Raw genomic sequence first — 115343 nt, 5'->3', positions numbered from 1 at the left:
TTCGCTATAATGAATATACTGTTCATGGAAAAGACTCGATAGTAGCAAATAAAACTGATGATGAAATTATTGAAATGTTGCAGAATCCAAACCAAGCAGTTTATTTTTGTGCAGTTCAACTAAGGGCAAGGGCTATAACACTAACTGGAAACAAGCAAATTGATCTACACAATTTAGATGTTGAGCAAATACATAAAGTATTAGAAGAGTACAATCAATCAAGAATTCCAAAAACAATAGGCCCAGTTAAAACAAAAGAAAGGTATGCACAGGAAACATATCAGTATTACAAAATCATATCTGAACTATATAAATGTGAAGCAAATAGATAGCGTTTATTCTAAAGCTTTTTGTCTATAGATGTAATTTTTATATTTATGTCAGAATAAAGTGTAATTTAAAAAATACACTTTATTTTTATATTAATTTGTATTAAAATAGTGACTGAAGTTCGTAAGCAAGCTATTTAGAAATTTAAGGCTAATTGTTTAAGACGTAAAATGGGTTGTAAAAAAATTTTTTGGAGGACGGTTAATATGGAAGGTCAGTTGTTATTGACGCTATTACCTATTGCGGTAATAGTATGTATGCTTGTAATTTTTAAGAAATCAGCAGATGTCAGCGGTATTGCTGGTTGGTTATGTGTATCTGCTGTGGCAATTCTATTTTTCAAGACTTCTTTGGAAGTAGTTCTTAAATCAACTGCATCAGGTATTCTCAGATCATTTCCTGTTTCATTAATTGTTTTAACTTCTTTATTTATGATGGCATATATGGAGAAGTCAGGGGCATTAAAGAGAATTATTATTTTTATTAAAACAATATCCAGTGATAACAAAGCAGTTCAAATTATGATGATAAACATAGGTTTTGGTACATTAATGGTATCGGTAGGAGCTACTCCTGTTTCATTATTACCGCCCATCCTTTTAGCTATGGGATATTCAACAAAGGTTGCAATAGGGTTACCTGCTATAGGATATGATTCACTTTGTACATACTCATTATTAGGTGCTCCATTAGTTGCCTTTTTGGATTTTGCAAATAGATATTTAGGTCCGGGTAACGAAATTACACCATCCCAGGCGGGAAGTGTTTTTTACTACTTCTTACCTTTAGTATCAACCTTGATTGGTTTTTGCATGTTATATATAGTTGGTAAATGGAAAGGTATTAAAGAAGGCTTTTTACCATGTATTGTAACTGGAGGTACTATTGCAGTTGTTGCATATTTTACAAATAAGGTTGACAATTTGGTAACATTAACAGGTGTACTTTGTGGTATAGCAGTAATACTTGTAATGGCATTGTACCTTAAAGTAACGGGTAAAAAACTATTTGACAGAAGCAAGCTGACAGAAGAAGAAATAGCTTATGAGAAGCAGTATCCACTTTGGAAGGCATTAAGTCCTTGGATTATATTAGTAGGCTTGATTTTAGCATTGAACCTACCTAAACCAATTTATGATTTCCTTTATAATCTTACGCTTCCTATTAGCGGCATTTCAGTAGATGGAAAACCAATTGCAACTAGAGCTTTGTGGAATGCATATACCTGGATAGCTGTAGCTGTATTTTTATCAATGTTTGTTATGAAACCAAAGCTAACAGAGGTTAAAGAATCTGTTAAGGTTTGGTGGAAGAGAGCTCCAAGACCTGTTTTCTCTGCTGCAATATTCTTTGCAATTGGAGAAATAATGAATTACTCTGGTTGGAGCATGGAAACTATGAAATTTGAAACAAACAGTATGATTAAGGTATTAGCAGAATCATCAGCTAGCGCATTTGATAACGCATATGGATTTATTACAGGATTTATTGGAATGTTTGGAGGATTTATTTCTGGCAGTGAAGCATCTACGATTGCTATGTTTGCCAACTATACAATGGAAACTGCAAGTAAGTTGAATTTAGGAACGAACGGATTAATTATTGTTACAGCGGCTTTGGCTTTCGGAGGTGGATTAGCAAGTGTTATATCTCCAGCGAAGTTACAGAATGCTGCTGCTTCAATTGATAAGTTAGGTGAAGAAAATAAAGTAATCAAGATGGCATTTATATTTGCACTTATTTTAATTACTATAACCTCAGTATTTGCATTGATGTTATTAAAGATTGGCGTAAGTGTTTAATTTACATATATAAATGACTCAAACTTCGTAATTTGAAATTCTATTGGTGCGGTAGAATTATCTTATAAAATAACTACAATATAATATATAAAAAATCTTCCGCACCTCCATTTTTTTAAAAAGTAAGCAACAAATTGTATTTTTGGTTATATATATTGACACTGGTTTTCAAGCTTGTGTCATTTATTATTTTTTTATAGATTTCATATAGTAAATTTTAAGGAAGACTGTACAGATGTATTTTTATGCAAGTGCTATAGCAATTGACCAATATTTAGTATTATAATAGTATTATTACAAAAGACATGTAAGGAGAAAATTTATGAATAAAATAGGTTTTATTGGAACTGGCGCTATGGGTTCGGCAATGATTAAAGGAATTATAAAGGCAAAGCTTCTTGAACCTTCAGATATTTATGTATTTGATACAGATAAAGAAAAGTTGCAGATTTTTTGTGAAGAAACAGGTGTAATAGCTGAGGCTGATTCATTGCAGCTGACCAAAAAAAGTGATTTTGTTATATTGGCAGTTAAGCCTAATGTGGTTAAGACTGTTTTATCTGAAATAGCTGGAGTATTTTCTGCGGATAAGGTTCTTATCAGCATTGCTGCAGGAATTCCACTAAAGACATATAAGGCAGCATTAGGTGATAATAAAAAAGTTATAAGGGCGTTGCCTAATACCCCTGCTATTATTGGTGAGGGAATGACACTTATAAGTTTTGATGAAGCTGTCAATAATGATAATATTAATGATGCTATTAGTATACTAAGCGCTCTTGGTAAAGTAGAATGTATGGAGGAGAGGCTTATGAGCGAAGTGGTTGCTCTTACTTCAAGCAGTCCTGCATATATTTTTATGTTGATTGAAGCAATGGCTGATGCAGCTGTACTTTCCGGTATTCCTAGACAAACAGCATATAGACTTGCATCACAAGCAGTTGCAGGCAGTGCAAAAATGGTAGCTGAAACTGGAAAACACCCTGGAGAACTGAAAGATCAAGTGTGTTCACCAGCAGGGACAACTATTGAAGCCGTTGCTGCACTAGAAAAGAATGGTTTTAGAAATTCTATAATACAAGCCATGAATGAGTGTACAAAGAAAGCTCAAGAACTTGGAAAGATATACGGTTAATGTGGTTGGCAGGTTCTATATGAACTATAAATATTGCTATAAAGTATGAACAATACTAAATTTTAAACCCAATTTTAATATAAAAGTATTATAACTCAGTTGATATACATAGTATGGAGGCGTATGAAACAGATAGAAATATATACGGATGGAGCTTGCTCTGGTAACCCTGGTCCTGGTGGATGGGGAGCTATACTAATGTATGGCAAACATAAAATTGAAATGTCTGGTTTTGAGAAAGAAACTACAAATAACAAAATGGAATTGACGGCTGCTCTTGAAGCCTTAAGAAAACTCAAGGAGCCTTGCAGTGTAAATTTATACAGTGATAGTGCCTATTTGATAAATGCTTTTCAACAAGGCTGGCTTGATAAATGGATTAAAAACGGATGGAAAAGAAATAAAAATGAAGAAGTAAAAAATGTAGAACTTTGGAAAGAGTTGGTTAGTCTTTCTAATTATCATAGAATTAATTGGATAAAAGTGAAAGGACATGCAGACAATGAATATAACAATCAATGTGACAAGCTTGCTACCACTGAGATTAAGTTAAATAGCAACCTTTAAACTTATTAACAGCTTTAGCACACAATGCTTTTTAATTATATTCATTAGCTTAAGAGAGTTGAATTTATTTGGCAGAGAGTTTTAAAGAGAGATTTAAAGAGAACTTTAAATGGATAAAATAAGCTTAACCGGACTGTTGCTGTAAGAGTAAAAACAGCAATTTTGAAGAACAGACAAACATACACATTCAAACATTCAACAAACATTCAATGGAGTAAAATTTAATGCAGAAAAATTTAATGCAAAAAATTTAATGGAGGAAAATTTAATGGAGTACACTGAAAAGACTTTAAAAACTGAAGATATATATAATGGTAACATAATTAAGGTACAAAAACAAACTGTTAGTCTTCCAAATGGAAAAGAAGCGACGAGAGACATTGTTTTACATCCGGGAGCTTCTGTTGTGATACCTATAAATGAAAAAGGCGAACTATACTTGGTAAAGCAGTTTAGAAAGCCCCTTGATATTACTACTTTAGAGTTACCTGCCGGAAAGTTGGATTCTGCAGAAGAAGACCCAAAGATTTGTGCAGAAAGAGAATTAATGGAAGAGACAGGACTAAGAGCAGGAAAAATTGAGCATTTAATTAGTATTCATACAACTCCTGGTTTTTGTAATGAAGTTATTCATATGTATACAGCAACAGAATTGACTCAAGGAGAAGCTTGTGCTGATGAAGATGAATTTTTAGATGTTGAAAAGATTCATGTAAGTGAGTTAGTTGATATGATATTAAGCCACAAAATAACAGATGCAAAAACAATAATAGGGATCCTAATGGCAGAGAAAATAATAAAGGGAAATAAATAATGATTATGAAGTTTATAGTTCATTAATGTACTATATTATGTAATATAGCTAATGTAATCAGCATATATTTTATTAGCATACTAATTATAATTTAATATTAAATGGCATAAAAATATTAGTTTATTTTTATTTTATAAAGTGTAATAGTAATAGTTTAGCGCATGATTTAGATATATATCAAATTTGCGTCATATAAACTGGTATTTAATATGCATATTAGTATGTAAAAAATGTTGGAGGATTACAGCGTGATACATAAGATTGGCAGGGTAATTCAAGTTAACATAAAAGAGAATAAGTATACATTTTTAGGCTTATTCTTATTTTACATACTAGGTATAATTTTGGGAGCCTTTGCTGTTAATGATTTGGATTTACAGCAGCAAGATGATATGACTAAATATTTGAATGGATTTTTAAAACTCCTAAATAACAATGAACTTAACAGAATGTCACTATTTAAAATGTCAATGATAGATAATTTTAAAACAATAGCAGTATTTTGGGCTCTAGGATTTACTGTTATTGGTATTCCTATATATTACATAATGATAGGTATGAAGGGATTTACAACTGGTTTTAGTTCAGGAGTTATTATGGGGGTATTAGGAGTAAAGGGAATTATGGTATCTGCTATTTGCTTTTTACCAAAAGAGATTATCATAATACCTTGCATAATTGCACTTGGTGTAAATGGAATAAGACTATCAAGAACTATTTTTAGAGCATGGATAAAAAAGGCCAACAAAGATGAAAATATAATTGCACAAAAGATAGGAACCTATAGCTTTTTAACGATATTTTTCTCAATATTTCTGTTTTTTGCAGCATTATTTGATGCTTATATTTCTTCTGGGACATTAAATATACTTAGTAGGATAGCAAGTTAATTATCTATTTGATGAAATTAGATATAAATACAAAATAATCCTTTAAAAATAGAAATATTTGTATTAGAATATTAAGTATAGAGCATAAATATATTATGAAAACTAATGTTAGGTTGAGATTTGTAGATTTGAATTAGGAGTTAATTTTAAATAGAAAATAAAGGAGTCGTTGTTTGATGGAAGTTCACATAGAACCATTTATTAATTTCCTTGAGAGAGATAAAAGATTGTCCCTCAATACTCTTCAATCATATAAAAGAGATATTGAACAATATATTCTATATCTAAATGATATTAATATTACAAATATTGCTATTACAAATAAGACTACTGTAATTGCATATCTTTTGCATTTACAAAAGAAAGGTAGGGCAACCTCCACTATTTCTAGAAACTTGGCTTCTATTCGATCTTTTTATCAATTTCTATATAAAAATAAAGCTATAGACAATGACCCTACTAATGATTTAGAATCTCCAAAAGTAGAGAAAAAGCTTCCTCAGATACTATCCACCCAAGAAGTTGAATTACTTCTTGAACAACCCAAGTGTCTTGATTTAAAGGGTATTAGGGATAAAGCAATGTTAGAATTGCTTTATGCAACAGGTATTAGAGTATCAGAGCTTATTTCTTTAAATATAGAAGATATAAATTTAGAAAATAGTTATATTAAATGTAACAAGGGCAACCGTGAGCGTACTATACCAATAGGAACTATTTCAATAGCAGCATTAAGAGAATATTTAACTAAGTCTAGAAGGTTGCTATTACAAGATGCCAATGATAATGCACTTTTTGTAAACATTAACGGTAAAAGGCTTACAAGACAAGGTTTTTGGAAGATAATAAAGCATTATAAGAATCAAGCAAATATTAATAAAGACATTACACCTCATACTTTGAGGCACTCATTTGCAGCACATTTGCTGGAAAACGGTGCAGATTTAAGATCAATTCAAGAGATGTTAGGTCATTCAGATATTTCCTCAACTCAAATATATGCTCAAATGGCAAAGAACAAGATTAAAGAGGTTTATAAAAAAACTCATCCAAGAGCTTAATTTTGTATTATATGGGGACACTCATTATGGGTAGTCCCTTTTTAATTATTTAATAATATATGAAAAAATATATAAAATATTGCATATATAATATTAAGCGTTTATGAATGGAGGAAGCAAAATGAGAATGTATGATATTATTGAAAAGAAGCGAGATGGATTTGAGTTAAGTATAGAAGAGATAGAATATTTTATAACTGAATACTGCAATGATAGAATTCCTGATTACCAAGCGTCTGCATTGCTTATGGCAATTTTTCTAAGGGGAATGAATGAAAGAGAAACAGCAGACTTGACTAATGTTATGGCTCATTCAGGGGATATGATAGATTTGTCTGATATACCTGGAATAAAGGTTGACAAGCATAGCACTGGTGGTGTTGGTGACAAAACAACCCTTGTTTTGGCGCCAATTGTTGCTGCTTGCGGTGTACCGGTAGCCAAAATGTCGGGCAGAGGCTTGGGGCATACTGGAGGAACTATTGATAAATTAGAAGCTATACCTGGATTTAATACTAGTATCTCTCGTGAAGATTTTATAAAAAATGTTAAAGAAATAGGTATATCAATTGCTGGACAAACAGGCAATTTGGCACCAGCAGATAAGAAGCTGTACGCTTTGAGAGATGTTACTGCCACTGTTAATAATATATCATTAATTGCAAGCAGTATTATGAGTAAAAAACTAGCATCAGGTGCTGACAGAATTATATTGGATGTAAAAACAGGCAGTGGTGCATTTATGAAAAACCTTGAGGACTCAGTTAAGCTAGCAAAAGAAATGGTTAAAATAGGAGAAAATACTGGCAGACGTACAGCTGCAATAGTAACTGATATGGACATTCCACTGGGCTTTGCAGTTGGAAATTCTTTAGAAATAATTGAGGCTATTGAAACATTACAAAACAGAGGCCCAAAGGATTTGATGGAGGTATCCTTTGAATTAGCTGCTAGAATGCTTGAACTCTGTGAACTGGGAACATTTGATAAATGTATGAATATGGTTCTGAAAGCTGTTGAGAGTGGAAAAGCTATTTCAAAGTTTGCAGAAATGGTAGAAAGGCAGGGAGGAAATACGGATATTATCAATGACTATAGTCTTTTCCCACAGGCTGAATATAAATATGATTATGTATCTCAAAAAGCTGGATATATTGAAGCAATGAAAACTGACACAATAGGTGTAGCTTCCTTAGAACTTGGTGCTGGCAGAGAGACAAAGGAAAGCAGTATAGATTATGCAGCAGGAATTTTGTTTAAAAAGAAAACTGGAGATAGAGTAGAAAAGGGAGAAGTAATTGCCACTCTTTACACAAACAAGGAGGAAAAGATACAGTCTGCCTGTTCATTGCTGGATAGGGCTATTTGCTTCAGCGAAGAAAAACCACAATTAAAACCATTGATTTTAGCGTATATTGATAATAAGTCTTCTACTTAGCTTAAATTAAAATAAACATAAAATAATTCAGCATAAACAGAATATACCACTATGGTTTTGCATAAAGATTAACTAGGACTAAATCATATATATACACTATATAGTTAATATTGGAGGGACCATAGTGAAAAGAAATATAATTATAGTATACATTTTAGTTATGGCAATAATTCTAAGCGTGATGCCTATTAATGTATTTGCTGACTTCAATGAAGCGGCCGTTGAGGCATCGGCTAAATATGATGAAGTAGCTGTTAATAAACTTGTAGCAAAAACAAATGTTCTGGATTTAAAAGCAAAATCAGCTGTACTTATGGATGCAGCTTCAGGAAAAATACTAACTGAAAAAAATAGTCACGAAAAATTAGCTATAGCCAGTGTTACAAAGGTTATGTCAATGCTTCTGATAATGGAAGCTATAGATTCAGGAAAGCTATCTTTTGATGATAAGGTTCCGGTATCAGAATATGCTGCTGGAATGGGAGGTTCACAAGCGTATTTAGAGCCAGGAGAGGAATTTACTGTTACTGAAATGCTGAAGGCTTTGGCAATTCATTCTTCTAACGATGTAACTGTAGCGCTTGCAGAAAAGGTAAGCGGAAGTGAAGAGGCTTTTGTGGCTGATATGAATAGAAAAGCCGAAGAACTTGGAATGAAGGATACTCATTTTTTAGACTGTACAGGTTTAGAAGATGAGGGATATAGCTCTGCACATGACGTTGCAATTATGTCAAGAGAATTGATTGTAAAGCATCCTAAGATTTTAGAATTTACAGGAATACGACATGATACCTTTAGAAATGGTACTTTTAGTCTGGATAATACTAATAAGCTGATTAGGTTTTATGCTAATACAGATGGACTTAAAACTGGTTTTACAAATAAAGCAGGCTTTAATTTAACAGCAACAACAAAACGAAACAATTTAAGATTAATATCAGTTGTTTTAGGAGAGCCTGATTCTAATACAAGATTTGCTGAAGCTAGAAAGCTTATGGACTATGGTTTCGCAAACTATGAGGTTGTTAGTTTAGATAAAAAGGGTGAACTGGTAGGGAATATATCTGTGAAGAAAGGCACAAAACTTATTGTTAGTGCTGCTTATGGAAGTGATACAAGTGTTTTGGTTGCAAAAGGTGAAAAGGGCAAAATAGAAAAGGAAGTAGTACTCACACCTGAATTGACAGCACCAGTTGAAATAAATCAAAAGGTTGGCGATATTATTTATAAAATAGATGGTAATGAAGTTGGAAGATTTGACTTAGTTGCAAATGAAAATGTGAGTAGAATATCTTTCGCAAAGTTGTTTACTAGATTAGTTTCTAGATGGTTTAATTTGGGGAGAGCGTAACATAGCTCTCCTTTTTAATTAACTAAAGCTTCAAAGCGGAATATACTGTTTAAAGCCTAATAATATCAAGTGTGGCAGCATTATCAAATGAAAAGAACATAATTTATTAGATAAGATTTCATTTGCTAAGTAAGTTTGTTACACAACAAGCTATTGATAATTCTACAACAAAAATAGATTATTATGTGCAAAATTAGAGTGCTTAATATTTTAACTTTAAAGTATTCTAAAGTCATAACTTTGAATAAGTTCAATTTGTACCTTAGTATCGTTTTCGTTTAAGATTAAAAGCCTTAGTATAGGCTGTTTTTTGTTTTCAATAACAAAATCCATAATTTGTATTGTAAAAGTTTTGGCAAATATGAGTGTCGTTCTATAAAAAAAGTCTTATTAAAATATTAAATACAAAACTAATTATAGGGTTAAGTATTTTGCCTAGAATACCAGTTATTGCTAAAAGTATAAATATAAACATTCCGTATTGTTCTAAAATATTGAAAATACGATATTTCCAAGTGTTAAAAAGGTTTGTAATCACATGGTATCCATCTAATGCAGGAAGTGGCAGTATGTTTAATGAAAATAGTACTACGTTAATATATGCTGAAAATAAAAGCATATTACCTATAATATCTTGTAACTGTTCGTTTGCTGAAAAAGCATTTGAATAATTAAATATTTTCATAAGAAATATAAACGCTGAAGCTAGCAACAAATTGGTCAATGGGCCTGCAATTGAAACTAGGATACTATCTCTTCTAAGATTCTTATAATTCCTTGGATTTGTCATTACGGGTTTAGCCCAACCAAAACCTGCTATAAGTATCAAAATAAATCCTACAATATCAATATGAACTCTTGGGTCTAGAGTGATTCTTCCTTGTGAACGAGGGGTAGGATCACCTAGTTTATCTGCCACTATAGCATGTGCAAATTCATGCAATACAAAGCCTAAAAGAATTCCCGGTAAGGTCATTAATATATTCATTAAGCCTTCGGGTGAAAAAATATCTCTACCAAACATGAAATTTCCTCCTACTATTGATAATTAATTGTACTTCAATATTTTATAAATGTCTACAATATGCATTTAATAATATTGACTATAATCATTTAAGGACCAAGCCTTCACGCTAAGATATTTATATCGTAGGTCTGTTGGAAAATAAGAAATCTTTTTGAGATAACTGAATAGAAATATTTCCAGTACGGTATATATGGCTAATACCAAAATTGATACCGAAATAATAACAGTATTAGGAAAATATTACACTGATTTTATAACGAAAAAATAAAAAAATATAATCTATTTATTGCCACAGATTATTGTAAACATTAATACTATTATGATAAACTAGAGTAGTTCGTTTTATTTAGGTTAATAAAAAAGGGGGACAGAGTCCATGTCAGCACATTAGTCTTAATAAGCAAATGTGGAGGCAAGGATAAAAGAATGGAAAGCTCTCTTACAAAAGCATGTACATTAAAGCTTGACAATTTTGAAGGTCCATTTGATTTATTATTTCATTTAATTGAAAAGAATCAAATGGATATTTATGATATTCCGATAAATGTAATTACCGACCAGTATTTGGACTATTTGTATGATTTGCAAAGCCCAGATTTAGAGGTAGCCAGTGAGTTTCTTGTTATGGCTTCAACACTTTTACATATAAAGTCAAAAATGCTGTTACCAGACAAAAAAGAAGAAAAGCAAGAGGAAGTAGACCCAAGAGAAGAACTTGTCAGGCGATTAGTTGAATATAAGCGTTACAAAGAATTTGCTACTGAGTTAAAGGAAATGGAAAAGATATGGGAAAAAACAGTTTATCGATTACCAGAGCCTTTAGACATACCAATAATTGAAGAAGTACTGGAAATAGACCCGCAAGTTCTTAGAAAACAATATATTGCAATACTTGAAAGAAATAAGAAAAAAATAAACGTTGGTGCAAAAAATATTACAAAGCTTATTGAACATGAAAAAGTTTCTCTTAGAAGTAAAATAAGAGAAGTGGTTAAGTACTTAATAAGTAAGACTTCATTTGTGTTTTCAGAACTTTTTTCATTGAAAAGCAGGTCAAAAACAGAGGTTGTTACAGGATTTATGGCAATTCTTGAACTTGCTAAAATGAAGAAGGTAAAAATAGTTCAGAACAAGCAATTTTCAGACATACATGTTATTAGTAATACAGCTGAAGAAAGAGATGAACATCACTTGTATAGTGAAATTGAAAACAATATTAAGGAGTTTTAATATTCATTATATAAACTGCGATGTTTTGAACATCTTCAAAATTTAACTAACAAATATGAAAGTATGTTTGTGAGAACAAGCGAAAGGAAGGAAGTTAGATGGACATTAGTACTATGGAAAGCATTATTGAGAGTCTTATTTTCTCATATGGTGATGCTTTACCATTAGACAAAATTTGTGAAATACTTGAATTAGATAGAAAAACAGCTCGAAACTTAATTAAAAATATGATGGACAATTATAATAATTCTAATAGAGGAATTATTATAAGAGAATTGAACGATAAATATCAAATGTGCTCTAAACCTGAATATTTTGAGTATGTATCTAAGCTTTATCAAATTAGACAAAAACAAGCTTTATCCCAAGCAGCTTATGAGGTGTTAGCAATAATTGCATATAATCAGCCTCTTACTAAAGCAAAAATTGAACAAATACGAGGAGTTAATTCTGATAGTGCTGTTACAAGACTTCTAGAAAGGAATCTTATAAGAGAAGCTGGAAAGCTAGATGCACCAGGAAGACCAAGACTTTATGAAACTACTGATGAATTTTTAAAGTGCTTTGGCTTTAAATCAATAAGAGATTTGCCAATGCTTGATATTGAAGATTTGAGCCAGTTAAATTTAGATGAACTTATTGATGTAGGTAATTCTAAATAGTGTAAACTATTGAATAGTATGTGATTTAAACGTAAATAAAGTGTCAAAAATAACCAAGAGGTGATTTCTCTTTTGGTTATTTTTTTTGTGTGTTTAACAATAATTTTAATGCTTATATTTATTTTCCAGTACAAGTTTAAAATAGGAGTGTCAATTTTTATGGAAAATTTAGCTTGTACTGTTTATATAACCATATACTTTTTTGGAGATAAGCTTAAAAAAAAGATAGCTGTTTATCCTAGGGATAAGAAGAAGACAAAAAAAGTAGATAAAAAGTCTCCGAAAAATGAAAAAGATATTAAAAAGCTTACAAAAAGTATTTTTAATATATTAGAGATTTTAGAGGATTTTAAAAAAAGAATTATATTAGAAGAACTAAGCTTTTATTTAAAAGAAGGCACAGGAAATGCCTTCAATACAGCAATATTATATGGTCTAATTTGGAATTTGTTTGGAATGTTTCAAGCAATTATTATGAATTCATTTACTGTACGAAATAAAGATATAAAAATAGAAACTGACTTCAAAGAAAAAGTTTGGAATTTAAACTTCAGTTGCATAATTAGCATAAAAATTGTAAACATTATACTTATGTGTAAACAACTATTAATAATTTATTTAAAAAATAGAAAAGGTGGTGAAGCTGATGTCAGACCATCCAATAGAAGGTCTAATGACTACAGCAATGCAAAGTATTAAAGAAATGGTGGATGTAAATACTATTGTTGGAGATGCTGTTCAGACACCTGACGGAACAGTAATAATTCCTATATCTAAAGTTTGCTTTGGATTTGCGGCTGGAGGTGGTGATTACGGACAGCAATCCAATGGAGCTAATTCAGATTCAGAAGGTGGAAGCAAATTGCCATTTGCAGGAGGAAGCGGAGCAGGTGTATCTATTAATCCTGTAGCATTTATGGTATGTGGTGAAAATCATGTTAAATTACTCCCTGTAGATATGAATACTTCATTAGACAAAGTACTAGATTTGATTCCAGGATTAATTGAAAAAATTAATGGAACAATAAATTCAAAGTTATCAAATAAGAAGGAGCACAGCAATAAAAAGAAAAATAAGGATGATGATAAGGATAAAGAAGATTATGAGGAATAATTTAAACTGATAGAGACTTGTTGTAAAACAAGATAAATATAATCTATCAGTAAATTGCTAAAATAGTGTCATGTACAGTGTATATCTATGGATTGCTTTGAAAACGATTCTAAATATTAGCCACATAAAACAACACTTATAAAATTAACAAGCGTACTGTCTTGGGTTATACTCACAGCTGATTACTTTTGCTGTGCTAAATACAATAATTTTTTGACTGCCATTTCTAGTAACTATTCCAACTGGCTACTCCATTGATATATACTGCTACTGCTTATTGTTTTTGGTAATAAAGATATATACAAAATTTTTCAGCAGCCCATCTATTTAAACTTTTTATTGACTCTAGTAATAATGAATAATAAAATACATGTGAGTATTTTAAAAAGGATGACATTACAATGGAAGAAATGAGATTGCAGAAGTTTTTAGCCCACGCTGGTGTAGCCTCAAGAAGAATGGCTGAAAATTATATAAAGCAGGGAAGAGTTGCAGTAAATAACAAGATAGTTACGGATATGGGCGTTGTTGTAAAAAATACAGACAAGATTACTGTGGACGGAAATCTAGTAGAGTGTAAAGAAGAAAAAATATATATAATGCTACATAAACCTACTGGATATGTTTCGACTGCAAGAGATCAATTTGGAAGGCAAACTGTTTTAGACCTTGTGACTGATATTAATTGTCGTTTATATCCTGTTGGCAGGCTTGATTACGATACATCAGGACTTATAATATTATCAAATGACGGGGATTTTACATATAGATTAACTCATCCGAAGCATGAGATAAAAAAGGTTTATGAAGCATTGATTTCAGGTGTTCCACAAAAAAATGAAATTAAAATGTTTGAAAAGGGACTTAAAATTGAGGACTATATAACTTCTCCTGCAAAAATACATATAAAGAATGTCATTGGAAATAATGCGTTGGTGCATATAACAATCCATGAAGGCAAAAACAGACAGGTTAGAAAGATGTGTGAAGCTATAGGCCATAATGTTCTTACCTTAAAAAGAATTTCGATAGGACCTATAGCTCTTGGTGATTTACCAGAAGGAAAATGGAGAAAGCTTACAGCTTCAGAGTTAAAAAGCTTATATTAGTAATTGTAATAATTCTGAATTGTATTAATGGTTAAGCCTGCTAAAATTACAGACAAAACAATACAGATAATTAAAAATACAATCCCAATGATAGCAAGAATTCCTTGTATTTTAAAGTACTTATTCAAGGATGTAAATAATTCATTTAGAACATGGGGATTGCTGTTTAGCTTGTAGTTTTTTAAGTAATCAGAACCCTTAATGAGAGCTATTCCAGCAAAAATCATAGGTACTCCAATCGCAGCAGATATAATACCTAAACAAGAAATTACGCCTGCAATAATAGTATATATACCCATAAATTTCATCCAACCTGATAAACTATCAATCATTGAATTTATATAAAAATTATTTTGAGGAATACCATTTGCACCATAATAATATTGCTGATTCATATTATTCTGTGGATTACTTGAATTATATAAACTCTGTTCATTTATATTTCCTTCATTAATATTGTCTTGCATATGATTATTAGAGTCAAATTGATTGTCCATTTTTACACCCCTTAAAATTTTATTTATAAATATTATAAGTAGATTATAGCATTAGTAATCCTGTAATAGAAGAAAAATTTATCATTAATTGACATTAATTGGATTTAACATTGCCCTCCTTTAATTAGAAAGTTTGCGTTTACTAAGACTGTAAAGATTACCATCTAACCACTAACTATACTCACTTGTGTTTATAAAAATTGTTAATCCTACCATGTAAAAAAGTGTTTACATGTAAATATTTGTCAATTTATTTAGGAGTTATTTGTCTAAAATACAGAATATATTTGTTTTAAAACAGCCTTGACACTGTGTTAGTACATAATATATAATAATTATCACTAGGTAATAATAACTAATACTAATAATGTTATAAAGAAAAATAATTTTCTTAAAGAGGTGATTTGCATATGTCACAGTTTGATAAAATCGAAAATTTAAAAAGTTTAAAGAACTCAATCTCATTAGGTGGTGGGCAGGACAAAATTGATAAAAGACATGCTGATGGGAAGCTTACTGCAAGAGAAAGAATAGATTTGTTATTTGATGAAAATAGTTTTGTAGAAATTGATGCTTTTATTGAGTCAAGATGCTTTGACTTTGGTATGCAAAAGAAAAAACTAGCGGGTGATGGTGTAGTTACTGGATATGGAACAGTAGACGGAAGAAAAGTATTTGTTGCATCTCAGGATTTTACAGTTATTGGTGGTTCACTTGGGGAAATGCATGCTAAAAAAATTACAAAGGTAATGGATATGGCACTAAAAATGGGAGCTCCATTTATTTCAATTAATGATTCGGGTGGAGCACGAATAGAAGAAGGTCTTGATGCACTTTCAGGATATGGTGATATATTCTATAGAAATACTCTGGCTTCTGGAGTTATTCCGCAAATATCAGTAATTATGGGGCCTTGTGCAGGTGGAGCGGTTTATTCTCCTGCAATTACAGACTTTATTTTCATGGTAGATAAGACCAGTCAAATGTTTATTACAGGACCTCAAGTAATTAAATCAGTTACAGGAGAGGATGTTACTGCTGAAACTCTTGGTGGTGCTGATGTACACACGGCTGTTAGCGGTGTTGCACATTTTAAATGTGCTAGTGAGCAGGAATGTATTGAGGACATTAAGATTTTGCTTAGCTTTATTCCTGACAATAATGTATCTGATACTATGTATTATGGTGTAACTGACGATGCTGACAGATTAGTTGAAAGCTTAAATGAAATAATTCCTGAAGAATCAAATAAAGCATATGATATGTATGAGGTTATTAGCCAGATTGTTGATGATGGCAATTTCTTTGAAATACAGAGTTATTTTGCTCAAAATATTATAATAGGTTTTGCTAGATTAAATGGTAAATCTATAGGTATTGTTGCTAATCAACCAAAAGTAATGGCTGGTTCATTAGATATGAATGCAGCAGATAAGGCTGCTCGTTTTGTTCGTTTCTGTGATGCCTTTAATATCCCATTAGTTTCATTGACTGACGTTCCAGCATTTTTGCCTGGTGTGGCACAAGAGCATAATGGAATAATCAGACATGGTGCTAAACTTCTATATGCTTTCTCAGAGGCTACTGTACCAAAGGTTAATGTAATTTTAAGAAAAGCATATGGTGGAGCATATATAGCAATGAACAGTAAAACTATAGGTGCTGATATGGTATTGGCATGGCCTTCTGCAGAAATTGCAGTTATGGGACCGGACGGTGCAGCAAACATTATATTTAAAAAGGATATCGCTGCTTCTGAAAATCCTGCGGAAACCAGAAAAGAAAAGATTTCTGAATACAGAGATAAGTTTTCAAATCCATATGTTGCTGCTGCAAGAGGATATGTTGATGATGTTATTGAGCCAGCAGAAACAAGAAAGAGGATAATTTTAGCTCTTGAAATGCTAAATACAAAGAGAGAAAACAGACCTGCTAAGAAGCATGGAAATATACCTCTTTAAAGAATAATAATATTTGTGTATGAGTTTAATACATACCGCAGAAATTTGGTGTTTTATGAATAGTAATTTAATAATTAAAAAGTTTTTTATGAAATTATTATTTTTCAAAAATTAAATAAAAATTTATGATGGTGTGAATTAAAATCTAATTTAGATAAATATAATTGTGATATATGTTTTCTTAAACAATTTATATCGAGATAAAGGCGTAAATGGGGTATCAGCTGAAAACTTATTTGTACTTGTATAGTATGTTTTTAAGATTTCTTAAATAGCAACTATATCAACTAATAATATAGTATTTAATACTAACATAGTATGTTTTTAATCCCCAAAACTGCAAGTGGTTTTTGCCAGCGTAGAAGTAAGCTAAGCGAAAATATGTGGTGAAACCACACAAAGATTAAAATTAATATTTATGCCGAAAGTAGGCGTAGGAGGTAAAGATGAGTAAATATATTATAAAAGTTAATGGAAATCCATATGAAGTTGAAGTTCAAGAAGTAGGAGGCACAGCTTCAAGGGCTTCTGCACCAGCTACAAAAATGCCAGCTAAGGCAGCTGCTCCTCGTACAGCAAAGGTAGCACAAACTGCTTCTGGTAATGCTGGAGAAGTAATTGCACCAATGCCTGGAACTGTTCTAAAGTTGAAGGTGGCTAATGGTGAAACAGTAAAAAAAGGTCAGGTTATTTTAATATTAGAAGCAATGAAAATGGAAAATGAGATAGTATCAACAGCAGATGGAAAAGTTACACTAAATGTTAGCGAGGGTCAGGCTGTTGTTGCTCATGAAGTAATGGCAACTGTTGAATAACAAGCAATGCTAAATAAGCAATTTATTAATTAATAAATCTTTTGAAAACCCTAAAACTATCTTAAATATTGAACTATTCAGAATTTAGTATGTTTTATTTGAATAAAAAGCAATAATAAGATAGAAGGTAAAAACTACTAAAATAATTAGTAAAGGGGGATTGAGTCCATTCCGGTAGTTTGCAGAATTATATGTAAATGCGGGGGAGATGGATATATTTATGGCAGGAGTAAGAATTACTGAAACAGTGCTTAGAGATGCTCATCAGTCACTTATTGCAACGAGGATGAGAACAGAAGAAATGCTTCCTATCGTTGAGAAGCTTGACAATATAGGTTATCACTCATTAGAAGCATGGGGCGGAGCTACATTTGATGCTTCAATGAGATTTTTAAATGAAGATCCTTGGGAAAGACTTAGAAAAATCAAGAAAGTTGCAAAAAAGACTAAACTTCAAATGTTGCTTAGGGGACAGAATCTTTTAGGCTACAAGCATTATGCAGATGATGTTGTAGAATATTTTGTACAAAAAGCTATTGCAAATGGTATGGATATTATGAGAATATTCGATGCCTTAAACGACCCTAGAAATATTGAAACTGCTATGAAGGCTTGTAAAAAGGAAGGCGGTCATGCTCAGGGTTGTATTTGCTATACAATTAGTCCAGTTCATAGCTTGGAACTTTTTGTTAAGGATGCAAAGAGACTTGAAAGCATGGGAGCAGATTCTATTTGCATTAAAGATATGGCAGGGTTATTGGTTCCTTATCAAGCATACGATTTAGTTAAAGCGCTAAAAGAAAATGTAAGTGTGCCAATTCAGTTGCATACACACTATACAAGTGGTGTGGCTTCGATGACATATTTAAAGGCTATAGAAGCTGGAGTTGATGTAGTTGATTGTGCTATTTCACCAATGGCACTTGGAACATCACAGCCTCCAACAGAACCTTTGGTAGCAACTCTTAAGGATACAGCGTATGACACAGGCTTGGACTTAGAAAAGCTAAGTGAAATTGCTGATTATTTCAGACCTTTAAAAGAAAAATACATTGAGAGCGGACTTCTAGATGTTAAGGTAATGGGTGTTGATGTAAATACACTTATTTATCAGGTTCCAGGTGGAATGTTATCAAACCTTGTTTCACAGCTAAAACAGTCAAATGCCTTAGATAAATATGAAGAGGTTTTAAAGGAAGTGCCTAGAGTTAGAGAAGATTTTGGATTCCCTCCATTGGTAACACCTTCAAGCCAGATAGTTGGAACACAAGCTGTTCTTAATGTTTTAACTGGTGAAAGATACAAGATGGTTCCTAAGGAGTCAAAGGGTGTTGTTAAGGGTGAATATGGTAAGACTCCAGCACCTATTAGCGAAGAAATAATGAAGAAGATATTAGGTGATGAGAAGCCTATAACTTGCAGACCAGCCGATTTAATTGAGCCTGAACTAGAGAAAATTAAAGAAGCAATAAAAGAATACATTGAACAAGATGAAGATGTGCTGTCTTATGCAATGCTTCCACAGGTTGCTGAAAAGTTCTTTAAGCAGAGAATAGAGGACAGAAAGAAAACGGAGAATAATGCTGATGGTGCACCAAAAGCAAATGGTGATATCAATCCAGAGGTAGTAGCTGCCATATCTGCTGCTGTTTATGAAATGGGCAAAAGAGACGGCAAGGATTATTATGTTGGAAGTATAAGACAGCTTAACAATCAAAACAGATGGAGCCTATACGGTATGCTTGAAAGATTTAGGACTAAGATATAACCTAGATTGTTTAAGACCCAAAATTTCATAATTAGATATCTTCACCAGAATGATAAAATGATGCTGAACATTTTATTGTTCTGGACACACATAATCCCTTAAAAGACCTTCATTCAATGACGACTGAAGGTCTTTTAATTTATCATTTACACCCCTTATGCAAGTAAACATAATTATGCTTATTACTGTAAAATTCCATAACAGCAACGTCAGAGCCAACCTTTATGTGTTTACCGCATTTTAAGCAGTAATAGTTGGCATGCTTCATTTTTTCGTAAGTAACGGTTGGGGTTATGTCTTTAAGCTTTTGCCAGCTTTTCCAGCCAACCTTGCATAAGCCTATTCTATTGTCGTAGTCAGAAAATACCCATCTTAAAAGCTTGTGAAAATGAAATGGGTATCTAGTATATTTTATATATTCAGCTGGAAGTCCTAAATTTATGGTGTATAGTTCAAAGTTTTTCTCAACTATATCCTGTATTTTGCCAGTAATTTGAGTTACATACCAAAAAAAGCCCTGTTGAGTGAGCCAACTCTTTAGTCTTTCGAACATATAACCTCTGCAAATTTCAATAGTCTCGTCCTGTCTAACTTGTAGGGCATCAAAGGCTTTGATTGCTATGTCTAAAACATCATCTAGATATAGCTTTTTTTTGAAATTTTCCATGTTATATAGTTCAACAGGAATAATGTCAAAATAATATTCATTTGTTTCTGGCCTATAGAAACCTATACAGGTTCCACCAACAAAACTGCCGCTTCCAGCATCATCTATTTGAATCATAAAAACCTCCATGCCTACTTTGGCATAAAGTATTGTAAAAAACAGTTGGGAAATATACATAATTCTATTATAAGTATATATTTAATTTATATGTAATGATGTATATATTAAAAATGTAAATGTTAGAAGTTCAATTGAAATCAATGTATAAATTTCATGGCAATTTTCAAAAACTCATAACCTGTTATTATAGGTATTCATACTTATGGAATGAAAGAACAGTGGGAAATAATTGTATTAATTTAGTTTGGAAGCCTATATTTGATAGCATTTGCAGTTGTCTCAAAAACATATTTGCAAGTGCTTGATTTTTATCTTGCAAAAAGGTAAAATGTATTTGATATGTTATATAGTTATTTCAGCTTTAAGATATGAGATTAATAGAGGGAGTTTTTACTCCCTCTAAATATTTATTTAAAGCAATCAGACATTAGGGATTACCCTTATGCTGATTGCAATAGACTTTAATTTATTTTACATTAAATTATTAGGCTGGTGAAGTTATGAATCAACAAAAGAATAATGATTTGTTATTAATGATACAACAGAGATATGATGACTTTAGCAAAGGGCAGAAATTGATTGCTAATTATATTGCTGACCATTACGATAAAGCAGCATATGTAACAGCTGCTAAACTGGGAGAAATAGTTGGCGTAAGTGAATCAACTGTTGTTAGGTTTGCAATTGAACTTGGATATGATGGGTATCCAAAGCTACAAAAAGCCTTACAGGAACTTATAAAGAGTAAATTAACTTCTGTTCAAAGAATAGAGGTTTCTTCCAATAGAATAAATGAAGATAACGTTTTAAAAAGTGTTCTTCAATCTGATATTGAAAAGATTAAGATTACACTTGAACAAATTGAACTAGATGATTTTAACAATGTAGTAGAAACTATTTTAAATGCAAATAGAATATTTATTCTAGGAGTTAGAAGTTCAGCTACTCTTGCAAGTTTTCTTGGCTTTTACTTCAATTTAATTTTTGATAATGTCAGACTTGTTCATACAACAAGTGTTAGTGAAATGTTTGAGCAAATAATGAGAGCCCAATCTGGTGATGTTGTTATTGGTATAAGCTATCCCAGATATTCAAAGAGAACAATCAAAGCAATGCAGTATGCAAAGTCGCAAGGCGCTATTACAATTGCTTTGACTGACAGCATTGAGTCCCCAGTTGCACAGTGTGCTGATTTGTCATTGCTTGCAAGAAGTGATATGGCGTCCTTTGTTGATTCTCTTGTTGCGCCTCTTAGTGTAATAAATGCACTTATTGCAGCAATAGGTATGAGACGTAAAAATGAGGTGTATAATACATTTGAACACCTTGAAAAGGTCTGGGATGAATACAATGTATATGATAAAGATGACAATCATGACGTTAAATTATAAGGAATTTTGAAAGGAAAAATAATGGCTCAGAAAAAAGTAATAGTTGTTGGCGGGGGACCAGCTGGTATTATGGCTGCTGGTATTGCTGCACAAAAAGGCAATGAAGTTATATTGATGGAAAAGAATAATAGACTTGGCAAGAAATTGCTTATATCTGGCAAGGGAAGATGCAATATAACTAATGCTACCGATATTGAAGGCTTAATAGAAAATACACCTGGTAATGGAAATTTTCTTTACTCAGCTTTTTATACCTTTTCAAATCAGGATTTGATAGATTTTATGAATGAACTGGGTGTTAGGACGAAAGTAGAACGTGGTGATAGGGTATTTCCTGAATCAGATTCTGCAAAGGATGTTCTGCATGCACTTCAAAACTTTTTAAATAAAAATAAAGTAAGAATTATGACAGAATGTGCTGTGAAAAGGATTCATGCTAAGGATGGAAGAGTTATTGGGGTAGAACTGTTAAACGGTAATATTATGGAGGCTAATTCAGTAATTCTAGCTGTTGGGGGCATGTCTTACCCTGGAACTGGTTCAACAGGTGATGGTTATGAGATTGCTAGAAAATTAGGACATACAATAACGGACTTGAAGCCTTCTTTGGTTCCCTTAATTACAAAGGAATCATGGGTAAGGGATTTACAAGGCTTATCTTTAAAAAATGTATCTGTGAAATTTAAGAATCCAAAAGGTAAAGAAATATATAATGATTTTGGAGAAATGTTATTTACTCATTTTGGTGTTTCAGGGCCTGTAATACTAAGTGCTAGCAGACATCTGCTTTCCTATGATTTCAAAGATATTATGCTGTCAATTGACTTAAAACCAGCACTTTCAGAAGAAAAATTAGATGAAAGAATTCAAAGGGACTTTGATAAATACAACAGAAAACAATTTAAGAATTCTTTGGACGATTTACTTCCCCAAAAGCTTATTCCTGTGATAGTATATTTGTCTCAAATTAATCCTGAAAAGCCAGTGCATCAGATTACAAAGGAAGAGAGAAAGCGGCTTGTAACTCTTCTTAAAGGACTAGAGTGTACAATTATTGCTGCAAGACCAATAAAAGAAGCCATAGTCACTGCTGGTGGAATTAAAACTAATGAAATTAATCCATCCACTATGGAATCAAAGAAAGTAAAGGGATTATATTTTGCTGGTGAAATAATTGATGTAGATGCTTATACTGGAGGGTTTAACCTAACAATTGCTTTTTCTACAGGTTATTTAGCTGGTATTAGCTGTAATTCAGAGGAATGATTATTCAATATTATTCAATATTATTTAGGAAATAATGTGTAATCTGCCCTAAATTAGTACATAATTATATAACAATAATATATTATAGTTTATTGTTTTATAAATATAAAAAATAGGGGCATACAAATGAGAAGTAATTTTTTTGGACTTTTAAAAAAAAATAAAAAAGATAAGGTTACTATTTTAGAGGATTTACTTTTTGGAACATGTATTGTAAGCTTTTTAATTCTTGTTTCAATTCAGGCAGCATTGTTGATACCATCTGTAAGAGATACTTTTAATCTAGGTGATAAAAGTATAGGGGAACCATTAAGTAAAGATAATTATCTATATAAGCAAGGACAAATAACACTCAAAATGATTGGTAATGAACCTGATCCAACTGTAAAGATATTAGTTAATGGAGAAACTGTAGCAATATTTGAAAATCTTATAATGAAGGTTAACGTTAATGATGGTGATGTTATTGAAATAGATGGCAGTCATAGTCTTATAGGGCATATTGTTATGGTTGATTCGGTGTCCGAAAATATAAGCAGTGAGTGCAGTACTGCTGCTGCAAAAGTTAATTCAAATATACAAAAACTTGTTAAGGTACAAATTTATTAATATACCGATTACAATATTGTTTTATGTAAAAAAAACCTATATAATAAGTTTTATAGGTTTTTTATTGTATATAGTATTACTCTTGGAGGATTAATTATGGGAATATCTGGAGAAGAAAATAATGTATTTGGAAGTAAAGATATTTCGGGTGCAGCTATAAGAATAGCATTAACAAGTGATAGAGCTTCCGAAAAAAAACTGCAGATGGAGTTTAGCCAAATAGGTATAAGTTCAGCGGCTGTTGATTATGGCGGTGAATTTATTTCTTCTGTTATGAAGATAGTTGAAAGAGCAGTTGTAGCATCTAAACGAGAAGGGGTTATAACTGAAAGTCATGCTGAACAGGGTGCAGTTGCAGGAGCTACTAGAGAAGCTATATCGCAAATTATGCCTAAAGCAATTGGACTTAATGTTGGTGGGAAAATAGGTATAGCTAGATATAAAGACCACATTAGTGTTGCTATATTTTTTGGAATAGGTTTGCTAAATTTAAATGAAGTAGCTATCGGACTTGGTCATAGAGTTGTATAATAAATAAATGCTTCAAAATAATATATTACAACAATTATATAACAAAACTCCCTTGAATTAATTAATCAGATACATCTTTTTATACTATTTCAAGAGTATTTTAGTATAACATATATTCTATTTGGAGGTAAAAATGTCTGTTAGAGCAGTAAGAGGAGCAATAACTGTTTTTGAAAATGCAAAGGAATCAATTTTAGAAGGAACCAAAGAACTTCTTGTCGAAATGATAAATAGAAATGAAATAGACAATGAGAGCATTATCAGTGTGATTTTTTCTGTTACAAATGACCTGAATGCTACATTTCCAGCTATTGCTGCAAGAGAACTTGGGTGGAATGATATTTCACTGATGTGTACAAATGAGATTAATGTGCCAAAAAGCTTAGAAAAATGTATAAGAGTACTAATTCATTTTAACACTGAAAAGAAAAATAATGAAATTAATCATGTTTATCTTAAGGGTGCAACAGTTTTAAGGCCTGATATATCAAATTAATAAACTTTATTAAATAGATTGCATTATTTGTATTATGAAGTGAATTTTTTAATTAGCGTGGAGAGTTATCAACTCGAAAACATAGTTAGTGCAAACATAGTGCATTTTCGAGTTATACGCACCTCCACGAAATTTAATTTATAAATATGCAAAAAGTCTAACGTGGAGGTTAGTATGAAGGAATTAGGATGGAAAAAAGAAAGATATTACGTACCTCCACAATGTATAAGGTTTTATATTATGCAAAAAATCTAACGTGGAGGTTAGTATGAAGGAATTAGGATGGAAAAAAGAAAGATATTACGTACCTCCACGATGTATAGGTTTTATATTATGCAAAAAATCTAACGTGGAGGTTAGTATGAAGGAATTAGGATGGAAAAAAGAAAGATATTACGTACCTCCACGATGTATAGGTTTTATATTATGCTAAAAATCTAACGTGGAGGTTAGTATGAAGGAATTAGGATGGAAAAAAGAAAGATATTACGTACCTCCACAATGTATAGGTTTTATATTATGCTAAAAATCTAACGTGGAGGTTAGTATGCCAAAGAGTATAGCAATTGACGGTCCTGCAGGAGCTGGTAAAAGTACTATTGCAAAAAAAGTTTCTGCAAATCTTGGGTTTATTTATTTAGATACAGGAGCTATGTATAGAACTGTAGCTTTAAAAGCAATAAATGAAGGTGTAGATACAAAATCACAAAATGATGTAGAAAAAATAGTTGAAAATATTGATATTACAATATCACATGAAAACAATACCCAAAAGATTTTCCTTGATGGTGTTGATGTTTCAGAGGCTATTAGAACTCCGGAAGTATCCGCAGGTGCATCTAATGTCGCTGTATTCAAGGAGGTACGGTTAAAGTTAGTTGATTTACAGCGTAAAATTGCTTCGGACAAAAATGTAGTAATGGATGGTAGAGATATTGGCTCATATGTATTACCAAATGCTGATTTAAAGATATTTTTGACGGCAACTGTGGATGAAAGAGCTAGAAGAAGATATGAGGAATTATTACAAAAAGGTCAAAAGGTTGATTTTGAGGAAGTAAAAGCTGATATGATTATAAGAGATAATAATGATAGTTCAAGAACTTTTGCTCCGCTTGTTAAAGCTGAAGATGCAATTGAGGTTGATTCTACTTCAATGACAATAGATGAAGTGGTTGAAAAGATTATGTATTATTATTTAGAGGCAGGAAAAACTTCTCCACTTCAATAAGTAGCGGATATTGATTTAGTATTTCTAGTGGCAGTGAAAAATCTTTTGCCTCAATTAAAGCCGCTAATGTAATGAAATTTTTCTTTGGTCGAAAAATTCCATTTTGAAACAAGATTTTTTACAAATTATTGCTAATCTAATTAATAAAAATGTGCGATTATATTAATAAAGGGAGGGCTGAGTTCATACTAGCGTATTAATGGAGTTAATATATCTAATAATAGTGGTATGTACTTAAATATCTATGCATATAGTCGTGGCAAGTACTGCTGGATTTTGTTTTGGTGTAAATAATGCTGTAAAAATTGTTTTTGATTTAGCAGAAAAATCTGAAGATAAAGTATACACTTTTGGTCCAATTATTCATAACGAGCAAGTGGTGAATAAATTGCAAGAGCATGGAATATTAGCTATTAATTCGCCTGAACAGGTATCTGCTCCTTCAAAGGTAGTTATCAGGGCTCATGGCGTTGGACCTAGTGTTATATCAGAATTTGAAGCTAAAGGTATTGAAGTTGTTAATGCTACATGTCCATATGTAGAAAAAATGCAACGCTTAGTTAATAAAAAGTATAATGAAGGCTATCAGATAATTATAATTGGAGATAAAGAACATCCTGAAATTATTGGAATAACTGGATGGTGTAACAATACTGCTTATATTATTGACAGTATTGAACAGGTTAAAACATTACCCAACATAGAAAAAAACATTTGTGTTGTTGCTCAAACTACATTTATTCGAGAAAAATGGGAAAAAATTATTGATAGTTTAAATAAAAGGTTTAAAAATGTTTTAAAATTTGATACAATATGTAATGCGACGGATAAAAGACAATCAGAAGCAGATAAAATTTCAAAAGAAGTAGATATGGTACTTGTTATTGGAGGAGAAAACAGTTCAAATACCAATAAACTATTTGAAATTTGCAGGGCTAACTGCCCAGAAACTTACAAAATACAAACAGCCAGTGATATTCCACCGGTTGATATAAAAAAAATTAAAAAAATTGGTATTACTGCGGGGGCGTCAACACCTGACTGGGTAATCAAGGAGGTTATTCATAACATGAGTGAATTAAATAAACAGGATTTAGAGATGAGCTTTGCTGATGCATTTGAAAGCTCACTGGTGACATTGACAACGGGTCAGATCACAAAAGGAAGGATTATTGGTTTTAATTTAAATGAAGTATATGTCGACTTGGGCTTCAAATCAGATGGCATTATTCCAATGGAGGAGTTTACTGATGATATAGACTTTGATCCTGAAAAATCACTTAAAGTTGGAGATGAAGTTGATGTTTTTGTAGTTAGAGTTAATGATGGTGAAGGAAATGTAATTTTAAGCAAAAAGAAAGTTGATGCTGTTAAAGGCTGGGAAGTTCTTGAAGATGCTTTTGAAAACAAGAGACCAATAGCTGTTAAAATAAGTGAACAGGTAAATGGTGGGGTAATTGGCTATTCACATGGCGTAAAAATATTTATTCCTGCTTCTCAAATAAGTGATAGATTTGTAAAAGATTTATCATCTTTTGTAAGACAAGTAGTGCAAGTTCAAATTATAGAAATAAACAAGCAGAAAAGAAAAGTAGTTGCTTCAGCAAGAATTATTATTGAGAGAAATAAAGAATTTGCGTCAAATGAAATATGGAATAATATTGAAATAGGAAAAGTATACAAAGGTCAAGTTAAGAGTCTTATGGACTTTGGCGCATTTGTAGATATAGGTGGAGTAGATGGTCTTGTTCATTTATCAGAATTATCTTGGAATAAGATTAAACATCCATCAGAAGTAGTTAAGGTTGGAGATGAAATAACTGTTTATGTTATTGATTTTGATAAAGAAAAGAAGCGTATTTCACTTGGATTCAAAAAGAAAGAGGATAATCCTTGGGTAAGCGCTATCAAAAAGTACGAAGTTGGAAATGTTATTACTGGTAAAGTTGTTCGTTTAGTGCCTTTTGGTGCTTTTGTAGAAATCGAACAGGGACTTGATGGACTTGTTCATATTTCACAAATATCATCAGTTAGATTAGGTAAACCAGGAGACGTTCTAAAAATAGGTCAAGAGGTTCAAGCTAAAATTACAGAACTTGATGCAGAGGCTAAGAAAATAAGCCTTAGTATTAAAGAGGTTAATCCAATTGATCCTAAAGGAGCAAAGAAGGACGCACCTGTTGCTGCTGATGAGGAATTGCCAACTGAGCATAAAGAAGATATGACAAATACTATAGCTGAAAATTTGAATAGTTTAAATGATTAATTGTTTTTTTGATTAAATGGTTGTTCTGACAACAGTTTGTACTCTAGACAACTACTATAACGACATTACTTTATAAAAATAACTATAGTATATTGGATTGTTTTAAATAATTCAATAAAGGCATAGACAACCTTAAATTATGTACTCTGTGTTTTTATATAAATAAGGATGTACCTTGGTACGTCCTTATTTAAGTATAAAAACAACTTTTCGAAATACATGAATTATAGGGTGCCCCTAATACTAATGGGAGATGAATTTAAGAGAAATCATATTTACTTTAAAGGAGGTGCCGATTCCAAGTTGTTTCTAAAGTTTAATGAAGAAGGAACATGGATATAATTATGGATTATGAATTATTTAAAGAAGAGATATTTAAGATTACCAAAATAAATCTTTCACTGTACAAAGAAAAACAGATGAAAAGAAGAATAGATGCTCTAATTAAAAAGAATAATTTTAATGATTATTCCAGTTATGTGCAAGCTTTAAAGTTGAACAAAGACTTATTGAAAGAATTTGTGACTTATCTTACTATAAATGTTTCAGAATTTTATAGAAATCCAGACCAATGGGAAGTTCTCGAAAAGGAAATTTTTCCTCTTTTATTAAGTAAAAAGAAAAAAATATCAATTTGGAGTTCTGCTTGCTCGACAGGTGATGAACCATATACTTTGGTAATGGTTTTAAACAAACTATTACCACTTAGTTCAATAAAAATACTTGCCACTGATATTGACCTAGAAGCATTAGAAAAAGCGAAAAACGGGGTATATTCTGCAAAAAGTTTGGAGAATTTGCCCAAAGACATGAAATCAAAATACTTTACTGTTATTGGCGATAGCTATAAGATAAATGACGAAGTAAAGAAATGTGTTGAATTTAAGCAATTTAATCTTTTAAGAGACCCATATCCTAAAGGCATTGACTTAATTGTATGTAGAAATGTACTTATATATTTTACAGATGAAGCAAAGAATGATATTTATAAGAAGTTTAATATGTCATTAAATCCACAAGGTATTTTATTTGTTGGAAGTACCGAGCAATTAATTATGGCAAACAAATATAATTTTAAATCAATAAAAACATTTTTCTATGAAAAAGATGAGGATAATTTTGTCTTTTAAGATTCTAAACTAAAAATTTATGAATAAAATTAAAAGAGTTTGAAAGTATTATTTTCAAACTCTTTTGGTGCGGATAACAGGACTTGAACCTGCATGAAATTGCTTTCACATGGACCTGAACCATGCGCGTCTGCCAATTCCGCCATATCCGCATAAATTGACTGCAATAAGTATTTTACTATAAATAAAAAAATAATGCAATAGAAGAGTTAACTAAAAAATTCAAAATGGAAGAATTGGGATATTAGATAATGCTGTTGCCAGTCAACTTTGCATATATGAATAATAAAGGGGGATAGAGTCCATGCAAATGTATTTGTTTTAATTATTTACATTACACATTGTATGGACATAATTATGAATAGTAAACTAGAACAGTTTAAAAAAAGCATTAAAGATAAAAAGGTAGCTGTATTAGGAATTGGTATCAGCAATATTCCTCTTATTAAATATCTGGTAAATTTAGGTGTTGATATCACTGCTTTTGATAAAAATACTCAAGAAAAACTTTCAGATGCATTATCAGAACTTAAGGGACTATCTGTTAAGTATATCTTAGGAGAAGACTATTTAGAATCACTTAATGGGTTTGATATTATTTTCCGTACTCCGGGAATGAGACCTGATTTACCACAGCTAGTAAATGCAGTAAATAACGGAGCAGAACTTACTTCTGAAATGGAAGTTTTTATCAGTCTTTGTCCTGCACAAATATTTGCAGTTACAGGAAGTGATGGTAAAACCACTACAACAACATTAATTTATAAGATACTTACAGAGGAAGGGTATAATTGCTGGCTAGGTGGTAATATTGGTACTCCTTTATTGAGCAAAATAGATGAAGTTAAAGAATCCGATAAAGTTGTTTTAGAATTAAGCAGTTTTCAACTTATGACAATAAAGAAGTGTCCATCTATTTCAGTAATTACAAATATTACACCTAATCATCTTGATGTTCATAAATCATTAAGCGAGTACATTGATGCAAAGAAGAATATTTTCTTAAACCAAACTGAAAATGATAAATTAGTTTTAAATTATGATAATGAAGTAACAAAGAGTTTTGCAAATGAAGCTAAAGGTCAATATGTTTATTTTTCAAGAGTGAATAATATTGATACTGGAGTTATTCTTAAAGATGGAAAAATTATTGTGAAAAATGAAAATGAAGAAATAGAGGTAGTAGATGCTGAAAGTATAAAGATACCAGGTGTTCATAATATAGAAAACTATATGGCTGCAACTGCTGCCACAATTGATTATGTTAAGCCTGAAACAATTCGAAAGATTGCAACTACCTTTAACGGTGTTGAACATAGAATAGAACTTGTAAGAGAGTTAAATGGCATTAAATTTTACAATAGTTCAATTGACAGCAGCCCTTCAAGAACAATTGCTGCTCTGAGTACTTTTAAAGACAAAGTAATTCTTATTTCAGGTGGTAAGGACAAGGGAATACCTTATGATTCAATTGGTCAGATAATTGCCGAAAAGGTAAAGTGCCTTTTGTTAATAGGTGCTACTGCTCCAAAGATTGAAGAAGCATTAAATAACTACATTAATCAGACAGATAATGAATGTGAGGTTAAAATAATCCATTGCAATACCTATGAGGAAGTTGTTAACCGCGCTTATGCAGAAGCTTCTCCGGGAGACTGTGTAATATTGTCGCCTGCAAGTACCAGCTTTGATATGTTCAAAAACTTTGAGCATCGTGGAAATACATTCAAGGAATTGGTTAATAGACTCAAGTAATTCAATCAATATATTGCTTATTGAGAAGAATTAGAGGCATTGACTAACTTAATTCTTCTCCGTAAGCTGCTTCCAATAGCGTTTTGGTATAAACTGCTTCTGTAGCTTTGGATTTATTCTGCTTTTGATTGCAATATGCTTAAAATAGTTTTTCCAAAGGGATTGAAATTTGAGTTCATCAGCATGTCGATCGGGAATATCAGCTAAATCCATATATGAGATAATCATATTTTTTTTGTTGTACAAGGCTGCAAGCTTTCTTTTAATGTCATGAATAACCCAGTTCTGATCAGCAAAACGCTCTTTAAAATGGGGAGCGATAAAAGTAATAATATTATGGTCTGGCTTTATTGGAGCATAGTATATATTATTTTCTAACAATTCGAAACGTAGAATACCCAACATAAGATGGGATTCTGATTTAACTTTTCGTGCAGGTATCAAAACATCTAAAACAGTTTGAGTTCCAAGCATACTATCTATTTTACTTCCAATTTTAAACCCTAGCTTTATATAGTTTAAAATCCACATTTCACGACCAGCTATTTCAGAAAAAAAACATCGCAAAATATTATCTAAGCTTTCATAGGATATCTTGACCCGTATAGCATTCTCTACGGCTTTTGCTTTATCGATATCGGCAGTAATCTCTCGGTATTCGTCAATCAAATTTGGAGAACAGGAGAGCGCAGATTCAATATTTGTTATATTTTCACGGTCGTAATAATAATGGTGTACGGCTGTTAAAAAGCCATTCCAGGTTCCATCATAAATGTATATCACTTATTAATAGCCTCCCATCCTGTGGCAGATTATAATAACTGAGCCATTGTTTTGTGTTTTGTGGTGAATCATATAGATATAAATCAGACATTCCTTCGCTTATGCCATTCTCATTAAGTTCTGATAATAAAGACATTTGTCCAGGTACAGATTTTTTGCTTTGAGGAAGCAGTTTTGCCGATATAAGGGATTCCTTAACTATATGCTCATTCTGACTATAAGTTTCGTATGTTTTACCTTGACAAGTAATAAAATGCCCAGCTCGCTTTAGTACAACACCAATTTTCTTTAGGTTATCGAAGTTTAATTTGCCAACCCTTCTTGCTTTTATTATTCTTTGAGCCGATTTAACGCCTATTCCAGGTACTCTTAATAACATTTCATAATCTACAGAATTAATTTCCACTGGGAATAGATGAAGATTTCTAAGTGCCCAGTCAGCCTTAGGATCTAATTCTGGATTAAAGTCTGGATTTGACTTGCTAAGTAATTCATCTGCGTAAAAGCCATAGAATCTAAGCAGCCAATCAGCTTGATACAACCTGTGTTCCCTGAGTAAGGGTGGTTTTATAATAGCAGGAAGTCTTGGGTCAGATAATGTAGGAACATAGGCAGAGTAATAAACTCTCTTTAAATTAAAATTGCTGTACAAGGCTTCTGAAAGCTTCAAAATGCTTAAATCTTTGTCAGGTGTAGCACCAACTATAAGCTGGGTACTTTGTCCAGCAGGTACAAATTGATCTCTCTTTGTCAAACTTGTATTAAAATTGGCTCTTTTATATATTTTTTGCTCGTCTTTATTTTGAATAATTTTTTGGCTTATCTGATGCATTGGTTTTAATAATGCCTTTTTGGGCTTATGAGGAGCTAGTACCTCTAGTCCTTTGTCAGAAGGAAGTTCAATATTGACACTCATTCTATCTACAAACATACCTGCTTCACTAATGAGTCTTTCATCAGCGCCAGGAATGGCTTTCAGGTGTATATACCCGTAAAATCTATGATCATTTCTGAGTCTTCTAACGATATTTAGCATTAATTCCATAGTATAGCTAGGGTTTTTAAGCACAGCTGAACTTAGGAAAAGTCCTTCGATATAGTTTCTTCTATAGAAATTCATGGTGAGGTCAATGACTTCATCGGCAGTAAAGCTTGCACGAGGGACATCATTTGAAGACCTGTTAACACAATATACACAATCATATATACATTCATTTGATAATAAAATTTTGAGCAATGAAACACATCTGCCATCATCAGACCAAGTATGGCATATACCAGCAGCATGGCTGTTTCCAACACCATTTTTATTATTTCTGCTTCCGCCGCTTGAAGAGCAGGAAACATCATATTTAGCAGCATCAGCTAATATACCAAGTTTATCAAATAAGTCCACAGTATCACTCTCATTTAACATTATTTAATGTGCGAAGCTTGAGTTATTTTTCTATAACTAGTTTAAAACGAGTCAAGAAATACATACACTGTTTGAAAACTAAAGTGTTTATTGCCTATAGAAAAGGCACTATTTTTTACTTTATATAATAAAATCTTAACACAACTAAAAGTAAAAATCAAACAAATGTTCGAGAAAAATAATATCTTTTTTAATTTTATTTGAAGCAAGAATGATGAATATAGGCGTAGATATAAATGTTCTAAACCAATAATTATTCAGCAAATATCTTGTGAGTAACCCTTTTAGATAAGATTCACGGAAGTAAGTAAATTATAAAATAATTTTATCTTATAAGGTTCAAGTAACAATTTTTACAAGGTAATGTTCCATAAAATAATTTGCACAATAGTTTGAATTAACTTCAATATAATTAATTATGATTGATATTTAAATAACAAAGTTATATAATATTAAACGACTCTAAAAGTATTTTAACAAATTATAACATTCATTTGAGAAGTACAAAATAAGTTTATCTATAAATGGAGGTATTTGACGTGAGAGCAGTCATTACAGTTTTAGGCAAGGATAGAGTAGGAATTATAGCTGGAGTTAGCAATATTCTAGCTGATAGTAATGTGAATATACTAGATATAACTCAAACTATAATGCAAGATGTATTTACAATGATTACACTTGTAGATATTTCTGGTTGTAATATTCCTTTTGATGTTCTTTCTGAAAGGCTTGATAAAAAGGGAGTAGAGTTGGGGTTAAAAATCCAGATTCAACATGAAGATATTTTTAATTCTATGCATAGGATATGAGGTGAGAGTTAATGCTAGGAACTTATGAAATACTTGAAACGCTGGAAATGATTCAAAAGGAAAATTTAGACATTAGAACAATTACTATGGGAATTTCATTACGAGATTGCTGTCATTCAGATATTGATATTTCCTGTAAAAAGATATACGACAAAATTGCAAAATATGCTGAGAATCTTGTTGTTACTGGACAAAATATTGAAAAGGAATATGGTATACCTATAATAAATAAAAGAATTTCAGTCACTCCTATAGCATTAATAGCTGAAAGCTGTGATAGTGAGGAGTATGTAAAATTTGCAAAGGCAATGGACAGAGCTGCTGAAACTGTTGGAGTAAATTTTATTGGCGGATATTCTGCATTAGTGCAAAAGGGCTATACAAAAGGCGATAAGAGGTTGATTGCATCAATTCCTGAGGCGCTAAGTACTACTAACAAGGTTTGCTCATCAGTAAATGTTGCTTCTACAAAAGCAGGTATTAACATGGATGCAGTTGCAGAAATGGGAATGGTAATTAAGAGATGTGCTGAGCTTACTGCTGATAGTGGAGCATTGGCTTGTGCTAAATTAGTTGTATTTGCAAATGCAGTAGAAGATAACCCATTCATGGCTGGAGCTTTCCACGGAGTAGGTGAGCCTGAATGTGTTATAAATGTCGGTGTTAGTGGACCCGGAGTAGTAAAGTGTGCTCTTGAAAAGGTAAAGGGTGCTGATTTTGGAACAGTTGCGGAGACAATTAAAAAGACTGCTTTCAAGATTACCAGAATGGGTGAATTAGTTGCTAGAGAGGCATCTCGCAGGCTTAATGTTCCATATGGAATTGTTGATTTATCACTTGCACCTACACCAGCAATTGGAGATAGTGTAGCCTATATTTTAGAGGAAATGGGATTGGAAAAGTGTGGAACTCATGGTACTACTGCTGCTCTTGCTCTTTTAAATGATGCAGTTAAAAAGGGTGGGGTAATGGCTTCTTCTTCCGTTGGAGGACTTAGTGGCGCATTTATTCCTGTTAGTGAAGATGCTGGTATGATAGCTGCTGTTAAGAGCGATGCTTTATCGCTAGAAAAGCTTGAAGCTATGACTTGTGTTTGTTCAGTCGGGTTAGATATGATTGTAGTTCCAGGTGATACATCAGCTGATACAATTTCTGCAATTATTGCTGATGAAGCTGCAATAGGTGTTGTTAATAACAAAACTACTGCTGTAAGAATAATACCAGCTCCAGGCAAAAAGGTTGGCGATATAGTTGAATTTGGTGGACTTTTAGGTTCAGGACCGGTAATGAAGGTAAATTCATATGGAAGTTCTGAGTTTATTAAACGAGGGGGAAGAATTCCTGCTCCTTTACACAGTTTGAGAAACTAAAATTACAGGTAATAATTTGAACAGCTGATAACTTGAGCGTTTTGTTATGTTATCAGCTGTTGTTGTTAACTCCAAAATAAAGTTTAACAGATATGGTGCATTTTCGAGTTTATGAGTAAATCAAGCAATAATTATACACTTATTAATTACTTATTATTGTTACTGGCGATTCAGGTGAAAAGGAGGTATAGCTTGATGAAATTAAGACTTGGTTTATGCCAAATGAAAGTTTCAGATTTTAAGGTAGACAATCTTAATAAAGCTGTTCAAATGATTGAAAGTTGTAAAAATGAAGGTGCTAATATTGCTGTGTTGCCTGAAATGTTTAACTGCCCTTATGATACTCAGAAGTTTCCTATATATGCTGAAGATTTAGATAAAAGTGAAACTGTTACAATCATTTCAGAAGCTGCAAAGCATAATGATATATATGTTATTGCTGGTTCCATTCCTGAAATATGTGAGGGAAAGTACTATAACACATGTCTTGTGTTTGATAGAACAGGCAAATTAATTGGTAAGCATAGGAAAGTACATCTCTTTGATGTGAACATTAAAAATGGTATATGTTTTAAAGAATCAGATATACTTTCTAGCGGTAACCAAGTTACTGTTATAGAAACAGAATATTGTAAAATAGGTATAGCAATTTGCTTTGATATACGCTTTAGCGACTTATATAGAGAGATGAGTAAAGCTGGTGCAAAGCTTATTTTTACACCTGGTGCATTTAATATGACTACAGGCCCCGCTCATTGGGAGTTGCTTGTTAGGACAAGAGCACTTGATAATCAATTATTTCATGCTGCTGTGTCTCCTGCGAGAAATATTGAGGCTAGTTATATTGCATATGGAAACTCAATGCTTTGTGATCCATGGGGAAATGTTTTGGCTAGAGCAGATGAAAAAGAACAAATAATTATTTCAGATATTGATTTAGACATGGTAGACAATATTCGAGAACAAATTCCTGTTGTAAATGAATACATAATTAAAATGCAATAGTTCATAAAGTTAATTAATATTAAATAAAGACTTCAAAGGCAGATAACAAAACTCATTCCAATACTACATTCATAATTGTTTAAACTTAAATAGTTTAATAAATTATAATATGGCTAAACATGTGTAAAATAAAACGATATAATTATTTTAGTTTATATGAGACGGAATTAATTTATAAGGCTCACCTTGGTTATTTATCGATAAATTATTTTAGATTTTATGAGACATGGATAAAATTATGAAAAAAAAGATTCCTTTGTTAAAAATATTAGTATGTATTTTTCCTTTGTTTACAATAGGAATGATTTTTGCTTTTAGAAATATATTATACAAATTGAGCACACATCTTCCAGCATGCCCAATTTACAAGTACTTTCATGTGTATTGTCCGGGGTGTGGAAATACCAGAAGTGTTCAGTATTTATTAAAAGGTGATGTGCTAAATTCTCTTAAATTTAATATTACACCTGTATTTATCTTGATTTTAGGAACTCTAGCGTATATAGAACTAGTTCTTTATATATTTGGGAAAAATATTAAAATAATACCTAGAAAAAAGATTTTTTGGGTATCAATAATTATTTTGTTTATTTTGTATTATATAGCTAGAAACGTGTGGAATATAGCTGCATTGTAAATTTGCAGCTTAGAAATGAGATTTGTATTATTAAGCAGTAGCTAGGTTTTTATATAGGTTGTGGTTTGAATTATTGCACAGTGGCTACCTGTTTTATAGTGGTTTTTATTTAACATTGTAGTTTGTACTATTACACAGCAGTTTTGGCCTTTAGTGATTGATATATTTATTTTGAGATTGATTCATTTTCTTTAATGCATTATAATTAATAAAGTAGTGTATTTTAATAATAAATATTGAAACTGAATTTTAAATTATAGTTTCAGTTATATATATTATTAATTCAACCTTCCTAATTGAAAAATCGTAGTTGTTAAACTTATCAATAGAAAGTTGAATTACTAAGTTATTGATTTTTATGAAAGGGTAAGGTAGCGAAGAATGAGAATTGACTAATTCAGTTTATAATCAAATAATATTTAAATGGGCGAAATATGCCCTTATTTGTGCTGGATTAGTCTAATTATAACGCATATCTTGAATTTTAAATAAGTATATTGTTGAATTGCTATCAAAATATATTTTAAAACTTTAGCTATTGTTCGTATTCATCAATATAAAAAGCCAATTATCAATTGTTTTTTGCTTTATTTAAAATATTCTGAGAAAATTAATTTTCAAATGTGTTTATTAGAATCTTTCCAGCAATAAAAAGGAGAGATTTTTTTATGCTTATTATTGACGCAATCAATGTTAAAAAGAACTTCTTAGATAGAGAAATTTTATCTTTTGATAAACTCCAAATTAGAAGCGGAGATAAGATAGGAGTAGTCGGGAATAATGGTGCAGGAAAAACCACACTATTAAATATTCTTGCAGGGGAACTAATTCCGGATGAAGGGATTATAAGAAGGTACTGTGATATAGCTTATATAAAACAAATATCAAATGAAATGATTGAAGCAGACTATGAGCTTTTGAGCCAATTTAATGTTAAGAATAAGCTGCATAAGCCAGTTGTTAGTGGTGGGGAAAAAACAAGGTTAAAAATTGCGGGAGCATTTAGTAAAAACAGTGTAGTTATTTTTGCAGATGAGCCAACAGCCAATCTTGATTATAAAGGTATTGAACTATTAAAGAAAAAGCTGTTAAAAACTGAGACATTATTATTAATAAGCCATGATAGAGAACTCCTAGATAGCTTATGTAATAAAATAATTGAAGTTGAAAATGGGAAATTATCATTCTTTGAAGGAAGCTATTCGGTTTATAAGCAGCAAAAGCAGAAGATTTTAGAACGAGAAAGGTTTGAATATGAAAACTATATTGCTGAAAAGAAACATCTTGAAGAAGCTATAATAAATCGCAAAGCACATGCTAGAACTATTAAAAAAACTCCTTCAAGAATGGGTAATTCTGAAGCGAGACTACACAAACGAAGTTCTAATGAAAAGCAGGAAAAGATACATGATGCAGCAAAAATTATGGAAAGTAGATTAAATAAGCTTGAGATTAAAGAAAAGCCAAAGGAACAGCCCAATATAAAACTTGACTTTTCATTGACAAATCCGCCTCAAAATAAACTAATAATTTCGGCAAATAACTTTAGTTTTAGTTATGGGCAAGTACGTATTTTTAATAACATAAAATTTGATGTTTATAATGGTAAAAAGCACGCTATTATTGGTGATAACGGCACTGGAAAGACTACCTTGTTAAATGAAATATATAAATTCTATCAGAAGGGAAATTTAAACGCTTCTGATAAAGATTTAAATTTAAAATCAATAAACATTGTTCCTAAGGCTAGGATTGCATACTTTTGTCAAGATTTGGACAACTTGAATTTGCAAAAGTCTATTCTTGATAATGTTATGAGTGAAAGTGTTCAAAATGAAACTACTGTAAGGACTATTTTAGCGAGACTATTATTCATTGGTGATAGTGTATATAAAAAGGTTGGGATTTTAAGCGGAGGAGAGAGAGTAAAAGTCAGTTTTGCAAAATTATTTGTTTCAAATTCCAATGTCTTGTTATTAGATGAACCAACAAACTATTTAGATATACCTTCAATAGAAGCATTACAGAGTATACTTTCTGAGTATGAAGGAACAGTTTTGTTTGTATCACATGATAGGACATTTGTTGACAGTATTGCAGAGAGGCTGCTGGTAATAAAAAATGGTCAAGTATTGGAACATGAAGGGAATTTAACTGATTATCAAAACAAAAATAAATCCCTAAAAGAAAATACTCAAACTCAAAAATTATTATTAGAGATGCGTATAACAGAACTGATATCAAAGTTAAAAGACTCAAATAATGATCAAAAGCTTGAGGCTGAGTATCAAGAACTAGTTTCTAAGCTTAAACAATTTTAGAATATATGAAAGTAATAGGGAAGACAAATAAATGGGGCTATTGCGAGAGATAAACATAAAAAAGCTATGTTTATTTTCACAACGGCCCTTAATAATTTTCTTTTGAGTTATGGCCTGTCTTGATTATTAGCTTCGAAATCAGTACCTGAATTTGATGGATTATTTCCTAAAATTGATTTATAATCATATTTCTTATTTTTATCGGGAATAATCAAATATGAGTTGGATTTAAATAGACTATCAATTATTTCTTGAGAATCAAATACTTCTCTTGTTTTTGTATCTTCTATTTTGTTTATATAAATAAAATAATCAGTATCACCAAACCTCTTATCTAAGCCATATAGCTTAAAAGTATTCATACTTGGCTTGGAAGATTCTGTAAATGCACTAACTAAAGATAATGTATCTGATAGTGATATATTAGTTATTACATTTTCAAATGCATAGTTAATGATAGGAATAAGCTTAGGCAGTTGAAGTAAATTAACCTTTTGTTGAATTAGTTCGTTCACAAATTTAATTTGCATTTCAGTTCTTTTTAAGTCAGAACCATCATAATATTTCTTCCATTCTGAGGAGGCACGGGAATTTGATTTTCTAAAACGTAAAAACTGTTCCGTTTTATCACCATCTAAGAGTTGGTAACCTTTTTTTAAATCAATATATAAATTTTGCGTTGGATCTGTATATTTTAAATCTGCTGGAATATCAAAATATACACCGCCTAATCTATCTACAATTTCTTTTATAACATCAATTTCTATATAAATATAATAATCTATTGGTATATTTGTTATACTACTAATTGCTTGAGCAGAATATTCTACTGCCTTGTGCTTTACATCTGTTGTTGAAAGTTCTTTTGATTTTTCATATTTGTTAAAACCAATTGAATAGTATGCATTTATTTTATACGAAGCTGAAGCGCTAGGTTTTGTATCTCTAGGAACTGTTAATAGACTAATTTTTTTTGAACTAGGATTATAGTTTGCAATAATAATGGTATCGGTATTTAATCCTGAAGCTTCTTTAATCAGTACTAAAAAATTTATTGGTTCATTAGATGTATAATTGTCTATCAGATTGCCTGTTGAATTACTAGAAGGAGTAGGAAGTTCAAGTGCATTTTCAGATGATGTAGTTTTAAAATCAACCAGCAAGAATATACCTAACGAGAATAAAATAATACCACTAACAAGACTACATAACAAAATTAATTTTGAAGACTTCATTAATTGATACTCCTTAATCCAATCTATATTAATCCAATTTATAAATGAACGAATTTTATTTTACCTTTATCTAATTATATTAAATCACAAGTTAAGCTATAATTAAACAGTAATTTAATATAAAATACTACTAAAAAACTATCACATATGACTATATATTGAAGTAATGAAATATTCTATACAATACTAATATTTCCATATATGTATATATTATTTATATGGTTTATTATTGATGTTTAAATGTACAAAACTGATTATTATCAACTAAAAAGCAATCTAGCTTCAATATTCTCGCATTGATGGCATATTAAAATTAGTATATAATGGTTTTGTATATTAATAATGTTATAATATGGTGTAAAAAATCTAATAAATCAAATCTCAATATTCAAAATACCAAATTAAGTTTATCTATGCCAATTTTAGTCGGAGGTTGTATGAAAAAGGAAATTAGTACAAAAATATTATGTAATGATAATGATGTAAAGCAAGCCATAATTTATATAATTAATCATGTAAAAAAGAGTTGGAAATTATTTTTAATTCCTTCTGTAGTCATTGTTGGAATATTGATATATGGAATAAAAAATGGATTTGAAAGTTATCTTTATTTTATATTATTACTTTGTATTGCCTTAGATATTATATTTTATATTATTTTTTATAAAATGCCTATCAGCAGTTATATTAATTTTTATAGGAAAAGACAAGAGGCAACTTATATCTTTTCTGAATTAGGTGTACAGCTTGCTGATAAAAGTGAGAAAAGTTATGATTGGGATTTATTTATAAATGCGTATGAAACACCAACTGCATTTATATTATCTGATGTGAAAATGAACTACTACATTTTTCCTCGAAGGTGTTTTGAAAATATATCGGATATAGAAATTTTAATAAATTTATTGTCAAAAAAAGTAGCGAATTTTAGGAAAATATAATAAATAATGGAGAATAATGTGTTGTGAGTTACATATGAATACTGTTTTTCAAAAAGACATGTAATATCAAGAAAATACATGAAAACTTAAGTAAAAGGGCAATAATCCAATATACTATTTTAAAAAAATGCATTACATAGCAAGAGAAAATTCGGTCAAAATGATAGAAAATTAGTAACTGATAGGGAAGTTTAATATATTTTGTAAAAAACTATTCCTTTTATTGACATACTATGGTAGAATAAAGGATAATTAGTACATCTATGGGGGATTATTATATGCCGAATAGAACAGAAGATAATTTTTTGAATAGATATTTTGAGAAAAAAGAACGATCATTAGAGAGCGGTAAATATATGTCTTTTTTTAAAATAGTAACATTTATTATTTGCTTGCTAATTTATATATCTATATTAGTAATAGAAACACGTGATATATCAGAAACTGTTACTGGTATTCTTGCGCAATTTCAAGTAATGATATCGGTTTATTTAGTTGTTAGTGCAGTAAAAAATGGATATATTATTGGTGTTTCTATTAATATTATTCAATTCCTTTTGGTTGCTATAAATGTATTTTCTAGGGGGAATGTAAGGTCAGCCCCTGGTATGATACTTCCTATTTGTACTATTATAACCATAACAATCATTTATGTTTTTAGTAAACGCCTTAATCAAAAGTATGAAGAGATAAAAGAACAAAAGGAAGAACTTGTTACTCTTTATGAAGAACTTGCAGTAACAGAGAGTGAATTATTTAATCAGAACAAACAGTTGCTTGAATACAATCAAGATATGAAGGAAAACGAGGAGAAACTTAATTATCTTGCTTTTTTTGATGTATTAACTGAACTTCCAAATCGTAAAATGATTATAAACCGATTAGATATATTAATTACTTTATCTATGGAAAAAATGATGAAATTCGCAATGATTTTTATTGATTTAGATAATTTTAAAAGAATTAATGATTCAATGGGTCATCATGCAGGGGATGTATTACTACAAGAAGTTGCATTAAGGCTAAAAGCTGCTATTCATCCAGACGATATGTTAGGTCGTTTAGGTGGAGATGAATTTGCATTAATAATTCAAAGACAATTAGAAGAAGATGAAATATTAGAATATCTTGAAAACCTGAGAAAAGAGATTTTAAAAAAGTTTTACATAGAAAATACTGAGATAACAATAAGTGCAAGTTTTGGTATATCTGTTTACCCCAGAGATGGTGATAATTCCACAGATCTTCTTAAATGCTCTGATACAGCAATGTATAAAGTTAAAGAGGATGGAAAAAATGGGGTTCAGTTCTTCAATAAAGAGATGAAGGACAGAATATTTATGAGGATGGAACTGGAAAAAAGATTGCATGCATCTATTGAAAACAATGAACTCTATCTTTTATATCAGCCTCAATACACATCTGATACAAAGAAGCTTAGGGGGTTTGAAACACTAGTAAGATGGAATTCACCAGAATTAGGGGCTGTCAGCCCAGTTACGTTTATACCTGTAGCAGAAGAAACGAAATTTATAAATACTATGGGAAGATGGATTCTTAAAACAGCATGTACTAAATTTAAGGAATTGCAAGATAAATATCATTTTAATGCGGTTTTATCTGTTAATATTTCAGCTGTACAAATAATGGAGCCTTCATTTGTTCAAATGATAAAAAGTGTACTTGAAGAGACAGGAGTCCGTCCATATAATCTTGAAATAGAAATTACTGAGTCAATTTTTATTTCATCTATGGATTATGTAATTGGTGTTCTAAATGAATTAAAAGAAATTGGAATTAATATAGCACTAGATGACTTTGGTACTGGATATTCATCATTAAGTTATCTTCAGTTGCTTCCAATAGATACTTTAAAAATTGACAAGGTATTTATTGACAGTATTGTAGGAAAGGGAATAGATAGACACATTGTAGGACCTATTATTTCATTGGTTCATCAAATGGATATTTCTGTTGTTGCCGAGGGTGTTGAGAATTCAATACAATTAGAATATTTAAAAGAGCACAACTGTGACTGTATTCAAGGTTATATATGGGGAAAGCCGCTTAATGAAGAAGACCTAAATAAGTTGCTATATCAATTAACTTTTGGAGAAGCAGAAGATAGCATCTTGAGAGAATCTATAAGCGAAGCAATTTAATTATAAAAGCAAGAATAAGGGAGTCTGTGAAATTTTTTCTGTAGATAGATTTCTATAATATTAAAATTAAAGGTATGAAGGCCGAAAGATTGGCTTTCATACCTTGTTTATAATATAACAAAATTTCGTTACTTTATGTCCATTAATTTATAAATAGAATAACATCTATGATAATGAAAATGCTAGTTTTTTGTTCTATGTCAATAGTTGGGGTAGAACTGTTAACCGAAATTTATTACAATTACTAATTTAACAACTAATTCTGCAGCTACCATGATTATTCACTAAAACTGATAGATTTTATGAGAAAAAGTTGATGATTTTGATGATTTAGTGATAACAATAAATTAAAAGATGTATCAAAATTCTTCTTATTAGCAGTACATTAAAAACGATTTACAATTCCAACTAAATACTCTTTTAATATGAGCTTTATAGCTTTCCTAAAACATATCTAGTAATTATATATTTTAGTTTACCCATTCTTTCATAAGTAATGCTTAATAAGGTGGATATAAATTCAAGCATTGCTTCTTGTTCATGTATTGTCAATAGGGTCTTGCTATATCTTGCAGCTACATAATGACTTGATATTTTTATGAAGTCTGTTTTATTATAAGAGTAGCCCTTAAAATCAAGCCTTTTTTCCACTCTTAAACCAAATTGATTGGGGGTTTCTCCTGGATAATAACTAATATTTTGAGTTTTCAAAATTTTTAATATATAGTTGTATGCCAAAAGAACAGCTGTGTTTGGTTCGGCTTTTTTAATTCTTCTTATTTTAAGATAAGACTTAATTGTATTTAATGAAACTAATGAAATAAAAGTAAGTAAAATTATACCAATAACTATAGCAATTATTATTAATACAAAAAGCACATTATTTGTAGTATTATCAACAACGGTATTTGATTCACTATTGTCATAGCTTATATTAGAATTGTTTTTGTTCCTCTCCATCATTTCTAAATATTCCAAATAGCTGCTGTATCCTGAGTTTCTCATAGTATCGTCATAAGATTGTGATGTGATTGTTGTATCATAATACATTCTTGAAACATAAGAAGCAGTAGGTTCAAATGGAATCCAACCAAATCCTTCAAAGTAAACTTCAACCCATGCATGAGCTTGCTCATTTGTAACCTTATAAACTCCATTTGTAGCTAAAGGAGGCATAACATATCCCTCGACATATCGAGCGGGAATGCCTATGCATCTAAGCATTATTGCCATAGCTGACGCATAATATGTACAATACCCTTTTTTTCCTTCAAATAGGAAATAGTCAACAAAATCTCTGTCTCTTGGAATATTACCAGGACTCAATGTGTATTTGTAGGTACTTGATAAATATGTTTCAATAGCTTTTGCCTTATCATAATTATTATCAAAATCTTTTGTAAGATCATGAGCCAACTGACTGACTCGTTGCGGTATAAAATAGGGTATTTGAGTATAGCGCTTGTATATTTCATCTGCCTTAATAATCAAATCGCTAAGTTCTTTTGTTTCTAAAATTCTTTTTTTACTAATATTAACTGGTTCCCAGTCTATTCTATTCGTAACAAGATTTGATTCTGAAACTATTTTATTATCAATAGGAAATGATTCCATATCTATATATAAAGGTTTATTTTGCTTTAAGATTTCAAGTGCTGAATTTGCTAAATCATCCTTTATGTAGCTATTTAAAAGCTTTCTATAATATCCTTTTTCACTTCTTCTTAAAATGTTTTTAAACTCATCGCTATTTAAAATTAAATTATTATACTCTAATGAATAGGAAAAACCCTTTTGCTGTTTTCCGCTTGAAGAAATAATTTGCTCATTATCTACAAAAAGTGTTTGAAAGTTTCTGAAATTAATATTATTTACTTTAAGAGGAGCGAAAATAGATTTTGTTTTTAGATTTACAAATTCAATTTCAGCTTTTGAAGGTTTAAATATTTTATCATTTTGATTCATACCCGTTTCGATATAAATTCCGTTGATAAATTCTTCAGCATCTTGATTAATTTGCATAGAGTAATTATTGTTTGATACTCCAAGCTGTGTTAACTGATTATCGTTATCATACCAGCTATACCCATTATAAAATGCTTTTGAGGATGCCTTAAGATATAATTTGGAGGACTCTGATTTAACATTCATTACATGAGTTTTACTTAACTTTATATTTCCTCCTAATCTGCCTTTTTTCCCAAATCCAGTTGCCTTAAATGAAAAATATTCAAAGTCTGATCTTTCATTATCAACAAAATAAGATATAGCAAAATCCAATTTAGAATCAAGCCATGGAAATTCAATTCTTTTGTCATTAATGGGTAGAGATAAACTAAAAGCTATTACAAATAGACAAATAGGCAAAATACAAATAAGGTACAATAGTTTATTACCTATATCATAAGAAGATTGTAGACTTCTTTTCATTAACACATTGAAGAAGTAATACAATAAAAAAGAAAATATAAATAGAATGAAAGAAATATTACTCACAAAAATATCAAGTTGTAATTGGAAATAAAACACACTAAAGAGCATGAGTGTGAGAAAATAAAAATTGTAAACCTTTAATGTAAAAATAAAAGTAAATAGTGTAATCAAAAATGAAAGAGAAATCAAAACTATATTAATATATAAAATCGAACTTCCATTAGTAAATCCATTAACAACATCAATAAACCAATTAGAATAGTTTTTTATCCAATTTGCTGCATTTGTAACACCAATACCGTAAATAATATAAAGTAATCCTATTATTGAGATAATGCAAAATACTATGCCGGATACTATTGTAGTTATTTTGTTTCTGAACATTACATAGAATAGCAAAGTAAACCCTACAACTAATAAGAATATTTTCACACTTAAATTAGTTGTCATAAATAACGAAGTATATAAAGTTTGACAAATACTTGAGGCCATGAGCATAACAAGGATTAAATTTGCTAAAAAGCTAAGTTTTTTTTCTCGCAACATAAGTTTCTAACCTCCAAGTATAGCATTTAAGTTATCATCTGGATTGATAGTATATGCTCGCACACCAATTTCAGGTAAATTGTCAAGAATTTCATCTATTATGTCATTTTTTTCGTTAACTAGCGTTCTTGGAGAAACATAAATAAGACATATAGAATGATTTGACATCTGTGCATTATAAATTTCATTATATAAATCAATATCTAGATTACTTGTAAAAATAATCATATCATTCAAGTTGTTTCGGCTTTCATAATGCAACTTTACAATATCAGCTAAAGAAACTTGCTGTTTGAATTCTACAGAAGATAATGTTTTGTAAATTAAATCAAACTCAGCTTGATTCGCAGCTTTTAAGACCTCAAGCTTTTGATCGAAATAGATATAATTTATAGCTACATTTTTGAATAAATAATAATGTACAACGGAAATAACAGCTTCTATTAATTTGTCTTCGATAATAATGTTTATATCTTCTGAGTACTTGCCATGCCTTAAGTCCAATAGTATGTTTAAATTTACGTCTGTTGTGCTTTGATAATTTTTAACCATTAGCTGGTTGTTTTTTGCAGTTTGTTTCCAGTGAATTCTTCTTAGGCTGTCACCGTACGTATAATTTCTTAAATCCTTTATATTATTTACATCCTCAACTATACCTAATGAAAAGTTTTGTGAGTCTGAACAACTATTCGAAAATATATCAAATTTACTTAGGTATACAATATTTGGATAGACTATAATCTTTTTTGTTTCAGGAATTTTATATTTTAATCTGATAAGTCCTAAAAAATCCTCTATGTATATATCACTTATACCTATTTCATATTGACCTCTATATTTGCATTCCATATCAAAGACAAACTCTTTCTTTGAGAATGGGGTAATAGCAAGGCTTTGAGAATAACTTTCAGCGTTAAAATGTGAATGTGAGCCAAAAAACGATACAAATACATAAGGAAATATTAAAAAGTCTTCGTTGTAAAGCTTTACAATTAATTTAAGACTTTCACCCTTTACAATTATTCGCTTTTCAATATCTTGAATAAATTTTATTCTTATATATACATAGATGGTATAGCCAATTGAAGCAAATAGCAGCGTTAAAAGAGTATTAAAAAAGAAGGAGGGAACAAAGCCGCCAAAGCTATATTTAAATATTATTGATAACAAAAACAAGAAAATAAATGTAATTCTATTTTTTTTCATAATTTTGCCCGTTTCCCATTCTTTTTAGTAATCTGTCCCATCAAACAATTCATATAATTATTTTTAATCCAACTTTTCAGATGAAAAGCAGAACTATCTCAATTTAAAAGTGATTTATCTAACATGATTTGCCTTTAAAATTAACAGATATTTTCGGTGACTATTTTCTTTAAACTTTTTCCACTAATGGTATATACACTTTTTCTATAATTGAAGTTAGTATATCTATAGCGGACATTTTCTTCAGCTTTGCTTCCTGTTTTAATAAAATTCGGTGGCAAAGTGTAGGCAAAAGCATTTTTTTAATATCTTCAGGTAGCACATGATCTCTACCATTGTAATATGCCCAAGCCTGTGCGGCACGACAAACAGCAAGTGAACCTCTTGGACTTGAACCAAGAGCAATAAAATCATTTCTCCTAGTTAAGTTTACTATTTCAACAACATAACTTTTGAGTGTATTATCAATATGTACTTGCTTAACTTCATTTTGCATATTTATAATATCAGAACTGTCAGCAACAGGTTTTAATGTCTCTAATGGATTGTCCTGTAAGAATCTAGTTAATATATATGCTTCTTCACCTGCTTCTGGATAGCCTAGTGATATTTTCAGAAAGAAACGATCCATTTGTGCTTCTGGAAGTGGATAAGTACCTATATAATCTATAGGATTTTGCGTTGCTAAAACCATAAAAGGTTTCGGAAGCTTGTATGTAGTGCCGTCAACAGTAACTTGCTTTTCTTCCATAATTTCTAACAAACTTGATTGGGTTTTTGGAGAGGTTCTGTTAATTTCATCAGCTAATAATATCTGACACATAGCACTACCGGGTCTGTATTCAAACTCACCTTTTTTCTGATTATAAATAGAAAATCCTGTTATGTCAGAAGGGAGAACGTCTGGAGTAAATTGTATTCTAGAGAATGAAGCAGAAATAGATTTAGCTAATGCCGATACAAGACTGGTTTTACCAACACCAGGAACATCCTCTAACAAAATATGACCATTGGAAATTAGAGCTATCAGGGTTAGTTCTATTGCATTTCTTTTTCCGACAATAACTTTTTCAACATTATCAGCAATTTTTCTTAAAAGAACAGAATTTTCATTCATAATAACCTCCACGCCGACTTACGGCAAAAAAATTTGATATAGCATCGTGGAGGTACGCAACTTTTTTAATACTATGGAATAGTATATTTAAGCTAACCTCCACGCCGACTTACGGCAAAAATATATGTTGAGTATTAATTTAAGTTATGAATACTAATTAACACATGCTAATTATAATAAACTATTGATATTTATACCATATAAAATATTCACTTTTACAAATATATTTACAAAAAGGCAATAATATACAAACAGGTATTTAATAACAATAATTTACAAACAATAATATACAAACAATAATATACAAACAATAATATAATTAGAAATAAAATGGTACTATATAATAACTTGAACTTAGCACATAAAAATCTTTTAGTGTGGTAGAATTAAAATTAGTTTTTTACTAAAATAACTGCAATATCAAGTGGTAATTATTGCGTTGCTTCTAAATTTTAATAAAACTATTTATTTACAATAATCAAAAAATGTGCTAAGATACTTGAGTACAAATTGCATTAGGAATATGTTAAATCCTTATACATTTAATATTATTTCTTAGTGCTTTAACCATAAACTACGTTTTTGGGTTCTCCGTCCAATTACCTGGTTTATGGCGATTAAAATATTATTATTTTGGAGGTAAAACATGGTTAAGGAAACAAAACAAGAAATTATTGCAAAGTATCAGTTGCACGAAGGTGATACTGGTTCACCAGAGGTTCAGATTGCTATTCTTACAGAAAGAATCAACCACCTCAATGAACACTTGAGAATTCACAAGAAGGATCACCATTCAAGAAGAGGTCTTCTTAAGATGGTTGGTGCTAGAAGAGGTTTACAGAACTATCTTATGAAAACTGATATTGAAAGATATCGTGCAATTAATGAAAAGCTAGGTCTAAGAAAATAATGATTTTGAAGTAGGCAGGCTTACAGCTTGCCTATTTTAATGCTCTATGTTATAATAAGGGTTTTGTGTATGTGGAAATATTTAATAAAATTCAAAATTATAAGATAAGCAGATTATTGAAATAATACTAACAAGACTAAAGTATAACAGCATATAACTATGGACGGTAGAAGGTAGATTGTACGCCAAATTTCGATTTGACGCAGAATCTACATGCTACATGTCTATAGTTTTTAAATAGCTTATAAGAACTATAAAACATAGGAGGAGTAACATGTTTAGAACATTTAGTATGGAACTAGCTGGAAGAACCCTTACTGTTGAAACAGGAAAGTTAGCTCAATTAGCAAATGGAGCGGCACTTGTAAAATATGGTGATACAGTAGTATTATGTACTGCTACAGCGTCACAGGCACCAAGAGAAGGTATTGATTTCTTTCCACTTAGTGTTGATTATGAAGAACGATTATATTCAGTAGGTAAGATTCCTGGTGGTTTCACAAAAAGAGAAGGAAAGCCTACAGATAAGGCTATTCTTACATCAAGAGTAATTGACCGACAAATCAGACCACTATTTCCAAAGGATTTAAGAAATGATGTAACTGTCATTAGTACTGTTATGTCAGTTGAACAGGACAATTCGCCTGAAGTAGCATCTATGATTGGTGCTTCAATAGCATTATGTATATCTGATATACCTTTTAATGGACCAACTGCTGGTATTGTTTTAGGATTAATAGACGGTGAAGTAATTATTAATCCAAATGAAGAACAGCGTGAAAAGAGCAAAATGTATGTTACACTTGCAGCCTCAAAGGAAAAAATTGTTATGATTGAAGCAGGAGCAGAAATGGTTCCTGATGATGTAATGCTTGATGCTTGCAAAAAAGGTCATGAAGTAATTAAGGAAATTTGTGAATTTATTGATAATATAGTAAAAGAAGTAGGTAAGCCAAAATTCCAATATGAGTCAGCAGCAGTACCTGAAGATTTATTTGCAGTTGTAATGGAATTGGGTTATGAAAAAATGCGTACAGCTGTGTTAGCAGTTGATAAGCAGGAAAGAGATTTAAAAGTAACAGCTTTAACAGAAGAAATTCAAGCTGCTCTTGCTGAACAATATCCTGATATGCAGGCTAAAATAAATGAATGTATGTACAAGCTTCAAAAGAAAGTAGTACGTGAATATATTTTAAAAGAAGGAAGACGTGTCGATGGAAGACGCCTTGATGAAATTAGACCACTAAGTGCTGAAGTAGGTATACTTCCAAGAACTCATGGTTCAGGTCTATTCCAAAGGGGTCAAACACAAGTATTAACTACTTGTACCCTTGGAGCAATGGGTGATGTTCAGAAGATGGATGGTATAGATACAGAAGAAACAAAGAGATACATGCATCATTATAATTTCCCAGGCTATAGTGTTGGAGAAGCAAAGACTTCAAGAGGACCTGGACGTAGAGAAATAGGGCATGGTGCATTAGCAGAAAGATCCTTGGTTCCAGTACTTCCATCTGAAAAAGAATTTCCTTATGCTTTCAGACTAGTTTCTGAGGTCTTAATGTCAAATGGATCTACTTCACAAGGAAGTGTTTGCGGAAGTACATTAGCGTTAATGGATGCAGGTGTTCCTATAAAAGCACCAGTTGCAGGTATTTCTGCTGGATTAGTTACTGATGAAGACAATCCAGATAATTTTGTTACATTTATGGATATCCAAGGTATAGAGGATTTCTTTGGAGATATGGATTTCAAGGTTGCAGGAACAACTGAAGGAATTACTTCAATACAAATGGATATAAAAGTTGACGGATTAAGCTACGAAATAATTCGCCAAGCTTTTGAACTTACTAGGAAAGGACGTCTGCAGATAATTAATGATGTTATTTTGAAGGCTATTCCTGCTCCTAAAAAAGAGTTATCTCAATATGCTCCAAAAATTATTACAACTTATATAAATCCTGAGAAAATTAGAGATGTTATTGGACCTAGTGGAAAAATGATTAACAAAATCATTGCAGAAACTGGTGTTAAAATTGATATTGAAGATGATGGCAGAGTATATATACTAACATCTGATGCTGATGCAGCACAAAAGGCATTGAGAATAATACAGGGTATTGCAAAGGATATTGAACCTGGTGAGATATACATGGGAAAAGTTGTAAGAATTACTACTTTTGGTGCCTTTGTTGAAATACTGCCGGGAAAAGATGGGCTTGTTCATATTTCAAAGCTTGATTCTAAGAGAGTTGATAAAGTTGAAGATGTTGTAAATATAGGTGATGAATTGCTTGTTAAGGTAATGGAAATAGATAAGCAGGGAAGAATCAATCTTTCTCACAAAGACGCTTTATCAGAAAACAACTAGATTTTAAGGTTATTTTTATACTATCTATTATTGGGCGTAGACTGTTGTTTACGCCCCAATTATTATTAAACACATCTCCTTTACAAGGACAGTGTTTATACATTGCTTGATTGAAAAGCTTGACAAATAGAAAGTGTAATAAAAAATAGAACTACGGAGGATTAAATGTTCAAAAAGAAAGTATTAGATAATGGAGTACGACTTGTATATGAAAACATTCCATATGTGAGATCTGTATCTGTTGGAATATGGGTTGGGACTGGTTCTAGAAGTGAAAATTTAAATAACAATGGAATTTCACATTTTATTGAACATATGCTTTTCAAAGGAACAATAAATCGTTCAGCACGAGAAATAGCAGCTACTATTGATGCTATAGGCGGACAAATAAATGCTTTTACTGGTAAGGAGTGTACTTGCTACTATACAAAGACACTTGACACTCATCTTAATATTGCTTTAGATGTATTGTCTGATATGTATTTTAATTCAAAATTTGATAATTCGGATATAAATACTGAGAAGAAAGTAGTAATTGAAGAAATTAGCATGTATGAGGATACTCCTGAGGAGTTAGTACATGATATATTTTCAGAAATGGTTTGGCGTGGAAATTCTTTAGGTTATCCTATACTTGGAACTCAAAACTGTATAAATAAATTTAATAAAAAAATGATTAAGCAGTATATGAATGATTATTACACCCCATATAACACTGTTATTTCTGTTGCTGGTAATTTTGATGAAGGCCAATTGGTAGATTATGTTACAAAATATTTTGGCGACTGGAAATATGATAAACAGTTTAATTTAAATTACTCTCCTGTAGATTATTTAGTAGATGTAGATATTCGTCGTAAAGAAACAGAACAGGTACACTTATGTATGGGATTAGATGGAGTGCAGCATGGAGATGACAGAATATATCCTTTGCTTGCTCTAAATAACATATTTGGTGGTGGTATGAGTTCTAGACTATTTCAAAATATTAGAGAAAAAAAAGGACTAGTTTACTCAATATATTCATATCCATCAACATATATGGGTGCAGGGCTATTTATGATTTATGCCGGTATGAATCCAGAATATTTACAAAAAGTTATTGACCTTACAAAAAAAGAAATTAAACTATTGATCAAAAATGGTATAACACAAGATGAACTAGATAAGTCAAAAGAGCAATTAAAGGGCAGTTATCTATTGGGACTAGAGAGTATTGGAAGCAGAATGAACAGTATAGGCAAGTCTGAATTAATGCTTAAAAAAATTGAAACTCCTGAGGAAGTAATTTCAAAGATGGATAACATTAAAATTGATGATGTATATGAAATTATTGAAAGCATATTTAAAAATGGAAGGATTAGCTTATCGGCAGTAGGCAATCTAAAAAATGAAATAGTTTTATAAAGTATAGACATTTAAGAGGTTGATTCAAAATAAGGAAAAATATAATCAACAGTAAACTGACAAATAGTACAGACGTAGCAATATATATTGCTTACTCACGAAATTGACACTGAAATAATAGCGGTGAAGAACAAGCAATTCCGCCGACCGTATTAACAAGGCACCCTGTCTCGAGTTAATACTCACAGCTACTGACTAATGCTGTGTCGGATACAATACTTGTTCTTCACCTACTTTTTTAGCATCAATTTCTAACCGAGCATCGCAATTATATATATATTGCACTCGCGTACTATTTTTTGCAACAAGACATAAGTATATAAAATGTTTTTTTAATAACCCCTTTTATATAAAAATACAATAAAACTTCCCGCATTTCTAAAAGTTTGGATATGACTTTTATATTAAAGCTATGAAATATCTCTCTTCTTAATTTACACTTCGTCGCCGACGTAATTAAATTATTCTATAAAAATTATTCTTTAAATCAAAAAATCTTATTTTAAATATAGGTGATATAAAACTTGTACAGGCACTTGGTATTTAATAAGTACATAAGATATATTAGTCGTCATAATTGGTATAAATTTAATTATATTGAGGCAAGAAAACGATTTCCACTACTATAAGTAGCTTTAGAAGCTACTTAGTTTTAATGTGGTGCAGAGATTTTAATGCCTCGATGAAATACCGTAAATGTAATGAAAGTTTTCTACAATCGAAAAAATACATACTGAATTTAGGTATTATAGCGAGGCCAGAAAATACTTTCCAACTTTATAAGTTGCTTTAGAAGTACTTTAGAAGCTACTTAGTTTTAATGTGGTGCAGAGATTTTAATGCCTCGATGAAATACCGTAAATGTAATGAAAGTTTTCTACAACCGAAAAAATACATACTGAATTTAGGTATTATAGCGAGGCCAGAAAATACTTTCCAACTTTATAAGTTGCTTTAGAAGTATTTTAGAAGCTACTTAGTTTTAATGTGGTGCAGAGATCTTAATGCCTCGATGAAATACCGTAAATGTAATGAAAGTTTTCTACAATCGAAAAAATACATACTGAATTTAGGTATTATAGCGAGGCAAGAAAACGCTTTTCACTATCATAAGTAGCTTTAAAACTATTTTTGAAGTCACTAGTTGTAATGTGATGCAAATATTTTAAGGCTTCAATAAAATACCACATATGTAATGAAATTTTTTTACTATTCGAAAAATTACTATTTTGCATTATTTACAAAGAGTGAATAGCATTAAGAATGGAGCAGGGCAAACACAAAACGTTTATACGAAAGGAAATTGGATTGGTTCCAAACCAACTAAGAAATTGAGGTTATACTAAAGCACTGAGCGAAGCAAATTTTCTAGAGCAAATTATAAGATGAGGAGGACTTTAAGTGGGAGACAAAAAATTTAGCATTATAGGTGGAGACTTAAGAAGTGTAAAATTGGCTGAGTTGATTGCTGCTGAAGGCAAATCTGTTAATATATATGGCTTTAGTAATGCAGGCTTCGAAATAAAATTAAAACAAAGTAATACTATTTCGGATGCAATTAACGATACTGATGTTGTAATTGGACCTATACCATTTTCAAATGATAATGTATTTATAAATGCACCATTTCATACGGATAAAATATATATTAACGAAGTATTTAAATGTATAAACAAGAACCAATTGTTTATAGCTGGACGAATAAGTGAGAAAATCAGCCATATGGCACAGGTTTATAATGTTTATACAGTTGATTTATTGGAAAGAGAAGAAATGGCAGTGTTAAATGCAATTCCAACAGCAGAGGGAGCAATTCAAATCGCATTAGAAGAAATGCCCACTACTTTACATAATAGCAATGCTCTAATACTTGGCTTTGGCAGAATAGGCAAAACTTTAGCTAAAGTACTAACAGGAATGGGGGCAAATGTATATGTAGAAGCAAGAAAATACTCTGATTTGGCCTGGATAAGAAACTATGGCTATAAGCCAGTACTATTAAGTGAGTTAGCTAATACTGTTAAATCAATAAATGTTCTTTTCAATACTATACCATCTATTATATTAAATAATGAAATATTAAAAGCTTTAAACCCTAATTGTTTAATTATAGATTTAGCTTCAAAACCAGGTGGGGTAGATTTTGAAAAAGCTAAGGAACTTGGCTTAAAAGCAATATGGGCGCTCTCACTTCCAGGTAAAGTTGCTCCTGTAACAGCTGCAGAATTTATTAAGGACACCGCTTACAATATTATCGAAGAGTTGGGGGTATAGCAATGCTACTTGAAGGAGTAAGAGTTGGATTTGCAATTACAGGTTCATTTTGCACCTTTTCTAAAGTGATTCCACAAATTGAAGTTTTAGTAAAAGAAGGTGCAGATGTCGTACCTATTATTTCTGAATCTGTAGATAAATTTGATACAAGATTTGGAACAGCAGAAGATTTGAAAAAAAAATTAATACAAATAACTGGCAAGAAACCTATTAATTCAATTGTTGAGGCTGAGCCAATAGGTCCTAAAGGTTTACTAGATATATTAGTAATTGCACCATGCACAGGTAATACTATAGCCAAAATAGCAAATGCAATAACAGATGGACCAGTTACTATGGCATGTAAAGCACACTTAAGAAATATGCGTCCTGTTGTTGTAGCAGTTTCAACAAATGACGGGTTAGGCGCAAATGCTAAAAATATAGGAACTTTACTTAATATGAAAAATATATATATGGTTCCATTTGGTCAGGATGATCCAATAAAAAAATGTACCTCTTTAGTTGCAGATTTTGATCAGATTTTGTTTGCAGTTCAAAATGCATTACAAAGTATTCAAATGCAGCCAGTACTTATTGGTAAAAATATCTAATAATTAATAATTTTAAATTGTTTTAGATTAAATAAAAAGCTTATATCTAATACACATGTAATATATGTATTTAAGAATATAGGCTATTTTTATTGGAAGAACTATTTGCTTTAGTGGAAATCGTGTAATTTTGTAATGATATCATAATTAAAATAAGTATTTTTAACATGTCTTTTGTGTATTTATTTTGATAAAAAATATATACTAATATAATGAAATGCTATTACTTTTAAGATTTATATTTTGATATACATTATAGCAGAAAATCAAGCATTGATATCATTTTTAGCTAACATTACTTTGTATATAGTTCAACTTGAATAGCAAAGTAACCTTAGTAGCATAATATAAAAGCAAAATTTTAATAAGATAAATAACTATAAAAAATAAAAAAGAGGTACAAATAAATTGAATAATAATATACAAACATCAGATACACAGCATGAAGAAAATGAAAAAGAAAATAGTGAAATTGAACAAATAAAGGAATTAGGTACAACAAATTTACCTCATGAAGAAAGTAATATACATTGTTTGTCTATAATAGGACAAATTGAAGGACATATTCTTTTGCCACCACATAATAAGACTACAAAGTATGAGCATGTTATTCCTCAGCTGGTTGCTATTGAAGAAAGTAAGCAAATTGAAGGTTTATTATTGGTACTAAATACTGTGGGGGGAGATGTTGAGGCAGGGCTGGCAATATCAGAAATGATAGCAAGTTTATCTAAGCCTACAGTTTCTATAGTATTAGGTGGTGGACACAGTATCGGAGTTCCTATGGCAGTTTCAGCTGATTACTGTTTTATAGCAAGTTCAGCAACGATGACAATACATCCTATTAGGCTTAATGGCATGGTTATAGGAGTTCCTCAAACATACGAGTATTTTAATAAGATGCAGGAGAGAGTTGTCAAGTTTGTATGCAGTCATTCAAAGATTACAAAAGAAAAATTTAAGGAACTTATGCTAAAAACAGGAGAATTAGCCAATGATGTTGGTGTTGTTTTGTTTGGTGAGGAAGCTGTTCAAACGGGCTTAATTGATGCTGTTGGCGGTTTGTCAGATGCAATTGCAAAACTTAATGAACTAATAGAAGAAAATAAAAAGAAAAAGGCCGATTCTACTTCAGGAGGTCTTATACAATGATATTTTATTCTATTTATGATACAAGTTTTGTTTTTGGAGACCGAGGTATTGATGGACTTTCTACAAATACTAACTTTTGTGAAATGAATGTTGATGGAGTCATGGTACAGGTTTCTAGGACAAATAATTCAGAATTAAGGATAGAGAGAATATTGAGTACAAATCCTAAAGACTTTCTAAATCCTAAGTTGCAGCCTGGCTCTACAGTACAGTATAATCCCTAAACATCAGTTATTTAACATAGCATGAAGAACTTTAATTTATCAATATTATATTAAATTTTGAGGATAACTACTATCAAAAAACTATTACATGCTTTTGTAATTGTTTGATATTAAATCAGTGAGGTAACTAGTTTTTGCAATACCTTGGTAGTATGTGGTTATAATATTTGATTATTTGAAGAAAGGTATTTATTTGTTTGTTACTAAAAAATATTAGTAATAAATTTTACTTGAAACTATTAAATTCAAACAGATTCTTTACTATGGAATAGAGTATTAGTAAAGAGTAATGGAGAAGCATCATTAGAAGAAAAAAAGTTCCACTATAAGTATCCGAAGGGACGGGACAACTATAGTGGAACTAATAATTTTACAAGCATTTGTTACTTTTTAGAGCATTGTTTGAGGGAATAGATTCATAGAAAACTGACCTAATTGTAAAGGATATTCATACTTTGCTTAGCTGAAAAATTCCACCATTGCTTAAACATATTATTTCCACCGATTTGTCGTGGGAAGCTTCAGCTTTTAGAAGCAATATTTTTTAATGTTCCTTCTTTAAAATCAATAGTTTTATTAATTCTATATCCAGTTCCGCTAAATTTTGCTACAAGTGTTCCATCCTCATCTAGAACCTCAACATCGCAGCCGCAAATTTTCTTTTCAGCAGAGGTCTCTTTAGCATAGGCTGTAATAACTTTTCCTTGTGGAGCCTTAAAGTAAGTGATACTGCAATTGATTCCTACAGTAGCAAGTCCATTAGAGTTTGTTGCTGCGGCAAAAGCAAAATCTGCCAAAGTAAATATAGCACCTCCTTGAACAGAATTCATGCCATTCAAATGTTTATCTTCTAATTTTAGGCTGGTAACAGCATAGCCTGATTCGACTTTTACAAGTTCAATTCCAACATAATGAGCAAATCTGTCTTTTTCAAAGAACTTTTTAATATCTTTTTCCATAGTTTTCTCCTTATAATTTATTATTAATATTATAAGTAACACAACTCGATTCATATAATAAATCTATCGTGTCAATGGTTAATTTAAGGCAGTACTAAAATACGGCCATGATAATTGCTGGCGGTCACATTTTATCCCATTTTACTAAGTTGTACTCGCCTAGCAAGTATTACGACGTACTCCTAAAAACTCTGTTCAAAATAAATTAGTAAAATGATTTAAACCAATTAAATTGAATGTCTTATAAATTACTCCAAATAATAATTTATAATTAAAAGCATTGAGGTTAGAAATAGGATAGAAATAATTATATACCAAAAAGAAAATAAATCCAATTCTGTTATGAGTTAATTTATAAAGCGAAATAGTAATCGTAGATTGATAATAATTAAAAGCAAATATATTTTAACTAGGAACAATATGAAACTAATGTTAAAATATATATACTTTAATAAATATTACCTTTATTGTCTGATAAGTTTAACAACAGATGGAGTATTGAGGGGTGAAATAACTATGGGCGTACGTTTAGCAAGTATTCACGATGTAGAAGCAATGAGCTATGTACATGCTAGAACATGGAAAGGCGCATATGATAAATTTATTCCAATAGAATATCTTAATAATATTTCAGATGACGGCTGGGTAGAACTATTTACAAGAGTAATTGAACATAATATTCATGAAGCTGCAGTTTTTGAGCAAGATGGAAGGATTACTGGTACAATTAGCTATGGAAAAGAAATGACAAAGCTAGATTGCCCAAATTGTGATGAAGGCGAGATTATTTCATTGTATGTATTACCTGAATACTGGTCGAAAAAGCAAGGTTATGAATTGACCAGATTTGCAATAAACAGGTTAAAGCAGCATGGCTGCAAAAGCTGCTATTTATGGGTTATTAAAGAAAACTATAGAGCTGTTAACTTTTATAAAAAATATGGATTTCTTACTACCAATGAGGTAAGTACTTTTGTATATGCTGGAGTTGAGGTTCTTTTAGAAAAATATAAAATGTATTTATAAAGAAAGTCAACTCAATCCCATTATGTGTTAAGTGCGCAAGAAAGGATAAAAATTATCCCATTTACATATATTGGGTATTTTTTAGAGGATTTTTATTAATATATTAAATTAAGTTGGTAAAATAATAATAATATTTAAATTACATGATTTTATGTTATAATAGCTTCTGTATGTTATGATATTATTTAATTAACGTTAAACTATGGAGGAATAGTTTTGAGCGAAGGAAAAAGAGTTACAACAAAAGTATCTGCAGAAGAAATTAACGCGCAGTACAAATATATAGAAGCTATTAAGCAATATGTACAAGATTTAACTATAAAGTTAGGTAAACCAATTAGATACAACATTGAAACTTTTGGTTGTCAAATGAATGAAAATGATTCGGAACGTCTTGCAGGAATGCTTTCCGAAATGGGATATTCTGAATGTGATGATCGTTCAGACAGTGACTTAATTATATTCAACACTTGTTGTGTTCGCGAAAATGCCGAGCAAAAGGTTTATGGACATCTAGGAGCTTTAAAAAAGTTGAAAGAAGTAAATCCAAATCTTATTATTGCTATATGCGGCTGTATGATGCAGCAGCCAGAAGTTGTTGCGCATATAAAAAAGGTGTACCGACATGTTGACATAATATTCGGCACACACAATTTATATAAACTTCCTGAATTACTCAATACTGCAATTGCGTCTGATAAAATGGTTATTGATGTTTGGGATTCAACAGGTTCAATTGCTGAAAACATGCCTATTAGCAGAAAAGATAAACTCAAAGCTTGGGTAACTGTTATGTATGGCTGTAATAATTTCTGCTCCTATTGTATTGTGCCATATGTCAGAGGAAGAGAACGCAGCAGGGGAATTGATGAAATAAGAAACGAAGTAATAAAATTGGCTGAGGATGGATGTAAAGAAATAACTTTATTAGGTCAAAATGTAAATTCCTATGGTAAGGATTTAGAAGGAGATTACACCTTTGCCAACCTATTAAGGGAGTTAAATAAAATTGATGGTATCGAACGAATCAGATTTATGACTTCTCATCCTAAAGACTTATCAGATGATTTGATTTATGCCATTCGTGACTGTGAAAAGGTTTGCGAGCATTTACATTTGCCTGTTCAGGCTGGAAGTTCTAAAATTCTTGAGGACATGAATAGAAAATATTCAAAAGAACAGTATTTGAGTTTAATTGCAAAGGTTAAAGAGCATATACCTGATATTGGCTTGACTACTGATATTATAGTTGGATTTCCTGGCGAAACTGAAGAGGACTTTGCAGAAACATTAGATGTTGTTTCTAAGGCAAAATATGATATGGCATATACTTTCCTATACTCAAAGAGGACTGGTACGCCGGCAGCAAAGAATCCAAATCAAGTTCCTGAAGAGGTTATGAAAGATAGATTTGATAGATTATTGGAGTTACAAAATTCCATAAGTCTTCAGATTAATAATGAACTTCTGGGAAAAGAAGTGGAAGTACTTGTAGAGGGGCTTAGTAAAAACAGCAAAACCACTTATACTGGCAGAACAAGACAAAATAAAATTGTTAATTTTAAAGGAAGTCCTGATTTAGTTGGAAAGCTGATAAAGGTCAGAATTGATGGAATACAGACATGGTCGTTAAATGGAACCCTTGATTAGTTAAAAAAGATTATTTTAAATAAGAATATATTGAAATAACTGTTCAATGTTAAATTTCAATTTTTTAAAGAATCAATTGGCTTTCAAAGGAGTAACTTATAAGTAAAGTTCAGTTTGAAATAATATTGTCTATATGGAAATTTGACTTATTCAACATATAGAACTATGTACGAAGTTTATGAAGTATTTTCATAAAATATTAAAGTTAATATCAGCTTAAAAAGCGTAGGTGTTAAACTTATCAATGTAAAGTTGAATTAATAATATAAGAATAATAAAAATAATCCTTAAAATGGAAATAGAAAGGTGATCATAATGGATATTACAGAAAAGGCAAGAGAACTTGGATTAATGATGGCAGAGTCAAAGGAAATGAAAGCATATAACAGCGCTGAAGCGGCAATGAAAGCAGACGAAAAGTCAAATAAACTTATGAAGGAATATAAGCAGCTTCAAATAGAAATGGTTAAGGCTACACGTGAAAACGCAGGAGCAGAGGCAATTGACAAAGCTAAAATAAAATTATTGGAAAAGCAGCAGGAAATTAATGATTATGAAATAACTAATAATTATCTTGTTTCAAAGGCAAATTTAGAGGCATTAATGAAAAAAGTAAATGATATTATTGTCTACTCAATAACAGGTGAAAGTGGCTGCACAGATGATAAATGCAAAACCTGTGGTGGCGGCTGTAAAGGTTAATAAAAGCACCTTAATTCAAAATTGAGTTTTCGATTGAAATTTTCGATGAATTTTTTAGATGAAAATTTTCGATGAAATTTTTCGAATTAAGAAAAATAATTACTCAAGTGGTGTTTCAATGAGCTACGGAGATATTCTCGTCGACTGAAGCAAAACGGTATTTATCACTTATAAAGTGTAGTACATTTTTTGCCTCATTATAACGCCAAGAATCAAAATAAAATTTTACTGTTTAAAAAAATTCTCATTACATCATATACTTTACGAGATAGGTGGGGTTTTATGGCTACTGTTACTCCGATGATGCAACAGTATCTTGATATAAAAGAACAATATAAGGATTGTATTTTATTTTTTCGGTTAGGGGATTTCTATGAAATGTTCTTTTCTGATGCAGAGATAGCATCAAGAGAACTAGAAATAACTTTGACAGGAAAAGATTGTGGTTTAGATGAAAGGGCTCCCATGTGCGGTGTCCCTTTTCATTCAGCAGATGGCTATGTGGCAAGGCTTATTTCAAAGGGCTTTAAGGTTGCTATATGTGAACAGGTAGAAGATGCTTCTGTTGCAAAGGGTCTAGTTAAAAGAGATGTAATCAAGGTAGTAACACCAGGTACTGTTACAGATATTGCAATGCTTGATGACAGAAAAAATAATTATCTTATGTCAATATGTAAAAATGGGAATTTTTATGGGATAGCTGCTGTTGATATAACTACCGGTGAATTTAATGCTACTAGAATTACTTGGGGAAATACCAAAGGCAAGCTTCTTGATGAAATAGCTAAATATTTACCTTCTGAATTGGTTGTAAACAGTGAGTTTAATAAGGATACTGAATTTTTAGCCCAAATAAATGTAAGATTTAATATATACATAACAGAATTGGAAGACAGCTTGTTTGAATACGGATCATCAAACGAAATTCTAAAGTCCCATTTTACTGATTTTAAAGTGAATTTAACCGAGTATGATATTTCTGTAAATGCTTCTGGTGCTTTATTAAGATACTTAGTAACAACTCAAAAGGTAAGTCTTAGTCATATACAGAATTTTAATTCATACAACATTGAGGAATATATGGTTTTAGATGCTGCTACACGCAGAAACTTAGAGTTAACTGAAACCATGAGAGAAAAGTCAAAAAAGGGTTCATTACTGTGGGTGCTTGATAAAACCATGACTTCTATGGGCGGTAGGCTTATTAGAAAATGGATTGAACAGCCTCTTGTAAATTTAGAAGATATAAAGCTGCGCTTAAATGCAGTTGATGAATTCAAGAATAAATTTATGGCACGTGTTGAAACCAGAGAACTCTTGAAAAGAGTATACGATATAGAGAGGCTAATGGGCAAAGTAGTACTTGGCAGCGTAAATTGCAGAGATCTGATTGCTCTTAAAAATTCAATAAATCAGATTCCTTACATAAAGGATATTTTGAAGGATTTCGAAGCACCTTATAACAAATACTGCTTTGAACAATTAGATTCTCTTGATGATGTCAGAAATTTGATAGAAGCTTCTATAATAGACGAACCGCCCATCACAATTAAAGAGGGTGGCATAATTAAAGCTGGCTACAATGATGAAGTGGACAAGCTAAGAACAGCATCTACACAAGGTAAGGACTGGATAGCTGCTATAGAAGCTGCTGAAAGAGAAAAGACAGGTATCAAGAACCTTAAGGTTGGATTTAATAAGGTTTTTGGTTATTTTATAGAAGTAACAAAATCATATTTTTCGCTAGTACCAGCGGAGTATATTCGCAAGCAAACTCTTGCAAACTGTGAAAGATATATAACTCCTGAGTTAAAGGAGATAGAAGAAACAATTCTAGGTGCAGAGGAAAAAATAGTTCAGCTTGAATACAACTTATTTGTTGAGATCAAAGAAGCTATAGCTGCCCAAATAACAAGAATCAAATTGACAGCAAAGGCATTAGCTGAGCTTGATGCACTAGCATCCTTAGCCGAAGTTGCAGACAGAGAGAATTATTGTATGCCTGAAGTAACTGACGGTGATGAAATACAAATTGTTGACGGCAGGCATCCTGTGGTTGAAAAAATGGTTGATAAAAGTAGCTTTGTGCCCAATGACACAGTGCTAGATAAGGAAGATGACAGACTTGCCATTATCACAGGCCCAAACATGGCAGGAAAGTCCACTTATATGAGACAGACAGCTTTAATTGTGCTCATGGCACAAATTGGAAGCTTTGTGCCTGCAACTACTGCTAAAATAGGTTTAGTGGATAGAATATTTACAAGAGTAGGAGCTTCTGATGATTTGGCTTCTGGTCAAAGTACATTTATGGTTGAAATGTCTGAAGTTGCAAATATTCTAAAGAATGCAACTAAGAATAGTCTGCTTATACTTGATGAAATAGGAAGAGGAACCAGCACCTTTGATGGACTCAGTATTGCATGGGCTGTTATAGAATATATAGTAAACAAAGAAAAATTAGGGTGCAGGACACTTTTTGCAACCCACTACCATGAATTAACTGAACTGGAAGGGAAGCTATCTGGCATTAAAAATTATTGCATTACAGTAAAGGAAAAGGGCGAGGATGTTATATTTCTTCGTAAGATTATCAGAGGCGGTGCTGACGGCAGCTATGGAATTCAGGTTGCAAGGCTTGCTGGTGTTCCTTTAGAAGTAATAGACAGAGCTAAAGAAATACTAATTGAGTTAGACGCAGCTGATGTTAACAAAAATGGAAGACACCATAAGACAAAAAAGCAGTTTGAGGGTCAGATGGACTTGTTTGCAGCTGCGGCAAAAGCATCACAGAATAATGAAGTGTTAGAGGAAATAAAGAAAATTGACTTATCTAGATTAACGCCTATTGATGCAATGAATATTTTGTACGATTTGCAGAGGAAGATGAATGCATAACAAATCCTTGCGCCTCATTGAAAAGCCGCTAAAGAAAATTAAGTTTTTCTGCAATAGAGAAATTTACTATTGAATCCATGCGTTTAATGAGGCAGGGAATTGTAATCTACATTTATATGTGGCGCATAGCATTTTGGTTTTCAGATTATGAGAATACCTTCGCGCCTCATTCAAACACCGCTTAAGTAGTGAAAATTTCTACAATCTGCGTTCTAGTATCGCTATACAGAAAGGGTGACATTAGTGGGAAAGATTATTGTGCTGGATGAAAATACATCAAATAAAATAGCAGCAGGAGAAGTGGTTGAAAGGCCGGCTTCTGTTATTAAAGAGTTAGTTGAGAATTCTATTGATGCCGGTGCAACAAGTATTTCAGTAGATATTAAGAATGGTGGAATATCCTACATTAAGGTTACTGATAATGGCAGCGGTATGGATGAGGATGATGTTGAAATTGCTTTTGAGAGACATGCTACTAGTAAAATTAAAAGGGCGGAAGATTTAGATTCTATAATTACAATGGGTTTTAGGGGAGAAGCATTAGCAAGTATTGCTGCCGTTTCTTCTGTAGAACTACAAACTAAAACTGCAAGCAGCACTTATGGAATGTACGTTCATGTTGTTGGCGGTGTTTTTAAAGAAGTAAGGCAGACAGGATGTCCTGTCGGCACAACCTTTATTGTAAAGGATTTGTTTTTTAACACACCAGCAAGATATAAATTTTTAAAAAAGGATTCCACTGAAGCTACGTATATATCTGATACTATTTCTAGAATAGCGTTAGGAAATCCTAATATAGCTTTTAAATTAACAAGCGGAAAATCAACCTTGGTTCATACCCCAGGAAATAATGATTTAAAAAGTGCAATTTTTAGCGTATACGGAAAAGAAATTTTAAAGGAACTCTTAGAGGTTGATTATCAAGACGAAAGATTTAAAATTTCTGGTTATGTGGGAAAACCTGAGTCAGCTAGAGCTAACAGAAATTATCAATCACTTTATATAAATAAACGATATGTTAAAAGCAGAACGGTTTCATATGCGGTAGAACAAGCATATTCCAGTATTCTTATGAAAAATAAATTTCCATTTTTCGTTTTGAATATTGAACTTAATCCTGGGTTAGTTGATGCAAATGTACATCCTGCAAAAATGGACGTAAGGTTTGCAGATGAAAGTTATTTATCAAGAGCAATATATATGGCAGTTTCAAAGGCACTTAACTCAAGCAGCTTATTTAATCCTGTTTCAGTGCCTGCAAAGGACAGAGAACTGTTTAAAATAAAAATTACATATACTAAAAAGGAATATATACAGGAACAGCTTATAAAACAAAAGTATACTATGAATGAGGCTGATGATTTTACTGCAGGTACCATAGCAACTCAATCAAAGCCTCAAATTTCAACAGACACACCTGCAATTGAACAAAAAAAGTATATTCAGCCACAGTATAGTGAGTTTGCTGCGCCAAAAGAAAAAGCTGCGGCTTTAAATGACATTTCAAATAATGTTATAGACAAATCTCATGAAATAAGGATGTTTACTAAAGCTTTAGAGCCTCTGGCAAAGAAGGATATAATAAAAAATGTAAAGGATGTGTCTGAAAGTACCGAAAAAGAAAACGCTGGTCATAGAGAAATAATTGCTAATGCTTCGCAATATATCTCTGGTAATTACAATGTTAATCAAGATATGACCTGTAATGATAATAAAATTTCAGAAAATTGTGATAAAAACAGTTACAATTCTATAGATACATTAGTATGTAAGGATTTAAAAAGTGAAGCTGAAAATAATACAGATGGGATATCTGATATTACTTCGAAAGATAATTCTAATCAAAGCTTATTAACCGAAAATGACAGAACTAATTCTTTAGTTTCCATAGAAAAAGAGCATAAAGATTATAATTCTGAAATCAGAGATGACATTAAAAAAACATATATTAAAAAAACATATAATGAAGAAACATATAATACTGATACTTTATCTGATTCTGACTCTGAAAAAACACAGCTTGAGTTAGCAGATATGAAATATATAGGACAAGCTTTTTCAACCTACATAATACTTCAAAATGGTAATGAACTAGTTTTGGTTGATCAGCATGCTGCACATGAAAGAATAATATTTGAAAAGCTAAAAACTAAATTTGAGACACAGGAAAATACAACTCAATTGTTGCTTGAACCTGTTGTAATTCAGCTTCAAGCCTTTGAACTTGAATCAATAAAATCTAATATTGAACTGTTTAATAAAATAGGTTTTGTTTTTGAGGATTTTGGAAACAATTCAATTATATTAAGGGGTATACCATATCTAATGGAGGGATATTCACCAAAAGAGATATTTCTGGAATTAGCCGATAAAATTCAGGAGTCTGTTAAGCCTGTTAATACGCCAGTTGCAGACGAAATGATTCACACCATAGCGTGTAAAGCGGCAATAAAAGCAAACAAGAAGCTTGATGATAAAGAAGTTCATCAGCTATTGACTGAACTGGCTAACACAGGCAGGAGGTATACTTGCCCCCATGGCCGTCCCACAATAGTACGCTTAACAAAATATGAAATAGAAAAAATGTTTAAAAGGATTATATAATTAAAGGATTATATGATGAAATAAAATTTTTTACAATCATCATGACAAAGTTTCTGTTTTCTGATAAAAATATAGGGATTACTAAACATATTTGAATAAATTATAAATAGAAAAGGAGTTTTCTTAGCCCAAAACATTTCTGTAAAAGAAGAACCATTTATTTGATATTCTTGTGTGAAGTGTTGGGCATGGACATATTTATGAACCGTGTAATTGTAATTGTAGGACCTACTGCTTCTGGTAAAACTAACTTATCAATTGAACTTGCTAAAAAATTGAATGGAGAAATAATATCAGCAGATTCGATGCAAATATATAAACATATGGATATTGGCACAGCAAAGCCAACTACAGATGAAATGCAAGGAATTAAGCATTATTTGATTGATGAGGTATTACCTAATGAAGAATTTAATGTCGTGAAATTCAAAGAACTAGCTGAAAAATATATTGAAGAAATTATAGCTAAGGGCAAACTACCAATTATTGTTGGTGGTACAGGACTATACATTAGTTCACTTATAGATAATATTAATTTTAGTGAAAGCCAGTGTGATTGGGAACTTCGTGAAAAATTAAAAAAAGAAGCTGAAGAATTTGGGGCTGAGTATTTACATGATAAGCTAAAGCAGGTTGATGAAGAGGCAGCAAAAAATATTCATCCCAATAATGTAAAACGTGTTATACGTGCTTTAGAGGTTTATTACCAGACTCAAAAGCCTATTTCCTATCATAATGAAATGTCAAAAAGAGTACCACCAAAATATAAATTCATGCTAATTGGCTTAACAATGGATAGGCAGTATTTGTATGAAAGAATAAATAAGAGAGTAGATATAATGCTGAAAAATGGACTTGTTGAAGAGGTTAAAGCCCTTGTTGATAATGGTTTTTCTGAATCAATAACAGCTATGCAGGGAATTGGATATAAAGAGATATTAGCTTATCTAGAAGGTAAAAATAGTTTGGAAGAAGCAGTTGAAATTATAAAACGAGATTCGAGAAGATATGCTAAAAGACAATTAACTTGGTTTAGAAGAATTAAAGACATCAAATGGTTTAATATAGATGATTATGGAAATAATCATAATATTATTGAAGACGTTTCAAATTACATTTGTACAAATTGAATTAGCTTCACAAATAAAAGTCTATCGGTGCAGGAAATTATCAATGGTTTAATGCTATAATAACTCAGATGTATGGTTGGGTAGTACATTGTGCACTTTAAGTTATTTCCTAACTATATAGTTGGAGTCTTAGTTAAATATTTTCGATTCACAGGGCAATTTCTGCTACAGTTTCCAACTATGTAGTTGGAGTTTAATATCTAGGAATGTTTTAATACATATTACCCGGATTATTACCAGCATTGTATGCAGATAAAGAAATAAAGAATTATGATGCTTTCTAACTTGTGTTTGGATTTAGCTAGTACAATATTCTTATTGCAAATGCTGGAATATTCTAGTAAAATGATTATGATATTTTCTCAATTGCATTGATAGAAAAATAAAATCTATCGAAATTAAAATTTACAGAAATTAAAATCGATAAAAATTTAAAACTTAAGTTTCTTATTTTGCTGAAGTAATAATGAAACATTGAATAGTTGAAAACAGATTGCATGCCTTACGCTATGTATACTACATAGATAAAGGCTTAAGCATTAATAAAAAATCATTAATCCATGCTTCCGCTTATTGCAGTTTGCTTATTATTACAGAGTATGGATACTATATGAAACTAATATATAAAACAAAGGAGTGGATACTTTGGTAAAAAGTACGATTAACTTGCAGGACATTTTTTTGAATCAGGTCAGGAAAGAGCATATAGCTGTTACGATATACTTAACAAACGGATTTCAGCTAAAAGGAATGGTTAAGGGCTTTGATAACTTTACTGTTGTTTTAGATAGCGATGGGAAGCAGCAGTTGGTTTATAAGCATGCAATATCTACAATAACTCCTATGAAAATGGTAAACTTAATATTTAATGAACAAATAAAAGAGTAAGTCTTAATTTATGTATAGATAAAAACTCAATTTTTGTATATAAATATAATTGCAGTGAATAAAATTAAAGTTAATTTAACTAATTTGTGAAATAGATTGAGCTGAATAATATAAAAATAGTGCTGTCACAAAAGAAAGCAATCAAAGTAGTATGCTAATTTTGTGACAGCTTTATTTTTACATGCGTCTAAATACTCCAATTACCTTACCTAAAATAGAAAAATTATCTCTTACAATAATGGGTTCCATACTGCTATTTTCAGGCTGCAAACGGATATGATCTTTCTCCTTGAAAAAAGTCTTACAAGTAGCTTCGTCTCCAAGTAATGCTACAACAATATCACCATTATTTGCTGAAGATTGCTGTCTAACTAAAACTAAATCATTATTTAATATACCAGCTTCAATCATACTGTCGCCTTGTACTCTCAGCATGAAAGCATCACCATTTTGAACAAAATCAACTGGAAGAGGAAAAGTGTCTGTGATATTTTCAACAGCCAAAATGGGTTGACCAGCAGCAACTTTACCCACTATAGGTACATCAACCATCTCACGGGAAGTATAAAAGCCTTTATTATAATTTTCAGTAGATTCTTTTACTTGTAAATTTGAATTGTCTACAATTTTAATGGCTCTAGGTTTTGTTGGGTTCTTTTGCAGAACACCGCTATCAGTTAACTTTTGAAGATATGCATGGACAGTAGAGGTAGACTTGAAACCAACAGCAGCGCATATTTCTCTAACTGATGGTGGATATCCATTTTCATTAACACATTTTGATACGTATTCAAGTATTTCTTGTTGTTTATCTGAACTTTTCTTTGACATAATAACCTCCCACACCCACTTTGGGCAAAATTATAATAAATTCTTTACAAAGAAACTTCTCTTTATTGATCTGCATTAATCTGCACATAATTTTATGTTTAATATTCAATTGTAATACCTGATTTCCACTGATAAATTTCAATATCTTCAAATCGAAGGTTAAGTAATTAAATAAGCGTAGTTGTATTTTAATATTTGCAGATAATGAACTTTATAACAAGTATAACACAATAAATTATGAAATCAAACTAATGTTCGAAAAAATCTTATAAAAATTTCTAAAACTATTGACAAGAGAACACATGTTCTGTATCATGTATTTAGTATAGAACATATGTTTGGAGTGGTTAAAATGAAGAAAAAATATATCTTAAAAAACAAAAAAAGATTTTTTAGCTTTATATTTATACTATCACTTATTACATTTATATTGATTTATACAAATGCAGTTTCAGGATATAAAGAACCTCAGTATCAGTCTATAATAGTTAATTCAGGGGATACTCTTTGGTCTATAGCTGAAAAATATGGAAGCAACCAAAACATTAGAGAATATATATATAATTTGAAGAAAATTAACAATTTAGAGTCAAGCCTTATACTTGAAAATACTGCAATTTTAATTCCTTCTGATGATACTAGTATAGAATGAACTTTAAGTTTAGAATTTTAGAAATATTATGTGAAGAACAAGTATTAGCCGACACAGCTAAGGTCAGTAGCTGTGAGTCTTAACCCGAGACAGGATGCCTTGGTAATATGGTCGGCGGAAGTACTTGTTTATTCACCGTAATTATTTCAGCTGCAAATTCGTGAACAAGCAATAGATATATATTGCTGCGTCCGTACTATTTAAGTAGTTTATTGTTTCTGTTTATTGTATTGTTAAAGCCTGAATAGTAATGATATAAAATTTTATATCAGGATTAAAGTAGCTGAATATTTGACATTTACAGAATGGGGTAGTATTATATATGCTGTGCTAGAAAAGAACTTAGTTGCTTTGCTTGGAGGTTTCGTTTCATGACAGCAAATAATATAATTATTTTTTTTATCATATGCGTGTTAATATATTTAATTGGTGGACTCTCTTCTTTATTTACGTTCTCGATACCCAAATTATCTAATAGATTATCTAATACATGTGCAATGATTGCTAGTGGATTTTTAAGCATATTAATGACTTATAAATTATTAATTTTGAAGGACACACCTTTAGAATTTAAATATTCAAATAATATCCCGTTTCTTACAATTAGCTTTAAAATTGATAATTTAGCTGCTTTTTTTATTTTAGTCATCGCAATTATTTCATTTATAGTTTCTTTGTTTTCATATACATATATGTCTCATTACTTTTTTAAAAGAAATATTTCTATATTTGGACTTTTATATAATCTCTTTATTATTTCCATGATTCTTTTAGTATCAAGCAGTAACTTGCTTTTATTTTTAGTATTTTGGGAAATTATGTCCTTGGTTTCATACTTTTTGGTTAATTATGAAAGTGAAAAAAAAGAAGTCCAAAGGGCTAGCAGAATATATATTATAATGACATATGCAGGAACAGCCTTTATAACTGCAGCTTTTGGTTTAATGGCATATTTTACAAAAAGTTTTAGCTTTGATTTTTCTAATATTGCCAATACCTCAATTCCAAGTAACTATGCAAATTTAATATTTATATTTTTACTTATAGGTTTTGGAACTAAAGCAGGAATAATACCAATGCATATTTGGCTGCCATATGCTCACCCTGTTGCGCCTAGTAACATATCGGCATTAATGTCAGGTGTAATGATAAAAATGTCTGTATATGGTTTGCTAAGAGTCATTTTGGACTTATTACCAGATAATCCAATGTGGTGGGGAGTTATAACGTTAATAGTTGGCTCTGCTTCAGCAATATTTGGAATTGCATATTCAGTTGCATCTACTATAAATATTAAAAGGTTACTGGCTTATTCGAGTATTGAAAATATGGGGCTAATATTCTGTGGAATTGGTATGTTTCTTATTTCTAGAGCTGCTGATAATTCCTTTTTACTTGTAATGGCATTGACAGCTACACTTTTACATACTTTAAATCATGCAGTTTTTAAATCTTTATTATTTATGGGTGCTGGAGCGATACAATATAGTGCTCATACCAAAGATATGGAGAAGTTAGGCGGATTAATAAAGAAGATGCCAATTGCATCAATCTTTATATTTATAGGATGTTTGACTATTTCTGCTGTACCTCCTTTTAATGGCTTTATAAGTGAATTTATTATTTTCCAAACTATTATAAATAGTATCGTTTGGTTTGCTAATAATTCATCTATAATTATTTTGTTTATGATTGTAGCAGCTGCTTTATCTTTGACAGGTGCTTTAGTTGCTTTTTGTTTTGTAAAGATGTTTGGTATTTCTTTTTTAGGTATGCCTAGAACTAGTAATGCTGAGAATGTGAAAGAACCAGAAAAGCCAATGTTAGTGGCTCTTGGTATTTCATCTTGTCTTTGTTTGGCTTTGGGTATTTTTTCAAAGTATACAATCAGCATAATAGATAATATAAGTTATGAGTTTTTAAATTTAAAGCTATTATCTACTGATTGGTCATTGACGAAGTTTGTACATTATCCTATAGGTGAGAATAAGCTAGATATATCTGTTGGGTTATTATCAATTTTAATATTTGTATTGTCTAGCATTGTTATACTAATAGTGTATTCATTACGAAAAAGAACTTCTGTGGAACGCTATAATACATGGGATTGTGGATTTACAAAAATTACTCCTAAAATGCAGTATTCAGCAACAGGCTTTTCAAAATCGATCAGAATTATCCTAAGAGGAATATTTAAACCCAATAGGGATTTAGTTATTACAGAAGGACATGGCCCTTATTACATAAAGAAAGGAATATACACCATGTCAACTGAAAAGGTATTTGAGAAATATTTCTATGTTCCAATTATAAAGTTCATAATTAATTTTTCCAGGAATTATAGATTTAAAATACAAACTGGTAGCATACATACTTATTTGCTTTATTTCTTCAGTATTTTAGTATTAATGTTACTTTACTATTCATTTATGGCGTAATTAAAGTTTATTGTCTGCATCCTTTTACTTAAACTTATTCTTAATATAAAAGGATGCAATAAATGCAAATATCTATATAGGAGGTGCCCAGTCCATGTAATGTACTATGTTGTTTAATAAAATGTGAGACATGGACATATTTATGATTACTTCAATATTAAAATTAATTGTTCAAATTATAATAATATTATTGATTGCACCAATTTTTACTGGTGTTATTAAAGTATTGAAGGCTAAAGCACAGCATAAGATAGGACCGTCAATTTTTCAGCCATATTATAATTTGATTAAACTATTTAAAAAAGATTTAGTAGTTTCAAATACTTCATCATGGATTTACAATGTAGCTCCATATATATATTTTGTAACATCATTAACAGCCTTACTTTGCTTGCCATTAGTAAATCAGCTTGTAGGATTTACATTCTATACAGATTTATTAATTATTGTATATTTATTTGTTGCAGGTCGTGTGTTTATGGCATTAGCAGGCCTAGATACTGGTAGTGCATTTGGTGGAATGGGCAGTAGTAGAGAAATGCTGGTCTCTGCATTGGCAGAACCTGCATTATTTATTATAATTATTACTGTAAGTGCAAGAACTGATATTGCATCCACAAATGTTTCATCAATATATAATTATATGGTAAATCATACGGAATTAGCTTTTACGCCAATTAATCTATTATTGTTTGTTAGTATGTTAATGGTTTTAATAGCTGAATCTTCTAGAATTCCAGTCGATGATCCTTCTACTCATTTAGAACTTACAATGGTACATGAAGCAATGGTACTTGAATATTCGGGAAGGCACCTTGCTTTTATTGAGTTGGGAACACATATTAAGCAGCTTGTTTTTATGACATTTATGGCTAATATTCTAATTCCTGTAGGATTTAATGTAGCAAATATATTTTTGGGATTTGGAATCTACTTGTTAAAGATATTTGTGATTACTATACTAGTTGCACTTGTTGAATTAAATACTGTGAAACTTCGATTGTACAGTATTCCTAATTTTGCAGCAATAGCTTTTATAGTATCTGTTTTAGGCTTTTTAACTAGTTTTATTCTAAAATAAGAATTAGTGTAAAAGGTTATCACCAGTAGTTTAAGTATAATATTTGCTCAGAATGAAAATAAAGTTTGTACTTACATAGTGCATTTTCAAGCGCTAAGACAAAAGTATTTTTTGCAGTATTGTAATATCTATAAAAAGGACGTGGATGATTATTATGTACAACAATGCTTTAAACCTTTTATCAATATTAATATTGATTTCTTCATTTGTTTTAATTGCAAATAAGAGACAAAATTCCTATATATCAACTTTTAGGTTTCAATCATTACTGCTTGCTTCAATATCACTTTTAGTATCAATTCGCGGTATGCTTGTACATAAGAAGTTTGACGAAGTTTTTATAATATTTTTATTAATAGTTTTGTTTAAAGTAATTTTAATTCCAATGGTTTTAAAAAGGACATCACAAAAGGTAGAATATACAGTTGAAAAAGACTTTTTCATTAATATTCCTATTTCAATGCTTATTTGTGGCGGGTTAGTCGTGCTTAGCTGGTATGTGATATATAGTATTGAAGGAATTACAAATCTAGATACCAAGAATTATTTGATATATTCAATGTCAGTTGTTATGATAGGATTGTTTTTTATGATAAGCAGAAAAAAGGCAATTGGTCAGATTGTTGGATTCTTAGTTATAGAAAATGGTATGTTTTTAGCTGCCATGTTGACTACAGAAGGTATGCCAATGTTTGTTGAATTTGGGCTGTTTTTTGACCTACTTACAGCTTTTCTGATAATGGGTATATTTGTGTTTAAGATTAATGATACATTTGAATCAATAGATATTAATAAGCTAAAGAATTTAAAAGGTTAGCCTTAAAAATGGGAGGAAATATGATTTTTGCATTTTTAGCTATTCCTGTAATAGCAGGTGGGTTAGTATGGATAACAAAAAATAAAACTGTAATACATTTAACTAATTTAATAGGAGCATTGTTAATTTTAATTTCTTCGATAGCAGCACTAATAGAGATTAATAAGTTTAAAGCAGTTACAAGCACTGGAATATTTAAGGATTTATTTTATATTGATTCATTAAGCGGTTATATATTATTAATTACAACTTTGGCATTTTTTTTAGTTTCATTATTTTCCATAAGTTATTTTGGAGAAGAGTTAAAAAGAAATGTAATTACATTAAAAAAGCTAAAACTTTATTATAGTCTCTCTAATGCATTTGTTTTGGCAATGATTTTAGCCTTAATAACACAAAACATGGGTGTAATGTGGATTGCAATTGAGGCAACCACCCTTGCATCTGCTTTTTTAGTAGGTTTTTATAACAATAAAAGATCCATAGAAGCTGCGTGGAAATACCTAATAATTTGTTCAGTGGGTATAGCATTTGCAATGTTAGGTATTATTTTACTTTATTATTCATCAACTATAACGCAAGTAGGAAACAAGATTTCCGGACTAAACTGGAATTTCTTACTGCAGAATGCTTCATCCCTTGACCCAAGTATTTTAAAAATAGCATTTATATTTATATTAATAGGTTTTGGAACAAAAGTTGGTTTTTCTCCTATGCATACATGGCTCCCAGATGCTCATAGTCAAGCACCATCACCTGTAAGTGCACTACTATCAGGAGTGCTTTTAAATACTGCAATATATGGTATCATAAGAGTTTTATCTATTGTCAACACATGCCTTGGAAATAATAACTATACAGGAAATCTGCTTTTATTACTTGGAATATTGTCCATAGCGACAGCTGCTATGTTTGTTTTAGTACAGCAAGACTACAAAAGAATCTTAGCATATTCTAGTATCGAGCATATGGGAATTATTGCTTTAGGTTTAGGTATATGTACGCCAGTAAGTATTTTCGCAGCAATGTATCATACCTTTAATCATGCTATGACAAAATCAATGCTTTTCTTGGCAACTGGAAATGTTTATTTGAAGTATCATACTAAAAAAATAGCTGGCATACGTGGACTTATTAAAACAATGCCAGTAACAGGTATAGTTTTTGTTCTTGGTGTTTTCGCAATAACGGGTATGCCGCCATTTGGTATTTTTATGAGTGAATTTAGCACAGTGGTAGGGGCTATACAGTCAAAAAAATACATAATTGCTATGCTGCTTTTATTATTTTTAGCAGTTATATTTGCAGGATTTGTTAAACAGATAAGTAAAATGTTTTATGGCAATAACCCAAACTCCGAAATAGAAAAAGGTGAGTTGGACTTCATTAGTTCATCAGTTCTTATAGTTTTGTTATGCATTATAATTTTTGTGGGAATATATATACCTGCCCCATTGAAGTCATTAATGGATGCCTGTACTGAAATTGTTTTAGGAGGGATATAAGTGGTTTCCGAAGCTATTTTTGAAGCAATAAATAGATTATTATCATCACATGCAATTGAAAGCAAATTGCTTAATGAAAATGAGATATATTCAGAGGTTACACAAGCATCTATTAAAGATGACTGCATTAGTATTTATAATAATATTGACTGTGTGCTTATTGATTTATTTGGTAATGACACCTCTCAAATTAATAATAGCATAACTATTTATTATACCTTTGCAGTTAGGTCATCTAATACACTAATTACCTTATACGTTAAGCTTGACAAAAAAAGCTCACTGCATATTGACTCAATTGCAAAGGAAATTCCTGCTGCAAGCTTGTATGAAAGAGAGATACAAGACATGTTTGGAGTTTCATTTGTTAATTCATTAGATAGCAGAGAATTAGTGCATCATGGAAATTTTCCGCTGAATGTTCATCCGTTAAATAAGGATTTTAAAGCAAATACTAGATTGAATTTTGAAAAGAGGGAGCAAAGTTATACCAGTATTTCTGGTACAGGAGTATTTGAAGTTGCCGTAGGACCTGTTCATGCAGGAATAATTGAGCCTGGACATTTTAGGTTTAGTGTGGCAGGAGAGCCAATAATTAATCTTGAGGCAAAGCTATATTACACTCACCGTGGACTAGAAAAGTTGTCAGAGAATGAAAATTATATGAAAGTACTTTTGTTTTCTGAAAGAATTTCGGGCGATGAGACTTTTACAAATTCTTTAGCTTATTGTCAGGCAATTGAAAAAATTAATGGAATAACCTATCTTCCTGAAAGAGCACTTTACTCTAGAACTATATTTGCAGAGTTTGAGCGCATTTGCAGTCATCTTGGAGATATTTCAGGTCTATGTGTTGATACAGGCTATATTTTTGCAAATGGACAATTTGCTATGATGAGACGTTGGATACAGGTTTTATGCGAACAGCTGACTGGAAGTAGATTCTTAAGAAATACAAATAAACCAGGAGGTTTAAGAAAAGATTTTATAAGAAATAATGAAAAATTAATTATTGATTGCTTAAATAATTTAGATAAAGAGTTTAGAGAAACAGTAAATATTGTTAAAAATAATGGTATGTTTATTGATAGAGTTGAACACACTGGAATTTTATCTAATGCTATTGCTGTTGATTTAAATGCTGTTGGGCCTGGTGGCAGAGCTAGCGGTATTAATACTGATGTTAGAAAAGAATTCCCGTATGCTGCATATTCAAAGCTTAAATTTAATGTACCTCAACATAATAATTGCGACATTAATTGCAGGATGAATGTTAAAATTGAGGAAATTATTGAGTCTATAAGTATTATTAGACAAGCTCTTGATAAAATGCCAGAGGAAGGTTCTATTTCTATTGACATAGGAAATCTTAAGCCTTATTCTTATGCCTTTGGTATGACTGAGTCACCCAGAGGAGAAAACATTCATTTTGTTATGACAGGTGAAAATAATACTATTTTAAGATATAAAGTAAGGACACCGTCATTTTGCAATTGGCCTGTACTATGCCATGCAGTTAACACTAATACATTAACTGATTTTCCACTAATAAATAAGAGTTTCAATCTTTCATATGCTGGAAATGATTTGTAATTTAGTGTGAGGTTATTAATTGAGTTTACCAATTTATATGCAGAAGTTGGTATTATTGCTTTTGGAGGTAGATTAAATGCATAATATAATTAAAAAGATGTTTCAACATGGTACTGTTACTGTTGATTACCCTAAAAAGCCAATAAAGAGTTCATATATTACTGGTGTACCAGAATTTTATTATACTAAATGCAAAAGGTGCTCAAAGTGCATTAATTCATGTCCAACTGGAGCAATTGCTTTAGTTGATAATGACAAGCAGAAAGAAAAATCGCCTGCTGTAAATATTGACGAATGCATTTTCTGCAGATTTTGTGAAGATGCGTGTCCAAATAAAGCAGTATTACTTTCAAACAAGTTTGAACTGGCACAGAAAAGCAGAGCAGCTTTAAGAGCAACACCATTATTAGTTCAAGACGATGTTGTTAAGGATTTAGATTATGAGTTATTAGGCAGGCAATTAAAGGAGAAAGTAAAAAAGTTTTATGGTAAGAGCCTAAATATCAGAGAAGTAGATGCTGGTTCTTGTAATGGCTGCGATTATGAACTAAATGCTTTAGGATCTCCCTATAATGATTTAGAACGTTTAGGAATTCAATTTGTGGCTTCACCTAGGCATGCTGATATGTTAATGGTAACTGGCTGCGTAACCAGAAATATGGAGGAAGCACTCATAAAGACATATAATGCAACACCTTCACCAAAACTAGTTATTGCTGTAGGTGCATGTGCTTGCAGTGGCGGTATATTTAAAAACAGCTATGCAGGCAGAAATGGCGTAGATTGTGTATTGCCTGTAGATGTATATATACCAGGATGTCCCCCTAGGCCTCAAGCATTAATATATGGTATATTAAAAGCAATAGGTAGGCTTTAAGCTTTTTAACAATGATGGTGGTTGAGGCTTTCAATAAGGAGAAGTATCCATACTCAAGCAGAGTATCTCAACCTATAGTTTCATTGTATTTTGCGCCGAAAGCAGGCGTAGGAGGTTATCGGCTCGAAACAATAGTTTGTACTAGCATTGTGCATTTTCGAGCCATGTGGTTGTTGTAGTTTAGCGGATGGAGCAGTGAAAATTACTGCGTACCTCCACGATAGTTTAATTAAAGTTTTGTGCCTAAGATAGGCGTGGGAGGTTAGTATGAATAATCTATGTGAATTATATAATAGAGAATGTATTAATTGTGGTGAATGTGATATTTGTGATTTAGACTCTGAAAAGCATTGTGATAATTGCGGTCAATGTATTGATGAAATTGACGATTACAGAAGTGTTTCAATAAAAGATTTTATGACATCAAATATTACTAAGGAACAGATTGATAGACTTAGAGATAAGCTTTCTGAAAAAGAAAAAAATAACAATTGAAAATAGTTATATTTTTTATTTTAATTTATATATGCTGAATGTTTAAACAGAAGATAAATGCTTAAGAAGATAAATGCTTAAATAGAGGTTAAATGCTTAAACATGAGTTAAATGTTTAAGATAAAAGTTAAATTTTGAAGGGGTAGATTATTAATGAGCCGTGAAATATACTTGGATAATAGTGCTACAACAAAGCCCTATGACGAAGTTATTGAATATATGAATGATGTTAATAGGAATTTTTACGGAAATCCTTCATCTTTGCATACAAAAGGAATTGAGGCTGAAAATCTGGTGAAACGTGCCAGAAATCAGATATCGGATTCGTTGAAAGTAGACTCAAAGGAAATTGTATTTACATCAGGAGGCACAGAATCAAACAATTTAGCTATTTTGGGGTTCTTGAAAGCTAATCCTAGGGCAGGGAAACATATTATTACAAGTGAAATTGAGCATCCATCTGTGTTAGAAGTGTTTAAACAGCTTGCTAAGGATGGTTACAAAGTTGACTATATTCCTGTAGATAATAAAGGTGTAATTAAGCTAGATGCATTAGAAAATGTAATAAGCAGTGAAACTGCTTTGCTAAGTTTTATGCATACTAATAATGAAACTGGGGCAATACAGCCTATTGATGAGATTAATAAAATCAGGAAAGCTAAATGTCCGTCTGCAGTCCTTCATGTAGATGCTGTTCAAGCATTTGGAAAGATACGTATTTTCCCTAAAAACTATGAAATAGATCTTCTGTCAATTAGTTCTCATAAAATCCATGGACCAAAGGGGATAGGAGCTCTTTATATTAGAAAAGGAATACGGATTAAGCCTGTTTTATTAGGCGGAGGACAAGAAGTATCGCTACGCTCTGGAACGGAGAATGTATCTGGAATTTGTGGATTTGGTCTTGCTGCCGAAAAAATTTTTAACGATATTGATGCAAACTATACTCACGTTGCTTCTATAAAAGAATATTTTGTACAGAAAATAACTGAATCATTTGAAGATGCAATAATAAATTCCTATGATCAGGCATTACCATACATTATAAATGTTTCTTTTTCAAATTTAAAATCTGAGGTTTTACTACACCATCTTGAACAGAAAAACATTTATGTATCTACGGGTTCTGCCTGCTCATCAAATAAAAAAACTCATAGTTATGTTTTGAAGGCAATGGGATTAGAATCAAAAAACATTGATAGTGCTATTAGATTTAGTTTTTCAGCATCAAATTCTATCATTGATATTGATGAAACAATTGCAGCACTTAAAGAAATAATTCCTGTAATAAGCATTAAACGAAAAATTAAAGGTTAAGAAGTACTAGTCAAGAAAGGTACTAACGAAAGGAATGTATAAAATGAAAAAAATTATTTTGGTACGTTATGGAGAAATTATATTAAAGGGCTTAAATAGACCAGTTTTTGAAGAGAAATTAATGGGAAATATAAAAAGCGCAATATATAAATTTGGTAAAGCAAAGGTATTAAAATCTCAAGGAAGAATTTACATTGAACCTGAAGATGAAAATTACGAGTTTGATTTGGTTATGCAGAGGGTCACAAAAGTATTTGGCGTAGTTTCTGTTAGTCCTGTTTGGAAAATAGAAACTGATTATGAGCAAATAAAAACTTATGCATTAAAAATGGCAACAGAATTAGTTAATCAATATGGTTATAAAACTTTTAAAGTAGAAACCAAAAGAGGTAATAAGAAATTTCCAATGCAGTCCCCCGAAGTTTGTAATGATATTGGAGGACATATTTTTGAAAATATAAATGGATTAACAGTAGATGTTCATAATCCTGATTTTATTTTATTTATTGAGATTAGAGAGAATTCATATATTTACTCAGAAACTATTAAAGGTCATGGCGGAATGCCATTGGGCTCAAATGGAAAAGCAATGCTTTTATTATCAGGAGGTATTGACAGTCCTGTTGCAGGCTGGATGATGGGGAAAAGAGGAGTTGAACTAGAAGCTATCCACTTCTACAGTTATCCATATACTAGCGAAAGAGCAAAACAAAAAGTAATTGATCTTGCGAAGATATTAGCTGGATACTGCGGAAAAATTCATTTGCACATAGTTCCTTTTACAGAAATACAATTAGCTATAAATGATAAATGTCCAGAAGACCAGCTAACAATCATAATGAGACGTATTATGATGAGAATTGCTGAACAAATAGCTCGTAATTCAAATGCTATGGCTTTAGTAACTGGTGAAAGTATGGGACAGGTTGCAAGTCAGACTATGCATGGCTTATATTGTACTGATTCAGCAGTCAATATGCCTGTATTTAGGCCGTTAATTGGTATGGACAAGGTAGAGGTTATTGATATTGCAAGAAAAATTGATACATTTGAAACCTCAATACTGCCATATGAAGATTGCTGTACTGTTTTTGTTGCAAAGCACCCGCAAACAAAGCCTAAGCTTGATAAAATTTTGCTGTCAGAATCTAAAGTGGATTTTGAACCATTAATAAAAACTGCAATTGAAACTACAGAAGTAATTGTGGTTAGACCATAAGAATAAAAGCTTACTATGGATTGATGATAGATGAAAATATAGTAAATTAAAGATATTTATTATACTATTTGAAGGTAAATATTTTTTCACATATGATATATATTTTCAAACAGCCTATTAGATAAAATATACTTGTCTTTAAGAAATTAGATTTATGTTTTTGAATTTTTTTGATGACTTATCTAACTTGTGATTGATGATTTTGAATAGTATTTAAAGACTTATCTAACTTGTGATTTGTTTTTTTGAATAGTTTTACAACGACATATTTAACTAGTATTTGAAAAAGTATATTAAAAAGCCTCTGTTTAGAAGAGGCTTCTTAATATACTTACACCAAATATTTTAAATGTTTTTAACATAAATTTTTATTAATTATTCTGAATAATTAGTTTCAGCATCAAATGCAGATGTTGTAGTACCTGATTCCACTTCAGTGTCAGTTACAGGAGCAGAAATGGCATTAGTATCTGCATCCAAAGCATCGCCAGTGTCAACAGAAGGCTCATTAATCACAGTATTGCCGGATTCCACCGTAGCCCCAGTGTCAACAGAAGGAGCAGTAATGACGGTAGTGCCTGTATCCAAAGTAGTACCAGTGTCAACAGATGGAGCAGCATTGACAGTAGTGCCTGTATCCACTGTACTACCAGTGTTAACAGAAGGAGCAGCATTGACAGTAGTGCCTGTATCCACTGTACTACCAGTGTTAACAGAAGGAGCAGCATTGACAGTAGTGCCTGTATCCACTGTACTACCAGTGTTAACAGAAGGAGCAGTAATAACGGTAGTGCCCGTATCCACTGTACTACCAGTGCTAACAGAAGGAGCAGTAATGACGGTAGTGCCTGTATCCAAAGTAGTACCAGTGTCAACAGAAGGAGCAGCATTGACAGTAGTGCCTGTATCCAAAGTAGTACCAGTGTCAACAGATGGAGCAGCATTGACAGTAGTGCCTGTATCCAATGTAGTACCAGTGTCAACAGATGGAGCAGCATTGATATTAGTACCAGTATCAAGAACAGGACCTGCATCTACATTAGGACCAGTTATAATAGCAGTACCAGTATCAAGAACAGGACCTGCATCTACATTAGGACCAGTTATAATACCAGTACCAGTATCAAGAACAGGACCTGCATCTACATTAGGACCAGTTATAATACCAGTACCAGTATCAAGAACAGGACCTGCATCTACATTAGGACCGGTTATAATAGCAGTACCAGTATCAAGAACAGGACCTGCATCTACATTAGGGCCGGTTATAAGAGCAGAACCAGTATCAAGAACTGGGCCTGTTAAAATGCTATTTCCTGTATCTAGCGTTGGACTTATTTGATTATTAGGACCTGTTATTATGTTAGGACCTGTGTTTAAAGTTGGGGTTAGCATAATACCTTGACCATTTAAGTCAGTTTGACTAATAGGATTTAATAGACAAGGCGGGAAACTATAGCAGAAACAACTGGTACAGCTATTACATTTACCATGCATACATTTATTTTTATATTTTGAACATTTATGACAATTAAAGCAACTGCAGAAGTCTTCTTTACAATTAGCATTTTTTTGATTAACTACTTCTGAATTTAATTTATCAGTTTTTGAATTTTCGCTTTTTTTACCTCGATGACGCCTAAAATGACTTCTCATTATTTAAAGCCTCCATAATAAAACAGAGTTTAGTATATATTATTGAAGTTTTATATAGAATGTTACCATTTTTGGCCAAAGTCAATTATGTTTAAGCCTTCATTACCATAGTACATGCTTTAAAATTCTCAGAATAAAAAATAAAATTGCTCACAATTAATAAAATCAATTATATAAAAATATATTTATTAATATAATTGATAATTGCACATCAACTCTTTTAGTTATACAATATTCAATTTTCGAGCATAAATTTTACTGGTGAAGGAGAATTGCATGTAGTAGTATTTTATTGAAAATGCTAACATGAATATAAATTATGTTTAAACAAATAATTAATAAAATTATTAAAAAAAATAGAAGAATAAGAGGATCCTATTACTATTTTTTAGTACTACTGTCGCTAGTTTTACTTGCAGGAGTTATCTTTGGATATACAACTTATAAAAAAATTTCATATATGTATTTTTACAATGGAATTTATGTTGATGGAATAAATATTTCAGGGTTATCAAAGGAAACTGCAGTTAAAAAGCTTCAGAAAGAAAAAAAATTTGATTATAAAGACAAAATAATTTATCTAATTTATAAGGAAAAGAAATGGCCTATACCTTTAGATAGTATAAAATATAAGCCGGATTTTGATTCTACGCTAAATTATGCCTATAACATTGGAAGAAAAGGGAGTATAGTCCAGCGTTTAAATATCATTAATAGTTTAAATAGAAAACCAATTAACCTTATTTTATCTTATAAATATGACAAGAATCAGCTTGTAAAAAAACTAGAGGTAATAAAAAAAGATATAGATTTTTTAGGTATTTCCTCCACTTATAATTATAATTATGGTAAAATAAACTATACAGCTGATGTCACAGGAAGAAAATTAGATGTTGATACAAATTTAAAATTGATTGAAACATATTTACTCAATAGAAATTTTGAAGATATAAATTTAGTTGTTCAACCAGTAAAACCGTCTATTACTTTAGAAGATGTTAAAGAACTAGAGCATGTGCTTGCTTCATATACAACTAGTTTTAATATAAACAATTACAGTAGGGCAAGTAATATTAAGTTGGCATGCCAAAAAATTAACAATTATTTACTATTACCAGGTGAAGAATTTTCATTGGATTTAGTGCTTGGACCTAGGACAACAGCTCACGGCTATATGGAAGCCCCAATTATAATGAAAAACTCAGTTGTGCAAGGGACTGGTGGTGGAGTATGTCAAGTGGCTTCAACTTTGTACAATGCAGTTCTATTTTCAATGCTGCAGGTTACTAGTAGAATTAACCACTCAATAACTCTTAATTATGTACCTCCTGGGCAAGATGCAACAATATCTGAGGGATATATTGACTTTAAATTTAAAAATAATAGAGACTATACTGTTTGCATTGTAGCAGAAGTTGATAAAGGCAATTTAACTGTAAAAATTATTGGAAGAAAAAGAATCAATGATCCTATAGTTAAATTAAGGCCAGTTATTATTGAAGAGTACGAGCCTCCGCATCCAGAATATGTGATTGATGATAGCCTGTCAGACAACCAAGTTGTTATTAGAACAAAAGAAAAAAAAGGAATGAAAGTTGTATTATATAGAGATTCTTATAACAGCCAAGGTTTACTGATAAATACTGAAAAAATTAGTCAGGATATTTACAAGCCTGTTCGTGGAGTGCTTGCTGTAAATAAAAAAAGTTATAATAATTTAAAGATAAATTAAAATAGAAGTACATATATTAAATTACTAACGATTAGAGGTATTGACATGAATGATTTACTTTACAATAAGAAAGTTATGTGCCCTGCATGTAATAGAGAAATAGAAGTTACAAGAGTTAAAACTAAGGCATGTAAAGTGCTTTCAAGAGATACAGATATGTGTGTGCATTATGAAAACATTAATGTACTATTTTATGATGTATGGGTATGCGATAATTGTGGATATGCTGCCTTACAAGATAAATTCGAAGGATTATTTACAAGAGACGTTAAAGCAATAAAAGAAAATATTAGTAAAAACTGGATTAAGAGAAGTTTTACTGGAGAACGAGATGTGGACAAGGCTATAGAAGCTTTTAAACTAGCACTTCTAACCTTAAAAGTACGAAATGCTAAAAACAGTGAAATAGCTAAGGTTTGCTTAAGAATAGCATGGTTATATAGGTTTAAAAAACATAGTGCTAATGAAATTAAGTATCTTAATTTTGCATTAGAAGCTTACAAAGATGCGTATCAAAATGAGAGATTCCCGTTGGACAAGCTAGATGAAATAACCTGTATGTATATAATTGCAGAGTTATTTAGAAGGGTAGGCAAGTTTGATGAAGCTATAACATGGTTTAGCCGTATTGTTGCGTCTCCAGAAGCTAGAAGTAAGCCATCATTAATCGATATGGCTAGAGACCAGTATCAGCTTGCTAAGGATCAGCTAGCGGAACAAAATACATGATAAAGATTAAGGGCATTAACTATTGAATGCTGAATAAATTTTAAAATTCCTAAATTCAAATAAAATTTTTTTGATTTTATTGATATATTCTAAAAAAATGTATTGTAGAAATACTTTATTTGAATCAGCGAAATTTTAATAAGGCAAGAGGTATTCTCTCCGCGAGAAAGCAAAAGCGATAACAGCCACATCATATAGAAGAGAGGATATTTACTGCCTTGTTGTTTTGCCATAAATTAATTTAAAATTTTTGATTAATGATAAATGGCAAACAGAAAAATATATTACTCAAAGTAGTTTCTGGAGTAAATTTGGAGGAAAGCAATGGAATCGGGTAAGGTGCCAAATGACGTTTTAAATAAAATTGTTCTTAGTAAAATAAATAAATTTAGAGAAGAAATAATTCTTAGACCTGGAATTGGCGAGGATTGTGCAGCAATAGATTTTGGGGAATATGCGTGCGTGTTGTCAACTGATCCTATCACAGCAGCTGTAAATGATATTGGAAAGCTTTCCGTTCACATATCCTGCAATGATATTGCTTCAAGTGGAGTTGAGCCACTTGGATTAATGGTTACAATTCTATGTCCTGTTGGAACAAGTGAAGCAGAACTGGAAAATGTAATGGAGCAGATATGTGTTACTGCTGCAGAACTAAACGTTGAAATAGTAGGCGGACATACTGAGGTTACACCAGCTGTAAATCAAATAATTATTTCTACCACATGTATTGGCAAGTCTCAGAAAAATAAAATTGTATCATCTACTGGAGCAAAGCCTGGTGATAGTATTATTATGACTAAAAGCGCAGGGATGGAAGGTGCAGCTATAATTGCCACTGATTTTGCTCATAAACTTAATAACATTATAAGCCATGAAGATTTATGCTATGCAAGAGAGTTTGTTAAATCATTAAGTGTCGTTAAAGAAGGAGTGCTGTCTGGAAAATTTGGGGCTACATCCATGCATGATATTACAGAAGGAGGTGTTCTAGGAGCTGTCTGGGAAATTTCAGAAGCTTCTGGAGTTGGAGTTGTTATAAACAAAGATAATATTTCAGTTGATCCAGTCACAAAATCCATTTGTAATGCATTAGATATAAATGTACTGAGATTAATTTCCAGCGGGAGTATGTTAATTACCTGTCCAAATGGTGAAGAACTTGTGAAGATTTTGGAAAGTAACAATATTAAAGCTACAATTATTGGAACAGTTACTGCAAATAAAAATGAAAAATTACTCATTAGTAAAAAGGAAGGTACCGTTCAAGAGATTGAACCACCATCCTCAGACGAACTTTATAAGTTATATGTTACTGCCAATCACGAGCATAGCTTATAGTAATTGGTAATAAGAAATAAATAGAATTGTCTGTATAAATATGTAAATTTTCAAACTATTTTGCATATTTATTTGCTTATTCAATTGACATAAGTATATCTATTTTATTATAATTTTAATGATGTGATTATTAACAAATGATGTCAAAATGTATTTTGGCATGGAGTGGAGGCAAAAGTGTATAATATTGATACAATTAAAAAATTTGATCCTCAAGTAGCTGAGGCTATTGAACTTGAGGTTAATAGACAAAGAAATAAAATAGAGTTAATAGCTTCTGAGAATTTTGTAAGTGATGCTGTAATTGAAGCTCTAGGAACTCCTTTAACAAATAAATATGCAGAAGGTTATCCTGGAAAAAGATATTATGGTGGTTGTGAGCATGTTGATGTAATTGAACAGTTAGCGATAGACAGAGCAAAAGAAATATTTGGGGCAGAGCATGCAAATGTTCAGCCACATTCTGGAGCGCAGGCAAATGCTGCTGTATTTCTAGCATTCTTAAACCCAGGTGATACTTTTTTAGGCATGAATTTAGCTCATGGCGGTCACTTAAGTCATGGAAGTCCTGCTAATATTTCAGGTAAGTATTACAATGTAGTACCTTATGGTGTTAGAGAAGACAATAACTATATAGATTATGATGAACTTAGAAAACTCGCTAAAGAAAATTCTCCAAAGCTTATTGTCGCTGGTGCAAGTGCATATCCAAGAACACTTGATTTTAAGGCTTTCAGAGAAATAGCTGATGAAGTAGGAGCAATCTTAATGGTTGATATGGCACATATAGCTGGTCTTGTTGCAGCAGGTGTTCATCCAAATCCAGTTCCTTATGCAGATGTTGTAACAACAACTACTCATAAAACACTTAGAGGGCCAAGAGGCGGTATGATTCTCTGCAAAGAAGAGCACGCAAAAAAAATAAATAGTGCTGTATTCCCAGGAACACAAGGCGGACCATTAATGCATGTTATTGCTGCTAAAGCAGTTTGCTTCAAGGAAGTACTTTCACCTGAATTTAAAGAATATCAGCAAAACATAGTTAAGAATGCAAAAGCACTATCTTTAGCTCTTATTGAAAAAGGCTTCAAGCTAGTTTCAGATGGTACTGACAATCACTTGATGCTTGTAAATCTTACAAACATGAATATAACTGGTAAGGAAGCTCAGTTAAAGCTTGATGATGTTAATATTACATGTAACAAAAATGGTATACCTTTTGATACACAAAGTCCATTTATTACTAGCGGTATCAGACTTGGAACTCCTGCAGTAACAGCAAGGGGTATGAAGGAAGAGGATATGAAGGAGATTGCAGAGCTCATTCATCTTACTATTACTGACTTTGATAACTCAAAGGACAGCATTATAAATAGAGTAGAAGCACTTTGCGGAAAATATCCTTTGTATAGATAATCGTTGATTAATTTAGAAATAAGATGATTGATTTACATGGTTGTTTATAACTATGACAGCAATCTGTTTAAATTGTCGGCTTTAAGGCTGATGTTAATTGAATATAATTTTATTATAAAGTTATATATTAAAAAAAAGAGTTAGCGCAAAATATTTTGTTCTAACTCTTTTGATATGTACTAATAAATTCCAGTTGTTTATTTAGATTTAATTATTCTTCAGAAATATCATCCTCAAGGCTTTTTCGATTTCTCCTGCTTTCCGATACCAATTGATTTAGCGGATTCCTGCTTACTGCATCTCGTAGCTGTTCCTGGTCTAGGTGAGTGTATATTTCAGTAGTGGCAATGCTTTGATGGCCTAATAATTCCTGCAATGCTCTTATATCAACCTTACCATACTTATACATTAAAGTAGCTGCAGTATGTCTAAGCTTATGGGTTGAATATCTCTGAGGGTCAAGACCAGCTTCTTTAATATATTTTTTTACAATTTTCTGAACTGACTCCTTACTTATACGTTGTAAACGCTTACTCAAAAACAATGCATTTTTATCTTTTACACCGTTAACAGGGCGAACCTTCATATAATCATCAATAGCTTGTAAACAGGCATTATTAAGTGGTATGCTGCGTTCCTTGTCACCTTTACCGATGACAGTGAGGCTGTTATTTTTAATATTACTTAAATTTATTCCAACTAGTTCAGATAGTCGTAATCCACAATTTAAAAATATAGTAAGAATTGCGTAATCCCGTGCAGAATACTCACTATTCACGATATTAACAGAATCCAGCAAATCCTTGCTCTCTTCAACATTCAAGTATCTTGGAAGCCTTTTAATGATTTTAGGTGATTCTAACTCACTTGTAGGATTAACATCAATTAGCTTAGCTTTGTTTGTAAGATAGTTGAAGAATGCTCTCAAGCTGGCAACCTTTCTAGCACGGGCATAAGCTGTATTATCACGGTTACTGCTTACAAAAGACATAAATGAGTACAAATCACTTAAAGTAACAGTTTTTAAAATAGCGATGTCTACATCTGTGATATCTATTTCATCAAATTCAATTTGTTTATCTACTAGCTTTCTGTGAATTTTTAAAAATCGAAAGAAAACCCGTAAGTCATAAAAATAAACTTGAACAGTATTTGCTGATTTACCTTTAATTGTTAGAAGATAATTTAAAAAATCTTGTAGTACTAATGGCATTTCAAAATCAGAAATATTTTTCATAGGTGACTCCAATTCATTATTATTAATAATTCAACTATCCCACCGCAAAAATCTATCGGTGATTAAGCTTAACAATGGCTTGTTGACGAAATAACTAGAAAGTATAATTTGTACTTACATGGCGCACTTTTGAGTCTAAAAAACGCAAGCGTTTTTTGCTAATTTTGTAGGTAGTATTTACTTATTTTATGTATTTTGGTTCATCAATTCAAAAGCTGCCTTACTACTTTCTTCATCCATGGTTCATAGTATACCAAATATTGTAGTATTATTAGCTTATAATCAAATACTATTATACCAAAATTGCATTGACTTTTGTATGCTATGAGAAGTTTGTATTAATTAAATAAGCTTTTCAGTATACCGATGTATTATTGAAAGAAATAGTACTAAGTAGTAATATATATCTAATTGCGAAGTTCGATTAGAACTTGATGATAGAAATAATAGGTAAAGAACAAGTATTGTTAGCCGACACAGTGGAAGTTAGTAGCTATGAGCATTAAACTGAGACAGGATGCCTTGGTTATACGGTGGGCTTAAAGTGATTATTTCTCCACCGCAATTAATTCAGCGTCAAACTTCGGGAGCGAGCAATAGATATATAATTCGGGAGTACTATTTAAGCAATTTGCTGTTGATTATATTATTTTTGATTAGCAACATACCCTAGCACATTAACAACAATGATGGTAAATGTGGAAGTGTAGCTTAAAATAGCATTCCAAACAAACATGAATACTGATTTTGTGGTTCCTTAACACTGAATTTAATATAAAAGATATTTTGACAATCAATTATAATTGCCTTAAACTATATATAATTGTAAAATAATGAAATGAGAAAGAATATGTCTAATTTGTTTTATGACTGATTTAAAATACCTTAATATCATTTTTCATTATCGTAATACAATTTACAGAATCATCTTTCGCTGTTGATAATTAAATTGTTCAGAATTATCTATAGTATTTTGATTCAAGAATATATCCATAAATGGAGTGACTAATTTGGCTGAGGCTTTATATAGTAAAATTAAATATTTTGATAACATTCCAGCCACTCCTAAAAAAGAACTTATTCTCACTAGGTTGGGTTATCGAAAAGGTATTACTGAACTGAATGCACATGATATAGCATTAGTTGAAGAGAGTATGCGACAGGGACAATACCTATGTAAGCCAGAAGGAGCATATTTAATTGTTCCTATTTCAACAATCAATGGCTCTGTCATAACCCTTGATAATGGAGTTAGCATTGATAGTTTAGGTCTAACAAAGCTTTTGCAAAATAGTAAAAGCGTTGTTCTAATGGCAGCCACTGTGGGGAAAAAAGTTATAGATAAGATATTTGAAGAAGTAGAAAAAGGCAATGCTGCTAATGGCTTGATAATTGATTCAGTAGCCTCTCAAACTGCTGATGCGGCTCTTGACTGGATGGTACAGCTACTTAGAAAAATTCTAATCCGAGAAGGAAAGGTACTAACAAAACATAGATATAGTCCCGGCTACGGAGATTTACCGCTATCATATCAGAAGGTTATTTTTGATATGCTTCAGCTTGAAAGATTAAACATTTCGCTAACGGAGAAATTCATGCTAATACCAGAAAAATCAGTTTTAGCAATTGCAGGTATCGAAGATAAGGGGGAACAGGATAATAATGAATAAAGCAACGTTTAGAGAACTAATTTCAAATAAAATACTAATACTTGATGGTGCTACAGGAACACAGTTGCAAAAAAAAGGTATGCCTACAGGCGTATGTCCTGAACAATGGGTTTATGAGAATCCTGATGTGATTAAAAGCATCCAAAAGGAATATATAGAATCAGGTTCAAACATAATATATACCTGTACTTTTGGTGGCAATCGCATTAAACTTGATGAATTCGGTATAGGGGACAGAACAGTTGAACTAAACAGATGCTTAGCTAAGTACTCCAAAGAAGCTGCAGGTGATAAATGCCTTGTTGCAGGTGACTTGGCCTCTACAGGCAGATTCATAAAACCTCTGGGAGATATGGATTTCGAGGATTGTGTAAATATATATAAAGAACAGGTTAAAGGATTATTAGAGGGAGGCGTAGACCTTTTTGTAATAGAAACCATGCTAGACATACAGGAAGCTAGAGCGGCACTTATTGCAGTAAAAGAAAGCTGTGATTTGCCTGTTTGTGTAAGTATGAGTTTTGATGAGAATTTTAGAACATTAACTGGAACTGACCCAATTACTGCCTTAATTACCTTGCAAAGCCTTGGAGCTGATGTTGTTGGCTGTAATTGCTCTACAGGGCCAGTGCAAATGTTAAAAATTATTTCAATGATGAAGCCATATGCTAAAGTGCCTTTAATGGCTAAGCCAAATGCAGGACTACCAAAGCTTATTAATGGTAAAACTACTTTTGATATGAAGCCTGAGGAATTTGGTTCATATATAAAAGAATTTATAGACGCAGGAGTAAACCTATTAGGAGGCTGTTGTGGAACCTCTCCTGATTATATTAAACAGATTTATTTAGAAAGCAGAAATTTAAAGCCAGCTGTTGTTTCTTCTGAGCCTTATAGTGCTATAACTTCCTGTCGTAAAACTGAATTCTTTGGTTTAAATAAACCCGTTGCTATTGTTGGAGAGAGGATTAATCCTACTGGAAAGAAACAACTGCAAGCTGAGCTTAGAGAGGGTTCAACCCACGAAATAAGAAAGTTTGCTGCTGAACAGGTAGAGAAAGGGGCTAATATTCTTGATGTTAATGTTGGTATGCCGGGTATTGATGAAAAGGCAACAATGCTAAACACTGTAAGTTTATTGAGTTCAATAATTGATGCTCCGCTTTGCTTGGATTCATCATCACCTGAAGTTCTTGAAGCAGCACTTAGAATATATCCAGGAAGAGCATTAATTAATTCAATTTCTCAAGAAAAAGTAAAACTGGAGAAGCTTTTACCAGTTGCCGCAAAATATGGCGCTATGTTTATATTGCTTCCTCTAAGCGATGAAGGCGTTCCTGAAAAAGCTGAGCAAAGAAAAGTAATTGTTGAAAATGTTTTTGCAAAAGCAGCTGAATTTGGTTATCAAAAAAACGATGTTGTAGTAGATGGTTTAGTTATGACAGTTTCGGCAAACCAAGAAGCTGCTGCTGAGACATTAAAGCTGATTGATTGGTGCAGCAAGGAATTTGGCTGCGGAACAATAGTTGGTCTTTCAAATGTATCCTTTGGTTTACCTGAGAGAAGCTGGGTAAATGCAGCTTTCTTGGCTATGGCTATAAGCAAGGGGCTTACTATGGCGATAGCAAATCCATCAAGTGAACTATTAATGAATATAAAAATGGCTTGTGACGTAATTACAATGAATGATGTAAACAGCAAAAGCTATATATCCTATTTTGGCAGTCAGCCAAAGCCAACAGCTGGGGAAGTACGAATACAAGCCCAAGATAAAAAAATAGGTGACAGAATATTCGATGCCGTACTTAATGGTGATACTGAAATCATTGGTACACTAATAGAAAAAGCTTTAGAAGAAAAGGTTAGTGCTCGTGACATTGTAGATAACCATTTGATTCCTGCAATTAATCAAGTAGGAAAGTACTTTGATGAAAAGAAGTATTTTTTACCTCAATTAATTCAAAGTGCCGAAACCATGAAAAAGGGCTTTACTTTTGTAGAACCGCTGCTTAAGGAAGCTGTAACAGCTGAAGAAAAAGAAGTGGTCATAATTATGGCTACAGTAAAAGGTGACATTCATGATATTGGTAAAAATATTGTTGCACTTATGCTTCGAAATTATGGTTTTATAGTACATGATTTAGGAAAGGATGTAAGTGCTGAGACAATTATAGATAAAGCTAAAAGCTTGAATGCACACATTATAGGCTTATCCGCACTTATGACCACAACGATGGTGGAAATGAGAGAAGTTATAAAACTTGCAAAGGAACAAAATTTAAATTGCAAGTTTATGATAGGCGGAGCAGTTGTAGATGCTGATTATGCAAAGGAAATCGGAGCAGATGGTTATTCTAAAGATGCATATGAAGCTGTAAAGCTGGCGAAAAGGCTTTCAGAATAAAAATAATTTATGCACTAGACATAAAATTCAATATATTGATAATTATGTTATAAGTATCAATTATTGATAATAATCGCCAAAATTTATAATATAGTTAATGGGGACTGTTGCAAAACAAAAGAATAGAAATTATTGTTTTGCAACAGTCCCTTTATTTTCATAATTTATTCACTATAATAATTTTTTCATAAAATAAGCAGTAATTTAAAAAATTAAGGAAGGAGGTTAATTTATAGGGGAATTAGTGAATAAATTAAGTCAATTATGATAATGAAATATTAAGGGGGATTTGCAATGAATAAAAAGATAGCTGCTATTGTTTTATCGTTAATTATTTCAGTTCAAGCACCATTTTTATTGGGTCAGGAGAATAAAGCTCTAGCTGCAGAGACAGGCACATCGACAGAAGCAATAACTACTTTAAACACTCAATTCAATCAATTAGAAATGCCAATCATTTCAATAAATACTTCCGGGAATCAAGTAACTTCTGAAAATATAACTGCAAAAATAAGCATAATTAATGATGAAGGTATTTATGAAATGACTGACATGGATATGTCAATTAAACTTCGTGGTAATAGTACAATGTATGCTGAAAAGCCTAGCTATAAAATTAAGTTTGATAAAAAACAAAATCTGTTAAATGTTGGAGATGACAAAGGTAAACCATGGCTTTTAATTTCAATAAGATAGAGGATTTTGTTTATTTCATAATGCTAAATGGAATATAATGTTTTCTTGTCGCAATTTATGTTAACCGTTCATAATTTATTATTAAGGAAGTATCTATTTTTAGGAGCGGTTAAAATGTTGAAAAGAAGGAAAAGGAAACTTAAAATATTTAGCATATTTAATAAATTTGGAAAATCTAGAAAAAGAAAAGCCCATAACAAAAAGACAAAAGCAAGTGAGAAATATGACGTAATAATCAATATAGAAAATGATAAATTTACAAAAGAAAAATCTATTGAAGCATCTATCGAAGAATCCCTCAAAAAGTCTAAAGAAAAATCTATTAAAGCATCTACATCTAATGAAGGAGCTTTAGAAATTAATACCCATAAATTTTCGCAGAATAATGACAATAATGATAATAGTAAAAATGATGATAATAAAGATAATCATGATTTAGCAAACACTGAGAAATTTAGGACAAAGGCTAAAAATAAAGAAAATCGAGAGTATGTTGAAAGAATTCGTAATCAGGTAAAAGAAGTGCTGCAAGAAAATTATGATGATAGTATTGACAATCTATTTAATCAATTTGAAAATAGTGGATATGTAAATAAAGATAATTTTTTATTTCGCTTAATTTTTATGATTCTTAAGAAGTACGGTTATATTGATATAATAGACGATAATGGTGAGATAGACCCAAATGCCATTGAACAAATATTAAAATCAATTATCAATGATGCATATAAATTGATGAATGAAGATAATAATGAAATTAAATTAGAAAATAATAGTGTTTACATTTGCTGCGGCACAGAGAAATCCTGCTTTGAATGCAACCAAAATATTTTTGATGATGAAGACTAACATAAAGTTTAAGTAATAATAATATGTAAAGATGTATAGACAGTATTTTTAAGCTATATATAGGTTGTCATCAAAATACGTGTAAATAGATAAAAATTCTTAATTGTTAATACTTACAGAATATGTAAGCTTAGAAAGCATTGGTATATAGGATTCTAAGCTTTTTCTAAATTTTTATATGCAAATAGTTTTATTCTGGAAGAAATACTTATCCGTAAGATATTAATAAGCATTTATCAAGATTAATGAAATTTATACATGTATAATCATCAGCAAACTGTTTAAATAGTACTCCCGTGCAATATATATCTATTGCTTGCTCACGAAATAGATTCTGAAATAATTGTGATGAAGAACAAGAATTTCCGCCGACCGTATTAACAAGGCATCCTGTCTCGTGTCAATACTCACAGCTACTTCCTGTAGCTATGTCGGCTGCAATACCTGTTCTTCACCTATTATTTCTAGAACCTAATTCTAACCGAGCTACGCAACTAGATATATATTACACTCGCGTACTATTTTTTGCATGAAGACATCGGTATTCAGTAACAGCACTTCCATCAAAGAACTTAGAGATTGTTGCCCAACTATAAGCTTATTTAATAAAATAATCTTCTAAAATCTATTGACATATTTTTCTTGAGATGTTATTATTTCTTTTATACAAATCCTATATGATTAGTATGAAAACTATGAAATAAATCTATATTAATACTAATTTACTAAAGAAGATTTAATCTTGGTTATTAGCAGCAAACTCTGTTTATTTGAATCTGAACACCAATAATTTATTTAAAAGGAGAGATATTTATGTCCAATAACGCAAAAATTAAGTTGAGTTTTATAATTATTAGCTTAATAACAGCTTTTTCTCTAATGGCGGGTTGCGGAAGTGTTAGCGAAAAAACATCTAATTCAAGCAATAGCGACTCTGTTACACTTTTAAACGTATCATATGACCCTACTCGTGAACTGTATGAAGAGTACAATGCTGCTTTTACAAAGTATTGGAAAGAAACAACAGGACAGGATGTTACAATACAACAGTCACACGGTGGTTCTGGAAGTCAGGCAAGAACAGTTATTGATGGTAATGAGGCAGATGTAGTTACATTAGCACTTGCATATGATATTGACTCAATTAATAAGAATAAAGAATTAATCAATAAAGAATGGCAAAAGCGTTTACCAAATAACTCAACTCCATATACTTCAACAATTGTTTTTCTTGTGAGGAAGGATAATCCAAAGAACATAAAAGATTGGGATGATCTAGTAAAACCTGGAATACAAGTAATTACACCAAATCCTAAAACCTCAGGAGGAGCTCGCTGGAACTACCTTGCAGCTTGGGGCTATGCACTTAAGAATAATAATAACAATCAAGAAAAGGCTAAGGAGTTCGTAAAAGCCCTGTTTGATAATGTACCAGTTCTTGACTCTGGTGCTCGTGGAGCAACCACAACTTTTGTTGAACGTGGATTGGGTGATGTACTTATAGCATGGGAAAATGAAGCCTTCCTTTCAATAAATGAACTTGGAAAGGATAAATTTGAAATAGTTGTTCCGTCAATTAGTATTCTTGCTGAGCCTCCTGTTACAGTTGTAGATTCAGTTGTTGACAAGAAAAATACTAGAAAGGTTGCAGAAGCTTACCTTGAATATTTGTACAGTGATGAAGGCCAGGAAATTGCTGCAAAAAATTATTACAGACCAAGAAGTGAAAAAATTGCTCAAAAATATTCTTCTCAATTTACCGAAGTAAGTCTATTTACTATAGATGAGTTATTTGGTGGTTGGAACAAAGCTCAAGAAGAGCACTTTAATGATGGTGGTGTATTTGATCAGATATACATAAAAAAATAAAACCAGTTTATAGCCATTTAGTGGATATATCGATAACATGTAACAAATCTGAGGTGAATTCATGATACTGACAATTAAGCCCTTTAAATTAAAACAACAAAGTGTAATACCTGGCTTTGGCATTACAATGGGAATTGCATTACTATATCTTACACTTTTAGTACTAATACCTATTTCAATGGTATTTATAAATAGTTCAAGTTTGGGATTATCAAATTTTATTGATATAGTTACCAGTGAAAGAGTGGCTGCTTCACTAAAAGTATCTTTTGGTACATCATTTTTTGCAGCAGCAATAAATACAGTCTTTGGATTACTTATTGCATGGGTACTTGAAAGATATACTTTTCCTGGAAAGAAGCTTATGGATGGTTTGATTGACCTGCCATTTGCACTGCCTACTGCTGTAGCCGGTATATCACTTACAACACTTTATGCACAAAATGGGTGGATAGGCAGATTTTTTGAACCGTTGGGAATAAGAATATCCTATACACCTTTAGGAATAACAATTGCTTTAATATTTATAAGCTTTCCTTTTGTAGTAAGAACAGTTCAACCTGTTCTGCAAGGTATCGATACTGAGGTTGAAGAAGCTGCGGCATGTCTTGGTGCTTCAAGATTTCAGACTTTTACTAAAATAGTCATACCTGAACTGTTTCCAGCACTTATAACAGGGTTTGCTCTTTCGTTTGCAAGAGCATTAGGAGAATACGGTTCGGTTGTATTTATATCAGGTAATATGCCTATGAAGACCGAAATAACACCACTTTTAATCAGAACAAAGCTGGAGCAGTACGATTATGCTGGAGGTACAGCAGTTGCAGCAGTTATGTTAATTATATCTTTTGTTATGCTGTTGCTAATTAATTTTTTTCAGTGGTGGATTAGTAACAGACATAACCGAAGTTAATAGATAAATTAATAGATAAGATTTTATATTTTATGGCTACTTTAAGGCTTATGGAGGTAAATATGGCAGGCAGCATTCCATTAAATTTAGAAATTAAAAATCAAAATCAACTGAAAAGAAGAACGACAAAAGAATCTAAAGCTGTTCGTATTGTACTTACAACATTAGCAATATTATTTTTTGTATTATTGCTTATAGTTCCACTTATTTCAGTATTTGTGAAGGCTTTTGAGCAAGGCGCAAAGGTTTACATAGCGGCTTTAAGTGACCCAATAGCTTTAGATGCTATAAAGCTTACTTTGCTTACAATAGTTATTGTAGTTCCGATAAACACCGCTTTTGGATTAATTGCTGCATGGGCTGTGGCAAAGTTTAAATTCAGAGGCAAAAATGTATTAATAACTATAATTGACTTGCCTTTTGCCATTTCACCTGTAGTTGCAGGCTTAATATTTGTTCTTTTATTTAGCACAAGTCATGGATTACTAGCACCAGTTCTTAATACCCTTGGAATAAAAATAATATTTGCACCGCCGGGAATAATTCTTGCTACTTTGTTTGTTACACTTCCATTTGTAGCACGAGAATTAATTCCCTTAATGGAAGCTCAGGGAACTGCTGAAGAAGAAGCTGCTTTGACTTTAGGGGCAAGTGGCTTTAAAACCTTCTGGCATATAACACTTCCAAATATTAAATGGGGTCTTTTGTATGGGGTTATGTTAACTGCTGCCAGGGCAGCGGGCGAATTCGGTGCAGTTTCTGTAGTGTCAGGGCATATTAGAGGTCTTACAAACACAATACCTTTACAGGTAGAAATTTTATATAACGAATATAAATTTTCAGCAGCTTTTGCAGTTGCAACAATTTTAACTGTTATAGCAATTATTAATTTGATAATTAAGAATATTTCAGATTGGAAAATTAAACAGCAAGCCAAGATATAGGTTGGGTTATTATTTCTAAAGCTATAGTTATTTAATTATTTATAAAGTCCAAATTTACATTTCATATAAGGAGGTTGAGTATGAGTATTGAAATTTCAAATATCTCCAAAAGCTTTGATACCTTTAAGGCTCTAAGCAATATAGATTTGAAAATAAATACAGGCGAACTGGTAGCATTACTTGGTCCATCTGGTTCTGGAAAGACAACGTTGCTTAGGATAATAGCAGGGCTTGAAACTTCAGATCAGGGAAGTATCATCTTTGACGGCGAAGACAATACAGAAAAAAGTACTCAGGATAGAAAAGTTGGCTTTGTATTTCAGCATTATGCACTTTTTAAGCATATGACAGTGTTTGAAAACATTGCTTTTGGATTAAAAGTAAGACCATCAAAGTTAAGACCAAGTAAGGAAGAAATTAAAAAGAAGGTATATGAATTACTTGAATTAGTCAAAATGGAAGAACTGGCAAAGCGTTATCCTGCTCAGTTATCAGGTGGTCAGCGTCAAAGAATTGCTCTGGCTAGGGCTTTGGCTGTTGAACCTAAAGTACTTCTATTGGATGAACCCTTTGGTGCTCTTGACGCTAAAGTCAGAAAGGACCTTAGAAGATGGCTGAGAAAGCTACATGACGAATATCCAATAACAAGTGTTTTTGTTACCCATGACCAAGAAGAAGCACTTGATGTAGCAGATAGAATCGTTATTTTGAATAAAGGAAAAATTGAACAAATAGGGACTCCAGAAGAAGTATATGATAATCCTGCAAATCCGTTTGTTTACAACTTTTTAGGTAATGTTAATCTGTTTCATGGAAGAGTACATAATGGAAAAATTGAAATTGGTAATTTGAAGCTTGATTCTCCTCAGCATACCGATAGCGCTGACGGTAATATTATAAGTTTTATTCGTCCTCATGATATAGAAATTAGTCTTGAACCCAAAGAAAACGAGTTTATTGCTGCAGAGATAATATTTATCCGAGCAGTTGGACCAATTGTCAACCTTGAAATGAAGAGAAAGGATACAGGAGAATATATTGAAGCTGAAGTCAGTAAAGAAATATATAAAAAGCTTATGCTGAAGGAAAGGCAGACAGTATATATTAAACCTAAGGATTTCAGAGTGTTTATTCCTGATGATTATATTATTTAATTTTTTTATTAACTTTTGACTAGATTGGTAAAAAGTTGGGGATGAGAAAAATGGACATCAGCGATATAATAAAAAACCTATCTATGGAGTCAAAAAAAATATTAAGTTTACTGCTCCATAACCAGCCTTTTACTAAGGCTGTCTTATCAGAGTTATCTGGCTTAAAGCTTACAAGCCTAAATAGAATGATGCTTCCTCTTGAAGAAGCAGAGTTAATAGTTAAATGTGAAATAGGTGAATCAACAGGCGGCAGGAAACCTGTATTATATGATGTTAATCCATATCGGTATTTTATTATTGGTATTGACATATCAAGAACTTATACTCAGGTGGTTTTAATCAATTTTAAAATGCAATTCATTGAAAAAAATAAGTTTGATATGAACAAGGAATCAACTCCGTCAATAGTAGTAAATCTTATATCAAGCTGGATTGATAAAGTAATTGAAAAACTCAGAAAGCAACATGGAACTATTATAGGAATTGGTATTGGGACTGTAGGGCCATTGGACAGAAAAAAAGGAGTAGTGCTAAATCCTGATAACTTCAGAGCAAAAGGTTGGGAGGACGTACCATTAAAATCTATTTTTGAAGAAAGGTATGGAATCCCTGTTGTAATAGATAACGGAGCAAATGCAGCAGTATTAGCTGAAACATACTACGGATTAGGAAAGGGTATCAAGAACGTTATTTACATAAACTGTGGTATAGGTATCAGAACAGGAGTTATTTCCTCAGGTGTTTTTGTGAGAAACATAAACGATGCTGATGATGCCTTCGCACATATGATTGTAGATTTAAATGGGAGAAAATGCAGCTGCGGAAATGTAGGATGTATTGAAGCATATGCGTCAATTTATTCAATAAATCAAGTATTTACTGAACTATGCAATAAAACATTAAATTATAGCGATAATATTGAGCAGCTTTCCTATATTGATATTTGTAAGGCTGCAGAATCAGGAGAACCTATTGCTATGAAAGTCATAGAGGATTCTGCAACCATAATGGGAAATGGACTTGCAAATCTCATACAGCTATTAAACCCAGGAATTGTAATCCTAAGCGGACCATTACTTAAACACTCTGAGTTATTTTATCAAATTAGCACAGATACCGCATATAAAAGAATTAATAAATTTAGCAAAGACAAAATTTTTTTCAACAGGGGCGGTTACTTCAAAGAGGATGCCATATCAGTAGGGGCGGCAGCTATTTTGTTGGAAAGTTTTCTTGATAATGCTTGTACTTATTAATTTTAAATTAAGTTAATTATTAATCATATTTGAATATGAAAGTTGAATTTGAAAGGGGATAAAAATGCAGGAACTAAATCTAAAAGCACTAAACACTGAATTTATAAATAAAGAACCGGAAGAGGCTATTCGATTTATAGTTGAAAAATTAGGAGTTTCAAATGTTGCACTGGCCTCAAGTCTTTCAATAGAGGATCAGGTTCTTACAGATATGCTATTAAAAATCAATCCTAAAGCCAGAATTTTTGTTATTGATACTGGGAGACATTTTCAAAAGACTTATGACTTAATGGATGAAACCATGCTGCGTTACAAGTTCAATTTTGAGGTTTATGCACCAGAAAGTGCTGATATAGAAGAATATGTATCAAAGCTTGGTCCGAATTTCTTTTATGAAAGCGTTGAACTTAGAAAAAAATGTTGCGAAATTAGAAAGGTTAAGCCATTAAAAAGAGTTTTAAGCACTGTAGACGGATGGATTTGCGGTCTTAGAAGAGAACAGTCACCAACTCGTCAGGATATGGAAATATTTGAGTGGGACGAAGGAAATTCCATATATAAAATTAATCCTATTATATTCTGGTCGGAAGAGAAGGTATGGGAATACATAAAAGCACATAACTTACCTTATAATAGCCTTTACGATAAGGGATTCCGAAGTATTGGCTGCCAGCCCTGTACTAGAGCAATACAGCCAGGAGAGAATGTACGAAGCGGCAGATGGTGGTGGGAGGACCCAGACAAAAAAGAATGCGGACTACATTTGGGAGGACATTCTTCTGTTAAGTGAAATTGATACTATTTTATAATTACAGCGAAAAAGTCATACCTATGTGATTTCCATTAACTCGGCGTGTTTCCTTTGCTGTTTTTAGCGAACTTAAAAAAACATACCTATGTGATATTCATCATTTTAGTATGTTTTACAGCTGTATTTAGCGAACAAGGAAAAAGACATACATATGTGCTTTTCATCAGCTTCGCATGTTTCCTTTGCTGTATTTATCGTACTTAGAAAAAGAGATACCTATTAACTTTGATGCTTATGCAACTGAAACTTTTGATATAAAAGTTTGGTACGAATGCTTTTCATCAAAGCTATCAACTAACATTTTATTATAAAAACGTATTTATGCGTTTAAAGGGGGGTTTTTATGAATCATTTAGATAAATTAGAGGCGCAAAGTGTTCATATACTTAGAGAGGCATACAGAGAATTTAAAAATATTTGTATGCTCTGGTCTATCGGAAAGGATAGCACCGTATTATTATGGCTTGCAAGAAAGGCTTTTTTCGGTCACGTACCAATACCACTTGTACATATAGATACACATTTTAAAATACCTGAAATGATTAAGTACAGAGATGAACTGGCACTAAAATGGAAGCTTACAATGGTTTACGGCGAAAATACCGAAGCTTTGGCACAAAAGAATACATTTCCTGATGGCAAAGTAGACAGAATCACATGCTGTCAATCACTAAAATCCAACGCATTAAAAAATACACTTTCAGGTGAATGGAACAGATATGTAATGGATCATAAGACTGGAAAATACGTGCTAGATACTAACAGAGAGCAATATACAGGTGTAATTGTGGGTGTTAGGGCAGATGAGGAAGGCAGTCGCTCAAAAGAGAGATATTTCTCACCAAGAGATAAGGAAAATGATTGGGATGTAGGAGATCAACCACCTGAATTTTGGAATCAATTTAAAACAGACTTTGCTCCTGGAACTCATATCAGAATACATCCTCTTCTTGATTGGACAGAATTAAATATTTGGGAGTATATCGAAAGAGAAAATATTCCTATTACATCACTATATTTTGACCAAGGCAATGGAAAACGCTACAGGTCCTTGGGATGCTATCCTTGTACAGCACCGGTCGATTCATCAGCTAAGAATGTCAGTGAAATTATAGAAGAATTAAAGAGTGGAAAATTTGCAAATATAGCTGAAAGATCAGGCCGTGCACAGGACAAGGATGATGGCGGAGGACTAGAAACACTGCGTAGAGGGGGGTATATGTAAATGGATAACAGAGAACAAATGAATATAGTAATTGTTGGACATGTGGATCACGGAAAAAGTACGGTTATTGGCAGATTACTTGCAGATACAGATTCTCTTCCAGAGGGAAAGCTTGAGTCAGTTAAGGAATTCTGTAAGAAGAACTCAAGGCCTTTTGAATACGCATTTCTTTTAGATGCTTTGAAGGATGAGCAGTCGCAGGGAATCACAATTGATACAGCAAGATGCTTTTTTAAAACAAGTAAAAGAGACTATATAATAATTGATGCACCAGGACATATAGAATTTCTCAAAAACATGGTAACAGGTGCCTCCAGAGCTGAAGCTGCACTTTTGGTAATTGATGCAAAAGAAGGTATCAAAGAGAATTCAAAACGCCATGGACATATTGTTTCAATGCTTGGAATCAAACAGGTTGTTGTCCTAGTAAATAAAATGGATTTGGTTAACTTTGATAAAGATGTATTTAATAATATACAGGCAGAATTTACAGAATTCTTGAGCAAAATTAATATAAAGCCCTTAAACTTTATTCCAATAAGTGCTTTTAATGGTGACAATGTAGCTGAAAAATCTAAAAATACATTCTGGTATGAGGGGCCTACAGTTCTAGAGCAATTAGATAGTTTTATAAATAAAAAAGAAAATTACCAACTTCCATTTCGTATGCCTGTGCAAGACATTTACAAATTCACAGAAGGAAATGATGATAGAAGAATAGTTGCAGGTACTATTTTGAGTGGTACTATTAAGACTGGAGATGAGGTTTTATTTCTCCCTTCTCAAAAAAGAAGCACAATTAACAGCATTGAAGGCTTTAATGTAGAACCTAGAGATACTGCATTTGCCGATGAAGCTATTGGGTTTACCTTAACAACTCAGATATATATTAAGCCCGGTGAGTTGATGGTTAAAGTGAATGAAAATCAACCAGTTATAAGTTCACGCTTTAGAGTAAATATCTTTTGGGTAGGTAAAGCACCGCTGGTAAAAAACAAAAACTATAAATTGAAAATAGGTACAATGAAAATAGGTGTTAAGCTTGTTGATATTTTAAATATAATAGACGCAGCAGAATTAAATATTGATTCCTTTAAGGATCAGGTTGAAAGGCATGATGTGGCTGAGTGTATTTTGGAAACTTCAAAGCCTATTGCATTTGACCCTATTTCGGATATTGAATTTACAGGAAGGTTTGTAATAGTAGATAATTATGAAATATCAGGTGGCGGAATCATTTTAGAAGGAGTCTCCGATAGCAATAATACCCTTATAGAACAAATAAAAGACAGAGAATATCTCTGGGAAAAGGGTTTGATTACTTCTAGGGACAGAGAAGAAATTTATGGGCATAAATCTAAGTTTGTGGTTATAACAACTGGAAGTGAAGAAAATGAAGAAATTATTCGTGATATAGGAAAGTACTTAGAAAACAGACTTTTCAAAATGAATTACAAGTCTTACTATCTTGGGGTTTCCAGCCTTCTTCATGGTCTTGCATCTAACAATGTGTCAGACTTTGAAGCAAGAGAAAATCAAATAAGACAAATTGGTGAGTTGGCAAGAATATTCACCGATGCAGGTCAGATATTCATAACCTCTGTATTTAATTTGGACGATTATGAAGCTAATAAGCTTAAATTATTAAATCAACCACATGAGATATTAATTGTAAATATTGGTGATTCACCATTTAACAGTTTTAAACCTGATGCCAATATTAGCATTGAGGGTGCAACTAAGAAAGCTGTTGATTCTGTATGTGATTTACTTAAGCAGAAGGAGATAATTGTAGATTATTATATTTAAATAGTTTTTTATGATAGAATATTATAGGATACTATTAAGCCTAGGGTTTGTTGACAAAATAACTCGAAAGTATAGGTGGTACTTATGTGGTGCACTTCGAGTCTTAAAAAACGCAAGTGTTTTTGCCAATTTCGGTGGTATTTACTTAATCATAGTATGCTAAGAACTATTGCAAAACAAAAATATATATATATTACACTCGCGTACTATTTCTTGTAATAAGACATCTGTTCTGTATTTTGTATTGTCAAAGACTAAATAAGTAACTATTATTTAAATATAAATAAAATCAAAGGTAAATAGAGTTGAACAAATCAACTCTTGTTGCCTGAAATGGAGAGTATTTATGGCAAAGGTAGATTATAAAGAACTAAAAAAGAACGGTTTCATTCCTCAGGCTCAGAAGGATAACTTTTCGTTGAGAGTAAACATTGTTGGAGGACACATTAAGGCTGACCAACTTTTAAAGGTTTCGGAAGTAGCCAAAAAATATGGTAAAGACTATGTACATATGACCTCAAGACAGAGTATTGAAATTCCATTCATAAAGCTTGAAGATATAGAAGCAGTTAAAGCGGAATTAGCTAAAGCAGGTTTAGAGCCCAGTGCATGTGGAGCAGCAGTGAGGACTATAACTGCCTGCCACGGTGACAGCATTTGCTCTAATGGACTTATGGATTCTACTGCTCTTGCATATGAGTTTGATAGCAAATATCATGGCAAGCAGTTGCCGCATAAATTTAAAATTGGAATAACTGCTTGTCCTAATAACTGTTTGAAGGCTGAAGAAAACGACCTTGGTGTAAAGGGTGCTATGAAACCAGAATGGGAAGAGGGTAGCTGTACTTTCTGTGGTTTATGCAGCAAAGTATGTCGTCGGAAAGCAATAACTGTTGATAGAAACAAGAAAAAATTTGTATATGAACAATCAAACTGCAATAACTGTGGTCGTTGTGTGAAAGGCTGTCCAACTAAAGCTTTAAAAGGTACTAAAGGTTTTATTGTTTACTTTGGAGGGCTATTTGGAAACAGAATAGCAACAGCAAAACAGCTTTTGCCAATTGTTTTTTCAACTGAGGAACTTTTCAAGATTGTAGATATTACACTTAAATTTTATGAAAAACATGCTAAGCAGGGAGAGCGCTTCAGAAATACTGTTGACAGAGTTGGCTGGGATTTGCTTGAAAAAGAATTTGAAAATATAAGGTCATAGTTAAGAAGATATAGTTAAGAAGATGTCCTGTTAATACGCAGAATTATAGTAAGAGTTTTCTTGCCATTAACAGTAAATTGTTCTGATTGCCAAAAAGCAGCCTAAGAAAAAGTTAAGCAATCAGGTTTTAGTAAATAGGAGTTTTTATGCTATAGAATTTTAATGTTATAATTAAAGGTATATTAAGAAGGAATATTTGAATCACAATAAATTTATTATATAATCATTCCTTGTTTCATTAATGAGGTGAATATTGCATGGAATTATATGTAATCGGGGTGAATTATAAAACAACTCCGATACAAATACGCGAAAAATTCAGTGTTGAGAGCGATGAATATGAATATATCCTGTCTAGTATTAAATCTCTTGATGGGATTATGGAGTGCGCCCTGCTTTCTACCTGCAACAGAACTGAGTTACACATTTTTTCAGAAAATACCATTGAAGATACCGGATACATTGAAAAGCAGTTTTGCATATTAAAGGGCTTAGATATATATGAGGTTAAAAAGTACTTTTATGTATATTCAGACATTAACGCTATCAGACATATTATGAAAGTTGCCTCCGGCATGGATTCAATGATTATTGGTGAAGAACAGATATTAGGACAGTTTAAAAGTGCTTATGAGATATCCATTAAGTACGGAACAAGTAAAGCAGTTTTGAATACCTTATCAAGGCTAGCCATTACGGCTTCAAAAAAATTTCATACAAGAAACCTTTTTTTGAATAAAGTTACTTCGGTTGCAGGCCAAGCAGTACTTCTCATTGAAGATATTTATGGAGAGAGTGTGATTAATAGAAATATATTGATTATTGGCTCAGGCGAAATAGGTAAGACTATTTGCTTCAAGTTACAGGAATTGGGTGCAGCAAAAATATATATTACTCAGAGAAATGGCCTTTTGACAAATGAAATAAATCAATCAAAGGTAACCATAATCAATTATAAAGACAGATATTCTTATATAAGAGAAAGTGATGTCGTAATAGGAGCTACGTCCAGTCCTCACTATATAATAACCCAGGATATGCTTGAAAAGGAGATTGTCAACTCTAACAAGAAGCAATTATTTATTGATTTAGCTGTACCAAGGGATTTTGATGAGGCTATTAGTAAGAATGAAAATATTGAACTATATAATATTGATCAATTAAAAAAGTTCAAACTGAAAAATGTTAAAGACCATGGCCATAGTCAGCTGGATATGGATTATATTGAAACTCAGATTAATTGTCATATTAATGAGTTTATCAGATGGTATAAATACAGAAACTCGTTATTAAAGAAGGCATGATAAGTTACTATTCAAACTTAAAATATTATTAGCTGAGTCTATGAGGTGTTATAACTTATCTATGGTTTGCTGAAAAATAACTCGAAAGTATAGTTAGTACTTACATGGTGAACTTGCGAGTCTCAAAAAGAGCAAGCATTTTTTGCTAATGTGAGTGGTATTTACTTAAGTGATGTGTTTTTGGTTCATCTATAAGCTACCTTTCCATATTCACCATCCATGGTTCAATGAGTGTTACAGTATAAACTTTGCTGTACATTGTACTTAAAAGGCTGAATAGTAACTAACAAATAAAATATTTTGAAGGGATTTGAGGTGGAGTAAAAGTTGGGTATGTTCCCGTTGTTTATAAATCTTAATAACAAAAAATGTGTTGTTATTGGAGGGGGAGAGGTGGCTTCAAGAAAAGTTGAAGTTTTGCTAAGGTATAAAGCTGATTTAACTGTAATTGCTCCTGAATTTAATCCGACACTTATTGACTTAGAAATTAATAAAAAAATTAAATTGATAAAAAGAGAATATAGTGAAGGGGACATTGATACCGCAGCATTAATAGTTGCAGCTACATCTTCACCCATGGTAAATGAGCGTGTTTACAGGGATGCAGTTAAAAGTAATATACCTGTCAATGTGGTTGATAACCCATATAAATGTACATTTTTCTTTCCTTCTGTAGTAAATAGAGGTGATTTAACAATTGGAATTTCTACTTCAGGGAAGTATCCAGCACTTGCGAAAAAAATCAGGAAGGTAACAGAAAAATATATCACTGAGGACTATTCAGAAATTGTTAGTCTTCTTGCTGATTTCAGACTGTGGGTTAGTCACAGTAATCTTAGTAAAAAAGAAAGAGAAAAAATACTTGCCCAGGTTTTAGATGAATTTTATGACAAAGGGAATATTAAACCTCAAGCACTACTAGATATACTTTTAAACTATAAATCAAAATTATCCATAAGAAACAGTAATGCTTAGACTCAAAAATTTTAACAAAGTTACTGTAAATCCAAAACTCCTATCCTTATTATTTGTAAGGAATAGGTGTTTTTTGTATGTATAAATTATTCTTTACAGGCCTTCCATATCATTGTATCATTAAATTAACAAATTGTGATAAATTATATTGAACTGTGTTTGCAGGAAAGCTACTAATTGCTTATTAATTATTCTGGTATGTGAGTACAACTTAGCTAAATGGAAGGCTTGGATTAAGTATGTTGTAAAACAAGAAATAATACATATCAACAGTAAGATGCATATGTAGTACTTCCGTGCAGTATATATCTATTGCTCACTCACGAAATTGATGCTGAAATAATTATGGTTCAGAACAAGCGTTTCCGCCGACCGTATTAACAAGGCATCCAGTCTCGGGTTAATACTCACAGCTACTGACTAATGCTGTGTCGGCTACAATACTTGTTCTTCACCTATTATTTCTAGCATCAATTTCTAACCGAGCTTAGCAAATAGATATATATGCTACTTAGTACTATTTCTTGCAACAATTCATCGGTATACAGAAATTTTGTTTTTCAACAGTTCATTAGAGTGATCCATTTTATAAGTTTTCTCAGAAATCTCCGTAAGCTAGTACTACAATATTAATATTAATTTGAGTTCTAACCATCTTAAACAAATTTATTAAAAGGGAGAGGATTATTTTGAAAAGAAGAGTTTTTGGAATAATACTATCATTAAGTATATTCATTTCAATGACTGTTTTACCCCAAGATATAAAGGCAACAGATATTAGTTCTTCATTCAGCGCATTGTCAAATTCCACTATCACATTAAATGAAAGGCAATTAAATGCTAATACCTCTATTACTACATATGGCGACATAAACAATGATGGAAATATTGATGCTATTGATTATGCTTTATTAAAAAAACATTTATTAGGCAGCGATTCTCAGGGGATAAATCTATCAGCTGCTGATGTAAATGTTGATGGTCAGATAGATGCTATTGATTTCGCAATACTAAAAAGCTATTTAATGAAAATAATTTATTCTCTTCCTACAGGTAAACCTGCTAATAAAGTATTTACTAATACCGGCTTTGAGGATGGCAGTATTAATGGATGGACATTAGGCTCTAAAAATACAACAGGTGCTACTTATGCATCTTCAAGAGCATCTCGTACAGGGCGTTATCAATTATCTTGTTATGCTGAATCCAATTATGTATCGGATATTTATCAAGACGTTACAGGACTGCAGCCGGGTTACTATTATATAACCTGCTACGTTCAAAATGGTGGAAACCAGAACAGTGCATATCTTTATGCACACGGAACAGGACAAAATAAATGCATGACAGCTATTCCAGTAACAAATGCTTTAAATACCGAGAACTCACAGCAATATGGATGGACCTTAGTTACAGTTAGAGGAGTCCAAGTTGGTGCAGACGGTAATATTAGAATTGGCTTCTATAGTGATGCCAACGCAAAAAATTGGGTAAATCTTGATGATTTTACTATCAATAGAGAAAGCAATCAGTCACAGCAAAAGAAGTTCTACGTGGGAGGAGATATTTCTGAATTAACCTATGTAGAAGATATGGGAGCTAAGTTTTATGATTCAAACGGAAAAGAGCAGGATGCAGTTAAGCTATTAGCGGATAATGGTTGGAATATTGCGAGACTTAGATTATATAATAATCCTGGAAAGGGTCGCGGAGATGGTAAATATTATTTAAAGGAAAATTATCTGAACCTTGAGGATATCTTAAGATTGGCAAAGCGCGCAAAAAATGCAAATATGGCTATTCAGCTTACTTTACATTATAGTGATTTTTGGACTAATGGTTTGACTCAGAATATTCCTACAGATTGGAAATCACAAATCGCAGGATTATCCACTCAAGACGCAGTAGCTAAACTAGAAAATTTGGTTTATAACTATACAAAAAGTGTTATGCAGCAAATGGCAGCACAAGGCACAATACCTGAAACAGTATCCCTTGGAAATGAAATACAGGCAGGCATGCTATATCCATATGGCAGCTACAATAACTTTGCTAATTTAGGAAGGTTTATTAATGCAGGATATACGGCAGTAAAAGAGGTAAGTCCTAATACAAAAGTAATACTTCATTTAGACGATGCTGGTAATTCTGACAAATACATATGGTTCTTTGATAACTGTAAAACTTACAATATAAAGTACGATATTATAGGTGCTTCATATTATCCTTATTATACGGGCATTACAGCAAACAAAGTAGTTGATTTCTGTAACAAGATTTGTGCCAGATATAATAAAGATATTATAATCATGGAAACAGGATATAACTTTAATAAATATTTGCCTAATGGATATGAGGGACAGCTAAAAAATAATGGTGCATATGAAAATTATTATGAAAGTTCACCAAATGGTCAAAGAGACTTTTTGCTGGAATTATTTAATGCTTTGAAGAATGTAAAAGATGGAAGATGTATCGGAGACATTTACTGGGACCCTGTAATGGTAGAACAAAATGGTGTGGGCTGGGCTATTGTTGAGGCAACTAATAAAGCAGATACAAATGTTGTAGCTAATACAACGCTATTTGATTTTAATCATGTAATTTTACCAGCAATAAATGCTTATAAATATAATAATTGATGAACTATATTCACTTAGCGTTTTGTTAAATAGATTTTTATTGAATCTCCTATTCAGAAAAAATTCAATGACGTAAGTTTTTAGTAGATGGCTACCAAAGCAATGGAAGTGCTGATATTACTAAAATGAATTATACTGTAATTGAGCCTCCAGAAGATACTGAAGCACCAACTGCGCCTACAGATTTTACGTGTTCTTATCTTACCAATTCAACAATTAGCTTGTCTTGGACAGAAGCTAAAGATAATGTATGTGTAGCAGGTTATAATATTTATGATGGTTCTAAACTAATTTCTGCTAGTAAAACTACCCAATGTATTATAACTGGTTTATCAGAATACACTTCTCATAGACTAACTGTAAAATCAAAGGATGTATTTGGTAATTTATCGGCTGCAAGTAATGAAATAATTTTGACTCCCAAAGTCGCTTTCAAATTAGGTGATATTATTATGGATGGGGAGATAAATTCAATTGATTTATCGGCTTTGAAAGCATACCTAATTGGAATAATAACTGAATTAGATAGTAAGGAAGCTGCTGATACTAATAGAGATGGCTTCATTGACGCACTTGACTATGCTGCTCTTATAATGTATCTTTTAGGCTCAATTGATTTTTTACCATCGAAATAATGACTTGTTTTAGGACACATTTAGGTATAATCTGTCCTAATTATCTTTCTTATCAATAGTTTGTTGTAAAAATATTCTTAGAATTTTAACTGGCTGTGCTAATTATTTTTAAACCTTAAAGGTAAATTTTAAGTACTGACTTATTTATTCTTTAACTTATCTGAATGTAATACTTCCAAGATATTTGATGAATTAGTAGCTAATATTTAAAGCGCGAAAAATGTCATAAAATAATTAATTGTAATACTTGAATTTATATTATATAATTATTTATAGTAATATATACAAATTTTGGTTTTAGGGGTATCAAAGTGCAAAGTAGAAATAATCAACCTAAGTATTATATGCTTATGGAACATTTAAAAGAAGAGATATTAATGGGAAGGATAATGCCCGGAGAGCAAATACCATCAGAAAATACACTTACTGAAACACATAAATTAAGTCGACATACTGTAAGAAAAGCTATATCAATGCTAGTAAATGAAGGCTATCTTTATACCGAACATGGTCGAGGAACTTTTTGCCTAAGCAGAAGCAGTAAGAGAAATGATTCCAAAAATATTGGTGTTATAATGACATATATTTCAGAATATATTTTTCCAAGAGTTATAGAAGGTATAGAGAGAGTACTATCAAACAATAAGTATAGCATTATTTTGAAAAATACAAGTAATATTTTAAATAATGAAGCTCTTTATTTTGAAGACCTCTTAAGTAAGGATATTGAAGGATTGATTATTGAGCCTACAAAGAGCGCACTTTTTTCTAATAATCTTAAATTTTATGAAGCTTTTGATAAGCATAATATTCCTTATGTGTTTTTACATGGTGACTACAGAGAGTTAGAAGGTAAATCTAAAGTAGTATTAGATGATGTTGCAGGTATGTATTCTGTAGTGGAGTACCTTGCTAAGCTAGGACATAAGAATATTGTTGGAATTTTTAAAGCAGATGATACTCAGGGCATAGACAGACATAGAGGCTATGCAAAAGCATTAACCGATACTGGGCTGCCATATGACCCAGATTCAGTTATATGGTATCATACTGAAGAGCAAGAAATAAAACCATTTGCCATAATTAAGCAAATGCTTGAAGAAAAAAGAAATATAGATGCAATTGCTTGTTATAATGATGAAATTGCTTTTAAAATGTTTCCATTACTTAATAAATTAGGACTAAAAGTACCCGATGATATTTCAATTACTGGGTTTGATGATTCTTTCTTATCTGAGAATTGTCCTGTGAAGCTTACTACCGTTAGTCATCCAAAAGAAGTATTAGGGGAAGAGGCAGCAAAGATACTTTTACAGTTAATTAATGATAAAAACTACAAGAATAATCCTATACAAAAGATAATTATACCTAAACTTATTATAAAAGACTCATGCAGAAAAAGATAGAATTAGATTTTTCTATTATAATGCGTAATGATGAGTTATTTAATGTTTATACTTACTTGTATGCACAACTGTACAAGATTGTATAAATCAAATATTTTTAAATGAAAGGAGGTTAATTGGACTATCGCATAAAAAATTTAATTTTCCATTTAAAAAGTAAGTAATTGCAAGGCAATGAAATGTGGCAGTCCATTCAAACTAAAGATCAAGCAAAAATTGGGGGGAAATGCTTAAGTGATTAATGTTTAAAGCCTAATTTACCAAAAATAATCAGAAACGAAAGTAATGTACATATAATTTAGTTCATAAACTTTCAATTTGGCTTTGAACGCAGATTAGACTTAAATTTGTTTGTATTTAAAGTGCAAAATAACAGCACTTATAAGACAGCAAAAACAGTAAATTATTTTAAGGGGGTATTCTAAATGTTTAATAAAATCAAGAAAATTTTTGCAGCTGCTTTTATAAGTAGTGCTATATTGCTTTCTTCAGCATCAGTTAGTTTTGCAGACTATCCAATATTCTCTCAGCGTTATACAGCAGACCCTACTGGAGTTGAGTATAACGGAAGACTTTACCTTTATATGTCACATGATAATGATGGTCAAGAAAATTACATAATTTCTGATATTACATGTATATCAACTGATGATATGAAGAACTGGACAGACCATGGTGAAGTTTTTACTCCATCTAAAGATTGCAGTTGGGGAGCAACTAAGTCATGGGCACCTCAAATAGTTTATCGTAATAATAAGTTCTATTTGTATTATGGTAATGGCGGAAGTGCTATCGGTGTTGCTGTAAGTGATAGCCCAACAGGTCCTTT

General features: G+C 31.6%; 94 protein-coding genes and 1 tRNA gene (2 of these 95 running past the window's edge). 81 read left to right on the top strand and 14 right to left on the bottom strand.

The window, feature by feature from the left end; all coding sequences use genetic code 11:
- From EHE19_RS10350 to EHE19_RS10310, 9 genes are all read left to right on the top strand, one after another.
- On the top strand, positions 1-332 hold the 3' portion of the coding sequence (locus EHE19_RS10350) for a hypothetical protein (RefSeq protein WP_137696008.1). Its footprint begins 658 nt before the window's first position; only the last 332 of its 990 coding nucleotides appear in the window; the start codon falls outside the window, past its left edge; its stop codon occupies positions 330-332.
- 204 nt (positions 333-536) lie between these two features.
- Positions 537-2132, top strand: a complete 1596-nt coding sequence (locus tag EHE19_RS10345; RefSeq protein ID WP_137696009.1) for an L-lactate permease — start codon at positions 537-539, stop codon at positions 2130-2132.
- Positions 2133-2454: 322 nt separating this feature from the next.
- Positions 2455-3267 carry a pyrroline-5-carboxylate reductase gene (gene proC, locus EHE19_RS10340; RefSeq protein ID WP_137696010.1) on the top strand — a complete coding sequence of 271 codons (813 nt, stop codon included), beginning with the start codon at positions 2455-2457 and terminating at the stop codon, positions 3265-3267.
- 123 nt (positions 3268-3390) lie between these two features.
- Positions 3391-3834, top strand: coding sequence for a ribonuclease HI (gene rnhA / locus EHE19_RS10335; RefSeq protein WP_137696011.1), 444 nt, complete (start codon positions 3391-3393; stop codon positions 3832-3834).
- A 268-nt stretch (positions 3835-4102) separates the two neighbouring features.
- Complete coding sequence (locus EHE19_RS10330) at positions 4103-4648, top strand: NUDIX domain-containing protein (protein WP_137696012.1); 546 nt, start codon at positions 4103-4105, stop codon at positions 4646-4648.
- Between the two features lie 248 nt (positions 4649-4896).
- Positions 4897-5538, top strand: a complete 642-nt coding sequence (gene spoIIM / locus EHE19_RS10325; RefSeq protein WP_171003478.1) for a stage II sporulation protein M — start codon at positions 4897-4899, stop codon at positions 5536-5538.
- A gap of 176 nt (positions 5539-5714) precedes the next feature.
- The gene (gene xerD / locus EHE19_RS10320) at positions 5715-6599 is read left to right on the top strand and encodes a site-specific tyrosine recombinase XerD (RefSeq protein ID WP_137696014.1); all 885 of its coding nucleotides are present in this window, start codon (positions 5715-5717) and stop codon (positions 6597-6599) included.
- A gap of 121 nt (positions 6600-6720) precedes the next feature.
- The gene (locus tag EHE19_RS10315) at positions 6721-8037 is read left to right on the top strand and encodes a pyrimidine-nucleoside phosphorylase (protein ID WP_137696015.1); all 1317 of its coding nucleotides are present in this window, start codon (positions 6721-6723) and stop codon (positions 8035-8037) included.
- A 124-nt stretch (positions 8038-8161) separates the two neighbouring features.
- Positions 8162-9388: a D-alanyl-D-alanine carboxypeptidase family protein gene (locus tag EHE19_RS10310; RefSeq protein ID WP_137696016.1), complete on the top strand. Its 1227-nt coding sequence runs from the start codon at positions 8162-8164 to the stop codon at positions 9386-9388.
- A gap of 373 nt (positions 9389-9761) precedes the next feature.
- On the opposite strand, the gene EHE19_RS10305 is transcribed toward EHE19_RS10310, so the two are convergent.
- The gene (locus tag EHE19_RS10305) at positions 9762-10412 is read right to left on the bottom strand and encodes a site-2 protease family protein (protein ID WP_137696017.1); all 651 of its coding nucleotides are present in this window, start codon (positions 10410-10412) and stop codon (positions 9762-9764) included.
- 429 nt (positions 10413-10841) lie between these two features.
- Here EHE19_RS10305 and EHE19_RS10300 point away from each other — a divergent pair, with 429 nt between their 5' ends.
- The 5 genes from EHE19_RS10300 to EHE19_RS10280 all read left to right on the top strand — a co-directional run bounded on the left by EHE19_RS10300 (position 10842) and on the right by EHE19_RS10280 (position 14530).
- Complete coding sequence (locus tag EHE19_RS10300; RefSeq protein WP_137696018.1) at positions 10842-11645, top strand: segregation and condensation protein A; 804 nt, start codon at positions 10842-10844, stop codon at positions 11643-11645.
- 98 nt (positions 11646-11743) lie between these two features.
- Positions 11744-12307, top strand: a complete 564-nt coding sequence (scpB, locus tag EHE19_RS10295; protein ID WP_137696019.1) for an SMC-Scp complex subunit ScpB — start codon at positions 11744-11746, stop codon at positions 12305-12307.
- A 159-nt stretch (positions 12308-12466) separates the two neighbouring features.
- Positions 12467-13006: a DUF2953 domain-containing protein gene (locus EHE19_RS10290; RefSeq protein ID WP_171003479.1), complete on the top strand. Its 540-nt coding sequence runs from the start codon at positions 12467-12469 to the stop codon at positions 13004-13006.
- Positions 12954-13421: a GerW family sporulation protein gene (ytfJ, locus tag EHE19_RS10285; protein ID WP_137696021.1), complete on the top strand. Its 468-nt coding sequence runs from the start codon at positions 12954-12956 to the stop codon at positions 13419-13421. Before EHE19_RS10290 ends, ytfJ begins: the two co-directional genes overlap by 53 nt.
- 401 nt (positions 13422-13822) lie before the next feature.
- Positions 13823-14530 carry a pseudouridine synthase gene (locus EHE19_RS10280; protein WP_137696022.1) on the top strand — a complete coding sequence of 236 codons (708 nt, stop codon included), beginning with the start codon at positions 13823-13825 and terminating at the stop codon, positions 14528-14530.
- On the opposite strand, the gene EHE19_RS10275 is transcribed toward EHE19_RS10280, so the two are convergent.
- On the bottom strand, positions 14527-15027 hold the full coding sequence (locus EHE19_RS10275) for a DUF5362 domain-containing protein (protein WP_137696023.1): 501 nt from the start codon (positions 15025-15027) through the stop codon (positions 14527-14529). The two genes, EHE19_RS10280 and EHE19_RS10275, sit on opposite strands and share 4 nt — an antisense overlap.
- Positions 15028-15437: 410 nt before the next feature.
- Between EHE19_RS10275 and EHE19_RS10270 the strand changes: the two genes are divergently transcribed.
- The 3 genes from EHE19_RS10270 (at position 15438) to EHE19_RS10260 (ending at position 19571) form a co-directional block, all read left to right on the top strand.
- A complete protein-coding gene (locus EHE19_RS10270) occupies positions 15438-16988 on the top strand; it encodes an acyl-CoA carboxylase subunit beta (protein ID WP_137696024.1) in 1551 nt (516 codons plus the stop codon).
- Between the two features lie 446 nt (positions 16989-17434).
- Entirely contained in the window at positions 17435-17803 is a 369-nt protein-coding gene (locus EHE19_RS10265) for a biotin/lipoyl-containing protein (protein ID WP_137696025.1), read from the top strand.
- Between the two features lie 220 nt (positions 17804-18023).
- Positions 18024-19571, top strand: a complete 1548-nt coding sequence (locus EHE19_RS10260; RefSeq protein ID WP_137696026.1) for an oxaloacetate decarboxylase subunit alpha — start codon at positions 18024-18026, stop codon at positions 19569-19571.
- A gap of 142 nt (positions 19572-19713) precedes the next feature.
- Here the strand turns inward: EHE19_RS10260 and EHE19_RS10255 are convergent, their stop codons facing one another.
- A complete protein-coding gene (locus EHE19_RS10255) occupies positions 19714-20355 on the bottom strand; it encodes a hypothetical protein (protein ID WP_137696027.1) in 642 nt (213 codons plus the stop codon).
- 503 nt (positions 20356-20858) lie between these two features.
- On the opposite strand from EHE19_RS10255, the gene EHE19_RS10250 reads away from it, so the two are divergent.
- The 9 genes from EHE19_RS10250 to EHE19_RS10210 all read left to right on the top strand — a co-directional run bounded on the left by EHE19_RS10250 (position 20859) and on the right by EHE19_RS10210 (position 29278).
- Positions 20859-21749 carry a MurR/RpiR family transcriptional regulator gene (locus EHE19_RS10250; protein WP_137696028.1) on the top strand — a complete coding sequence of 297 codons (891 nt, stop codon included), beginning with the start codon at positions 20859-20861 and terminating at the stop codon, positions 21747-21749.
- A 21-nt stretch (positions 21750-21770) separates the two neighbouring features.
- Positions 21771-23015, top strand: coding sequence for a BaiN/RdsA family NAD(P)/FAD-dependent oxidoreductase (locus tag EHE19_RS10245; RefSeq protein ID WP_137696029.1), 1245 nt, complete (start codon positions 21771-21773; stop codon positions 23013-23015).
- Between the two features lie 126 nt (positions 23016-23141).
- On the top strand, positions 23142-23624 hold the full coding sequence (locus EHE19_RS10240; protein WP_137696030.1) for a hypothetical protein: 483 nt from the start codon (positions 23142-23144) through the stop codon (positions 23622-23624).
- 96 nt (positions 23625-23720) lie between these two features.
- Positions 23721-24155 carry a HutP family protein gene (locus tag EHE19_RS10235; protein ID WP_137696031.1) on the top strand — a complete coding sequence of 145 codons (435 nt, stop codon included), beginning with the start codon at positions 23721-23723 and terminating at the stop codon, positions 24153-24155.
- Positions 24156-24288: 133 nt separating this feature from the next.
- Positions 24289-24651, top strand: coding sequence for a chorismate mutase (aroH, locus tag EHE19_RS10230; RefSeq protein WP_137696032.1), 363 nt, complete (start codon positions 24289-24291; stop codon positions 24649-24651).
- A 268-nt stretch (positions 24652-24919) separates the two neighbouring features.
- The gene (locus EHE19_RS10225; protein ID WP_171003480.1) at positions 24920-25084 is read left to right on the top strand and encodes a hypothetical protein; all 165 of its coding nucleotides are present in this window, start codon (positions 24920-24922) and stop codon (positions 25082-25084) included.
- Positions 25085-25198: 114 nt separating this feature from the next.
- A complete protein-coding gene (gene cmk, locus EHE19_RS10220) occupies positions 25199-25882 on the top strand; it encodes a (d)CMP kinase (RefSeq protein ID WP_137696033.1) in 684 nt (227 codons plus the stop codon).
- A gap of 256 nt (positions 25883-26138) precedes the next feature.
- Positions 26139-28148, top strand: a complete 2010-nt coding sequence (locus EHE19_RS10215) for a bifunctional 4-hydroxy-3-methylbut-2-enyl diphosphate reductase/30S ribosomal protein S1 (protein WP_483313990.1) — start codon at positions 26139-26141, stop codon at positions 28146-28148.
- Between the two features lie 344 nt (positions 28149-28492).
- Complete coding sequence (locus EHE19_RS10210) at positions 28493-29278, top strand: CheR family methyltransferase (protein WP_171003481.1); 786 nt, start codon at positions 28493-28495, stop codon at positions 29276-29278.
- Between the two features lie 65 nt (positions 29279-29343).
- On the opposite strand, the gene EHE19_RS10205 is transcribed toward EHE19_RS10210, so the two are convergent.
- Positions 29344-29430 (bottom strand) — tRNA-Leu (locus EHE19_RS10205).
- 205 nt (positions 29431-29635) lie between these two features.
- On the opposite strand from EHE19_RS10205, the gene murD reads away from it, so the two are divergent.
- Complete coding sequence (gene murD, locus EHE19_RS10200) at positions 29636-31033, top strand: UDP-N-acetylmuramoyl-L-alanine--D-glutamate ligase (RefSeq protein WP_137696035.1); 1398 nt, start codon at positions 29636-29638, stop codon at positions 31031-31033.
- A gap of 48 nt (positions 31034-31081) precedes the next feature.
- On the opposite strand, the gene EHE19_RS10195 is transcribed toward murD, so the two are convergent.
- Complete coding sequence (locus EHE19_RS10195) at positions 31082-31816, bottom strand: TIGR03915 family putative DNA repair protein (protein ID WP_137696036.1); 735 nt, start codon at positions 31814-31816, stop codon at positions 31082-31084.
- Positions 31800-33212 (bottom strand): putative DNA modification/repair radical SAM protein, encoded by a 1413-nt coding sequence (locus EHE19_RS10190; protein ID WP_137696649.1) that lies wholly within the window; start codon positions 33210-33212, stop codon positions 31800-31802. Before EHE19_RS10190 ends, EHE19_RS10195 begins: the two co-directional genes overlap by 17 nt.
- A gap of 560 nt (positions 33213-33772) precedes the next feature.
- On the opposite strand from EHE19_RS10190, the gene EHE19_RS10185 reads away from it, so the two are divergent.
- The 5 genes from EHE19_RS10185 (at position 33773) to abc-f (ending at position 39375) form a co-directional block, all read left to right on the top strand.
- Positions 33773-34042, top strand: coding sequence for an ACT domain-containing protein (locus EHE19_RS10185; RefSeq protein WP_137696037.1), 270 nt, complete (start codon positions 33773-33775; stop codon positions 34040-34042).
- 11 nt (positions 34043-34053) lie between these two features.
- Positions 34054-35412: a PFL family protein gene (locus tag EHE19_RS10180; protein WP_137696038.1), complete on the top strand. Its 1359-nt coding sequence runs from the start codon at positions 34054-34056 to the stop codon at positions 35410-35412.
- Between the two features lie 195 nt (positions 35413-35607).
- The gene (locus tag EHE19_RS10175) at positions 35608-36417 is read left to right on the top strand and encodes a carbon-nitrogen hydrolase family protein (RefSeq protein ID WP_137696039.1); all 810 of its coding nucleotides are present in this window, start codon (positions 35608-35610) and stop codon (positions 36415-36417) included.
- Positions 36418-36643: 226 nt separating this feature from the next.
- Positions 36644-37054 (top strand): DUF2752 domain-containing protein, encoded by a 411-nt coding sequence (locus EHE19_RS10170; protein ID WP_342343321.1) that lies wholly within the window; start codon positions 36644-36646, stop codon positions 37052-37054.
- 668 nt (positions 37055-37722) lie between these two features.
- Positions 37723-39375, top strand: a complete 1653-nt coding sequence (gene abc-f / locus EHE19_RS10165) for a ribosomal protection-like ABC-F family protein (protein ID WP_137696041.1) — start codon at positions 37723-37725, stop codon at positions 39373-39375.
- Positions 39376-39482: 107 nt separating this feature from the next.
- Here the strand turns inward: abc-f and EHE19_RS10160 are convergent, their stop codons facing one another.
- Complete coding sequence (locus tag EHE19_RS10160; protein ID WP_137696042.1) at positions 39483-40610, bottom strand: LCP family protein; 1128 nt, start codon at positions 40608-40610, stop codon at positions 39483-39485.
- 437 nt (positions 40611-41047) lie between these two features.
- Here EHE19_RS10160 and EHE19_RS10155 point away from each other — a divergent pair, with 437 nt between their 5' ends.
- Both EHE19_RS10155 and EHE19_RS10150 read left to right on the top strand, forming a co-directional pair.
- Positions 41048-41551, top strand: coding sequence for a YcxB family protein (locus EHE19_RS10155; RefSeq protein WP_137696043.1), 504 nt, complete (start codon positions 41048-41050; stop codon positions 41549-41551).
- A gap of 278 nt (positions 41552-41829) precedes the next feature.
- A complete protein-coding gene (locus EHE19_RS10150; RefSeq protein ID WP_171003482.1) occupies positions 41830-43713 on the top strand; it encodes a putative bifunctional diguanylate cyclase/phosphodiesterase in 1884 nt (627 codons plus the stop codon).
- A 432-nt stretch (positions 43714-44145) separates the two neighbouring features.
- Here the strand turns inward: EHE19_RS10150 and EHE19_RS10145 are convergent, their stop codons facing one another.
- From EHE19_RS10145 to EHE19_RS10135, 3 genes are all read right to left on the bottom strand, one after another.
- Positions 44146-46143 (bottom strand): transglutaminase-like domain-containing protein, encoded by a 1998-nt coding sequence (locus tag EHE19_RS10145; RefSeq protein WP_190530254.1) that lies wholly within the window; start codon positions 46141-46143, stop codon positions 44146-44148.
- 555 nt (positions 46144-46698) lie between these two features.
- Positions 46699-47898 (bottom strand): DUF58 domain-containing protein, encoded by a 1200-nt coding sequence (locus EHE19_RS10140; RefSeq protein ID WP_137696046.1) that lies wholly within the window; start codon positions 47896-47898, stop codon positions 46699-46701.
- Positions 47899-48067: 169 nt separating this feature from the next.
- Entirely contained in the window at positions 48068-49015 is a 948-nt protein-coding gene (locus EHE19_RS10135; protein WP_137696047.1) for an AAA family ATPase, read from the bottom strand.
- Positions 49016-49661: 646 nt separating this feature from the next.
- Here EHE19_RS10135 and rpsO point away from each other — a divergent pair.
- From rpsO to EHE19_RS10100, 7 genes are all read left to right on the top strand, one after another.
- Positions 49662-49925 (top strand): 30S ribosomal protein S15, encoded by a 264-nt coding sequence (gene rpsO, locus EHE19_RS10130; RefSeq protein ID WP_137696048.1) that lies wholly within the window; start codon positions 49662-49664, stop codon positions 49923-49925.
- 274 nt (positions 49926-50199) lie between these two features.
- A complete protein-coding gene (locus tag EHE19_RS10125; protein ID WP_137696049.1) occupies positions 50200-52296 on the top strand; it encodes a polyribonucleotide nucleotidyltransferase in 2097 nt (698 codons plus the stop codon).
- A 165-nt stretch (positions 52297-52461) separates the two neighbouring features.
- On the top strand, positions 52462-53703 hold the full coding sequence (locus EHE19_RS10120; protein WP_137696050.1) for a M16 family metallopeptidase: 1242 nt from the start codon (positions 52462-52464) through the stop codon (positions 53701-53703).
- 1401 nt (positions 53704-55104) lie between these two features.
- Positions 55105-55977, top strand: coding sequence for a dipicolinate synthase subunit DpsA (gene dpsA, locus EHE19_RS10115; protein ID WP_137696051.1), 873 nt, complete (start codon positions 55105-55107; stop codon positions 55975-55977).
- A gap of 2 nt (positions 55978-55979) precedes the next feature.
- A complete protein-coding gene (locus EHE19_RS10110) occupies positions 55980-56570 on the top strand; it encodes a dipicolinate synthase subunit B (protein ID WP_137696052.1) in 591 nt (196 codons plus the stop codon).
- Positions 56571-56990: 420 nt separating this feature from the next.
- On the top strand, positions 56991-57722 hold the full coding sequence (locus EHE19_RS10105) for a ClpP family protease (protein ID WP_425314311.1): 732 nt from the start codon (positions 56991-56993) through the stop codon (positions 57720-57722).
- A complete protein-coding gene (locus EHE19_RS10100; RefSeq protein ID WP_137696054.1) occupies positions 57719-57946 on the top strand; it encodes a YlzJ-like family protein in 228 nt (75 codons plus the stop codon). The genes EHE19_RS10105 and EHE19_RS10100 overlap by 4 nt, the downstream gene beginning before the upstream one ends.
- A gap of 521 nt (positions 57947-58467) precedes the next feature.
- Here EHE19_RS10100 and EHE19_RS10095 read toward each other — a convergent pair.
- Positions 58468-58905: a PaaI family thioesterase gene (locus tag EHE19_RS10095; RefSeq protein WP_137696055.1), complete on the bottom strand. Its 438-nt coding sequence runs from the start codon at positions 58903-58905 to the stop codon at positions 58468-58470.
- Between the two features lie 516 nt (positions 58906-59421).
- Here EHE19_RS10095 and EHE19_RS10090 point away from each other — a divergent pair.
- The 7 genes from EHE19_RS10090 to hfq all read left to right on the top strand — a co-directional run bounded on the left by EHE19_RS10090 (position 59422) and on the right by hfq (position 69803).
- Complete coding sequence (locus tag EHE19_RS10090) at positions 59422-59931, top strand: GNAT family N-acetyltransferase (RefSeq protein WP_137696056.1); 510 nt, start codon at positions 59422-59424, stop codon at positions 59929-59931.
- A 216-nt stretch (positions 59932-60147) separates the two neighbouring features.
- Positions 60148-61581 carry a tRNA (N6-isopentenyl adenosine(37)-C2)-methylthiotransferase MiaB gene (gene miaB / locus EHE19_RS10085; RefSeq protein ID WP_137696057.1) on the top strand — a complete coding sequence of 478 codons (1434 nt, stop codon included), beginning with the start codon at positions 60148-60150 and terminating at the stop codon, positions 61579-61581.
- A gap of 315 nt (positions 61582-61896) precedes the next feature.
- On the top strand, positions 61897-62283 hold the full coding sequence (locus EHE19_RS10080; protein WP_137696058.1) for a YlbF/YmcA family competence regulator: 387 nt from the start codon (positions 61897-61899) through the stop codon (positions 62281-62283).
- Between the two features lie 282 nt (positions 62284-62565).
- Positions 62566-65181: a DNA mismatch repair protein MutS gene (gene mutS, locus EHE19_RS10075; protein ID WP_137696059.1), complete on the top strand. Its 2616-nt coding sequence runs from the start codon at positions 62566-62568 to the stop codon at positions 65179-65181.
- Between the two features lie 243 nt (positions 65182-65424).
- The gene (gene mutL, locus EHE19_RS10070) at positions 65425-67785 is read left to right on the top strand and encodes a DNA mismatch repair endonuclease MutL (RefSeq protein WP_137696060.1); all 2361 of its coding nucleotides are present in this window, start codon (positions 65425-65427) and stop codon (positions 67783-67785) included.
- Between the two features lie 200 nt (positions 67786-67985).
- Positions 67986-68915: a tRNA (adenosine(37)-N6)-dimethylallyltransferase MiaA gene (gene miaA / locus EHE19_RS10065; RefSeq protein ID WP_137696061.1), complete on the top strand. Its 930-nt coding sequence runs from the start codon at positions 67986-67988 to the stop codon at positions 68913-68915.
- A gap of 645 nt (positions 68916-69560) precedes the next feature.
- On the top strand, positions 69561-69803 hold the full coding sequence (gene hfq, locus EHE19_RS10060; protein WP_137696062.1) for an RNA chaperone Hfq: 243 nt from the start codon (positions 69561-69563) through the stop codon (positions 69801-69803).
- 177 nt (positions 69804-69980) lie between these two features.
- Here the strand turns inward: hfq and lexA are convergent, their stop codons facing one another.
- Positions 69981-70634, bottom strand: a complete 654-nt coding sequence (gene lexA / locus EHE19_RS10055; protein WP_137696063.1) for a transcriptional repressor LexA — start codon at positions 70632-70634, stop codon at positions 69981-69983.
- A 352-nt stretch (positions 70635-70986) separates the two neighbouring features.
- Here lexA and yneA point away from each other — a divergent pair, with 352 nt between their 5' ends.
- From yneA to thiI, 10 genes are all read left to right on the top strand, one after another.
- Positions 70987-71286, top strand: a complete 300-nt coding sequence (gene yneA, locus EHE19_RS10050) for a cell division suppressor protein YneA (protein ID WP_137696064.1) — start codon at positions 70987-70989, stop codon at positions 71284-71286.
- A 371-nt stretch (positions 71287-71657) separates the two neighbouring features.
- On the top strand, positions 71658-73724 hold the full coding sequence (locus tag EHE19_RS10045) for a proton-conducting transporter transmembrane domain-containing protein (RefSeq protein WP_137696065.1): 2067 nt from the start codon (positions 71658-71660) through the stop codon (positions 73722-73724).
- A gap of 142 nt (positions 73725-73866) precedes the next feature.
- The gene (locus tag EHE19_RS10040; protein ID WP_137696066.1) at positions 73867-74805 is read left to right on the top strand and encodes a respiratory chain complex I subunit 1 family protein; all 939 of its coding nucleotides are present in this window, start codon (positions 73867-73869) and stop codon (positions 74803-74805) included.
- Between the two features lie 154 nt (positions 74806-74959).
- Positions 74960-75622, top strand: coding sequence for a hydrogenase (locus EHE19_RS10035; protein WP_137696067.1), 663 nt, complete (start codon positions 74960-74962; stop codon positions 75620-75622).
- A 20-nt stretch (positions 75623-75642) separates the two neighbouring features.
- Positions 75643-77127, top strand: coding sequence for a hydrogenase 4 subunit F (locus EHE19_RS10030; RefSeq protein WP_137696068.1), 1485 nt, complete (start codon positions 75643-75645; stop codon positions 77125-77127).
- Positions 77128-78720: an NADH-quinone oxidoreductase subunit D-related protein gene (locus EHE19_RS10025; protein WP_137696069.1), complete on the top strand. Its 1593-nt coding sequence runs from the start codon at positions 77128-77130 to the stop codon at positions 78718-78720. It abuts the gene before it with no gap.
- A gap of 76 nt (positions 78721-78796) precedes the next feature.
- The gene (locus EHE19_RS10020; RefSeq protein WP_137696070.1) at positions 78797-79597 is read left to right on the top strand and encodes an NADH-quinone oxidoreductase subunit B family protein; all 801 of its coding nucleotides are present in this window, start codon (positions 78797-78799) and stop codon (positions 79595-79597) included.
- 267 nt (positions 79598-79864) lie between these two features.
- A complete protein-coding gene (locus EHE19_RS10015) occupies positions 79865-80092 on the top strand; it encodes a hypothetical protein (protein ID WP_137696071.1) in 228 nt (75 codons plus the stop codon).
- A 153-nt stretch (positions 80093-80245) separates the two neighbouring features.
- Positions 80246-81409 (top strand): cysteine desulfurase family protein, encoded by a 1164-nt coding sequence (locus EHE19_RS10010; RefSeq protein ID WP_137696072.1) that lies wholly within the window; start codon positions 80246-80248, stop codon positions 81407-81409.
- A gap of 43 nt (positions 81410-81452) precedes the next feature.
- A complete protein-coding gene (gene thiI, locus EHE19_RS10005) occupies positions 81453-82628 on the top strand; it encodes a tRNA uracil 4-sulfurtransferase ThiI (RefSeq protein WP_137696073.1) in 1176 nt (391 codons plus the stop codon).
- A gap of 375 nt (positions 82629-83003) precedes the next feature.
- Here thiI and EHE19_RS10000 read toward each other — a convergent pair whose 3' ends face one another.
- A complete protein-coding gene (locus tag EHE19_RS10000) occupies positions 83004-84284 on the bottom strand; it encodes a hypothetical protein (protein WP_137696074.1) in 1281 nt (426 codons plus the stop codon).
- 319 nt (positions 84285-84603) lie between these two features.
- On the opposite strand from EHE19_RS10000, the gene EHE19_RS09995 reads away from it, so the two are divergent.
- The 4 genes from EHE19_RS09995 (at position 84604) to EHE19_RS09980 (ending at position 89502) form a co-directional block, all read left to right on the top strand.
- Entirely contained in the window at positions 84604-86016 is a 1413-nt protein-coding gene (locus EHE19_RS09995) for a VanW family protein (RefSeq protein WP_137696075.1), read from the top strand.
- A gap of 45 nt (positions 86017-86061) precedes the next feature.
- A complete protein-coding gene (locus tag EHE19_RS09990) occupies positions 86062-86745 on the top strand; it encodes a DUF2225 domain-containing protein (protein WP_137696076.1) in 684 nt (227 codons plus the stop codon).
- 324 nt (positions 86746-87069) lie between these two features.
- Entirely contained in the window at positions 87070-88086 is a 1017-nt protein-coding gene (locus tag EHE19_RS09985; protein WP_137696077.1) for an AIR synthase family protein, read from the top strand.
- A gap of 177 nt (positions 88087-88263) precedes the next feature.
- Positions 88264-89502: a serine hydroxymethyltransferase gene (locus tag EHE19_RS09980; RefSeq protein ID WP_137696078.1), complete on the top strand. Its 1239-nt coding sequence runs from the start codon at positions 88264-88266 to the stop codon at positions 89500-89502.
- A 211-nt stretch (positions 89503-89713) separates the two neighbouring features.
- On the opposite strand, the gene EHE19_RS09975 is transcribed toward EHE19_RS09980, so the two are convergent.
- Positions 89714-90739, bottom strand: coding sequence for a tyrosine recombinase XerC (locus EHE19_RS09975; protein ID WP_137696079.1), 1026 nt, complete (start codon positions 90737-90739; stop codon positions 89714-89716).
- Positions 90740-91749: 1010 nt separating this feature from the next.
- Here EHE19_RS09975 and EHE19_RS09970 point away from each other — a divergent pair.
- From EHE19_RS09970 to EHE19_RS09880, 19 genes are all read left to right on the top strand, one after another.
- Entirely contained in the window at positions 91750-92409 is a 660-nt protein-coding gene (locus EHE19_RS09970; RefSeq protein WP_137696080.1) for a vitamin B12 dependent-methionine synthase activation domain-containing protein, read from the top strand.
- Positions 92402-94813 carry a homocysteine S-methyltransferase family protein gene (locus EHE19_RS09965; protein ID WP_137696081.1) on the top strand — a complete coding sequence of 804 codons (2412 nt, stop codon included), beginning with the start codon at positions 92402-92404 and terminating at the stop codon, positions 94811-94813. The genes EHE19_RS09970 and EHE19_RS09965 overlap by 8 nt, the downstream gene beginning before the upstream one ends.
- A gap of 294 nt (positions 94814-95107) precedes the next feature.
- Complete coding sequence (locus EHE19_RS09960) at positions 95108-95509, top strand: hypothetical protein (protein WP_137696082.1); 402 nt, start codon at positions 95108-95110, stop codon at positions 95507-95509.
- Positions 95510-95623: 114 nt separating this feature from the next.
- Positions 95624-96358, top strand: a complete 735-nt coding sequence (locus EHE19_RS09955; protein ID WP_137696083.1) for a hypothetical protein — start codon at positions 95624-95626, stop codon at positions 96356-96358.
- 879 nt (positions 96359-97237) lie between these two features.
- Complete coding sequence (locus tag EHE19_RS09950) at positions 97238-98227, top strand: sulfate ABC transporter substrate-binding protein (protein WP_171003505.1); 990 nt, start codon at positions 97238-97240, stop codon at positions 98225-98227.
- A gap of 61 nt (positions 98228-98288) precedes the next feature.
- Positions 98289-99140: a sulfate ABC transporter permease subunit CysT gene (cysT, locus tag EHE19_RS09945; RefSeq protein WP_137696085.1), complete on the top strand. Its 852-nt coding sequence runs from the start codon at positions 98289-98291 to the stop codon at positions 99138-99140.
- Between the two features lie 62 nt (positions 99141-99202).
- Positions 99203-100084, top strand: coding sequence for a sulfate ABC transporter permease subunit CysW (cysW, locus tag EHE19_RS09940; RefSeq protein ID WP_137696086.1), 882 nt, complete (start codon positions 99203-99205; stop codon positions 100082-100084).
- An 80-nt stretch (positions 100085-100164) separates the two neighbouring features.
- Positions 100165-101238, top strand: coding sequence for a sulfate/molybdate ABC transporter ATP-binding protein (locus tag EHE19_RS09935; protein WP_137696087.1), 1074 nt, complete (start codon positions 100165-100167; stop codon positions 101236-101238).
- A gap of 50 nt (positions 101239-101288) precedes the next feature.
- Entirely contained in the window at positions 101289-102494 is a 1206-nt protein-coding gene (locus EHE19_RS09930; protein ID WP_137696088.1) for an ROK family protein, read from the top strand.
- 64 nt (positions 102495-102558) lie between these two features.
- Positions 102559-103284, top strand: coding sequence for a phosphoadenylyl-sulfate reductase (locus EHE19_RS09925; protein ID WP_137696089.1), 726 nt, complete (start codon positions 102559-102561; stop codon positions 103282-103284).
- A gap of 364 nt (positions 103285-103648) precedes the next feature.
- On the top strand, positions 103649-104530 hold the full coding sequence (cysD, locus tag EHE19_RS09920) for a sulfate adenylyltransferase subunit CysD (protein WP_137696090.1): 882 nt from the start codon (positions 103649-103651) through the stop codon (positions 104528-104530).
- On the top strand, positions 104531-106339 hold the full coding sequence (locus tag EHE19_RS09915) for a GTP-binding protein (RefSeq protein ID WP_137696091.1): 1809 nt from the start codon (positions 104531-104533) through the stop codon (positions 106337-106339).
- 346 nt (positions 106340-106685) lie between these two features.
- Entirely contained in the window at positions 106686-107552 is an 867-nt protein-coding gene (locus EHE19_RS09910; protein ID WP_137696092.1) for a 4Fe-4S dicluster domain-containing protein, read from the top strand.
- A gap of 257 nt (positions 107553-107809) precedes the next feature.
- A complete protein-coding gene (gene hemA / locus EHE19_RS09905; protein WP_137696093.1) occupies positions 107810-108856 on the top strand; it encodes a glutamyl-tRNA reductase in 1047 nt (348 codons plus the stop codon).
- Between the two features lie 333 nt (positions 108857-109189).
- On the top strand, positions 109190-109831 hold the full coding sequence (locus tag EHE19_RS09900; protein WP_280513975.1) for a precorrin-2 dehydrogenase/sirohydrochlorin ferrochelatase family protein: 642 nt from the start codon (positions 109190-109192) through the stop codon (positions 109829-109831).
- A 689-nt stretch (positions 109832-110520) separates the two neighbouring features.
- Positions 110521-112473 (top strand): glycosyl hydrolase 53 family protein, encoded by a 1953-nt coding sequence (locus EHE19_RS09895; protein ID WP_137696095.1) that lies wholly within the window; start codon positions 110521-110523, stop codon positions 112471-112473.
- 125 nt (positions 112474-112598) lie between these two features.
- Entirely contained in the window at positions 112599-113108 is a 510-nt protein-coding gene (locus EHE19_RS09890) for a dockerin type I domain-containing protein (RefSeq protein ID WP_137696096.1), read from the top strand.
- Between the two features lie 311 nt (positions 113109-113419).
- Positions 113420-114514, top strand: a complete 1095-nt coding sequence (locus EHE19_RS09885; protein ID WP_137696097.1) for a GntR family transcriptional regulator — start codon at positions 113420-113422, stop codon at positions 114512-114514.
- A 425-nt stretch (positions 114515-114939) separates the two neighbouring features.
- A protein-coding gene (locus tag EHE19_RS09880) for a family 43 glycosylhydrolase (protein WP_137696098.1) crosses the window boundary here: on the top strand, positions 114940-115343 show its 5' end (the start). Its footprint extends 1198 nt past the window's final position; the window shows 404 of its 1602 coding nt (coding positions 1-404); its start codon is at positions 114940-114942; its stop codon lies beyond the right edge, outside the window.

Origin of the sequence: Ruminiclostridium herbifermentans (assembly GCF_005473905.2) — a bacterium.
GTDB classification, from domain to species: Bacteria; Bacillota; Clostridia; order Acetivibrionales; family DSM-1351; genus Ruminiclostridium; species Ruminiclostridium herbifermentans.
This window is presented reverse-complemented; position numbering and strand designations above follow the sequence as displayed.

What these genes read in the sequence shown, in the direction of transcription:
- EHE19_RS10345 (WP_137696009.1), top strand. Translation starts at nt 537, where the DNA reads ATGGAAGGTCAGTTGTTATTGACGCTATTACCTATTGCGGTAATAGTA.
- proC (WP_137696010.1), top strand. Translation starts at nt 2,455, where the DNA reads ATGAATAAAATAGGTTTTATTGGAACTGGCGCTATGGGTTCGGCAATG.
- rnhA (WP_137696011.1), top strand. Translation starts at nt 3,391, where the DNA reads ATGAAACAGATAGAAATATATACGGATGGAGCTTGCTCTGGTAACCCT.
- EHE19_RS10330 (WP_137696012.1), top strand. Translation starts at nt 4,103, where the DNA reads ATGGAGTACACTGAAAAGACTTTAAAAACTGAAGATATATATAATGGT.
- xerD (WP_137696014.1), top strand. Translation starts at nt 5,715, where the DNA reads ATGGAAGTTCACATAGAACCATTTATTAATTTCCTTGAGAGAGATAAA.
- EHE19_RS10315 (WP_137696015.1), top strand. Translation starts at nt 6,721, where the DNA reads ATGAGAATGTATGATATTATTGAAAAGAAGCGAGATGGATTTGAGTTA.
- EHE19_RS10305 (WP_137696017.1), bottom strand. Translation starts at nt 10,412, where the DNA reads ATGTTTGGTAGAGATATTTTTTCACCCGAAGGCTTAATGAATATATTA.
- EHE19_RS10300 (WP_137696018.1), top strand. Translation starts at nt 10,842, where the DNA reads ATGGAAAGCTCTCTTACAAAAGCATGTACATTAAAGCTTGACAATTTT.
- scpB (WP_137696019.1), top strand. Translation starts at nt 11,744, where the DNA reads ATGGACATTAGTACTATGGAAAGCATTATTGAGAGTCTTATTTTCTCA.
- EHE19_RS10290 (WP_171003479.1), top strand. Translation starts at nt 12,467, where the DNA reads ATGGAAAATTTAGCTTGTACTGTTTATATAACCATATACTTTTTTGGA.
- ytfJ (WP_137696021.1), top strand. Translation starts at nt 12,954, where the DNA reads ATGTCAGACCATCCAATAGAAGGTCTAATGACTACAGCAATGCAAAGT.
- EHE19_RS10280 (WP_137696022.1), top strand. Translation starts at nt 13,823, where the DNA reads ATGGAAGAAATGAGATTGCAGAAGTTTTTAGCCCACGCTGGTGTAGCC.
- EHE19_RS10275 (WP_137696023.1), bottom strand. Translation starts at nt 15,027, where the DNA reads ATGGACAATCAATTTGACTCTAATAATCATATGCAAGACAATATTAAT.
- EHE19_RS10270 (WP_137696024.1), top strand. Translation starts at nt 15,438, where the DNA reads ATGTCACAGTTTGATAAAATCGAAAATTTAAAAAGTTTAAAGAACTCA.
- EHE19_RS10265 (WP_137696025.1), top strand. Translation starts at nt 17,435, where the DNA reads ATGAGTAAATATATTATAAAAGTTAATGGAAATCCATATGAAGTTGAA.
- EHE19_RS10260 (WP_137696026.1), top strand. Translation starts at nt 18,024, where the DNA reads ATGGCAGGAGTAAGAATTACTGAAACAGTGCTTAGAGATGCTCATCAG.
- EHE19_RS10255 (WP_137696027.1), bottom strand. Translation starts at nt 20,355, where the DNA reads ATGATTCAAATAGATGATGCTGGAAGCGGCAGTTTTGTTGGTGGAACC.
- EHE19_RS10250 (WP_137696028.1), top strand. Translation starts at nt 20,859, where the DNA reads ATGAATCAACAAAAGAATAATGATTTGTTATTAATGATACAACAGAGA.
- EHE19_RS10245 (WP_137696029.1), top strand. Translation starts at nt 21,771, where the DNA reads ATGGCTCAGAAAAAAGTAATAGTTGTTGGCGGGGGACCAGCTGGTATT.
- EHE19_RS10240 (WP_137696030.1), top strand. Translation starts at nt 23,142, where the DNA reads ATGAGAAGTAATTTTTTTGGACTTTTAAAAAAAAATAAAAAAGATAAG.
- EHE19_RS10235 (WP_137696031.1), top strand. Translation starts at nt 23,721, where the DNA reads ATGGGAATATCTGGAGAAGAAAATAATGTATTTGGAAGTAAAGATATT.
- aroH (WP_137696032.1), top strand. Translation starts at nt 24,289, where the DNA reads ATGTCTGTTAGAGCAGTAAGAGGAGCAATAACTGTTTTTGAAAATGCA.
- EHE19_RS10225 (WP_171003480.1), top strand. Translation starts at nt 24,920, where the DNA reads ATGAAGGAATTAGGATGGAAAAAAGAAAGATATTACGTACCTCCACGA.
- cmk (WP_137696033.1), top strand. Translation starts at nt 25,199, where the DNA reads ATGCCAAAGAGTATAGCAATTGACGGTCCTGCAGGAGCTGGTAAAAGT.
- EHE19_RS10210 (WP_171003481.1), top strand. Translation starts at nt 28,493, where the DNA reads ATGGATTATGAATTATTTAAAGAAGAGATATTTAAGATTACCAAAATA.
- murD (WP_137696035.1), top strand. Translation starts at nt 29,636, where the DNA reads ATGAATAGTAAACTAGAACAGTTTAAAAAAAGCATTAAAGATAAAAAG.
- EHE19_RS10180 (WP_137696038.1), top strand. Translation starts at nt 34,054, where the DNA reads ATGCTAGGAACTTATGAAATACTTGAAACGCTGGAAATGATTCAAAAG.
- EHE19_RS10175 (WP_137696039.1), top strand. Translation starts at nt 35,608, where the DNA reads ATGAAATTAAGACTTGGTTTATGCCAAATGAAAGTTTCAGATTTTAAG.
- EHE19_RS10170 (WP_342343321.1), top strand. Translation starts at nt 36,644, where the DNA reads ATGGATAAAATTATGAAAAAAAAGATTCCTTTGTTAAAAATATTAGTA.
- abc-f (WP_137696041.1), top strand. Translation starts at nt 37,723, where the DNA reads ATGCTTATTATTGACGCAATCAATGTTAAAAAGAACTTCTTAGATAGA.
- EHE19_RS10160 (WP_137696042.1), bottom strand. Translation starts at nt 40,610, where the DNA reads ATGAAGTCTTCAAAATTAATTTTGTTATGTAGTCTTGTTAGTGGTATT.
- EHE19_RS10155 (WP_137696043.1), top strand. Translation starts at nt 41,048, where the DNA reads ATGAAAAAGGAAATTAGTACAAAAATATTATGTAATGATAATGATGTA.
- EHE19_RS10150 (WP_171003482.1), top strand. Translation starts at nt 41,830, where the DNA reads ATGCCGAATAGAACAGAAGATAATTTTTTGAATAGATATTTTGAGAAA.
- EHE19_RS10145 (WP_190530254.1), bottom strand. Translation starts at nt 46,143, where the DNA reads ATGAAAAGAAGTCTACAATCTTCTTATGATATAGGTAATAAACTATTG.
- EHE19_RS10140 (WP_137696046.1), bottom strand. Translation starts at nt 47,898, where the DNA reads ATGAAAAAAAATAGAATTACATTTATTTTCTTGTTTTTGTTATCAATA.
- EHE19_RS10135 (WP_137696047.1), bottom strand. Translation starts at nt 49,015, where the DNA reads ATGAATGAAAATTCTGTTCTTTTAAGAAAAATTGCTGATAATGTTGAA.
- rpsO (WP_137696048.1), top strand. Translation starts at nt 49,662, where the DNA reads ATGGTTAAGGAAACAAAACAAGAAATTATTGCAAAGTATCAGTTGCAC.
- EHE19_RS10125 (WP_137696049.1), top strand. Translation starts at nt 50,200, where the DNA reads ATGTTTAGAACATTTAGTATGGAACTAGCTGGAAGAACCCTTACTGTT.
- EHE19_RS10120 (WP_137696050.1), top strand. Translation starts at nt 52,462, where the DNA reads ATGTTCAAAAAGAAAGTATTAGATAATGGAGTACGACTTGTATATGAA.
- EHE19_RS10110 (WP_137696052.1), top strand. Translation starts at nt 55,980, where the DNA reads ATGCTACTTGAAGGAGTAAGAGTTGGATTTGCAATTACAGGTTCATTT.
- EHE19_RS10100 (WP_137696054.1), top strand. Translation starts at nt 57,719, where the DNA reads ATGATATTTTATTCTATTTATGATACAAGTTTTGTTTTTGGAGACCGA.
- EHE19_RS10095 (WP_137696055.1), bottom strand. Translation starts at nt 58,905, where the DNA reads ATGGAAAAAGATATTAAAAAGTTCTTTGAAAAAGACAGATTTGCTCAT.
- EHE19_RS10090 (WP_137696056.1), top strand. Translation starts at nt 59,422, where the DNA reads ATGGGCGTACGTTTAGCAAGTATTCACGATGTAGAAGCAATGAGCTAT.
- EHE19_RS10080 (WP_137696058.1), top strand. Translation starts at nt 61,897, where the DNA reads ATGGATATTACAGAAAAGGCAAGAGAACTTGGATTAATGATGGCAGAG.
- mutS (WP_137696059.1), top strand. Translation starts at nt 62,566, where the DNA reads ATGGCTACTGTTACTCCGATGATGCAACAGTATCTTGATATAAAAGAA.
- miaA (WP_137696061.1), top strand. Translation starts at nt 67,986, where the DNA reads ATGAACCGTGTAATTGTAATTGTAGGACCTACTGCTTCTGGTAAAACT.
- lexA (WP_137696063.1), bottom strand. Translation starts at nt 70,634, where the DNA reads ATGTCAAAGAAAAGTTCAGATAAACAACAAGAAATACTTGAATACGTA.
- yneA (WP_137696064.1), top strand. Translation starts at nt 70,987, where the DNA reads ATGAAGAAAAAATATATCTTAAAAAACAAAAAAAGATTTTTTAGCTTT.
- EHE19_RS10045 (WP_137696065.1), top strand. Translation starts at nt 71,658, where the DNA reads ATGACAGCAAATAATATAATTATTTTTTTTATCATATGCGTGTTAATA.
- EHE19_RS10040 (WP_137696066.1), top strand. Translation starts at nt 73,867, where the DNA reads ATGATTACTTCAATATTAAAATTAATTGTTCAAATTATAATAATATTA.
- EHE19_RS10035 (WP_137696067.1), top strand. Translation starts at nt 74,960, where the DNA reads ATGTACAACAATGCTTTAAACCTTTTATCAATATTAATATTGATTTCT.
- EHE19_RS10030 (WP_137696068.1), top strand. Translation starts at nt 75,643, where the DNA reads ATGATTTTTGCATTTTTAGCTATTCCTGTAATAGCAGGTGGGTTAGTA.
- EHE19_RS10020 (WP_137696070.1), top strand. Translation starts at nt 78,797, where the DNA reads ATGCATAATATAATTAAAAAGATGTTTCAACATGGTACTGTTACTGTT.
- EHE19_RS10015 (WP_137696071.1), top strand. Translation starts at nt 79,865, where the DNA reads ATGAATAATCTATGTGAATTATATAATAGAGAATGTATTAATTGTGGT.
- EHE19_RS10010 (WP_137696072.1), top strand. Translation starts at nt 80,246, where the DNA reads ATGAGCCGTGAAATATACTTGGATAATAGTGCTACAACAAAGCCCTAT.
- thiI (WP_137696073.1), top strand. Translation starts at nt 81,453, where the DNA reads ATGAAAAAAATTATTTTGGTACGTTATGGAGAAATTATATTAAAGGGC.
- EHE19_RS10000 (WP_137696074.1), bottom strand. Translation starts at nt 84,284, where the DNA reads ATGAGAAGTCATTTTAGGCGTCATCGAGGTAAAAAAAGCGAAAATTCA.
- EHE19_RS09995 (WP_137696075.1), top strand. Translation starts at nt 84,604, where the DNA reads ATGTTTAAACAAATAATTAATAAAATTATTAAAAAAAATAGAAGAATA.
- EHE19_RS09990 (WP_137696076.1), top strand. Translation starts at nt 86,062, where the DNA reads ATGAATGATTTACTTTACAATAAGAAAGTTATGTGCCCTGCATGTAAT.
- EHE19_RS09985 (WP_137696077.1), top strand. Translation starts at nt 87,070, where the DNA reads ATGGAATCGGGTAAGGTGCCAAATGACGTTTTAAATAAAATTGTTCTT.
- EHE19_RS09975 (WP_137696079.1), bottom strand. Translation starts at nt 90,739, where the DNA reads ATGAAAAATATTTCTGATTTTGAAATGCCATTAGTACTACAAGATTTT.
- EHE19_RS09965 (WP_137696081.1), top strand. Translation starts at nt 92,402, where the DNA reads ATGAATAAAGCAACGTTTAGAGAACTAATTTCAAATAAAATACTAATA.
- EHE19_RS09960 (WP_137696082.1), top strand. Translation starts at nt 95,108, where the DNA reads ATGAATAAAAAGATAGCTGCTATTGTTTTATCGTTAATTATTTCAGTT.
- EHE19_RS09955 (WP_137696083.1), top strand. Translation starts at nt 95,624, where the DNA reads ATGTTGAAAAGAAGGAAAAGGAAACTTAAAATATTTAGCATATTTAAT.
- EHE19_RS09950 (WP_171003505.1), top strand. Translation starts at nt 97,238, where the DNA reads ATGGCGGGTTGCGGAAGTGTTAGCGAAAAAACATCTAATTCAAGCAAT.
- cysT (WP_137696085.1), top strand. Translation starts at nt 98,289, where the DNA reads ATGATACTGACAATTAAGCCCTTTAAATTAAAACAACAAAGTGTAATA.
- cysW (WP_137696086.1), top strand. Translation starts at nt 99,203, where the DNA reads ATGGCAGGCAGCATTCCATTAAATTTAGAAATTAAAAATCAAAATCAA.
- EHE19_RS09935 (WP_137696087.1), top strand. Translation starts at nt 100,165, where the DNA reads ATGAGTATTGAAATTTCAAATATCTCCAAAAGCTTTGATACCTTTAAG.
- EHE19_RS09930 (WP_137696088.1), top strand. Translation starts at nt 101,289, where the DNA reads ATGGACATCAGCGATATAATAAAAAACCTATCTATGGAGTCAAAAAAA.
- EHE19_RS09925 (WP_137696089.1), top strand. Translation starts at nt 102,559, where the DNA reads ATGCAGGAACTAAATCTAAAAGCACTAAACACTGAATTTATAAATAAA.
- cysD (WP_137696090.1), top strand. Translation starts at nt 103,649, where the DNA reads ATGAATCATTTAGATAAATTAGAGGCGCAAAGTGTTCATATACTTAGA.
- EHE19_RS09915 (WP_137696091.1), top strand. Translation starts at nt 104,531, where the DNA reads ATGGATAACAGAGAACAAATGAATATAGTAATTGTTGGACATGTGGAT.
- EHE19_RS09910 (WP_137696092.1), top strand. Translation starts at nt 106,686, where the DNA reads ATGGCAAAGGTAGATTATAAAGAACTAAAAAAGAACGGTTTCATTCCT.
- hemA (WP_137696093.1), top strand. Translation starts at nt 107,810, where the DNA reads ATGGAATTATATGTAATCGGGGTGAATTATAAAACAACTCCGATACAA.
- EHE19_RS09900 (WP_280513975.1), top strand. Translation starts at nt 109,190, where the DNA reads ATGTTCCCGTTGTTTATAAATCTTAATAACAAAAAATGTGTTGTTATT.
- EHE19_RS09890 (WP_137696096.1), top strand. Translation starts at nt 112,599, where the DNA reads ATGAATTATACTGTAATTGAGCCTCCAGAAGATACTGAAGCACCAACT.